We start from the raw sequence: 114305 nt of genomic DNA, 5'->3' as shown, positions 1-114305 counted from the left end.
CTGGTCGCGGTGGAGTTGAACGACGGCTAGGCGAACCATCAACTTTCCCGCAATAACAACGGGACTATCCGCCCAATTGCTGCTGCCTAGCGGCTGGCTGGCCGGCTGCTTGGCGACTTGCTGGTTGAAAGCGGCACCAGCTTAGCCGCTTTCAACCTCAGCAAACCCGTCGCAGCATCAAACACTGGCCTCGGCTTTCGCGGGCATCGCCGCATGCGCGGCGTCTTCCTGCTCAGCTGATGTACCCGTCGGCGACACCGCCACCAAAATGCTGCAAGACACCCGATCCATCAGCGGCGTGTTACCCGCGCCCATCCACCAGCGCGCAAGACCCGTGCGGCACCGATGTCCCACCACCACCAGATCCACCTGCAGGCTCTGCGCGAGTCCGGCAATTTCGTCGATAGGATGGCCGAACGCAAAGTGGCCCTGCGCCGGCACGCCCCGCTCGGTCAGCCATTCCACGCCTTCGCGCAAAATGTCCCGGGCGGCATCTTCGAAACGGCCACATGCCATATCGGTGAGGAGGCCGGCACTTTGGGCGATGCTGGAGCGCATATCGACAACGGCGAGCACATGCGTTTCGGCTTTCAGGTCGAGCGCGAGGTTCGCGCCGTCACGTAATGCCTTACGCCCTTCGCGAGAGCCGTCGTAACACAACAGGATTTTTCGATAGCTCGCCATGGTGGTTCTCCGCGCTGCACAACGGCAGCAAAGGGCATCAAAAAAACGGTCGTCAAGTGTTGCAGATTCTGCCCCGTGGGCCGGGCGGGCGACAAAACCCGGGCCGCGTTGCTTTCATCATGGTGCGTCGCTGAAACGGTGGCAACGATGGAAAACGCTAATGCGGGCCGGTTGCTCGCGAAACGCCAAGCGGACACCGTGCCAGGAACGTCAATCCCTTGATGGGCGGACTTTCTAGCGCTTAATCAAGGCGTCGCGAAAGCGTCCGACGACCGCAAATCACCTCGCGTGCGCGCCCGCAGTGCAGGTCGCGAGGGTCGGACGCGCCTCGTTGGTGCAATCGATTAAACTAGTTAGCTTGTCTTGAGACCGAACTTCCGACCCAACACCCGAGTTTGCGCATGTCAGATGCAGCAGTGTTACCCAGCGACGCAACCCGCACGACCGCCGCACCGCCAAATCCGGCGATCGAATTTATCGACGTCGAAAAACACTACGGTGACAAGACGGTCGTGAACGGCCTGTCGTTCCACGTCCAGCCCGGCGAGTGTTTCGGCCTGCTTGGACCCAACGGCGCGGGTAAAACGACCACGCTCAAGATGCTGCTCGGCCTGACCGCGCCCGATGCGGGCACGATCCGTCTCGTCGATGAACCGATCCCCTCACGCGCCCGCTACGCCCGGCGCCGTGTAGGCGTGGTGCCGCAATTCGACAACCTCGATCCGGACTTCACCGTCCGCGAAAACCTGCTCGTGTTCGGCCGGTATTTCGGCATGAGCGGCAGCGAGATTGAGGCCGTGGTTCCATCGCTGCTCGAATTCGCTCGGCTGGAAAGCAAGGCAAACGCGCGGGTCGGCGAGTTATCGGGCGGAATGAAGCGGCGGCTGACGCTGGCGCGCGCACTGGTCAACGATCCCGACGTGCTGGTCATGGACGAACCGACCACCGGACTCGATCCGCAAGCGCGGCACCTGATTTGGGAACGGTTGCGCTCACTACTTGCACGCGGCAAGACAATCCTGCTTACCACGCATTTCATGGAGGAAGCCGAGCGGCTTTGCGACCGGCTGTGCGTAATCGAAGAAGGCCGCAAGGTGGCGGAAGGCAAACCCGACGACCTGATCCAGCGGGTCATCGGCTGCGACGTGATCGAGATCTACGGTCCCGATCCGCAAGCTCTTCGCGAAGAACTCCTGCCGTTCGTCGGACGCATGGAAATTAGCGGTGAGACGCTGTTTTGTTACGTCGATGACCCTGCTCCCGTGCATCAGCGGGTAAAGGGACGGCCCGGCGTGCGTTATCTGCACCGGCCGGCCAATCTTGAAGATGTGTTTTTGCGCCTGACCGGGCGCGAGATGGTGGACTGATCCATGTCGAGCGAACCGAATGTGAACGCCGCTGAGTCCCCTGCGCATACGGCCCGCCCGGAGGGGAAGCCGCAACGCAAGTCTCATCGTGAGCCGTTCCTGAGTGCGATGCCCGCGAACGCATCGAACTGGATGTCGGTCTGGCGGCGAAATTATCTCGTCTGGAAAAAGCTCGCGATTGCGTCCATGTTTGGCAATCTTGCCGATCCGATGATCTATCTGTTCGGCCTGGGCCTCGGGCTCGGCCTGATGGTCGGCCACGTGGACGGCGTCTCGTACATCGCGTTTCTCGCCGCGGGTACGGTAGCGTCAAGCGTGATGATGTCGGCGAGTTTCGAGGCCATGTACTCCGGCTTCTCGCGCATGCATGTGCAGCGCACGTGGGAGGCGATCATGCATACGCCGCTCACGCTGGGCGATATCGTGCTCGCGGAAATTGTGTGGGCAGCAAGCAAGTCGGTGCTCTCGGGGGTCGCGATCATGCTGGTTGCCGGCGTGCTCGGCTACGCGAGTTTTCCGACGATGCTGTATGCGTTGCCCGTGATCGTCCTGACTGGTTTGGCATTTTCCAGCACGGCGATGATCGTGACGGCGGTGGCGCCAAGTTACGACTTCTTTATGTTCTACCAGACGCTCGCGCTCACGCCCATGTTGCTGCTCTCCGGCGTGTTTTTCCCGCTCACGCAGTTACCGGCGGTGGCGCAAAACGTCTCGCTGTTGTTGCCGTTGTCGCACGCGGTCGCGCTGATCCGGCCCGCGATGCTCGACCGGCCGGCAGAACATGTAGTGCTGCATGTGGCGGTGCTCGCGGCGTATGCGATCGTGCCGTTTTTTATCTGCGCGGTGCTGTTTCGTCGACGGATGATGCGTTAAAGAAATGATCGAGATACAGACCGCTCCAAGCCGTTGTACTCAAAAAAAGCCCGTTCCAACGTGAGTTGGAACGGGCTTTTTAACGTCCTTCAATCCGCTTGCCGCTGCGGAAAAAGCAGCGGAAAAATCAGATCACTTCAGTCCTGGGCTGAACTCCTTGTGGCCGCCAAACCCGAACCGCATCGCCGATAGCATCCTGTCGGCGAACGAATTCTCCTCGCGCGACCGGAACCGCGCATACAGCGCCGCCGACAACACTTGCGCCGGCACCGCCTCCTCAAGCGCCGCCTCAATCGTCCAGCGCCCTTCGCCGCTATCGGCCACTTCGGCGGAGTATTTATCGAGCGAGCTGTTCCCGGCCAGCGCACCCGCGGTCAGATCGAGCAGCCACGACGACACCACGCTGCCGCGCCGCCACACCTCGGCAACGTCGGCTATATCGAGATCGTAGCGTTGCGCCTCGGGCAGATCCGTCGACGACTTGTGCTTCAGGATGTCGAACCCTTCCGCGTACGCCTGCATCAAGCCGTACTCGATCCCGTTATGCACCATCTTCACGAAATGACCCGCCCCCACCGGCCCTACGTGCATATAGCCGTTTTCCACGCGTGCATCGCGACCCTCGCGGTTCGGCGTGGCGGGGATATCGCCGCGTCCGGGCGCGAGTACCGACAAAATCGGATCATGCCGCTGCACCACGTCCTTGTCGCCGCCGATCATCATGCAATATCCGCGCTCCAATCCCCACACGCCGCCGGATGTGCCTACATCGACGAAATGGATGCCCTTCTCTTTCAGCTTCGCTGCGTGGACGATGTCGTCCTTATAGAAGCTGTTGCCGCCGTCGATGATCGTGTCGCCCGCTTCCAGGATTTCGTAGAGATCGTTCAGCGAGTCTTCGGTGATCTTGCCCGCCGGCAACATCAGCCAGACCGAGCGGGGCGCAGCAAGTTTCTTCACGAGATCGCCCAGGTCGGCGGCGCCGGTCGCGCCGTCGGCTACGACCGCCTGCGTCGCTTCGGGCGCGTGGTCGTACACCACGCACGTCTGCCCGCCGCGCATCAAGCGGCGTGCGATGTTCGCGCCCATACGGCCTAGTCCCACGATTCCAATCTGCATGATGGCTTACTCCTTATGGCTGGTTTTGACGCGTTCGATCTGCTTTTTAGCTTCGTCGTAGACGTGTTCGGGCGTGAAGCCGAATTTCTTCTTCAGGTCGGAAAGCGGAGCCGACGCCCCGAACGTATGCATCACGATCTGCGAACCAAGACGGCCGACATAGCGATCCCAGCCGAGCGTGCCTGCCTGCTCCACGCATACACGCGCGTCGACGTCCGGCGGGAACACGGAATCCTTGTAGGCGTTGTCCTGCCGCTCGAACAGATCCCATGACGGCATGGAGACGACCCGCGCCGCGATCCCTTCGCTTTTGAGCTTCTCGTAGGTATCGACGCATACCGACACTTCGGTGCCTGTGCCCATCAGGATGACTTCCGGCTTCTTGCCGCCTTCAGCGTCGGCGAGGACATACGCGCCCTTGTGAACGCCCTTCGCCGATGCATATTTCGTCCGGTCGAAAGTCGGCATTGGCTGGCGCGACACCACGATGCACGCCGGACGTTGCGGCTCGGCCAGCGCGGCACGCCACGATTCGGAAACTTCGTTTGCATCGCCCGGACGATAGGTGCTTAAACCCGGCACGCCACGCAGCGACGCCAGTTGTTCGATCGGCTGATGCGTAGGACCGTCTTCGCCCACGCCAATTGAATCGTGCGTAAAGACGTAGATCACCGGCACTTCCATGATGGCCGAAAGCCGGATTGGCGGCTTCATGTAGTCGCTGAAAATCAGGAACGTGGAGCCGTAGGGCCGCAAGTTCGACAACGCGAGGCCGTTGCAAATGGCGCCCATCACGTGCTCGCGAATGCCGAAGTGGAGGTTGCGGCCGGCGTAGTTGTCGAACTCGAAACTGCCCGCGCCTTCGAACTTCATATCGGTTTTCGTCGATGGCGACAGATCCGCCGAACCGCCGATCATCCAGGGGAAATGCTGTGCAATGGCGTTCAACACCTTGCCCGACGATTCCCGCGACGCCATGCCCTTCGCATCGGCGTCGAACGTGGGAATGGCCGCGTCCCAGCCCTCCGGCAACTCATGCGCTTCGATCTGCGCAAACTCTTTTGCCAGGTCCGGATACTTCTTCGCGTAGTCATCGAAACTCTTTTGCCACGCAACGCGTGCCGCCTTGCCGCGCGCGCCGATACCCTCGTTGAAGTGCTCATACACGCCGTCCGGCACGAGGAAACTCGCGTCTTCCGGCCAGCCGTAAAACTTCTTCGCGAGCTTGATTTCGTCTACGCCCAGAGGCTCGCCATGCGCTGCGGAGGTGTCCTGCTTATGCGGCGCACCCCAGCCGATAATGCTCTTCACCACGATCAGCGTAGGTCCGTCGGTATTGGCCTTCGCCTGGTTCAGTGCAGCTTCGAGCGCGGCGCCGTCGTTGGCGTCGTCAACATGCAGCGTGTTCCAGTGGTAGCCCTTGAAGCGCGTTTCCACGTCGTCGCTGTACGCGAGATCCGTGTGGCCTTCAATGGTCACGCGGTTGCTGTCGTAGATCCAGGTCAGATTCGACAACTTCAGATGCCCCGCCATGGACGCGGCTTCATGCGAGATGCCTTCCATCATGTCGCCGTCGCCGCACAGCGCATACACGTGATAGTCAAAAATCTGCGCATCCGGCTTGTTGAAATGCGACTCGTACCAGCGCCCGGCCATCGCCATGCCGACGCTATTTCCAAGCCCCTGCCCGAGCGGACCCGTCGTGGTTTCAACGCCCGTTGTCATGCGATATTCGGGGTGACCCGGCGTCTTGCTGTCGAGCTGCCGAAAATGCTTGATGTCATCCAGCGACACCGCCGGACCACCCGTTGGCTTACCGGCGTGATCGACGGCTTTCACACCGGTCAGGTGCAATAGCGAATACAGCAGCATCGACGCATGGCCGACCGATAGTACGAAGCGGTCGCGATTCGGCCACAGCGGCTCGGCCGGGTCATAGCGAAGGTGGTTTTGCCACAGATGAAAACCAACCGGTGCGAGCGCCATCGGCGTACCCGGGTGACCGGAATTGGCTTTTTGCACGGCGTCCATGGACAACGTGCGGATGGTGTTGATGGCGAGGGTGTCGAGATCGGAAGAGGACTTCGAGGGGGTTTGCGGCATGAGCGACGACTCCTTTGCGTAGGGCGCGCTGAGGCACGAGAGGCACCACAGCGGCAACCGGGACCTTCGAGCAAGTGTAGTGCCATGACAACTGGCGCGTCACCAAAGAGCAGCGAAGCGCGCGCCAATCAAGCGCGGCGCGGCTTATGACAGACGATTACGACATCGACCGAGACAACAACTTTACGCTTGAAACCATGCAAAAAACGAATGCAATGGGTAAAAAATCGTGGCCGTTTTCAGTCAGCGTAACGATACCGTATGACACTTTTCAGCGAAACGATCAGGGCGCGGGATTTGGCTGGGCTTCGTGAAGCACATCGATTTCGGCCAGGATCTCATCGGACAATTTCACGTCCAGGCTGCCGATGTTTTCATGCAATTGCGCGAGCGACGTTGCACCGATCAGCGTGCTGGTCGTGAACGGCCTGCTGTTCACGAACGCGAGCGCGAGTTGCGCCGGGCTCAGGCCGTGACGCCACGCCAGCTCCACATAGCCGCTGACGGCCTTGATTGTGTGCGGCTTGCTGTAGCGTGCAAATCGCTCGAACAGCGTGATGCGGGCGCCTGCCGGACGCGCACCCGCCTCGTACTTGCCGGATAGCCAGCCGAACGCCAACGGCGAATACGCCAGCAGGCCGACGTCTTCCTTATGCGCGAACTCGGAGAGCCCGGCTTCGAATGTGCGGTTCACCAGGCTGTACGGATTCTGAATGCTTACGATCCGCGGCAGGCCGAGTTTATCGGCGGCCTGGAGGAACTGGGCGACACCCCAGGGCGTCTCGTTCGATACCCCGACGTAGCGGATCTTGCCTGCTTTCACTAGATCGCCGAGCACCGTCAGCGTCTCTTCAATAGGTACCGTGTATTCGTCCTTGATCCACGGATAGTTCGCGCGTCCGAACGTCATCGTGCTGCGGTCGGGCCAGTGCAACTGGTACAAATCGACGTAATCCGTCTGCAGCCGTGCGAGGCTGGTATCGATAGCTTCTGTCAGGTTCTTCCGGTCGAACTGGTTGCCCGCGCCGCGAATGTGCCGCGGGTTATGCGGCTGGCGCGCGGGTCCCGCGATCTTGGTGGCAAGCACGACCTTGGCGCGTGCGCCCGGATTCGCGGCCAGCCACGTGCCGATGTACGCCTCCGTACGCCCTTGCGTCTCGGGGCGCGGCGGCACCGGGTACATCTCGGCGGCGTCGATCAGGTTGATGCCGGCATCGAGCGCGGCGTTGAGTTGCGCGTGCGCATCGGCTTCCGTATTCTGCTCGCCCCAGGTCATCGTGCCCAGTCCGATCAGGCTGACATTGACATCCGTTCCACCGAGTTTCCGATACTCCATCGCTTGCTTCCCCATGTTCGTGTTCAGGTTTTAAAGGCTTTTAAAGGCTCTCGCCGAACGCCGAAGCTACCATAGCGCGGGCCTTGCTGCATCGATGCCCATCGCCACGGCGTTCGCCCATCCCGGTAAGCTGTCGGCATGCGGCGTAATTTGGCTTTCATTCGCTTTTCACTATCACCGCGCTCATTCAAGATCCATTCAAGAGAGAAGCATTCAATGCAGGCCCCCGACCTCACCCGCACCACGTCCGGCGCGGCGAACCCACGCGGTTCCTCCGTCATCGTGATGCTGGTCGCGGCGACCTTCTTCATGGAGAACCTCGACGGTACGATCATCGCCACGGCCCTGCCGCAAATGGCGCGCTCGTTTTCTCTCCACCCCGTCGATCTGAGCCTCGGCATTACGTCGTATCTGCTGACGCTTGCCGTATTCATCCCTATTAGCGGCTGGGCCGCGGATCGCTTCGGCCTGCGCACCGTGTTCGCCAGCGCGATCGCCCTGTTCACGGTTGCGTCCGTGCTGTGCGGCATGACGTCGACGCTGCCCACGTTCACGGCGGCGCGTGTGTTGCAGGGTATCGGCGGCGCGATGATGGTGCCCGTCGGACGGCTCGCCGTATTGCGCGCGACGCCCAAAGAAGGCTTGATGCGCGCCATTTCGATCATCACCTGGCCGGGTCTTGTCGCGCCCGTGATCGGGCCGCCGCTGGGCGGATTCATCACCACGTATTCATCGTGGCGCTGGATTTTTTACCTGAATTTGCCGCTCGGGGTGATCGGCCTGGTGGTGGCGCTCCGTTACCTCGATAACACCCGCGAGCACGCCAGCCGCCGCTTCGACTTTCTGGGTTTCGTGCTGTGCGGCCTCGCCTGCACGACCCTGCTTTACGCGATGGAACTCATCGGCCGCAACGACACGCCCTGGGTCTTCGCCAGCGGGTTGATCGCGGTCGGCGTGCTCGCGGGCGTGGGCGCGTGGTGGCATGTGCGGCGCGCAGCCGAGCCGGTGCTCGATCTCAACGCACTGCGGATCAAGACCTTCAGAATAGCGGTGGGCGGCGGCTCGCTGTTTCGCATCGCCATCAGCGCGGTGCCGTTCCTTCTGCCGCTGATGTTCCAGGTCGGCTTCGGGCTGAACGCGTTCGAATCCGGGCTGCTGACGTTGTCGGTCTTCGCCGGCAATTTATCGATGAAACTCGTCACTACGCCTGTCATGCGGCGCTTCGGCTTTCGTCCAGTGCTGATCGTGAACGGGATCGTGGCGGCTGCGTCGCTGGCGGTGATGAGTTTGATATCGCCGACGACGCCGACCTGGATCATCGTCGCCGTGTTGTTTGCGAGCGGGCTGTCGCGCTCGCTGCAATTCACGGCGCTAAACACGCTCAGTTTCGCCGATGTCCCGAAGGCGCAGATGAGCGGCGCGTCGGCGTTGTCGAGCACGCTGTTCCAGTTGACGATGGGGATCGGCGTCGCGCTGGGAGCGATCGCTTTGAGGCTGGCCGAATGGATGCATGGTCACGATGCGCAGACCGTCGTGCCGGCCGATTTCAGTATCGCGTTCTTGATCGTGGGGGCGGTGGGATTGCTGGGGGTGGCGGATCTGTTCAGCCTGCATCGCGATGCGGGGGCGCAGGTGAGTGGGCATGGAAGGAAATAAACAAAGGACGGCACTTCGCAGCGGTACGTTCCGCTGGCGCTGTTGCCTTCGCGCGGCCGGCCGATCGGTTTTTTGGACATTACGGTAAAATTGGGGATTCCGCGCCCGAAAAGGCGCCCCAGGTCCCAAATTAGCAGTTCCCCATGTCGACAGCTTTAAAACCCAGCCCGCGCCGCGTCAGCGTTGCCCCGATGATGGATTGGACCGATCGTCATTGTCGGTCGTTTCATCGGATCTTGACGAAGCACACGTGGCTCTATACCGAGATGGTCACGACCGGCGCGCTGCTGCACGGCGACGTCGCGCGGCATCTCGCATTCACGCCTGGCGAAGCGCCTGTTGCGTTGCAGTTGGGCGGCAGCGAACCGGCCGATCTTGCCCGCAGTGCGAAGCTCGGCGAACAATGGGGTTATGACGAAATAAACCTGAATTGCGGCTGCCCGTCCGAGCGCGTGCAACGCGGCGCGTTTGGCGCGTGCCTGATGAACGAGCCGCAACTGGTCGCGGATTGCGTGAAAGCCATGCGCGATGCGGTATCGATTCCGGTCACGGTCAAGCATCGGATCGGTGTGGACGCGGTCGAGGACTACGCGTTCGTGCGCGACTTCGTCGGCACGGTCGCCGATGCCGGCTGTGACGTGTTTATCGTCCACGCACGCAACGCGATCCTGAAAGGCTTGAGCCCGAAGGAAAATCGCGAGATTCCTCCGCTCAAGTACGAATATGCGTATCAGTTGAAGCGCGATTTCCCGCATCTGGAGATATCGATCAACGGTGGCATCAAGACGCTCGACGAAGTGGAAGAGCATTTGAAACACGTCGATGGCGTGATGCTCGGCCGCGAGGCTTATCACAACCCCTACGTGCTCGCGGGCGTTGATTCACGGTTTTACGGTGCGGACACGGCCGTGTTGTCGCGCGAGGAGGCTGAGGCCAGCTTGATCGAGTACGCCCGTCAGGAAATGGCGCGCGGGACGTTCCTCGGCGGCATTACGCGGCATGCGCTGGGTTTGTATCGAGGCGTGGCGGGTGCGCGTGGCTGGCGTCGCGTGCTCTCGGACAGCCGCCGCCTCGCCACCGGCGATCTGACCGTTTTCGATGAAGCACGCACTCATCTGCGTGAAGCGGTCGAATTCATCGAATAAGGGGCTAGGCAAAGCGAATCTTTGTTCGTATAATCTCGTTTCTCGATTCGGCAAGCCGGTTCCTGGTGAGCTAGAGAAGCAATAAGAAGTAAGGCAGTGGTGGCTGTAGCTCAGTTGGTAGAGTCCAGGATTGTGATTCCTGTTGTCGTGGGTTCGAGCCCCATCAGCCACCCCAAAAGATTCAATGACTTAGCGGGTTTTTCGGCTGCTCAGTTACAGGTTTTGGAAGATGAAGTTCCAATCTCTGGAAGGTGATTTAAAAAAGCCCACTTAGCGTGGGCTTTTTTGCGTCTTTTAGAAAGGCTGTTTAATGGCTCGTTTGCCGGCAATCTGTGATCGATGTGGCACGATCTTTCCTTCCGGGTATGGCTTGGGGAACGGCACATCAGGGGTGATGTTCGAAGGCAACAAGTCCGGCCCCTGCCCGGAATGCGGCGCAATGGGAACGGTGCCGGATGGTATTTAGGGCGTGATCGACGGGTTGATCAAGTTCGCGCGTGCTGGCGAACTCCCCGGTGATCGTCTCGCTATGTTGGGCGAGATGGCCATCACCGCGAAAGCCGAGGGATGGTCGTCTGATCAGTTCAGAGCGGAAGCGGAGAAGCGAGAACCGGGGTCCGCTGGGTTGCTGGCGTGGATGCCCTCGAACAAGGTCGAGTGGTTCACGTTCATCGGCCTGTTGATGATGGCGCTGCAGTTGATGTAGGCGAGTTCCGGCTACACGCTAAAGGACCTGCTCCAGCCGGCTCCGGAGCCGGTGCCCGGCCCGGTAGCTGCGGTGACTAGGCAGGTCACCGATAGCACGCCGAAGGTAGCGCCAAGCCGGATCGCGCCAAAACCCAAGGCGGCCGGTAGGCATAAGATTGGTCGGAACGATCCTTGCCATTGTGGCAGTGGGATTAAATACAAGCGCTGCCACGGCGCCTTGAATTGACGGCTATCGCGTCGTGCGCACCTTCCGCTTGCGCCGTCGGTCATAAACCTTGTTGACCATCCGTTTGTCCGCGTGTCCCGTTGCGTCGGTGATCTGCTCATCACCTTCTTCCTGGCGATCCGTTACCGCGGTCGGCCTCATGTCGGCCAGCGTGAACCGTTCGAAAGTGATCTTCCGCTCAGCCGCGACCTTCTCGCAAAACTCCATCAACTGGGTCCAACTCGTGTTCCACCCGCCGCGTGTGTAAACCTGACCGGCGGTGTTGCCGAATACATAGACACTCGGTCGCGCTGCGGCGACAGCGCTTCATCGATCATGGCTTCAAGTTCCAGCCACCTGAGAATGGACTTGAACCGCTGCGGCTGGCCGGCCTTGCGCTTACCGACCGGGATCTTGATCTCTTCAACAGCGATCGAATGACGCTTCAGCTCACGCATCTCCATGGGCCAGACTGACTGTCAGGTATGCAGCCGGTACGCACAGTGCCAGATAAGCCGCGACGGAATTACCTTCGCGCGCCGACTGTCCCGACAGAAAGCGAGACGCCCCCTTGACAGCCGGCTTCGGCAGAATCGTATGATCCGGTCTTCAGGCGTGATGTATCTGCGCCCGCACCATCTGATCTCGATTACCTACCCTATGGAGCCTCAATAGTCCAGCGCATCGTGCTCGCCTTATCAGCACCTGCGAGCACGGCCACCCTTTTCCAAGCCTATAGTCAGCTTGATAAAACCTATAAATAACCTATAATAATTGTTTTGAACGCTATCAATTGGACTCCGAAAGCCGCCAAGCGACTTCGAAAACTGGATCGGCAACATCAGGTGGCGATACGTGATGGGGTAAATACATTGGAAACCATGCCTGACTGCCAGAACGTAAAGTCACTCATGAACCACGAACACGGCTACAGGTTGCGGGTGGGCAACTACCGAATCCTGTTCAATTGGGACGGCGCTATCAGGATCGTCGATATAGAAGACATAAGGAAGCGCGATGAACGCACGTACTAACATCCAAGTCATCAATGGGCCGGACGGAAAACCGGCTTTTGTGGTTATCCCATACGCCGAGTATGTCCAGAAGCACCGTGAGGAGACCGGCCTGATTCCCCACGATGTAGTAAGCCGCACTGTTGATGGGGCATCGCCCGTGCGTGCGTGGCGCGAACATTTAAACCTGACACAAGCAGACATGGCAATCCGACTCGGTATTAGCCAGCCTGCGTATTCAGAACAGGAGAGTGGTCAATTGCGCTTGCGCAAGGCCACGAAGGAAAAAATTGCGGCCTCCCTCGGAATCACGCTCGAACAGTTGGATTTCTAAGCGGAGGTCCCAACCATTCTTTTGCGAAGGACCCGCAAAAAACGAATCTTCCGCACGCTCCGGTGTCACAAAACCAAACGCCGCGCTACCCGTTTCCATGAATACGTCGCCGCCGCGGAGAAACCCATGAAATCCTGTGCGATTAAAACGCTCCCCGGCACCATCGTCGCCCTCGTCTTGGTGACGGCCGTGCTCGGCATCGGATTGGAAACAAACGCGGAGGCCCAGACCGCGGCGCCGGCCGATTCTGCTTCAATGGTTAAACCGCCAGTTACGCCCAGCGCCCCGAACGCGACAATCCCGCGTGCGGCTAATCCAGACAACATGCCAACGAAGCGCCCCGCTCTGCCCCCCAACAGCAATCGCATGCTGCGCAACAACCCAGCCAGCGACGCGATCGCGAAATAGCATAGGCGGGCGCAGCATATTCGCGGAATCCGGATAGCAACCGTCGCGGCAAATCATGCCGCGACGGCATGCATCAGCCGCGAAATCCGCTCGCATGTCTATTCACCGCCCATTCGCCCTCGCCTTCCAGGCGCTCACGACACGTCACACTGCAGATCTGACGCAAGGAACCCATCCACGCCATAGGCGGCAATAACACCCCGCACAAGCTACTCAACAACTCCAGCAAAGCCAAACCCAAGCAACATCGCGCCGAAACCGCAACCCGATCAGCGCATTAGCCGGTACCCCGTTGCATCGACCGCAAAGCCCCGCCCGATTGCACCATAACGCGGCATGTCCGACCCTATAATGACGCCACTTCAAAATATCGACGCAGCCGCGGCTCGCGTCACAAGCGGTGGTTTTCCATGCAAAAAGTCATTTTGCCGTTCGTCGCGGGCTTTCTCGCCGCGCTGTTTTTCCGTGAAGCCACTATCGCGTTGTTGCATGCAGCCGGCGTGGTCGATCCAGCCGGTTATTCCACCGCGCCATTCCTGCCGCTGGGGATTCCCGAATTCATCGTCAACGCGCTATGGAGCGCAGTTTTCGGCATCCTGATGGCGTGGCTGCTGCGTGTCGCACCCGACCGCACAGCGCCGTGGATCGGCGCGCTGGTGTTCGGCGGCGTCGTGCTGACGGCCGCGAGCGTGTTCGTGGTCGATCCACTGCGCGGCATCTGGCCGAGCGGCAACATGCTGCCCCGCCTCGCACTCGGTTTTGCATCGAATGCCATGTGGGGCTGGGGCGCGCTCGTCTTCATGCGCGCCTTCACGGCGGGCAGCGACGCGGATTAATCGACAAGCGCGGCCAGCGGATGGTCGCGCTCAGCCCACGGACTGTCGTACATCTGCAAGACCGCATCGCGCGTCACGTCTTCCATGCGCGCCACTTTCCACACCGGCTGATTGTCCTTGTCGACAATGCGTGCCCGGATGCCTTCCATCACATCGCCATGATCGAACGTCGCTCGCGTGAGCCCGAGGTCGCGCCTCAACGTCTCGGCCATGCTCGACGTTTTGGCCCGGTCAATCAATTCCAGCGATACATCGACAGATAACGGCGAACGCTCACGCAACTCAGCCGCCGTGCGCGCAGCCCAATCGCCTTCCTCACCGGCCGTCTCATCGCCCGCCTCACTGCCCGCCTCACCGCCCGTTAAGCTTTCCAGCGACTTCAGGCAGGCCGCGCCGTTGCCCGTAGCAAAATGCTTATCGATAAAACCACGCTCCGCCGCAAGCGCGCTCGCCTTCCCCGCATTCGGGCTTGCCTGCGTTTCGATAAACCGCACCACCTCCGCGCCGCTAGCGAACGGTTTCTCCTTCAGCGTATCGATAAGCGCGGGCAGCGCATCGTCTTCCATGTAAGCGTCGGCGAGGCCGGCGTAGAGCGCATCGGCGGCATCGATTGTCGCGCCCGTCGCCGCGAGATAACGCCCGATCGCACCCGGCGTGCGCGCGAGGAACCAGCTCACGCCCACGTCCGGAAACAAGCCGATACGCGTCTCGGGCATCGCCATCTTCGTCGAGCCGGTGACCACCCGCACGCCGCCCGTATGCCGCGCACCCTGCGAAATACCCATTCCACCGCCCATTACCACGCCGTTCAACAACGCGATATACGGCTTCGGATAGGTGAAAATCGCGTGATTCAGGCGGTATTCATCGGTGAAAAATTCTTCGATGACCGCATGTTCGCCCGCCTTCGCCGACTGATATAAAAACCGGATATCGCCGCCCGCGCAGAACGCGCGCGGATGCGGGCTGTAGATAACCACCGCGTGCACCAGAGGGTCGTCGCGCCAGTCGTTCAGCGCGCGATGAATGGCGTGCAGCATGGGCGTGGACAGCGCGTTCAACGCCTTCGGACGATTCAGCGCGATGAAGCCAATACCCTGCGCGCGTTCGATACGAATTTCATCGATGGATTCAGTCATATGCAATGCAGGTTTCTATTCGTGTGAGTGGAAATGGCGCTGAAATTGGAGCTGGAAAGCATGTCAGCCGGCGCTTGCGGATGGCCGTCGACGAGCAGGTTTCTTCTTGATGACAGTGGGCAAATACAGGTCCAACGTTTCATCGATAAGCGTATCCGGCGGCGCGGTGAAAACTGTCTGTGCCGTCAGGCTCAACGACACAATACCGTGCAACGCCGCCCACAACGTCTCGGCCCGGACCGCAGGGTCATGAACCAGCGCCAGCGTCCGAGTCAGCATGGAAAGCACCGTCTCGCCGGCCGATGCCACATCGTTAAAAGCGGCGTCGGTATAAGCGGGATTTTGCATGAAAATCAGCCGATACACCTCGGGATGCGTCAGCCCGAACGTGACGTACGCATGCGCCATGGCTTTCAGCCGTTCAACCGGCTCCGCCACGACATCATGCGCGTGCATGGACTCGAGCAACTGCACGTGACCCTCGGCGCAAAGCGCGTGGGCAATAGCGTCGCGGCTGGCAAAGTGGAGATACAGCGAGGCAGGCGAATATCCGACAACCCCTGCGATCTTGCGCATCGACAACGCGTCAAAACCTTCACGCACGACGATCACGCGTGCCGCATCCAGGATTTGGATGCGCAGTAAGGGCTGATTTGAAAGATGTTGTTTTGAGCCTGCCATCCCGCGCATTTTCCGGATGACACCGGCCAAGTCAATGCAAAACTGAACAGCATTGAATGTAACCGCCTCGTTAAACGCCCGCTATTAGCTCCCCATTCCCGGCGGAAAATGGCCACTCTTCAATAACACGGGCTCACCATTATTGATGTGCAGATGCTCCCTCGCAACCGCTTCAATCCTCGGGCGCGCAGCATCGAATGCGCGTATCCAGCCGGTGCTGTCGCAGCTCTCCACGCCAAAATGATCCTCCAGCGCCTCGACCGAGATCGCACACGGCACGCGCTCGCCATCGACCAGCGCGGCAAATACCACGGTCAGATTCGCGTCGCGATACGCCGGCGCATCGGCGGGAAAAAGGATGTTCATGGCGGCCTCGATTGGCAAGGAAATGGGGGTAACGCACGATCCTACCCGCGGCGCCTCGATCCGGTCTACCCGGCTTCTTCCATGCTGAGCCGGACCAGCTCGGCGGGTACATCGACAATCAGCAGCGACACCGCGCCCGGGTCGGCGTAATCGAACTTCAGGTGCCGGCTCATGTCCCTCACCCGTTCGCAAAATTGCTGCTGTACCGGCTCGGTGGCCAGATCGAAAAGACTCAATGCTTCCGTCTCGAAGCGGTAATGCACGCCCCACGCAATATTGCCCGGATGACTTGCCATGCCGCTCGTACGCCAGCTCACGAACAGGCACGGTTTCTGATCCGTGCCGATCTCGCTGATATCCGCTCCGCTCGGGAACAAATCGAGCAGCGCCTCGGCAACGCAGCGCATCGCCGGGTGACGGATATTGAGCGTGCGCATCAGGTATTTTGCAGCAATCTGTCGATATAGGCGCGCGCCGCCTGCTCCACATTGACGAGCGCTTCGTCCTCGCTGGCAAAGCGCTGCTCTGCGCCGACCTCGACCAGTGCCTCGAAGCGCCGGACGTTGTCCGGACCGCCCTCGGCCACATTGACCGTGCCCACGTAGATGGGCGCATTCGGTTCTCCGGCGGCCCGATCGCGCGTTTGGGTGAGGCGCGCCGCCGCACTGATGTAATACCCGCGATACGGGCCGCTAACGCGTTCTGCCATGTTTTCCTCTCAAATGTTTTATAAGTTCCGCGTGTTGCCCGCGCCCTCTGTAAGGTTTGAATGTCGGCAATTAGTTCTCAGCGGTTGCAACCTGTTGCATTTTCTTCCGGCACTTCGGGTAACCCGGTGCGTCCGACGGTGGTTAGCTTGAAAAGCGTAATGCAACGCGCGCGCCAGAGGCCTGGCTGGAGGGAGCATTTATCGAAGTGATTTGATTTAGGTCAAAAAGCCTGCTTTTTCCTGCGCTCACCGGCGTGTGGGAAAATACAGGCACGAACACGTTTGGAAACACGTTGGAGAGGCGGGTCGGAGAGCACGGTCCGTGCGTTCCGCTCTATCTTCTACGGCGTTATCCGGCGTTTGCCACCCGAGGAACACAATGAAGCAATTTGCACGGCGCTTGCCGATCCCTTCCCCGTTTCGCATGGCGCGGGTTCTACAGGCCACCGGCCTAACCATCGCGGCCTCGGCTGTTTTAAGCCTGGGCGGATGTGCATCGTCGACCGACGCATCGCTGATCCATCTCCCCGACGGCCAGAGCGGTTACGCCATCAACTGCAGCGGCGCCGATGCGAGCACGACATGGGCGAGTTGTTACGTCCTGGCCGGCGATAAATGCGGCGCGACCGGCTACACGATCGTATCGAAGGACAACGAGGAAGGCGGACCGTCGGGCGGCAGCATCACCAACGTGGTATCGGCGAATGTCAAGAACCGCTCGATGGTCATACGGTGCAACTAATGCCCACCTGCCCTCCTGCAAAGACTAGTGCGGGCTGACCTTCGAAAACACGTTCAGTACAATCACGCCCGACACGATCAGGCCCATGCCGAGCACAGCGGGCAGATCAGGGATCTGCTTGAATAACAACGCCGCGACCAGCGTGATCAGCACGATGCCGGCGCCTGACCACACGGCATAAACAATGCCGACCGGCAGCGACTTCAGCGTGAGCGAGAGCAGGTAAAACGAGATGCCGTAGCCGATCACCACGATGACCGCCGGCACCAAACGCGAGAATCCTTCCGATGCCCGCAAGGCCGATGTCGCCACGACTTCAGCAACAATAGCGACCGCGAGCAACGCATAAGCGGAAGAGCGCATGGGTTACGCCTTGTCCGATGCAAACGCGAGCGCGCCTGCGTCATGCCCGAGCACCGCGCACAGCGCTTCCACCACGAACTCGTGATCCTGGCGTTGCGGCAGGCCCGACACGGTCACCACGCCAATCACACCCGCGCCTTTGACCGTCAACGGAAAAGCGCCGCCGTGCGAGGCGAACTCGGCGGCGGGGAGACTGTATTTATCGGCGAGTGTTGCCGATGCCTGCTGGAGGCTCAAGCCGATCGCATAAGAACTGCGGCGAAAGTGCTCGACCGTGCGCGCCTTGCGTTGCACCCAGCGTGTGTTATCGGGCGTGGCGCCATCGAGAGAGACAAAAAACAGCGGCTGGCCGAAGGTGCGTACTTCTATGGCTATGGGCGCGCCGCGCGCCACCGCCATCTCGCGGAGTTGCGAACCGATCTGCCACGCGCGGTCCGGGTCGAAGTGCGGGAAGACCAGCGTGTGCTCCTGATGCGCGATGGTCTGGAGATCGTGAATGATGTTCATAAGCAATGGCTTCCTGGCGAGTAAAAAGTCGAGCGACACGATCATAGGGTCGTTCAATGCCCGACACGAATTTCACAAATTGTGACATGCCTCGGGAAGAGGGCTTGCATAAGCGCGCCACTTAACTGTTCTGTGACGACTGAAATGTTTCGTCATCCATTCGCGCGCAACTAGTCCATCGACTTATAAAGTCTTAATTCGGCTTAATTCCCGCGCCATCTCAATTTAATCGGGTCGCTAATATGTTGTTTAAATTACATCAGTAAGCTAATTAGGAGCATTCTCATTAGGGCATTCCATCTCGATAAGTAAAGTTCGAACCTTGTCCACGCAGCCATCAACGAGTCCCTCTGGATTCGGCACTGCGCTGACCCGGCATGCAGATCACCTCTTTTCAATCTGCACGTATGCGTCACGGATTCGAGTCAACTCTACGCAGGAATGCAAAATGAATAAGGTTTATAAGTCGGTCTGGAATGAATCAATTGGGGCATGGGTCGCGGTTTCGGAAAATAGTCCGGCGCGCGGCAAATCTTCGTCAAGGAAGATAGTCGCTGCCGCGGTGCTGGTCGCCAGTGCTGGAGCGTCATTGGATGCTATGGCAAGCGGTAACGGGACGCAGATCGGTGGTTGTGCGAACACCGATAACGCTGGTGCTACCCCCAGCTCCTCTATCGCAATCGACGGGGCAGCCCCCGGGTTTTGCGCGAATGCTACCGGAGTTAGTTCGGTCGCTATCGGATCCTCTTCTACTGCAGGCGGTGCCGGCACTGGTACAGATATAAACGGTCTTGGAGCAGGAGATTGGGATCAGACGGCATTTGGCGTGCGCACCAGCGCGACTGCACGTTCGGCCACGGCTATAGGCAGCGACGCGGCGGCAAGCGGAATCGCCTCGGCCGCGTTGGGATATATGGCGAGTGCATCAGGCAATTCGTCGGTTTCCATAGGCGATAGCTCCCTTGCGTCGCAACAGGCTGCTGTTGCAATCGGCGCCCTCGCCCTTTCATCGGGCGCGCAGTCCACTGCCCTAGGATCGAACGCAACGGCATCTGCCACGGATTCGGTCGCCCTGGGTACGCTTTCGGTTGCCGACCGCGTTGGCACCGTCTCGGTCGGCAATGCCTCGACCAAGCGCCAGATCGTCAACGTTGCAGCCGGCACGCAAACCACCGACGCCGTCAATATCAGCCAGCTCACGCCCGTGCTGAGCGCGCTTGGCGGCGCGGCCGCACTGGGAACCGACGGTTCAATCACTGCGCCGACCTATTCGATCAAAGGTACGAACTACAACAACGTGGGCGACGCGCTGACGGCACTCGCCGCCAGTTCGGGCAGCTCCGGCAAGTATTTCCACGTGAACTCCACGCTTGTGGACTCCGCGGCGACTGGCGCCGAATCCATCGCGATCGGCGGCAAAGCCACCGCGACAGGTGCGGGCGCCACCGCGATCGGTAGCAACGCAGCATCGACCGGCGCGAACGATTCAATTGCCATCGGCGATACGGTGCTGAGCACAGACAACGATGCCGTCAGCATGGGCTCGCAGATCACCAATAACGCCGCAGCTTCTGTTGTGTTGGGCAGCAATGGCGTCACGCTGGATAAAGCGTCGACTCAAAGCGTTTTGCTCGCGCCAGATACGGGTGCGGTGACCAATTCGGCCCACTCATTCTCGTTCAACCCTTACGGCGGAACGGGTACGTCGAATTCGAACGACGCCATCAACCTGTCTGGAACCGTGGCTGACGCGGCTGCAGGAGTAGCGATCGGCTCGAAGTCATCCGTGACGGCAGCCAACGCAGTGGCTCTGGGCGCAACGGCAACGGCCTCGTTTGCGAATTCGGTGGCGCTGGGCTCGAACTCCGCAACGGATCGTGCTAACTCCGTATCCGTAGGTACGTCCACCGGCTTGCGGCAGATCACGTTTGTCGGCAACGGCACGAAAACCAACGACGCCGTTAACATCGGCCAGCTCACCCCTCTTGTGACAGCCCTTGGCGGCGCGGCCGCACTGGGAACCGACGGTTCAATCACTGCACCGACCTATTCGATCAAAGGTACGAACTACAACAACGTGGGCGACGCGCTAGCGGCACTCGCCGCCAGTTCGGGCAGTTCAGGCAAGTATTTCCACGTGAACTCCACGCTTGCCGATTCGTCGGCGACGGGAACCGAATCCGTCGCGATCGGCGGAGCGGCTGCCGCAAACGCCAACGGCGATATTTCAATCGGCGCAAACGCGACGTCGACAGGTAGCAGCGATCCCGCCGCGTCGGCCATTGCTATCGGCGCTAATGCATCAGCCGGTACGGTGCAAGCAGTCGCGCTCGGCACCTCCGCTTCCGCCAGCATGAATGGCGACGTTGCTATTGGCACGCTCGCGCAAGCGACGGGTACCGGCTCATATGGTTCCGCCACGGCAGTGGGTTTCGCGAGCATCGCGGACGGGAAACAGGCTTCCGCTTTGGGTTACCGGGCGACGGCAACGGGCGCAAATTCGGTCGCGCTGGGCTCACGCTCGGTGGCAGACGCTGACAACACGGTATCGGTCGGTTCTTCCAGCTTCCAGCGCAAAATCGTCAACGTCGCAGCAGGCGCACAAGCCAACGACGCCGTCAACGTCAGCCAGCTTCAAAGCGTCACGAGCCTGCTCGGCGGCGGCGCCACACTCAAGAGCGACGGCACCGTAACAGCTCCGTCCTACAGCGTTGCCAGCACGACTTTCAATACGGTAGGCGACGCTATCACCCAGATCGATACCGAACTGAGCAACAAGGTCGCCTACGATACAAGCAACAAAGCGCACATCACATTGGGCGGCGCGGGCACCACGAACCTCGTCACGATTTCGAACGTGAACGCAGGGGCCTTGTCCGCGACCAGCACGGACGCGGTCAACGGTTCCCAACTGAATTCAACGAACCAGAACGTGTCGACTCTTCAAACGTTCGCCACCAATATCAACAACGGTGGCGGCGTCAAGTACTTCCACACGAACTCGACGCTCGCCGATTCAGTCGCGACGGGCGCGGATTCGGTCGCCATTGGCGGCGCGGCGAATGCATCGGCCAAGAACGCAGTGGCGCTCGGTTCGAACTCGGTCGCCGATCGCGATAACTCGGTGTCCGTCGGCGCGGCAGGCAAGGAACGTCAGATCACCAACGTGGCAGCGGGCACGGCTTCCACCGACGCGGTCAACGTAGGCCAATTGACTGCCGTATCGCAGGACGTCACGAATCTCGACAGCTTCGCAATCAAGTACGACACGAACACCGATGGCACGCCGAACTACCAGAAGGTCACGCTCGGCGGTGCCGGCGCCGCGAAGCCGACCAAACTCACCAACCTGACAATCGGCGACCTGAGCTCGACCAGCACGGACGCGATCAACGGCTCGCAACTGTACTCGACCAACCAGCGCGTGGGCTCGCTCGAGACGTTCGAAAGCAATATCAACAACGGTGGCGGCGTCAAGTACTTCCATACGAACTCGACGCTCGCCGATTCAGTCGCGACGGGCGCGGATTCGGTCGCCATTGGCGGCGCGGCGAATGCATCGGCTAAGAACGCGGTGGCGCTCGGTTCGAACTCGGTCGCGGATCGCGATAACTCGGTGTCCGTCGGCGCGGCAGGCAAGGAACGTCAGATCACCAACGTGGCGGCTGGTACGGCATCTACCGACGCAGTCAATGTCGGCCAATTGACTGCCGTATCGCAGAACGTCACGAATCTCGACAGCTTCGCAGTCAAGTACGACACCAACACCGATGGCACGCCGAACTACGAGCAGATCACGCTCGGCGGCACCGCAGCAACGAAACCCACGTTGCTCACGAATCTTGCCAACGGTAAATTGGCCGATGACAGCACGGACGCCGTGAACGGTTCGCAGTTGTACGCGACCAACCAGAATGTGGCCGCACTTCAGGACTTTACGAACAACGTCAACAACGGCGGCGGCATCAAGTACTTCCACACCAACTCCACGCTTGGCGATTCATCGGCAACGGGTACGGATTCGGTGGCGATCGGCGGTGCGGCGCTGTCGTCGGGTAAGAACTCGGTAGCACTCGGTTCGAACTCGGTGGCGGATCGGGACAATACGGTATCGGTCGGCGCAGCGGGCAGCGAACGTCAGGTCACCAACGTGGCGGCTGGTACGGCATCCACGGATGCGGTCAACGTCGGGCAACTCAACGCGGTATCGGGCAGCGTCACGTCGCTTGGCGCAAGCGCGATCAAGTACGACAACAACGCCGACGGAACGCCGGACTACTCCAACGCGACGCTCGGTAACGGCAATGCCGGCACCGCGCTGCACAACGTTGCTGCAGGCACAGGCAGCATGGATGCGGTCAACCTGGGTCAGGTGAACGACCTGATCGGTCAGGTCACCAACATTGCGAACGGCGCATATAACCCGCTCTTCTCCGCCGACGGCGACCGCGACACGGAAATCGCGACAGCCTCCGGCACCCACTCGGTGGCATCGGGCGCAAATGCGATGGCATCCGGTGTGAACGCCGTTGCGTCTGGCGCTACATCAGTGGCTAGCGGCGCCAACTCGGTCGCGGTCGGTTCGAACGCATCGGCCACGGCAAACAACGCAGTTGCGGTGGGCGCGAATGCATCGGCTACGGCGAACAACGCGGTCGCGTTGGGCGCGGGCTCGGTGGCGGATCGTGCCAACGCGGTGTCAGTGGGTACGACAACGGCCGGCGGTCAGCGTCAGATCACGAACGTCGCAGCGGGCACGGACGGCACCGATGCCGTCAACGTGAACCAGATGCAGCAGTCGGTGAACACGGGTGTGAAGTCGGCCAACGGTTATACGGACGCGCTTCGCTCCGACATGAACAGCGGCCTGTCGCTGGCGAACAACCACATCAACAGCGTCGGTGCGATGAGCAGCGCGATGGCGATGATGGCAGGCAGCGCGGCAGCGGTCGCCGACAAGGACAATCGCTTCGCGGCCGGTACGGGTGTGTATCGTAACAAGGCGGCAATCGCGGTCGGTTTCCAGAAGCGCTTTGGCACCAACATGGTCATCACGGTCGGCGGCTCGACGACCGGCGAAGAATCCACGGGAGGCGCAGGCTTCGCGTTTGGATTCTAAGCAACGTCTCAGCAGCTTGGACGCGTAGTTAAAACACGTGTAGTTAAAACGCTCGGCGGCACATCTCTCTAATGAGATTTGCCGCCGAGTTTTTATATACGCTCAACAGTGTGTGAGGCAATGTCGTGCGCTTGTGCCCCACACTTACTCACAGTGTCTTGAGCACTTGAACGCGACGAGCGTCGACCTCCCTCATCAGCCAACGCTGTGCACGATCAGTAACCAAAGCGAAGCAACATGACAAACATGTTGCACTGCAATCAACGTTGTCTTATAATCTTTTTCGCGGGGTGGAGCAGTCTGGCAGCTCGTCGGGCTCATAACCCGAAGGTCGTAGGTTCAAATCCTACCCCCGCAACCAAGGATTAAAAGTCAAAAGCCCGGTTCTCCGGGCTTTTTTCATTTCAGACACGCATGTTGTTTTCAGCATGCTTGCCCCGTGACCAAGGGGTTGTGCCCAGTGCAGCAATACGCGCAATACGTCGCAGCAGTTGCAACGCAAGCGCACAAATTACCCCTTCCACGCGTGGCATAATCGACGGCTCAACCGCTCTGGTAGTCAACGTCAGCCCCATGCGCCGTCGCCTCGTCCGCAAGTTCGGCAGCCTCATCGGATTGCTTGCAATCCTGATGACTGCGCTCGCTCCAGCGGTGTCGCAAGCGCTTGCCTCCGGCGCGCAGCCCGAGACAATCCTGAGCGCGTTCTGCTCGGCGGGTTCCCAAGCCGCACAGGCCGGCACGAATCATCCCATCCCTTCGCAGCACTCCGCCGCAGGTCATTGGGACGCGTGCGGTTACTGCAATCTCGCGGCGCATTCACCCGCGGCGCCACCTTGCGCAGGCGCATATCAAGCACGCGCGACATCGGGGCCTCTACCCTATAACACCCGTGCCCAGGTCTTCCCTCCTTATGCACCTGTCTTCGCTGCACAGCCTCGTGCTCCGCCAGTCTTCGTCTGATTCTTCTTCGCACCGCCGCCGGCTGCACAGCCGGTACTCAGCATTCGCGTCACCCGGATCGACAGGATCAAACAGGATCAGCATGAACACGTCCCCCGCAAGCATGATCAAGCATGGCGGGCTTACCGCCCTGCTTCTCGCCACCGCACAACTCGCTTTTGCGCATGCGCATCCGACGCAGCAAACGCCCGCACCCGATGCAACCGTCGATGCACCGCATCAAGTAGCCATCGATTTCACGGAAGGTCTTGAACCGGCATTCAGCACCCTGAGCGTGGTCGATGCAGCCGGCAAGCAGGTCAACAACGCGAAATCGGCTGTCGATGTGAACAACAAGAAACATATGAGCGTCGCGCTCGGCGATCTCAAGACGGGTGCTTATCAAGTGGAATGGACAGCCGTGGCCGACGACGGCCATCGCACGCAAGGCCATTACCTGTTCAACGTAAAGTGAGCTCACTATGAAAACCAACACACTGATTCACGCAGGTTTGCTGTCCGTATGCGCCCTGGCGGCGTCCGGCGTACAAGCCGCAATGCTCGAAGCGCACGATTGCTGGATCCGCTCCATGCCGGCAAACCTGCCGTCGTCGGGCTACTTCGTGGTATCGAATAACGGCGATAAACCCGCCACGCTCACCGGCGCCGAAACGCCCGCGTTCGGCATGGCGATGCTGCATAAATCGACGAGCAACGGCAGCACATCGACCATGTCGATGGTCGAATCCGCCGAGGTGCCCGCGCACGGTACGCTCGCGTTCGCCCCGAGCGGTTACCACCTGATGCTCGAGGATGCACCCAAGCCTGTGAAAGTCGGTTCCACGATCCCGTTGAAACTGACGTTCGCGGATCAGTCGAGCATCGAGACGACATGCGCGGTGAAACCAGCGTCTACGTTAGGCAAATAACTTCGCGGCAGTAACAAAAAAAGGCGCGCCGCAATCGGATTGCGGCGCGCCTTTTTTTGCTTTGCCTTCGCAAAAACGATCAATACGGCATATCGTCGAAAGGATCCATTACCGCCTCACGCCGCACTTGCTTTAGCCAAAGCTTGAGCTGCTTGATGTCTTCAAACGCGAGCAGATCCCGCTCCAGCGCATGCACGCTTTCCCGAAGCGCGGCCATGTCACTCACCAGATCGCGCACGATCACGCCCGGAGAGACCATAGCAAATGGCTCGATTCCATAGCTATGTTTGAAATTACCTTCGACGTGAGCGATCTCCTGATCCAGTTCGTCGATCTGTTCCTTCAAAATCTTGTTGTAGTGCTTTAACCGGTCTTCACTGATGTTGTTGATCGCGTGCTGATCGATGTGTTCAAGTTCCAACTGAAGTTCCAGCAACTGCAGCAGATTGTTGTTGCTGTAGGCTTTATTCACGCGTTGCATCAGCGCCGTTTTCCGTTCGCGCTCCTGCGAATCGGACTCACGATCGGGATGCAAGGCACTAGCCAGTTTGCGGTACAACTCTCGAATAGACAGGCTGATCTGTGCCTGCTCGGCTTCCTCGCGCGCCTCCGCGGCAATCTGCTTGGCCGTCTTTTTCCGCTTGGCGCGACGCTCTTCCTGAGCCTCGTTTTCAGCGGACTCCTGCGCCTCGCGCTGCTCCATCTCTTGTTGCACACGACGCAACAAGTCTTCAGGCGAGCTCATGTCCACATCGTCGCCCAGCTCGACACCGAGCATTCTTTCCATCACCAGTTTCATGTCGTCCAGTTCGGCGGCGGCCTCGAGGTCGTAATCGGACTGGCTGTGCTTGTTGTATAGCGCCTTTAATTGCGCATCGTCGCGTTGCGCAGCAAGACTACCCGCCAGGTCAACGATCAGGTCCGACACCAGACGGCGTTCCGTTTTGGTCAGTCCCTTCTGGTCGCACGCCTGATCGAGACGATGCACCATCTTGACCTGCAAATCACCGAGGGTCTGCTCGAGCGGCGTAAATTCATTGACATATTTCTGATGGAAAGCGGGCACGGCCGCTTCCCACGCACTCAGCCGGGCACGCCGTTTTTCAATCTGTTTGATCAGCGTATTGAACGCCTTCTGTCCCTTGGACAGGTTAGGTTTGTCGTGATCCGCGGCAATGCCAACGGATTTGACGCTCGTCTTCGTCATGGCGTGCATATCCTCCGATTGATAGAAAAACGCGCGTTTCGTATTTTAACCAAGGCTCGTTGCGACCGCCCCGGCTTTTTGGTCGCGCGCGAGCGTGCAGAAGCACCGCAGGCTCGATGTTCGAACGCGGCGACGCTAGTCACATAAGTCCGGCGTTAGCATGGCGGCCTATAAAAACCGCTACGGGCTGCGTCACGTCCGTAGCGGCTCTATGTATATCCAACCCGCTCAGTGTCCCTTGAAGAGATTCATGATCTCCTGACGCTCGGCCGGGTTCACGCTGGGCGGCGGCACGCTCGGAGGCGTCATTCCGCCAGGACCGACACCGCCGACCGCATCGCTGGCACCTTCAATCGGATTCGCTGAATCCACACCGATGCTCGCGACAAAACCATTGCCCGGCGTCTTGTCGGCATAGAACAATTCACCGTCGATACTCGTCAAACCATCGGGCATCGCCATGGATTGTTGCGGAACATTGGCAAGCGCCCGTTGCATGAACTCCACCCAGATCGGCAACGCAAGTTGCGCGCCAAACTCACGGCCGCCGAGCGACTTCGGCTGGTCGTAGCCCATCCACGCAATCGCCACGAGTTGATGCTGGTAACCCGCGAACCAGCCGTCCTTCGCGTCGTTGGTCGTACCGGTCTTGCCCTGCAGATCGTTACGCTTGAGCACGTTGGTACCCGCGCCCGTCCCACCCGTCGCGACCGAATGCAGCAGGCTGTTCATGATGTACGCGTTGCGCGGTTCGAGCGTTTGCGGCGCATTGCTGCCGGCAATCAGCGGATTGGCACGCGAGATCACCGTGCCGTGGGCATCGGCTACTTCACCGATCAGGTACGGATTGATCCGCGAACCACCGTTGGCGAACACGGAATATCCACCCGCCAGTTGCAGCGGCGTGACGAGACCGGCGCCTAGCGCGAGCGGCAAGTACGGCGGGGTCTTGTCGGCATCGAAACCGAACTTCTGTGTGACGTAATCCTGCGCGTACTTCGTGCCGATGTACGAAAGGATCCGGATCGACACGAGGTTCTTCGACTTCTGCAAGGCCGTGCGCATGGACATGGGACCATCAGGCTGGTCGTCGTCCTTCGGCTCCCATGCGTCGCCACCCGGCGTAGTCGGCGGGAAATACAGCGGTGCGTCGTTGATGATGGTTGCCGGTCCAAGACCCTTTTCCAGTGACGCGGAATAAATGAATGGCTTGAAGCTCGACCCCGGCTGGCGCCACGCTTGCGTGACATGATTGAACTTGTTCTTGTTGTAATCGAAGCCGCCGACCAGCGCGCGAATCGCTCCGTCCTGCGGCACGAGCGAAACCAGCGCGCCCTCGACTTGCGGCAACTGCGTGATGCTCCAGTTGCCCTTCGCGTCCTGCACCACGCGCACGATGGAACCCGGCTTGATCCGCACCGCCGCCGATGCATTGCTGCGCAAACCGGCTGCGACGAAACGCAAGCCGTCGCCGGTCACAGTCGCCGGATCGGCGTTGACGAACGTCACGACCACCTGCTTCGCATTCACCGACGTCACCACGCCCGCGATCAGATCGCCGTTGTCGGGGTGATCGGCAAGCGCATCGTCAATCGCTTCGTCGCGGTCATCCTGGTTCGGCGGCAGATTGACGAACCCTTCCGGCCCGCGATACCCGTGGCGCCGCTCGTAATCCATCACGCCCTTGCGCACGGCGTTATACGCAGCTTCCTGATCGGCAGAATCGATGGTCGTGGTCACCGAAAAGCCCCGCGTGTATGTGTCGTCGCGGTATTGCGCGTACATCATCTGCCGCACCATTTCCGCCACATATTCCGCGTGCACGCTGTATTCCGTGCCCGACACACGCGCATGTATTTCTTCGGCGCTGGCCTGGTCGAATTGCGCTTGCGTGATGAAGTTCAAATCGAGCATGCGCTTCAGGATATATTGCTGACGCACCTTCGCCCGCTTCGGATTGACAACCGGGTTATACGCCGATGGCGCCTTCGGCAAGCCTGCGAGCATCGCGCATTCGGCGAGGGTCAGGTCCTTGAGGTCCTTGCCGAAATACACCCGCGCCGCCGATGCAAACCCATACGCCCGCTCGCCCAGATAAATCTGGTTCATGTACAACTCGAGAATCTGATCCTTGGTCAGCGCGCGTTCGATCTTGTAGGCAAGCAGCATTTCGTAGATCTTGCGCGTGTAGGTCTTCTCGCTTGAGAGGAAGAAGTTACGCGCGACCTGCATGGTGATCGTGCTCGCGCCTTGCGACGCGCCGCCGTGCATGATGTCGCTCAAGCCCGCCCGCGCAATGCCGATGAAATCGACGCCGCCGTGCTCGTAGAAGCGGTAATCCTCGATCGCGAGGACGGCCTTCTTCATCTGGTCGGGGATCTCGTCGAAGCGCGCGATCCGGCGCCGCTCCTCGCCGAATTCGCCGATCAGCACGTGATCCGCGGTATAGATCCGCAACGGCACTTTAGGTTGATAGTCGGTCAGCGCATCGAGCGACGGCAGGTTCGGCCCCATCACCACCAGCGCATAACCGATGATCAGCGCGCCGATGATGGCCGCGACGGCGAACAACCCGATGAACCACAACACGATGCGCAATGCGATCGAGGGTCCGGCTGAAGACTTGGCGGTAGGTTGACGGTAACGATTGGGACCATCTTGATCCCGGTCATCGCGTGGAGCGTTCGAGGAATTCGGTCGTTTGATGATTGGCATGACTTGGATTGAACGGTGCGCCGCTAAGGCGCCCGGTGCGCAACGCCATGAAACCGCGTAACGATAAATGTTGGGGTGAGCGAAAGCCGTGGCCAGCTCCGCCGTGTAGCCGATGTGTAGCGCGGCAGTCTGATCGAGCCGTGGAAGCGCTCATATAAGCACTTCCATGGAAATGGTTCCAGACTGCTGCGTCGCGTGCCGTTGCCCCCGGACTGGCTGCGCGTTCCTGCGAATGGGCCGTTATCGCATTGTAAGAAAAACTGCAACACTGGCGGCCCCGCGCAGAATAACAGCGCATTTTAAAGAATTCGAGCGCCGAGCACCGGCAGTGACAGGATTTTTTTGTAAGTAAATCCCGTGTAATGGGCTGCTGTGACAGGCAAGGTCCGTCAAGGTGAGGCGTCCTGATGCCATCGGGCGGCGGTAGCACCATTATCTCAATATTGCAAGCCGTTGATGCGGGTAGCGTCTGAAGCGCGGCTCGGGGAATGTGTCCGTGCGCCACGAGAAGTTGGCAAACCGATATGATGGAAACGTTGGTTGCGTGGTTTGGCGTACCGCCGCACACGCCAAAAGCGCATCAAATGGTGTTGCCCGTGTCGGACATCGACCGTTCGGACTTGCCCAGCCCTGCTTGCGAGGCGCTCATGACTACCAAACCCAGCGAACGCATTGTTGTTTTTGTCACTCCGGCGCAGAAACTTGCGATCACCAGCACCGCCAGCGGCCTTGGCGTCAGCGTCAGTGAACTCATGCGGCGCGCCGTATTGAGCTTCAACGCGACTAGCGAACAGGTGAAGGCAGCCAGTCTTGTGGACCGGCTGCGTGCGCCGAAAACACCCGACCCTCTGAATGTTGCGCTGCGGCAAGTTGCTGAACGGGCTGCCGCGCGCGAGGCCCGGGACGCCGCACAGGTCGCCAAAGTGGCCAGCAAACGCACGTTGGCCGCCGAAGGACCTAAGCCTTTGAGCACGCTTGAACCGGAAACAGACGACCTCCTGTCGCAAACCTGCAATTCCGGGGAAGACCTGAGTGCGTCGGATGAATCAGACGAAGACGCATCGTTTTCCGGGCGCTCCTGAAAAGTCGGCCCGGCAAGCCGGCTCTGCTGTCCAGTCGAGTGGGATCGCACGAGTGGTAATAGCGACCGCAACGGCCGAAGCGATGGCGGTTGCTACCCTGCACGCACGCCTATGAGCACGAGTGCCGTGCTCCAGCCTTTTGGCGTGACGAGGCTGGTGAGGTCATACGTGGCATACCCGACGATACCGAACACCGTTCCGTTCACCAGTCCGCGCATGGCGCGCTGGCCCGGTAACGCCCGGCCGGCAATGTAGATCACATAGAAAACGCCGCCGCGCTGAGGTGGGTTTCGAGAATAACGATTCACCTGTCTCCCGCTGATACAACTTCCGTGAAATCACGCCATGCCAGAGGGTATCGAGGATAAGGAAAACGACTGCTGTAACGATAAACGCAACGATAAGCATCTTCGACGTAGCCGATCCGTTCTCAATTCCTTCAAAAACTTGAATTTCCGCTGCGGCACTCGCTAAATCAACCGCATGGTGTACCGTTAAGATAAAGCCGTTAAGCCCGGTTTAAGTCGTTGCATGGTTTAATAACCCGGGCAAAATCTGGACGCTGCGCGCACGAAAGCATGAGTAACAAGGTTCATGCACCGTCAGCCAAACCCGCTTTTAATGCGCGGATTCCCGCTTCGCAACAAAGTGTATCGGCGAGCTTGTAATCCGTGCGCCCGGCCCGATTTATCCGACGCGCGACGCCGTGGGCGCCGCGCTTAATCAAACGTTGGCGAACATTCACAGAATGTTCATCGAACGTTGCTGCCTGGCAGCCGACTTCATTTCCAGGAGGAAACTCATGTCGCTTTTGGATTCCATCTCGCGCACCGTCAAGGGCCTGCTGAACGACGCCGCCGACACCGTGCAGGACCCGTCGCGGGACGCTCGCCAGATCGTGCGCGAACTCGACGACAGCATCGCGAAGGCCGAGAACTCGCTGATCGAAATCGAGGCGCAGGTCGCCACGCAACAAAGCAAGCGCGATGTTGCCGCCGAAAAGGCGAAGAAGTATGAAGACGGCGCCAAGCGCGCGCTGCAAAGCGGCGATGAAGCCCTTGCCCGCGAAGCGCTGGGTGCGCAGGCAAACGCCGAAACTGAACGCGATGCACTGGCCGCCGAGTTGGTGACCCTGGTGCCGTCGGTGGATCATTTGAAGCAGCAGATCAACGACATGCGCCAGCGGCGCAACGAGCTCAACTCGCGTTCGAACATCCTTCAGGCCAAGCAGCAGATTGCAACGGCGAAAGATGTCGCGGCAACGGCGCTGGGCGGGATCGGCGGGAAGAACCTGTCGGAAGACTTTCAGAAGCTGGAAGACAAGGTCCAGCTATCGAATGCCCGCTCGGACGCACGGCTGAACTCGGCTGATGAGAAGAGCGGCAAGGGGCTCGAAGACAAACTCGCGGCGCTCACGCGTGGCCCGTCTGTCGAAGACCGCCTGGAAGCACTCAAGAAACAGATCAACACGCCGGCGCAGTAAAGTCTCGCTTAAACCGATACGCAAGCCGGCGCGAAGGTTTTGCGCCGGCCGGTGATTAAGCGGGACCAAGGCTTGCGCCCTTCGGGGCGAACGCCTGACAGCGTGAACCGGCAATGAGGGCAACCTCAAGTCTGCGCGCGGTCAAAGGCGCAGTGAACGGCGCAATACGGCGGTTCGCTGCGAGCAGCATTGGGGTATTGCATCGAAATGTCGCATGGAATGGAGACGGGTGCGAACGCCCCGGTCCGCAAATGAAAAAATATGTGATGGCTGTAGTTGCATCGCTGATGCTGGTTTCGGCAACGGCCTTCGCTGCTGTGCCAAGCGCCGGCCAGATCGAGCAGTCGATGACGCAAGGCAACTGGAGCCAGGCTGACGCCCAGTTGAACGAAGTGCTGCAGGCGCATCCGAACAATGCGAAGGCACACTATTTGTACGCGCAAGTGCTCGACCGCGAAGGCCGTTCTTCCGACGCGCTCGCTCAGGTTCAACAAGCGCGCACGCTCGACCCTGCCATTAAATTCACCGATCCGTCGCGCTTCAACGCCATGGAAGCGCGCATCCGCTCGGATGCGAACCGGGTGAATTCATCGGCTAATACATCTAATACGTCTAACTCGACGTCTACCTCGGTCACGCGCAATCCGTTCAATCAAGGCGCCGTGGCAGCTCCCGAAAGACATGGGCCTTCAATGGGCATGTGGGTGTTGCTCGCGGTCCTGTTCGTCGGGATTGCGCTGGTGCTGCGTTGGGGTCTGAAACGCGCGCGTTCGAACGACGACGGCCAGGCCGACGCCGATCGCCGCACGCAACTCAAGCGCGCGACCGAACTGCTCAATGACGTCCGGTCGCTGAAGCTCGACGTGCGTTTGTCGACGCAACCGGGGCATGAAGCGATGCTTCAGGAAGTCGAAGGCATCGAAACTCAGCTTCGCCAGATGGTCGAAGCGCTGTCCAATTCGAAAAACCCCGTCCCACCCTACGCGATCGAAGATCTGGCGAACCAGATCGACAGCGTGCGGGCACGTTCGGAAGGCCGGCCCGATCCGCGCACGACCGCGGCCCCGGCAAGCGCCGACGGCCAGTCAGTTTATGCGCAGGAAGCCGAGCGGTTTGGGCGCAATCCGCAAGGGCAGCCGCCCTATTCGCCTTATCCGCAACAACAGCCGCCGGTCATCGTGCAGCAAGGCGGTGGTTTGGGTGGCGGAATGGGCGGATTGCTGACTGGCGTGTTGCTCGGCGAGGCGATGTCCGGCGGCAACCGTGAGCGGGTGATCGAGCGCGAAGTGCCGGTCGATGACGATGAATTGCGCCGTCGTCGCGGTAACGACGACAACAACAACGGTGGCGGACTCGATTTTGGCAATGGCTCGAACGACTGGAGCGACAATGGCGGCGGCGGCGTCGATGTGGGCAGTAACGATTCCGGCAACTGGGACAACTCCTGAACCGACTGCAGGCTGAATGTTAAAAAGCTCCGAACGAATCTGATTGATTCGTTCGGAGCTTTTTTATTGGCACCGTAAATCTGTCGAAGAGCGGGCCCTCATCCGCCCCCGAGAAAGCGCAGCAACGCCCACAGGAATTTGAAGAATCCCACTACAAATTCCCAGATGCGCTCAAGTTGATCCCAGTTCGCGACACGCATGAGTGCCTCGAAAATCATGTCGACTGGGTGCGCTGCACGATGCGCAGCGATGCGGATAAAAACGATGGGTGGCAATGTAAGCAAAACAGCGAGTCAAGGTTCATGACCCGCATGATAGCCGTTACAAATCACTGCCGTAGATAACGTCCCTTTACGTCCCCTTACGCCGCGTTACCGCTTTCTGGCTCGATTTCGTCGGTAAGCGCTTCTTCCAGCCGCTTGAAGATCCGCTTGGTCGCGCCTCGGGCATGCAGCGCGAATAAAAGCAGCGATCGTCCGGTTACCTGGTAGGTCGCGCCCGAATCGAAGTCTTCAAGCTCTTCGCGGATCGGCGCATTGGTGTCGATCAGGCAACTCCACTGATCGCTGCCGGGAATCTCGGGCAAAGTCAGGTCCACCACGTCGTGATGCGCATTGATCACGATCAGCAGCGTGGCATCCGATGCGGGACGGCGAATGCCCGTTGCCTGCGCGCGGCCGTCGATCACCAGCCCGAAGCAGCGCATCGACGGATCGTCCCATTGTTCCGGCGTCAGTTCCTCGCCCGATGGGCTCAGCCATTTCACGTCGCAGAGTTGCAGGTCTTCGTGGAACTCGCCCGTCAGGAAACGTCCGCGACGCAGCACCGGCAACGTGTGCCGCAAGGTCGTGAGCTTGCGCACGAAGTCGTTCAGCGCACGGCCGTCGTCGTCGATGTCCCAGTTGACCCAACTGATGTCGCCGTCCTGGCAATACGCGTTGTTGTTGCCCTGTTGCGTGCGGCCGAATTCATCGCCGGCAAGGATCATCGGCGTGCCTTGCGAGAACAGCAAGGTCGCCAGCATGTTGCGTTTCTGGCGTTCACGCAGTGCGCGGATTTCGGGGTCGTCGGTCGGACCTTCCGCACCGCAATTCCACGAGCGGTTGTCGGAGCTGCCGTCCTTGTTGTCTTCGCCGTTTGCCTCATTGTGCTTCTCGTTGTACGAGACGAGGTCGTTCAGCGTAAAACCGTCGTGCGCCGTGATGAAGTTCACGCTCGCCCACGGACGGCGGCCGCGATGGTTGAATTTATCGCCGGAACCGGTGATACGCGTAGCCAACTCTGCCGCCACGCCCTCTTCGCCCTTCCAGAACTCGCGCACGGTATCCCGGAATTTGTCGTTCCACTCGGCCCAGCCCGGCGGGAAACCACCGACCTGATATCCGCCGGGACCGCAATCCCAAGGCTCGGCGATCAGCTTCACGCTGGAGAGGATCGGGTCCTGGCGGCAACTGTCGAGGAACCCGCCGCCTTCGTCGAAACCATACGTCTCGCGGCCGAGGATAGTGGCAAGATCAAAGCGGAAACCGTCCACGTTCATCTCGGTGACCCAGTAGCGCAGGCTGTCGGTGACCATCTGCAGCACGCGCGGATGCGACAGGTTGAGCGTATTGCCCGTGCCGGTATCGTTGATGTAATAACGCTTGTCGTCGGGCAACCGGTAGTACGAAGCGTTGTCGATACCCTTGAACGACAACGTCGGCCCGCGCTCGTTGCCTTCGGCGGTGTGGTTGTAGACCACGTCGAGAATGATCTCGAGGCCGGCTTCGTGGAAGCGGTCGATCATCTGCTTGAGTTCCGCGACCGCGCCCGGGCCTTGCGCAAAGAAACGCGGATCGGCGGCGAAAAAGCCGATCGTGTTGTAGCCCCAGTAGTTGGTGAGACCCTGGTCGGTGAGATGGCTGTCGTCCACGAACGCTTGAATGGGCAGCAATTCAACCGATGTCACCCCCAGGCTCTTGATGTGCTCGATCACTTCCTTCGTGCCCAATCCCTCGAATGTGCCGCGCAAATGCTCGGGTACAGCCGGGTGGCGTTTTGTGTAACCGCGCACGTGGGTTTCGTAGAAGATGGTCTGTTCCCAAGGGACGCGAACGCGCGTCGGGTGGACCCACGAAAAGCTCTGGTCGACCACCTGGCACTTTTGCACGAACGGCGCGCTGTCGCGTTCGTCGAACGTGAGGTCGTCGCCGTCCGCATTCAGCGTGTAGCCGAATACCGCCGGGTCCCACTTCAGCTCACCCACGTGCGCCTTCGCGTACGGGTCGAGCAACAGCTTGTTCGGATTGAAACGATGCCCGTTCTCCGGCTCATAAGGACCATGCACGCGATACCCATAGACCGCGCCCGGTTTCAAACCGAATAGATAAACGTGGAAAACTTCATCGGTATATTCAGGCAATTCGATGCGTTCCAGTTCCTTCTCGCCGGTGTCATCGAAGAGGCACAGCTCGACTTTCGTGGCGTTCGCGGAGAACAGGGCGAAGTTGACGCCCTCGCCGTCCCACGTCGCGCCCAAGGGAAACGGCGAGCCTTCGGCAATGCGGATATCGTGTGCCATGTATACGGGTGTCCAGGTGTTGGATGCTTCAATCAATATGTGATGATGCTTCAATGCGCCGAGCCGTTAGCGGATTGACGAGTCAATAGTGAGTCGTTGGATCGTCGGCCGGGATCGGACGACAGATTCCTGGCGCCATGAGTGCGACGTCATCCGGAGTTCACGGGCAAAAGAAACAGCAGGTTTCGTGCCTATCGCGAAGCGTCCTTTTCGGACAGCTTGCGGCGGTTGCTGCGGTGCGGTATTGGCCTGATGCCGAGGGCTTCACACTGGCGGGCCGGATGAAGAACCCGCCGCCCCTGTGCTGACGGAACCCTGGCCTGGACGATAACGCTGCTGGCGTGCATCGTGCTCATGCGTTTCACCACGCGTCCGGCCTATCCGGCCCGGCCAGGAGCGTTCGTGAAATCGCTCACGCCTTACGCTATCGATCACCCCGAGGAAAGCTGTCTTGCCCACCCAACCTGCTGCATCAGCGAGTCCGCCAACCAGCCTGTCCGGTACGTCCATCGGCAGCGCTGAGGAAAGCCGTGCGCTTGGCCGCTCGCTGCGCGATTCGGTCCCCTTCGACGCGCATGCAGCCTGGCAGCCGGAAAGCAGCCGCCCGGACGCCGTCGCGCGGGTGCTCGCCAACAACGCCGGCCGGCAGGAGCGGCTGATCCCGTTGCGCATGTCACGCATGGCTGCATCGCCGTTCGCGTTCCTGCGCGGCGCGGCGAGCGTGATGGCCTGGGATCTCGCGCACACGCCGTCTATCGGGCATCACGTGATGATCGATGGCGATGCGCATCTGAACAATTTCGGCCTGTTCCGCACGCCTCGGCAGGACGTGGTCTTCGACCTGAACGATTTCGATGAAACCCTGGTCGCCCCGTGGGAATGGGATCTGAAGCGGCTCACCGCCAGCATCAACGTGGCGGCTCTCGAAAACGGAGTCGACGCCTCCGGCCGCGAGCGTGCCGTGCGCTCCGCTTGCACCGCTTACCGGACCACCATGTCGACGCTGGCGCAGGTTCCCGCCTACGAGTTGTGGCAGATGCGCTCATACGCGAGCGTGTTGCATATCGAAGCGCCGGTCACGCTCGACTCGGCGGAGAAAGCGACCATTGCCAAGGCCGTTGAACGCTCGACCAAGCGCAGTCACGCGACGATGCTGGCGCGCGTCGCCGAGCCGAACGGCAAAAGCTGGCGTTTTCGCGACGATCCGCCGATCCTCACCCGTCTTGATGCCGCGGAGAAAAACCACGTTACGGAGGGGCTGCGCGGGTACTTGCAGACCATCGCGGGCGAATGGCGGACGATGCTCGAACGCTACGACGTGGTCGATGTCGCGCATCGCGTGGTGGGCGTAGGCAGTGTCGGGACGCGCGCGTATTTGTTATTGCTGCTCGGACGGGCTCATGCCGATCCGTTATTCATGCAGGTCAAGGAAGGCATTGTGCCCGCCGCCGCGCCGTTCGTGCCGCCGCTCGCTGAAGCGTTCAGCCACCAGGGGCGGCGCGTGGTGCACGGCCAGCGCCTGCTGCAAAGCTCCTCCGACCCGTTGCTCGGCTGGACGACCATTTCGGGCCGCGATTTCTACGTGCGGCAGATGAAGAACATCCGCGGCTCGATTCCGGTCGACTGGCTGCACGGCGCGACCTTCGATTTCTACGCCTGGTGCCTCGGCTTGCTGCTCGCGCGTGCTCATGCGCGCACCGGCGACGCCGCGCTGATCGCCGGTTATTGCGGCAACTCGGACCGCCTGGATGCAGCCTATGCCCAATGGGCCGAAAGCTACGGTGCGCAGACCGTGGCCGACCACGCCGCGTTCGTCCAGGCGATCGCTCAAGGGCGCGTGATCGCTGCGCCTCCCGAAAAAGCGTAGCAGTGCGATGGGGGAACGAGGGGAATCGATTGTCAAACCTTGTCCGGTCGGCCGATGACGTCAAAAAAACCCGGGACGCAAATGCTACCGATTAGCTATCATTGCCGTTATCCGTTTAAAAAAACGGCGAGAGCCTGAACACAAAAGCAAAGCCGGGACGGCGGCTGGACATGCCGGCGTCATCGAATGGCACATCCCTTGCTGCCGATTCTTATGATCTTTAATGGAGGAAGCAACGCATGAGCATGATTCAGGAGTTCAAGAGCTTCGCCCTCAAGGGCAACGTGATGGATCTGGCGGTCGGTGTGATTATCGGCGGCGCGTTTTCGACCATCGTCAATTCGATCGTCAAGGATCTGATCATGCCGGTCGTGGGGCTAGTCACGGGCGGGCTTGATTTTTCCAACATGTTCATCAAGCTGGGCAACATACCCCCTACTTTCAAGGGCAATCCCGACTCGTACAAGGACTTGCAGACGGCGGGTGTGGCCGTGTTCGGGTATGGCTCGTTCATTACCGTGCTGATCAACTTCATCATCCTGGCGTTCATCATTTTCCTGATGGTCAAGTTCATCAACAAGCTGCGCCGGACCGAGGAGCCAGCACCAGAGCCCGCGGCAACGCCGGAAGACGTGCTGTTGCTGCGCGAGATCCGCGATTCGCTGAAGGCTTCGCCACGCGTCTGACCTGAGGGTCTGACCTGATCCTCCAAGGGAGCAGCGATTCAGAAAAGCCCGCGACGGCCCTCGCGGGCTTTTTCGTTTTTAGGTGCAATCCCGGGGTTGGTGGCCTTCATGACACGGGTTTGAATTTTCCTGGTGAATTTTCATCGCAGCGGGGTTTCGTAGGTCTATTATTGAGACAGAAACATGCGAGCCGCAGCAGGGTTATCGGCATGATTCGTGCGCTACCGCTGGGCCGGTCGAGCATGACCGGCGTGCGGTGTCCTAAACTGAATCGCCGTGAATCCACCACTTCGATGTGCTATAAAAGATCGACGTGTCCAGACAAACGAGCGGCCCGCCAGACGGGAGTGGCCGCATGAGGACGCTGCGTTTTTTGCAATTCTTTTTCAGGCGAATTTTTATGTCCTTCCCGAAAAAGCGTAGACGCGCAAAGGTCGACGGCGACGAGTCTTTCCTCGCTGTGCTTAGGCATTTCAAGCCGTTCGGCCAACTCGATACCAAGATTGCACGCGCCCGCGCACAGGATGAACCGGTGTTGTACGCGCATGTGTTGCCGGGTCTTGATGTGCTTCTTTGCAGCGTTCGTGGGGCGCAACCGCCGTATCCTGCGGTGGACGAGTTGCACCGTCGGTGCATTGAATGTATTACGAATGCGCTGGAGCAGCCGCTCGACGGGCTCGAAAATGGTGGCTATTGGTATGAAGCCAACGGGTTTGGGTTTCTGGTGTTTGCGAGCCGGGCACGAACTCAGATTTTGAGCGAATTCGGCGCATCGGCGAGTGCGAGGTCCAGGCGCGGCGCGCGGCGGCAGGATGCGGGGGATGCTGCATCAAGGCCACTGCGGTAGTGTTCGCACCGGTGGACCGGGGGTGGTTTTGGGAGCAGGGGACGGGAGGGTTTTGGGGTGCCAGGTTGTTGGGTTAGTGGTCGGGGTCAATGCCGGGGTGGTCGGTTCTGGGGTTAGCGGTCGGAGTTAATGCCGGGGCGCTAGATTCCAAGGTTAGTGGTCGGGGTCAGTGCTGGGTTGCTGCTTTCAACGTTAGTGGTCTGCGAGAGTCGGATTTTCTCTTTATCACTATTAGCCACTGTGCGTGGCGGCACGTCATTTCTTTGTCCAAAGCGACAAAGAAACGAAGCAAAGAAAGCGCTTTAACCGCTCTACCCTAAGTGTCCACAGCGTGCAGTTTCTATTCATAGGTGCCCCAAAAGCACGGTGCTCGCCAGAGCCACGGATGTGTGAAACCCTCCTTCTCCGAACACCGATACCCACACGCTTCGCCACCAGTGATTGAACCTGCCCAAAGGGCACCTCGCGCTATCCGCGGACGACCTCCCTCCAACGTGGACGCGCCTCGAACCTCGTCGCCAACCCTCCTAGAAACGAGGCCGCAAAATGCGTGAGGCCATAGGCGACCCGCTGGCCGGCCGTGGACAACTCGCACCCCACGTCAAACGGAGCAAACTCACCTATGCAAATTCAACTGCTTAACTGCCCACTGGAGCGGGTCACCCCCAGACCGGCGAAAATAAGGCGCAGGCCACGCAAATAATCTGCAAAAAAGAAGCTTTAAATATGCGTCGGCCGTATAGCCCACCGAGATAGCCACGCGGACCACGTGGGCAACCCACCAAGACATGACCGTAAAGACGTGTGATGCCGTACGGATTCCTTGACAATGGTGCTTGCCCGAGAGCGTACGGGGCGAAGCGTGTTCATGTCAGGATTCGCGAGAAGGAGGGTTTCAAACATCCTTCGCTCTGGCGAGCACCGTGCTTTTGGGGCACCTATGAATAGAAACTGCACGCTGTGGACACTTAGGGTAGCGTGTTTGAAAGCGTTTTCTTTGCTTCGTTTCTTTGTCGCTTTGGACAAAGAAATGACGTGCCGCCACGCACAGTGGCTAACAGTGATAAAGAGAAAATCCGACTCTCGCAGACCGCTAACGCTGAAAGCAGCAACCCGACATTGACTCCGACCGCTAACGCCGAAACCACCACCCCCAGCATAGACCCCGACCACTAACCCCAGAACCGACCACCCCGGCACTGACCCCAACCGCTAACCCAGAACCCGACAACCCCGCCCTCAACCACCCCTCCCCATCCCCGTAAAAACCCCAAGTGCGAACGGCCCCCCTTGGCGCATGATTTGCTCAGTCCTACCCAGGCGAATCAACGTGCCATCAGCCCGACACCAACGGAGAACACAATGACCAACCACGTCTACAAACAAATCGAGCTCACCGGGTCATCGACCCAATCAAGCGACGATGCAATTCGTGTGGCGCTCGAAAAAGCCTCAAAGACCCTCCGAAACCTACACTGGTTCGAAGTCATCGGCACCCGCGGGCAAGTCGAGGACGGCAAGGTCGCACACTGGCAAGTCACGCTTAAAGTTGGACTGCGAATCGACGATTAAGATTAATCGCGACGCAGACAACAAAGGCCGCGCTTAACCTAAGCGCGGCCTTTTCTTATGACGGAAACGATGACAAACAACAGGTAAGTTTTGCGAAGCCGCATACCCTCCCGGCAGCTTCGCAAACTACCGCCCCCGAATTACTTCGGCAACGACCCGTCAACGCCTTCAACGTACCAGTTGATACGTTGCAATTCCGGATCTGTCAGGTTCTGGCCAGCCGCAATCTTGACCGCTCCCGACTGGTCCTTGATCGGACCCATGAACACGTCCCACTTGCCGCTCTGCAGTTGCTCACGCTTTGCCGCGACAGCCTGCATCGCCTTGGCGGGCACCACCGCCGTATTCATGTCCTCAAGATCCACCGCCTTCTGCGGCATTCCCAGCCAGACCGGATCAGTCTTGACCTTGCCGTCCAGAAGCTGCTGGACCATCGAGTTGTAATACACCTCCCAATGCTGCACGACCGAACCCAAGTGCGCGCTCGGACCAAACTTCTGCATGTTCGAATCCCAACCAAATGCGTACACCTTCTTCTCGGCCGCCGTCGCCAACGTCGCGTTCGAATCAGTGTTCTGCAACAACACGTCAGCACCCTGCCCAATCAGCGTTTCCGCCGCCTGCTTTTCCTTGCCCGGGTCAAACCAGCTATTGATCCAGATCACCTTCGTGTGAACCTTCGGATTCACCGATCGCGCGCCCAAGGTGTACGCGTTGATGTTTCGGATCACTTCGGGAATCGGCACCGATGCAACAAACCCCAGCGTGTTCGTCTTCGTGACGTATCCCGCCGCGACACCGGCGAGATATGCGCCCTGGTACATGCGGTCATCGTAGACACCGAAGTTTTTGGCTTTCTTGTAACCCGTCGCAGTCAGGAACGTAATGTCCGGGTAGTCGCGCGCTACCTTCAATTGGAAGTCCTGGTAACCGAAGCTGGTCCCCACGATAACCTTGTTGCCCTTCGCGGCCAGATCGCGGAACACGCGCTCCGAATCCGCCGATTCCGGCACGTCTTCGACTCGCGTGATCTTGATCTTGCTGCCGTACTTGGCCTCCACTTCCTTCGTGCCGGCATCGTGGGCAAAGGTCCAGCCTGCATCGCCGGGATTCCCGAGGTAGACGAACGCAATGCCCGGCACATCGGCGGCCCGCGCGGGGCCGGCGACCATCGTGGCGGATAACGCGAGCATCGTGCCCACGGCTCCGGCTGCGCCCAAGGTGTTCAGCCAGCTTTTCTTCATCGTGTTTCTCCTGTCGATGGTTCAATGATGTTTGTAAAAATCGTGCTGCAGTGTCATTGGCCAAAATCGGGCCGTGGTTCAGGGCTAAATCGGAATGTCAGTCCGCCTTTCAGGCGCGTCGCCATTTGCAACGAATGCGCACCCTATTGATGAGCGGGCTGGACTTCTCTTCGGCTAGAGGAACTCCCATTGGTCGTCCCACAACGGAACGGCGATCAGGCGTCCTCGACGCGGGCGCACCCGACCCGCGCACCCGCACCCGCAGGTGCCACGCGCCGATCGCTGTCGAACCGCACACAGTAGCCGCGTCGGGCCGCGGCTACCAACACGCCGCAAGCCCTCACCCGCACCGTCATCAGCTAGCCGCAAAAAACGGCTTGCCGAGCGATGCTGGCGCGTTCAGCTTGATCGTGTTCGGATTGCGCGAGATGAGCACGAGCACGACGACCGTCGCCACGTACGGCAACATGGCGAGAAATTGCGTCGGGATCGGCACGCCGATGGCTTGCGCGTAGAACTGCAGCGCCATCACCGCACCAAACAGCAATGCGCCGATCAGCAGCCGCCCCGGGCGCCACGTCGCGAACACGACCAGCGCCAGCGCGATCCAGCCGCGCCCCGACGTCAGCTGTTCCTGCCACAAATGCAGGTAGACGATCGAGTAATAACCGCCCGCAATACCGGCCATGCCACCGCCGAAAAGCGTCGCGCCGTAACGCACGCCGACTACCGGAAAACCCACGGAATGCGCGACCGAAGGCGACTCGCCTACCGAGCGCAATACCAGCCCGGCGCGCGTTCGATATAAAAACCAGCCGATCACGCCAAACATGATGAACGCGAGATAACCAAGCGGCGTCAGCGTGAAAAACGCGGGTCCGATGACGGGAATGGACGTAAGACCGGGAATGGGCAGCACGTCGATGGTCGCGCGCACCGCCGCCGACGTATAAGGCTTGCCGATATACGCCGAAAACCCGATACCGAAAATAGTCAGCGATAAACCCGTGGCAACCTGATTCGCGAGCATGGTGATGGTGAGGAACGCGAACACAAGCGACATCAGCACGCCCGCGACAATCGCGCCCAGAATACCGAGCCACGGATTGCCAGTGATCGCGGTGACAGCGTAGCCGGTGACCGCGCCCATCAGCATCATGCCCTCTACGCCAAGGTTCAACACCCCCGACTTCTCCGCGACGAGCTCACCTGCACCGGCGAACATCAGCGGAATAGCGGCGACGACAGCGCTTGAGGAAAGCGAACTGGCCTGATTGATATCCATGGGTTTTCTAGTCCGCTTTTTATTTACGAATGTGCATGCGCCGCAACCCGGCGCCGTACGCGATAGTTGACGAACAGGTCCGCACCCAGCAGGCAAAACAGCAGCAATCCCTGGAACACGCCGGCGATCGCCTGCGGCAATTGCATCGACGTCTGCACCGCTTCGCCGCCGAGATACAGCAATGCCATCAGCAGACTCGCGAGCACGATGCCAACCGGATGCAACCGCCCGACGAACACCACGATGATTGCCGTGAAGCCGTACCCCGGTGACCAGCTCGCCTGCAGTTGTCCAATCGGTCCGGCCACTTCGCCCATGCCAGCCAAACCGGCCAGACCGCCGCTCAGGAGCAACGAGGTCCAGATGGCCTTTTTATCGGAGAAACCGGCGTAGCGGGCTGCCAGCGGCGCCAGCCCACCCACGTTCATCCGATACCCCGCGAAGCTCTTGCGCATGAACAGCCACACCAGCGGAATCGCGATCGCCGTCAGGAACACCGACGCATTGATCCGCGTGCCCTTCAGCCATGCCCAGCCCCAATCGCTGTAAAGACGCGGGTATTGCGCCGAATCGCCGAACATCGCCGAGATCGGGAAGTTCATGCCTTCTGGGTCACGCCACGGACCGCTCACCAGATAGATCAGCAACTGCGTCGCGACGTAGGTGAGCATCAGGCTCGTCAGAATTTCGTTGGTGTTGAAACGGCTCTTGAGCAGCGCGGGAATGGCCGCCCACGCCATGCCGCCTATCACGCCGCCAATCATCATCAGCGGCAGGATCCACCAGCCGGTTGCATCGCCGACATGAATCGCTATGCCGCCCGCCACGATCCCGCCCAGCAGCATCTGCCCTTCCGCGCCGATATTCCACACGTTCGCCCGGTACCCCACCGCCAACCCCAGCGCAATCAGGCACAGCGGTGACGCCTTCAGCACAAGCTCCGACCAGCCGTTCACGTTCGACAATGGTTCGATGAAAAACCCGTGCATCGCGCGCACCGGGTCCTGGCCCACGAGCGTAAAAATCAGAAAGCCAATAATCAATGTCAGCACCGCGGCGACCAGCGGCACGGCAAGCTGCATGGCACGGGACGGCGTCGGGCGCGCTTCAAGTCGATAAGGAAAATTCATTGTGTCGGGGCCGTGGTGTCGAGGTCGAGGGCGACGGGGTCGGCACGATTGCCATCGAAGAGACCGGCCATGAAGAGGCCAATTTCTTCTGCATTAGTCAGACCGGTTTCGCGGACCGGGGAAAGCTTGCCCCGAGCGAGAACGGCGAGGCGGTCGCAGATATCGAAGAGTTCTTCCAGCTCCTCCGAGATCACGAGGATCGCCACGCCACGTGCGGCCAGATCCAAAAGTTGTTGACGGATGAAACCCGCCGCGCCGACATCGACGCCCCAGGTCGGTTGCGCGACGACCAGCACCTTCGGCTCCTGCAAGATCTCACGTCCCACGATGAACTTCTGCAAGTTGCCGCCCGACAGGCTTTGCGCGAGCGCGCCGTTGCCGCCGCAGCGGACATCGAAGGCACTGATGCAGCGATCAGCGAACGCGCGCATGGCCTTCGTGCTGATCCAGCCGCCGTGCACCATATGTTCGCGATGTCCGGTGAGCAGCGCGTTTTCCGCCAGCGACATGGCCGGCACCGCGCCGCGCCCGAGGCGTTCCTCGGGCACGAAGGCGAAGCCGAGCGCGCGTCGTCCACCGGCGCTATAACGTGCGGCGGGCTGGCCGACGATAGTGATGGCATCGGGCACGATATGTTTATCGCGAATCTCGCCTGAGAGCGCGGCCAGCAACTCGGCCTGCCCGTTCCCCGATACCCCCGCGATGCCGAAAATTTCTCCCGCGTGCACCGAGAACGAGACGTCCTGCAGCGACGTACCGAACGGATCGGCGCTCGCCACCGACAAGTGCTTCACCGCGAGCTTCACCTCGCCCGGCGTATGTTCGCGGCGCGTGTAATCGGGCAGCGAATGGCCAACCATCAGTTGTGCGAGCGATGCGTGGGTTTCCTTGCGCGGATCGACGCTCCCCGTCACCCGTCCGCCGCGCATTACGGTCGCGGTCTGGCACAGCGCCTGGATTTCATCGAGCTTGTGGCTGATATAGAGAATGCTGCATCCCTCGGAAGCCAGCCTTCTCAGCACCGTAAAGAGTTTTTTAACCGCTTGCGGCGTGAGCACGGACGTAGGTTCGTCCATGATCAGCAGGCGCGGGTTCTGCAACAGGCAACGCACGATCTCCACACGCTGGCGTTCGCCCACCGCGAGACTGTGCACGTGGCGTTGCGGATCGACATCGAGCCCGTAATCCGCCGATACCTCGCGAATCCGTTTGCCGAGCGTCTTGAGATCGAATTTATCGTCGAGAGCGAGGGCGATGTTCTCGCCCACCGTCAGCGTCTCGAACAGCGAAAAATGCTGGAACACCATGCCGATGCCAAGCTTTCTCGCCGCCGCCGGACTGCTGATCTCGATCAGTTCGCCCTCCCATCGAATCTCGCCTTCGTCCGGGCGCACCGCACCGTAGATGATCTTCATCAACGTGGACTTGCCCGCGCCGTTCTCGCCGAGCACGGCGTGGATTTCACCCGGTTCGACGATGAGCGTCACGTCGTCGTTGGCCTTGACGGCGGGATATTGCTTGCTGATGCCGTGAAGCGCGAGGCGCGATGGTCGCGCACCGCCCGGCTGAATGGATGAGGAAATGGCGTCGCCCATATGGACTCAGAAAGTGCGGAAATTGCGCAAAACCGGGATGGCCGGCACGTGAGCAACGGAAACAAGCAGTCTGCGAGTAAAAGATACCCAAAACGGTGCGGGCCGTCGATTACTCAAAATAGTGCGCGCAATTAGCAACAGCACGGCATTGCGCAGCTTGCAACGAACGTGCTTGCGGGTATGCCCAGCTTGACGGAAACAATGTGTCATATTAAAAACGATATGTTCTGCACCCTGGTCGATCAGCCTGACCGTATATTGGAGAGAAGATGAGTCAGCAACGCGAAGCGATCGACACTTACCTGTTACGCGTCCTTCACACACTCTTGATGGAACGCAGCGTCACGCGCGCGGCCGTCAAGCTCAATCAATCACAACCTGCGATCAGCGCGGCGCTCAGGCGCCTGCGCGACATCACCGGCGATCCGCTGCTCGTGCGCGGCAAAGCGGGCATGGTGCCGACCGAATACGGCCTGCGCCTGCTCGAGCCCACGCAAAACGCGCTGCGCGAAATCGAACGCATCAAGGTTCAGCAGCACAACTTCGAACCGTCTACTTCCGTGCGCTGTTACCGCATTGGCTGCCCGGATTATCTGAACGTGCTGTTCGTGCCGACCGTGGTGGAGCGCTTTCGGATAGCCGCGCCCAACGCCACGCTCGAATTTCATTCGCTCGGCCCCGCTTTCGACTACGAACTCGCGCTGGAGGAAGGCAAGCTCGATATCGTGGTGGGCAACTGGCCCGAGCCGCCTGAACAACTGCATCTCTCGAACCTTTTCGTCGACAAGATCGTTTGTCTCGTCAGTTCCAATCATCCGTTTGCCCGCCGCGGCGCACTCACGCTCGATCAATATCTCAACGCGCCGCATCTTGCGCCTACGCCGTATTCCGTGGGCCAGCGCGGCGCGATCGATGTTCATCTGGCACGCGAACGCCTCAAGCGCCATGTGGTCGTCACGCTGCCCTACTTCAATCTCGCGCCGTACGTGCTGATCAAGTCGGATCTCGTGTTCACCACCACGCGCCTGTTCGCCGATCACTACGCCAAGTTTTTGCCATTGACCGTGGTGCCCGCGCCGCTCGATTTCCCGCCCATGCAGTACTACCAACTGTGGCACGAGCGCTGCCATTACTCCGACGAAGTGCGGTGGCTCCGTCACCTCGTCGCCGATGCCACGCGCTCGCTGATCGAAGTGCCTCAGCCTTAAGCTTAATTAGCCATGGCGATCAACTGACCCGCCAGCCGGTTGTGACGCTCGACGATCGGTCCGAGATCGACCGTCGTCAACTGACCGTGGCGTACCACGACGCGACCATCGATAACACTCGTCGATACCTGCGACGGCGCGCAGAACACCAGCGCAGCGACGGGATCGTGCAGCGCGCCCGCAAAGCCGTGCTGGCTCAGATCGAAGGAAACAAAGTCGGCTGCCATGCCTGGCGCCAACGCGCCGATATCGTCCCGGCCCAGCACCTTCGCGCCGCCCAGCGTCGCGATTTCGAGCGCTTCCCGTGCGCTCATGGCATCGGGACCGAAACCCACGCGCTGCAATAACAACGCTTGCCGTACTTCCGCGACCATCTGCGCGCCATCGTTCGATGCCGATCCGTCCACGCCGATACCAACGCTCACGCCCGCGTCCCGCATCGCCCGGATGGGTGCGATGCCCGACGCCAGCCGCATGTTCGAACACGGACAATGCGCGACACCCGTGCCCGTGCGCCCAAACAACTCGATACCCGCACGGTCCAGCTGCACACAATGCGCGTGCCAGACATCCGGTCCGACCCAGCCCAAATCCTCCGCATACTCAGCCGGCGACATGCCGAACTTCTCACGGCTATACGTGACATCGTTCACGTTCTCGGCGAGATGGGTGTGCATCGATACCCCGTATTCCCGTGCGAGCAGCGCCGAATCGCGCATTAACTCGCGGCTGACCGAGAACGGCGAGCAGGGAGCCACGACCACGCGCAGCATCGCGTAACGGCCTTCATCGTTGTACGTTTCGATCAGGCGCTGCGTGTCCTTCAGGATCGCGTCTTCTTTCTCGACCACCGAATCGGGCGGCAAGCCACCGTCCTTCTGCCCCACGCTCATGCTGCCGCGCGCCGCGTGAAAACGCATGCCGATCTGTTGCGCCGACGCGATGCTGTCGTCCAGGCGCGAACCGTTCGGATAAATGTAGAGATGATCGCTCGACGTCGTGCAGCCTGAGAGCAACAGTTCGGCCATGGCGGTCAGCGTCGATACTTCGATCATCTCCGGCGTCAGGTTCGCCCAGATTTTGTACAGGCTGGTCAGCCAGCCGAACAACTCGGCGTTCTGCGCAGCCGGCACAGCCCGCGTGAGGCTTTGATACATGTGGTGATGCGTGTTGACCAGGCCGGGAATCACCAGATGGCCTGACAGGTCCAGCACCTCGTCCGCTTGTTGCGGCAAGTCGCTTGTCGCGCCGACCTGCGTGATCCGGTTACCTTCGATGAATAAACCGCCGTTGGCGATCTCGCGTCGTTTCTCGTCCATGGTCACGAGCACACGCGCGTTCTTCACCAGCAATGTCCGGGGTTTCTGTTGCATGCCGATCTCCGCTATTTCACTGTTGTACCGAGGGCGCAAAGCACAAAAGCACCATTTGAATCCGCGCCTGTTACCCGGTTACCCAGCGTCGATCGCCGTCTTCGGGATGCCCAGCAAACCTCTGTGCAAGGCGCTACTGTCCGTAGCCAAAAAGCCCCTGACAATGCGCACACTGCCATAGTTGTCTTCACGGACTCGATATGATCGTGAATTTTGGCTCGCGTAGCATCGCCGGGAAGCGGTGGAAAGGGCTGGAACCGGGCTGGAACGCTGACGGTTTCTTTACGAAACCGCAATATGCGGGCAGCCGTTATGTGCTGGCGATTATCTTGCCTATCGCGGGCGTTATGATCACCGCAACTTTTTACAATGCTGGTCACGGCGCGCATCCTCTCACGCCGACGGGTATGTAGCCACGCTTGTGGAGCCTCGATCCGCCGCTGATTGTCAGAACACAGACGAGAACTCAGACGGTTCGATGCGCAGCCGCTCCTCGCACACTATAAGGACAACGCGAATGGGCAAGCTCACAACCCACGTACTCGATACCGCGCACGGCCGCCCCGGCGCCGGTATCAAAGTCGAACTTTTCGTGCTGACCGGCGATGCCCGGCGCGCGCTCCTGACCACCCACACCAACTCCGATGGCCGTTGCGACGCGCCGTTGCTACAGGACGACGCGTTTGTCACTGGCGAATACGAGCTCGTATTCCACGCCGGGGATTATTTCGCGGCAAATGGCGTGGATCTGCCTGAACCCCGCTTTGTGAACCGGGTGGTGTTGCGTTTTGGTATTGCCGATGCCACGTCGCACTATCACGTGCCGCTTCTGGTGTCGCCTTGGGCGTACAGCACGTATCGCGGTAGCTGAGGTTTTTATCTGACGCTTTTTCACCTCGCGTCCGTCCGATGGTTCGACAACAGAATTCGTAGTGGAGACGTTTCATGCAAGGCTTTATTGTTGACTGGCTGAATCTTGCTTTGCGCTGGCTGCATGTGGTGGTGGCGATTGCGTGGATTGGCGAGTCGTTTTATTTCGTGGCGCTCGACAACAGCCTGAAGCCGCCGAAAGACCCGGCTGCGACCAAGCGCGGCGTGTTTGGCGAGTTGTGGCATGTGCATGGCGGCGGTTTTTACAACATGCAGAAGTACACCGTCGCACCGCCGAACATGCCCGATGACCTGCACTGGTCGAAGTGGCCGTCGTACACCACGTGGATGTCGGGTTTTGGCCTGTTCATGGTGTTGTATCTGTTCTCGCCGAGCACGTATCTCATCGACAAAAACGTGCTCGATATGGGACCCGTGGTGGCGGTTTCATCGGCGCTGGGCTTCTTGCTGGCGGGCTGGATCGTGTATGACTCGCTGTGCCGGTTGCTGGGCAATCGCGATGGCCTGCTCGGAATCTGCGTGGGCGCCTATGTGATCATCGCGGCGTGGCTTGCTTGCCATGTGTTCGCAGGGCGTGCCGCGTATTTGATTACGGGCGCGACGTTGGCGACGATCATGTCGGCGAATGTATTTTTCGTGATCATTCCCGGTCAGCGCAAGATGGTTGAAGCCATGCTCAAGGGCGAGGTGCCCAATGCCATTTATGGCAAGCGTGGCAAGCAGCGTTCGGTGCACAACACGTATTTCACGTTACCGGTGGTGTTCGTGATGTTGTCGAATCACTACGCGATGACTTATACGCATCCTTATAACTGGGCTGTGTTGCTGATCATCATGTTGGCGGGTGCGTTGATTCGACAGTTCTTCGTGATGCGGCATCGTGGGCAGGTGTTGTGGTATTTGCCGGTGATTGGGGTATTGCTGATGTTTGGCGCGTTTGCCTGGACCATGCCGAAGGGTGTGCCAACGGTTGCGCCGGTGGCAGGGGCGCCTGCGATTCGCGTAGCCGATATTGAGCCGATCTTGACGCAGCGGTGCGCGACATGTCATGCCGCTCATCCGACGATGATGGGCGCTGCACCGGCTGGGGTTTTGCTGGATACGCCCGAGTCGATTTCGTTGAATGCGCAACGGCTTTATCAGCAGGCTGTGGTGTTGAAGGCGATGCCGCTGGGGAATGTTACTCAGATGACCGATGGTGAGCGGCAGAAACTTGCCGCGTGGTTTCAGGGTGGGGCTTTGAAGTAGGGCTTGGGGTTTGCTCGCGCCGGTGGACCGGGAGGGTTAGGTCTGCTGGCGCGGTTGGGTGGGAATGAAAAGTTGGGGTGTTAGTCGTTTTGAGGTTAGCGGTCGGGGTCAGTGCCGGGTTGCTAGGTTCCGGAGTTAGCGGTCAGGGGTTAGTGCCGGGTTGGTGCTTTCGGCCGTGGTGGTCTGCGAGAGTCGGATTTTCTCTTTATCACTATTAGCCACTGTGCGTGGCGGCACGTCATTTCTTTGTCCAAAGCGACAAAGAAACGAAGCAAAGAAAGCGCTTTAACCGCTCTACCCTAAGTGTCCACAGCGTGCAGTTTTGATTCATAGGTGCCCCAAAAGCACGGTGCTCGCCAGAACCACCGATGTGTGAACCCCTCCTTCTCGCGAATCCTGACACGAACACGCTTCGCCCCGTACGCTCTCGGGCAAGCACCATTGCTAAGGAACCCGCACGGCCTCACGCGTCTTTGGGGGTGGCTGCTTGGTCGGCTCGCTTTTCTCGCGGGTCACACTTGATCCACCGCAGTTCGACGCGACGCGTACTACTACCTCAGTCTTTGGTGAATTGGCTACGCGGCCTACACCGTTATTTTCGTCGGTTACGGCCTTACGCATTGTTGGGACTTTACTACTTGGTAGGTTGGCGGCGTGGTCCGTCGTGCGTACAAATTGGTGAGTGGTCGTCCGCGGATAGCGCGGGGTGCTCCTTGGGCAGGTTCAATCACTGGTGGCGAAGCGTGTGGGTATCCGTGTTCGGAGAAAGAGGGGTTCACACATCAGTGGCTCTGGCGAGCACCGTGCTTTTGGGGCACCTATGAATCAAAACTGCACGCTGTGGACACTTAGGGTAGAGCGGTTAAAGCGCTTTCTTTGCTTCGTTTCTTTGTCGCTTTGGACAAAGAAATGACGTGCCGCCACGCACAGTGGCTAATAGTGATAAAGAGAATATCCGACTCTCGCAGACCACTAACGCCGAAAGCAGCAACCCGATATTGACTCAGACCGCTAACCCCGGAACCTGGCAATCCAGCACAGCCCCGACCACTAAGCCAGAAGCCAACACCAATCCCGCCCGACCTCACCTCCGAGCGCGAGCGAAAATTCAATCCATTAACCAGACCGATTCATCAAGCTGAACCTCATTGAGATTAGCCCCTTCTCCGCCCCGATCCACAACAATAAAGTCGCTCACTTCGCCAAGTGCGATCAACGGATGATGCCAGACCCCCTTGGCGTAATTCACCCCCTGCCACCCACGCGTAACAAACGCCCGGATAGCGGAAGGATCCAAATCCCCAGCCGGCGCAACAACAACAAGATACGCCTTATCGTTAAGCGGCAAAAACGCCTGACTCCCCAACGGATGCCGCTCGAGCATTGAAACCTCGAACGGCAACACCCGCGGCTGCCCGCGAAACAGATTCACAAGCGGCCGCCCGCCCTCGTCTTCCACATCGATCCGGGCAAGATCGTGGAAACGAATCGTCGTCCCGAGATTAATCGGGATCTGCTTCGCGCCCTCAAGCTCAATGACATCGCCGAACGGCTCAAACGCCGACCGGGTCAACGGTTCAATTGCCAACTTTTTCATCGCAGAGCCTGCTTCGTATTTACATAGATCAAACAAGCGTGCTGAACAACCGCAACCGCGACACTCCGCCGTCCGGATAAATGTTGAACCGCACATGCGTGACAGGACCCAGTGCAGCCAACTCCGACTCGAACACATGCTGCTTGTCCATCTGCAACTTCTGCTCACCCAGCAACACCGGCCAGAACATCGCCTGCGTGACAAGCGAACTGTCCGTTCCACCCTTCACATACGCAGCCTGCAACGAACACCGGTCAGGGTAGTTACCCTTAAAATGCGCCGTATCCACTTCGATCTTCCTGATCACCCCAGGCTGAGCAAGCGCCACGATGCACCAGTCGTTCCCCGGCTCACGTCGACGACGCGTCTCCCAGCCATCGCCCATATTTGCGCCGCGTCCCGGCATCAGCAAGGTCGACGCCGGCCCGAAATGCTGGTTGTTCGCACCAACGACGTACGCGCCATTTTCCATCGCGGCAAGATCGAATAGCTCGGTGCGGCTGGCGCTGCGCCAGTCAAGCTGCGGCTGCCCATACACACGCAACCGCGCGATACCGCCATCCGGGTAAATGTTCACGCGCAGATGCGTGAACGGCTGTTCGCTGGCAATGTCCACGTAATGATGCGTGTTCCCCTGCAACGTCATGGACGGCACCACTTCCGCCCATTGCGTCGCCTGAGTTGGCGCGCCATCAACCACGTGCGCACCTTCGATAGACGCGGCCGGCGGAAAGTTACCGGTGAAGTGGCTAGTATCGATATCAATACCCTTGATCACACCCGGCCGTGCCAGCTTCACCACACACCAGTCAAACCCGCTCACCCGCTTGCGACGCGTTTCCCAGCCGTCCATCCACTTGCCGTTATCGTCGTATTTACCCACGATAAACACCGCCGGCTCCGGATTGAGCATCCGCTCTTTCGGTGCAAAAAATTCGTCGCTGGCCTCAAGCGCCTGGGCGCCCAACCGCGGGTCCGCGAGGTTCACATAACGGCGCGTGAATTCCGGCGCGTTTACATCGAGTATGGGGGCGGCCATGATGTTTCCTTATAAGGTTTTGAAGTGACGCGCTGCGTTCAAGCGTTCGAGCATTCAAACGTTCATCAACCAAGCAAATCGTCGAGCCTGAAGCGCGCTATCCGGTAAATCTGCTGAAGACTTTCACGTAACTCTATGTCGCGGCCGTGATGCAACCGCGCCTCGAAGTTCGCGACAATGCCGTGGCGATCAAATCCGCGCACAGCCAAAATAAAGGGAAATCCAAACTTCTCGCGGTACGCGGCGTTAAGCACCTGCAATCGGTCGAACTCTTCCTGCGTGCACAGATCGAGGCCGGCGCCGCTTTGCTCGCGCGTGGATTCATCCGTGAGTTCGCCCCGCACCGCAGCCTTGCCGGCAAGCTCGGGGTGGGCGTTGATCAAAGCCAGTTGCCGTGCGTTACCCGCCTGGTCGACGATCGTCGTCATGACGTCGTGAAGCTGGTCGATGCTCGTGAACGGCCGCTTCCACAGCGCCGCTTCCGCCACCCACGGCGAGTGTTCGAAGATACCGGAAAGCGTGCTGATAAATGCACCGGCAGGCAGCGCATTGAGTTGGTCCAACGTGATCCGCACGATACTCATGGCTTGGTCACTCCCGCCGTGCCTTCATACGGATGATGCTCGCGCCAGTGCCGCGCAATATCGACCCGCCGTGTCACCCATACACGATCATATTGCTCGATGTGATCCAGGAAACGCTGCAGCGCACGGAAGCGTCCCGGGCGGCCCAGCAACCGGCAATGCATGCCGATGGACAACATTTTCGGCGCGTCGCTGCCTTCTTCGTAGAGCACGTCGAACGCGTCGCGCAAGTAGGTGAAAAACTGCTCCGCCGTGTTGAAACCTTGCGGCGTGGCAAAACGCATGTCGTTGGTGTCGAGCGTGTACGGCACGATCAGTTGCGGCACCTTCGCGCCGCCGCTGACCTCCACGTCCATCCAGAACGGCAGGTCGTCGCCGTAATAATCCGAGTCGTACAGAAAACCGCCATGCTCCGCGACCAGCCGGTGCGTGTTCGGACTGTCGCGCCCTGTGTACCAGCCGAGCGGCCGCACGCCCGTCACGCGTTCAATGGCCTCCATGCCGAGCCGCATGTGCTCCGCTTCCTTCTCCGGCGACATGTCCTGATAGTGAATCCATCTGTACCCATGACACGCGATCTCATGCCCCAATTCGACGAACGCGCGCCCGAGATCCGGGTGACGCTCGATCGCCATGCCCACGCCGAACACGGTAAGCGGCAAGTCCCGTTTTTCGAACTCGCGAAGGATGCGCCAGACGCCGGCACGCGAGCCGTATTCGTAGATGGATTCCATGCTCATGTGACGAGACGGATACGCCGCCGCACCCACGATCTCCGACAGGAACTGTTCCGACGCCGGGTCGCCATGAAGTACGCAATTTTCCCCGCCTTCCTCGTAATTCAGCACGAATTGCACGGCAATGCGTGCGTCCCCGGGCCAATTCGGCTGCACGGGGTACCGGCCGTAGCCGATCAGGTCGCGTGGGTACTTCGATTCATTCGACATGGCTGGATGAGTGCGTGGAAGTCGATGGAGCCGCACACGGTTGAAGAGAAGACCCGCGCGACGATGGGTCAGTTTAGCGAAAACACATCGTCACGCCCATATTCATACGCAGATATTGCGGGTCAGGCGAGATGTATGGTCCAGGCGTTTTATTGGGGTTTGCCTGGGCTATAAGCGGCTAGCGCGCCGTCATATTGCTTCGCCAGCGGGCGGGCATAGTCGCCGCGTTTCGACGTTCGCAGCTTTAGCGCAATCAACGCTTCCGCCCATTTCACCGCGGTCGTCACGCCCTCGATAACCGGCGCGCCAATCGCATCTTCAATCTCGTGGCAAAACTCGGCCATGCCTGCGCAGCCCAGGACGATCGACTCCGCATCGTCTTCCGCCAAGGCCTTTCGACACTCTTCCATGATGATCGAGCGCGCCCTGGACCCGGGGATATCCAGGTCCAGCACCGCTACGTCGGTTGCACGGACGTTCTTGCAGAAACGCTTCATGCCGTAGCGCTCCGCCAGATGCCAGGACATCGTGCAGGTGCGCTTCAAGGTTGTCACCACACTGAAACTCGGCGCTATGACGCTTGCCGCATGCATTGCCGCTTCCGCTATGCCAATGACCGGGCCTCTGGACAACTCTCTGGCCGCATATAACGCGGGGTCGCCGAAGCAGGCTATGACATACCCGTCCATGCCCTCTTTCTCACCCTTTTCAATCTCCTGCAATAAGGCTAGCGATGCAAGCGCTTCGTCGTAGTAACCCTCGATAGAGGGCGGGCCCATTGAAGCGCTTACGGAGATGATTTCCGTTCCTGTTGACGCTACTTCCCGGGCACAACGGTCCATCGCCAACGTCATGCGTTCCGTTGTGTTCGGGTTGATCAGCTTGATGCGCATTTGGTTCTTCCTTTATTTCCTGCAAGCACCATTTTATTCGGATTACATAGTATTTCTACAAACCCTTGCTTGCATTGTTGCTCGCAGTCGTCATCGCATTCCGGGAATCCCCGATGCGATGGCCCGCCTGTCGACGCACTCGTGCTTCTAAGCGAAATTCGACACCGAGTTCTTGTCCGCAATGATCCTGTAGAACAGCGCACCTAATCCCGCGCCTATGAACCACGAGAAGTTGCCAGCGCCTTCAAGGGACGGCAGCATCACGCAGGCCACGGCGATGGCCGCCGCCGGCAGCAACGCACCCACCGCGCGCCAGTTCACGCCGTTGCTATACCAGTAGCGCCCCGTTTCCGACGTCGTGTACAACTCCTCCACCTTGAACTTGCCACGCTTCATCAGGTAGAAATCCACGATCAGCACGCCATACAACGGACCGATGAAACTGCCGAGCACATCGAGCGTGTAGTGGATCACCGCAGGGTTGTTGAAGAGGTTCCACGGGGTGATGAAGATCGATGCCACCGCGGCCATCATCCCGCCCATCCGCCAACTGATCAACCGCGGCGCAACGTTCGAGAAATCAAAAGCCGGTGACACGAAATTCGCCACAATGTTGATACCAATAGTCGCTATCGTGAAAGTCAGTGCGCCCAGGATCACTGCCGTTGGCTGATCGATACGCCCCACCGTTTCAACAGGGTCCGTGATCAACTGGCCAAAGACCGGCAAGGTCGCGGCGGTCGTCACGACCGTCACCAGCGAGAACGCCAGGAAGTTGACCGGCAAGCCCCAGAAGTTGCCGCGCTTCACGCTCTTGAAACTCTGGCAGTAACGCGAGAAGTCGCCGAAATTCAACATCGGACCGGAGAAGTACGAGACCACCAAGGATATAGCCGTGATCATCACGGGCACCACTTCCAGACCGTGGTACTTCACGCCGCCCAGGTTCAGGCCAATGTTGCGCCAGCCCGCACGCCACACCATGTAACCAGCCAAAATGAACATCACCACGTAGACCGCCGGACCCGCGAAGTCGATGAACTTCTTGATCATCTCCATCCCGCGCCAGAACACCACGGCCTGCAACACCCACAACAGCATGAACCCGGCCCAGCCCACTGCCGACAACCCGGCGAAACCGTATTTGTGGACATCGGCATACGGCATCCATTGGGGCATGAATTTCAGCACCACGATCACCAGCGCACTCGATGCCAGGAAGGTCTGGATTCCATACCATGCCACTGCGATCAAGCCACGAATCACAGCGGGAAGGTTCGCCCCCAGCACGCCGAAAGTCACACGGCATGCCACCGGATACGGAACGCCCGCCTGCTGGCTCGGCTTGGCAATGAGGTTGCACAGCAAATTCACAATGCCGATTCCAACAAGTAATGAAACCAGCACCTGCCAGCTCGTCAGCCCCAACGCAAACAAGCTACCCGCGAACACGTAACCACCCACGCTATGCACGTCGGACATCCAGAACGCAAAGATGTTGTACGCACTCCATGTCTGATGTTTGAGCGGCGCAAGGTCATCGTTATAGAGCCGGTCACTGTATCCGGCCGGATGGTCAGGATCCCTACCTGAATCACTGCCGGAATCGTTGCCGTAGGAAGGTATTGCCGCACTACCCGGGGTCGCACTTAACTGAACCATGACTTCTCCTTGAATGAGCTCGGCAATCAAGCCGCAAATAGTCGACTTCGTATAGCTTTCGTATAGCAATACGCACCGTCGCGTGGTCAACGCGCAGCGCTTTCTTGTCGGTATGGGCTAGCCGTCCTGCAGCCACGGGCGAACCCGCGACCAGACGCAATTCATCCACTCGGCACGCGCAATAACGCGCATGCGTCCACGGAAAAGGCATGGTAAAAACCACGCGTTCATTGAATGAACACGGGCTTTTTAAATTCGTTCGGTTTTCAGATATTGGTAGTGTTGGTGGTACTGGTATTGCGTCGCGCCCGGAGAACGGTCGCGCGGTGTTGCTGGAAATCAGGCCTGCAGTCAGGCGCTTTTATCGCGCTCACTTACCTTTGGCTTCGAAAAGACTTCACGTAAATCGACCGCGCCGCGTGCGGGCCGGTCCAGCATCTTCAGTTCGACTTCCTGCAAGTGGCGCGCCATCAGTTCGGCGGCCTTGGGACCGTCGCCCGCATCGAGCGCGGCCAGGATATGTTCATGATCTTCAAAGCTGCACGAGCTTTTGCCAAGCGACTCATACAACGCTGATATCAGCGTGGAGCGCGCCACCAGCCCCGACAAGCATTCGCACAACACGGTGTTGCCGGTGAGCTGCGCAAGCTCCGTGTGGAACTCGCCGGACAGCCGTATCCATGACGAAAAATCGTGGCTCTCATAGGCCTTGCGTTCACGTCCGATCGTTGCGCTGATCGACTTGAGGCGGCGCGTGCCATGCCCGGTACAGATCCGCTCGACGACCGCCATTTCGATGATTCGCCGCATCTCGAACACTTCGTGCACTTCCTGCACCGAAGGGCTAGCGACGAACGCGCCACGGTTCGGTTCGAGGTCGACCAGCCGTTCGCTCGCGAGTTGCGCCAGCGCCAGGCGCACAGTCCCGCGCTTTACGTCAAATACTTCGCATAACTGTGCTTCTGTCAGCTTCGCGCCTGGAGCGAGGCGGTGTTCGAGAATGGCGTCGCGAATATTCGCCGCAATCGATTCCGCCGTCGCGGCCGCGACCGAAGCCGCAGTACCGATCACGCTTACCTTCGACAAATCTTTCAATTTCGATTCGGACATAGTCGTGTTCGCTCTATGTGATACATCTTATGACGGACATAAAAACTGTCAACAATTTAAGATAAAATTCTTCACTATGGACAGAAATTTTCCCAGGCCTGTCGCTCTGAACCTTGCCATACAAGGGTTCTGGCTAATTATCTAAGCGAATACAACCAAATTGGCCGGTGTTTTTGTTGACAATCCAATGCACGTTATTCGTGCGAACACGCTCAAAAGCGGTGCGTTGAATGAAAAAAAACGCCCTTGCGGGCGCTCGTTCGAATTGCGTGAAACCTGCTATGCCAAGTAGGGATAGTCAGAAAGCTTCATTTCAAATCCATGCGACCGCGCCACCAGATGCGCAGTCGCACCGAACGGCAGCGTCAGCAATTCGGGCACGTGCCCAAATTGCAATCCTGTCACAACGGGAATCCGGATCACCGACCTGACTTGTTCGAGCATCGTCTCGAACGTATAGCCGTTGTCGTACTCCGACAGCCTCCCGCCCGTGAATTCGCCCAGCACCAGTGCCTGCTGCCGCGCGAGAATCCCCGACTGGTGCAACTGGTAAATCATGCGTTCAACGCGGTAAGGATGCTCGTTCACATCTTCGATGAACAGAATCCCCCCCTCCACCGGTGGCATGTACCGCGTGCCGATCAACGACGCAATAATCGCCAGATTGCCACCCCACAACATGCCGGTGACATCGACGGACTGGACCTGCGGCGCGTGACTCGTCACCTTGAACGACGAGTGCGTGATCGCATTCCAGAAATGCTCCATCGTGAACGCGCTCGGCTCTTCCGCGCCGAAATCAGCAGCCAGCATCGGGCCGCCAAAGCTCTTCACGCCGGCCAGCGCGTACAGCGCCAACTGGATCGCGGTGAAGTCGCTATGGCCCACAATCGCTATCGGCTGGTCCTGCAAGCGGCGCTGCAGGCCCTCGTAGTCCAGGCCATGAAGAATGCGTGTAGCACCGTAACCGCCGCGCACCGCCAATACGATGTCAGGCAGAGGACGCGCCGAATCGGCAAGCCGGTTCAGGTCCGCGGCACGTTCGCCGTCGGTGCCGCCGAAGCGTTGGTAACGACGATGCGCCGCCGACCCGTTTTCCAGCCGATGCCCTTGCGCGCGCAGGCGTTCCATCGCGCGCCCAACCACTTCAGAGTCAGGGTAACCCGAAGGTGCGACGAGATCGATGGTACGTGCCGGATGGGTCATGAGCGAATGGAAAGTGGATCGATGGAATCGGGTAGTACGGCATTGCGGGCATCGCGCGCCTCACGCGCCGCGCGCCGGCGTTCAGCGAAAAAGCTGCGCAGCGCGTCGGCACATTCGTCGCCGAGCACCCCGCCCGTAACGCTTGTGTGGTGGTTCAGATTGCCGATGGCGAATGCGTCGACAACGCTCCCGCACGCGCCCGTCTTCGGATCGTGCGCGCCGAACACCACGCGCGCAATCCGCGCGTGCATGATCGCGCCGGCGCACATGATGCAAGGTTCGAGCGTGACGTAGAGTTCGCAACCCGGTAACCGGTAGTTTTCAAGCGCCAGGGACCCCGCGCGCAATGCGGCCATTTCGGCGTGCGCCGACGGATCATGAGCGCCGATCGGATGATTGAAGCCGGTCGCAATGACTTCATCGCCACGAACCAGAACGGCACCGACCGGCACTTCGCCCAACGCACGCGCTTGCTCCGCGGCAGCTTGCGCGAGCGCCATGAAACGGCGGTCGCGTTCTGCGGCGGCCGTCGAGGCGAGATCGGTTGCGGGCGTGAGGGTCACTTTTCAGTGGCCTCGGCTTGTGCATTCCTGTCGCTCTCCGAGAGACGCTCGGACAAACGTTCGGCAATGCGCCGCCGGTATTCAAGCGGCACGACAGTGCTGCTGCCGCGCAAGGATTCCAGCGCCATATCGAGCGCCAGCATCTTCGCTTGCAGCTTGCGGCGGGTAGCTGGATCTTCGGTGCTGCCCGCTTCGTGCTGCAAATCGCGAAGCGCGCGCAAATGTTCGACAGCAGGCGGCACGAAACCGGCATTTTTCATAATGCGGTTGGCAACGCGGACTTCCTCGGGGACCAAGGCGTCGTCGTCGAGCTCGAGCGGCTCGCCCGCGCCGGGCAGATTGTCGAATTCGCCGCGCGCGGCAGCGGCCGAAATTCGCTGTTCGACCAGGGCATCTAGCAGTTTCATCGGCGTTTTAGGTGCCGGCGACCGGTCTGTCGAACGTTTGACGAGCAACGTTATCGAGCAGCAGGATCAAGCCGGACTGTCACGTTTTGAGGGTTGCGCTTCGCGGCGTCATTCACGTTCAACGCGCCGCCGGCTGCGTGGGAAGCCGGGTGAGCGATCCCGGCGCAACGCGCTTCGGGGATGCCTACTAGCAAGTTGGCATTCTATCAGGCGGCCCACGCACGGGCGGTTCACGCCCGGCAGAGCACCTTACAAAGCGGGACTAGGCCAGATCGATGGCCTTGCGTCGATAACCTTCCGTAGCAAGCAACAGGCTTCGTGTGTATTCATGCGCCACGTTTTGCTCGCGGACGGCTTCAATGGAAAGCTGCTCCACGATCTCGCCATCGCGCATCACCGCGACCCGCTGGCATAAAAAACCAACCACCGCCATGTTGTGACTGACGAGGATCATCGTGAGATGGCGTTCGCGATGCAGCCGCCGCAGCAGGTTCAGGATTTCGGCCTGCACGGACACGTCGAGCGCGGAAGTCGGCTCGTCGAGCAGCAGCACGCGTGGCTCCACGATCAACGCCCGCGCAATCGCCACGCGCTGGCGCTGCCCGCCCGATAACTGATGCGCATACCGGAACCGGAACGCGGGCCCGAGGCCGACCTCCCGCAAGGCGTCGAGGATGCGGGCATCGTGGCGGTCCATGCCGTTGATGGTGAGCGGCTCCCGCAGCGTCTGGTCCACGGTGAAGCGCGGATACAGCGATCCGTACGGGTCCTGGAACACCATCTGCACTTCACGCCTGAACGCGCGGTCGATGTGTTTGCCGAGCGTATGGCGACCAATCCGCATCGACCCGTTGGCGATCGGTACGAGCCCCGTCAAGGCGCGAAGCACGGTGGATTTGCCGGAACCCGATTCCCCGACAAGCCCGAACACCTCCCCTTCGCCGACATGAAACGTCGCCGAGCGAACTGCATCGGCGAAACCGGTTTTCGTTTTGAAGCGTACCTGTACCTCGTTTGCTTCGATCATGGCGCGACCTCGGCGAACCATGCGGGATCGCGTTGCAGCACCGGCAGTTCGTCCGGCGGATTGCGCAGCGGTGGACTCGCGGCCAGCAAACCGCGCGTGTACGGATGCTGCGCGTGCGCAAGATCGCGTGCCGCGCACGTCTCGACCACCCGTCCGCCGACCATCACCAGCACGCGGTCGCAAAACGACATCACCAGCGGCAGGTCGTGACTGATGAAAATCAGCCCGGTGTTGTGCTTGGCGATCATCTCGTCGAGCACCGATAACACCTGCATGGAGACGAGTACATCGAGCGCGCTGGTCGGTTCGTCGGCGATCAGCAACCGGGGGCCCGACGACACCATCATGGCAATCATCACGCGCTGGCCCATGCCGCCCGACAACTCGTGCGGGTAAGCGTCGGCGACTCGCTGCGGATCGCGAATGTGCACGGCCTCCAGCGCGGCGACAATCCGCTCGCGCATGGCTTTCGTATTCAGCTTCGGCGACTGCCGCCCGAACGCCTCGCGCATCTGCTGCGCGACCGTCATCACCGGGTTCAGCGAATACTTCGGGTCCTGCAGGATCATGCTCATCTGCGTGCCGCAAAGACGTCGCCGCTCCTTCGGGCGCATGGCGAGCAGGTCGTGGTTATCGAGGCGCATGGCGTCGGCTGACCAGTGCGCCGATGCGGGCAGCAGCCCGAGCAATGCGCGTCCGGTCAGCGATTTCCCTGACCCCGACTCGCCGACGATACCCAGCCGCTCTCCCCTCGCAAGCGTCAGGGAAATGCCGCGCACCGCTTCGGTCAGCGTGCCGTCGTGGGCCTCGAACGCGATGCGCAGGTTATCGATCTCACAGAGGGTATCGGCTGGCATGTCAGCTTCCTTGACGAGGGTCGAAGACATCGCGAAGACCATCGCCGAGCAGGTTGAACGCAAGACTCACGAGCAGGATGGCGATGCCAGGGATGGTTGCGACCCACCACGCGTCGAGCAGCACGCCGCGCCCCGACGCCACCATGAAACCCCACTCCGGACTCGGTGGCTGCGCACCGAGTCCGAGAAAACCGAGTCCGGCGACCGTCAGGATAATGCCGGCCATGTCGAGCGTCGCGCGTACGATCACCGACGACGAACACAGCGGCACGATATAACGCAGCAAAATCCGCATGGACGACGCCCCTTGCAAGCGCGCCACGTGGATGAAATCGGCCTGCACTAGGCGCAGTGTTTCGGCGCGCGCGAGCCGCGCATACGGCGGCCACGCGGTGATCGAGATCGCGATCACTGCATTGATCACGCCCGGCCCAAGCGCCGCCGCGAATGCAAGCGCAAGCACGATCTTCGGGAACGCGAGTGCGATATCGGTCAGGCGCATCAGGACGGTATCGACGAAACCGCCGCAGAAACCCGCCGTTGTTCCAATCAGCAAACCCACCGGCACGACCAGCACCACAACCAGGATGGCGATGCTCAACGTCAGGCGCGAGCCGATCACGAGCCGCGCCAGGATGTCGCGGCCAAGTTGATCCGTACCGAGCCAGTGCGACGGAGAACCGGGCGGCAAAAGGCGGTCGCTGAGCACTTGCTGCAACGGATCATGCAGCGGCAATAACGGCCCGATTGCGGCGAACACAATCATCAGTGTCAGGATCACCAGCCCGAACACGCTTAGAGGATTGCTCGCGAAACGCCGCCAGCGACGGTACGCCAAGCCCAACGCAGCCTGCCTGCGCGACGCGGGCGTATCCGTGAGAAGCCACGCACGCCACACTTGGCGCACTAGCTTCATCGTGTGAGTGGAATTGTCGGTGGATGGAAGCACGTCATGAACCTTTGGCTGTCATCGGGCGCGCGGATCGAACACGCGATACAGCGCGTCCGTCAGCAGGTTGAGCGTGATGAACGTGGCACCGATCACGAGCGTGCTGCCCAGCACTGCGTTCATGTCAGCGTTGAGCAATGCGCCGGTGAGATACGAGCCTATGCCCGGCCATGCGAATACGATCTCCGTCAACACCGAGCCTTCCAGCAGATAGCTATAAGCAAGTGCAATCACTGTCAGGAGCGGCACGGCGATGTTGCCGAATGCGTGACGCCAGATCACGCGGCGTTCGCTCAAACCCATCGCTCGCGCAGTCACGATGTATTCCTGACTCAACTGCTCAAGCATGAATGAGCGCGTCATGCGGCTCAAGTAGGCGATGGAATAGAACGCGAGAATGGCCGCGGGCAGCGCAATGTGAGAGAGCGCATTCCTGAACACGTCCCACTCGCCCGCCAGGATGGAATCGACCAGCAGACTGCCCGTCCGGGTATCGACCAGACCGTCGTATAGCGGGTCTATGCGCCCCGGTCCGGATACCCAGTGTAATTTGGCATAGAACAGCAGCAAGCCCATCAGCGCGAGCCAGAACACCGGCAGCGAGCTGCCCGCCAAACCGATGAAACGCGCGACGTGATCGGTCCAGCGGTTATGTCGCACAGCGGCCGCCACGCCAAGCGGCACGCCGATCACGATGCCCATGAACGTCGACAGCGTGGCCAGTTCAAGCGTGGCCGGGAAGACGCGCTTGATGTCGTCTATCACCGGGTTCGACGTCAGCAGCGACATGCCCAGGTCGCCGTGCAGAACATCGCGAACGTAGATCAGGAATTGGACGATCAACGGCTTGTCGAGCCCCAGCGCCACGCGCGCCGCTGCATACGCTTGAGCCGATGCGCGCTCGCCTAGCATCGCAAGCAACGGATCGATAGGAATCTTTCGTCCGATGAAAAACGTCACCCCGAGCAGCCCGATGAAGGTCACGGCGAGCATCAGCAGCCAGCGCACGAACAGCCATGTCCGGCGCACGCCCGCGTGGCGGGTGAGCACCAGTTGCAGGCGCTGGAACGCGGTGAGTTGTGCAGCCACGCTTACTGTTTCTTCACGTCGCGATACGACACGAGGTCGAAGATCGGCCCGACTTCCAGACCTGTCACGCCCGGCCGCGCCGCGACTTGCGAGACCTTCTGGAACATGATCACGAACGGTGAGTTCACGAGAAACTCTTTCTGCATCGCTTCATAGCGTTGGGCGCGTTTCGCCGTCGACGATTCCTCCAGCGCCGCCTGAGTCTCCTTCGTCAACTGCGGAATGTCCCACGCATTGCGCCACGCGAGCATCTTGAAGGCCGATTTGTCGGAGTTGTCCGGATTCCATGCGAAGCCCTGTGCATTGCTATGCGGGTCGATGTAATCGGCCGACCACTCGCCGATATAGATGTCATGCTGACGCGCGCGATACTTGCCGAGGGTCTGCTTGTTATCGCTTGAAATCAGCTCGACCTTGATACCACCTTGCGCCAGATTAGCTTGTACCGCCTGCGCAATCTCGCCATAGGGCGAGTCGTTGCGCACATCCATCTTCACCGTGAAGCCGTTTGGCACGCCCGCTTTTGCCAGCAGAGCCTTCGCCTTCGCTACGTCCTGATGGTACGGATTGATGTTCAGCGCCCCGAGGAAACCTTCGGGCAGGAAGGTCTCATGTACCTTGTAGGTGGTCCGCACGATGTTCTGCTGAATGCCGTTGTAGTCGATCAGCCATTTCATGGCTTCCTGAACATCGGGCTTGGCAAGGTTCGGGTTCTTGTTGTTCAGGCCAAGGTACATCAGCGTCGCTTGCGGCACGGACGTCACGCGAATCGTGCCCTTCTTCGTCAGCGTAGCGAGGTCGTCGGAACTCAGGTCACGCGCGATATCGATATCGCCGTTCTCGATCATCAGCCGCTGGCTCGATGCTTCCGGCACATGCCGCAGCACAATGCGTTTCATCGCAAGCGGCACGCGATAACCATCGAAACGTTGCAGCACGACGCTGTCGTTCGCAGTCCACTTCACCAGCTTGTATGCACCCGATCCAGCCTCGTTCGTCTTCAGCCACTCATTGCCGAAATCGTTCCCCTTCGCGTGCGATTCAAGCAACTTTCTGTCGAGCACGGAAGCCGGCCACGAGCCCAGCACGTTCAACACGAACGTGGGCGCGTACTTCTGGTCGGTGGTGATCGATACGGTGCTGTCGTCGATTTTCTTCACGTTCTGCAGCGCGTTCTCCTTCGTCAGCCCGATGCCTGCCAGCACCGCAGCCGCGCCTTTGTCGAGTAACGCAGTGCGCTGGATCGACCACGCGACGTCGTCGGCAGTGAGCGGATTACCCGAGTGGAACTTGAGACCGGGGCGAATCTTGAAGGTGAACGTGAGACCGTCCGGGCTCACCGCCCACGATTGCGCAACGTCGCCGTTGAAATGGGCCGGATCTTTCAGATCGACGCGGATCAGGCGGTCATAGGTATTGGCGACATATTCCTGCGGCACCAGTTCGTAGATCTCGCCCGGGTCGAGCGTGGTGAATTCGTCGAGTAAAGTGGCCATGACCAGCATGTCCTTCGGCGTGGCCGCGTAAGCGATGCGCGTGCCGGCCAGCATCAGAGTGGATGCTGCTGCGATGGCTGCCAACGCGTTGCACAATACCCGTTTCATACTCGCTCCGTGAGGGATGTTGATGAGATGTTCTGCGCGTTCCGTGCGGTTACATCAGGCGCAAGGGGCCGCTGTCGGCGTTGTCGATTACCTGGAGTTCGCGCGAGCCGGGCAGTTCGTAATGCCACCACTCGCTGGGAATATGGGTGAAGCCGGCGCCATGCATCACACCAAGCAACAACGTGCGGTTGCGCTGCACATGCTCCGGCAAACCCGGATGGAAGTGTTCGGAAGCGATCGACATCTCGTCGAAACCGGTGCCCATATCGAGGTCCTGGCCTTGAGCGTCGACCAGCGTCAGGTCGATCGCCGTGCCGCGGCTATGGTTCGAGCCGCGCTTCAGGTCTGCTATGTAGGTCGGGTCGGGAAGGAAGTCCCAGAGCACCTGCTGGGCTTGCGGCGGACGGTAAGCGTCAAATATTTTCAGCGTCAAGCCGATGTTGCCTGCGAGCTCGACGGCTTTTCTCAGGGCGGCTTCGGCCGGGGCCAGGAGCAAGCAATGTGCCGTCTTGTAGATCGGCTTGCCTGTCAGGTTGCGATCGGTTGCGTAGACCAGGTCGATCGCGACGCGGTGCGTTTCAGGAGAGATTATCAGCAGACAGTGATCGGGCATCGGCGGCGTTGGGTTCAAGGCTCACGATTTCGTGCGGTGCCGTTATTGTTTATCAAAATGACTGGTTTGGGGGCGAATGTGGCGGACATGCCGCACTCGGCGCATAAATGCCACATTCGCGCATGGCCTTTAAGCCGATTGAACTCGGGGCACAACGACGGGTCGGGCCTATGTACTTGAAGCTACCGCCGACGGTCGTGCCTGTCCCCGGATCACCCGATCCCCGATTAGAACCCGCCAAAAATCCGGGGGTTGGGTTCGAAAGAAGGCGTGGACGGGAATGGCGGCACGCTGGGTGACGCTCAACTGTGGGGATGGATGCACTGAGGGTTGCGACTTACTGGCACCCCGCGCGCGATGGGCCATGTTTCTACGTGGCTAATGCTGATCATCGTGCCGATGCGGGGTGCATCAACGGAAGGTGAAAGTGCAATCGAAAGCGGTTCAACCACACTCGCAGAACCGCTTTCGATGCTTGTACGGGTTACTGTACCGACTACTGCGCCATCGCGCCCGAAGCGGGATGACCCATGCCCATTGCGTCGTTCTTTTTCATCTTGTCGTCCTTCTTCATTGCGTCCTTCGACATCGAATCTTTCGACATGGCATCCTTGGACATGGTGTCCTTCGCCATCGAATCGTGGGCCATTGCGTCGCTTGCCTGGGCGAATGCCATGGAGCCGCTCAGGGCCAACGTTGCTGCGAGTGCTGCAGTGATGAACAGTTTCATATCAACCTCTTGCTTGAGTAAAAGTATCCGGTCATGCCGGGGTGAATCGAAGTACCTGACGCCGCGATGTCTCGCAATACGTCTCGATCTCTCGTGACGTCAGGAACCTCCGAACCAGTTGTAGCCCTGATCGACCCAATAGCCGCCAGGGAATTTGTTCGTGACGAAAATTTCCATGATGTGCTTCGGATTTTTATAGCCCAATTTAGTAGGCATCCTAAGTTTCATCGGGTAACCATATTTTGGCGGCAATTGCTGGCCGTCGAAGGTGAACGTCAGCAGTGTCTGCGAATGCAAGGCAGTCGGCATGTCGATGCTTTCGTAGTAATCGTCCGCGCATTTGAAACCAACATATTTCGCCGATGTGTCCGCTCCCACCTGCTTCAGGAACTCCGAGAACGGCGTGCCGCCCCAGCGTCCGATCGCACTCCACCCTTCCACGCAGATATGCCGCGTGATCTGCTCGGCTTTCGGCAACGCATAAAGCTCGGGCAAGGTCCACGTTTTCGTGTTCTGCACCAACCCGCTTACTTTCAGGCGAAAGTCGGAACCATCGACAACAGGAACGTCGTCAATGCCGTAGAACGCGTTGAACGGAAACGGCCGCGTAATCTGTGCTTCCGTGTAAGTCGGCGCGAGACGGTTCGGATCGAAGAGCCAGCCTTGCACGGTATCGTTCAGGCGAGAGACGCGGCTGAGGAAGGTCTCAACGGATTTGTCGTCTGAAATACTGCAACCGGCCAGCATCGCGAGGCCGCCGAGCGTCACAATGCGTTTGCCGAAGAGGCGGCGGGACGGCATGTCGAGTTCACGGCGAACGTCGATGATCAGCGACTCGCGGTCTACGCTCACGCGGTTTGGCTTCACGGGTTTCATGATCGAGATTCCTAGAGTCCTTAAGTTATCTTTTAGTCGGGCGGGTATGCATGGCTGACTTAGTGGCTACATTAGCGGCTCGCTTAGCGACCACGGATCATCGTAAGCAGCGAGCGCGGCACCAGCGAAACCATGACCAGGTGCACGACAATGAACGCCGCCAGCAGCGACATGGCCGAGAAGTGCACAACGCGTGCAAAGTCATAACCGCCCATCAGTTCCCGTAGCAGCGGAAACTGAACCGACTTCCAGATTGCAAGACCGGACAAGATAAGCACTGCAATATCGAGCATCACGAACAGGTACGCGAACTTCTGCACTGCGTTGTACTTGCTCGGGTCGGCGTGCGATAAATGTCCCTTAAGCGCCTCGCCCAGATCATGCAAAATTGCACGCGGCGAGAGCGGGAAAAACTTGCCCTTGATGCGGCCGGTAACAACGTTCATCGCGAGATAAAAGAGACCGTTGAAGAACAGCAGCCACATGGCCGCGAAATGCCATTGCAGCGCGCCGCCAAGCCAACCGCCCAGCGTGATGCCCGGCGGAATCACAAACCCCTTGAATACGGGCGACGCGTCGTAGATCCGCCATCCCGACAGCATCATCAGGATCGCCGCGAGTGCGTTCAGCCAGTGCGTGATCCGTACCCATGCAGGCTGGATGGGCCGCAAAGGAGCGCTTACGCGGCTCGCTTCATGTGTTGCGTTCATCTGGGCCTCCATGACCTGCTTCTGTGGGCGGCGAACAAAACCGCCGCCAAAAACATGTTGTGTGATCAGCTGTGCTCGACCGCTCTCTCATTGCCTGCATAAGGCTTTCAGAAGCAGATCGTTAGTTGCTAGTTAATTCGTTTGTATTGCCTGGCGGGTTACATCGCCGAACGAAATTTTTTAAGCACGAACGCGGTCACGCAACGCGCGTATGTGAGTTAGTTCGTCGGGGAGGACAGATCGGTTACAGCGAGTTATTTTTTTACCGCGAACAATCAGGCACGACGGATGAATGACCCTTGGGAAAGGTCAGCGAGGTGATGAAGATCTATGCCAGGGCGGCCACCCTGTTATCCGGCAAAAGTCCGGCCATCGAGCGACGCGAGTACCGGTCGCAAAAGTCCTTCCAGCAACGCGGGTTCCGGCCGCGTACGGGCCAGCACCCGAATGCCGAGCAAGACCGCCAGCAAGAGGCGCGCGAAGTCTTCAGCAGGCTGCGCGGATGAGATCTCGCCGGTTTGCTGACCCGCGGCCACGCATCGGCCGAAATAGGTTTCGAGCTTGACCAGCACGCCCGCTACGACCCGCTGGAACTCTGGATCATGCGGGGCCATTTCCAGCGCCGAATTCACCAGCATGCAGCCCTTGCGATCCTTGTCACTGAGTGAGCGGTGGACGATCTCATCGAAGAACGCCTTGATCGATTGAAGCGGCGACAGCGTCCCGTCGAAACGCCGGACACGGTCGTCCACGCTTCGGGACACGTAGTGAGCCAGCGCCTTTCCATAGAGCGAGTGTTTGTCGCCAAACGCGTTATAGAGGCTCGCGCCCGTGATGCCCATGCTGTCCGCCAGTTCACGAACCGAGGTGGCTTCGTAGCCACGGTTCCAGAAACACAGGACCGCGGCGTCGAGCACTGCGGCTTCGTCGAACTCTCTTGGCCGTGGCATGCAGTGCGTTACTCCCTTGAACGAGGCGATATTGCCATTCCGTTTTCGTTACGATATTCTAAATCGATCGATCTAAAATACGAATGGCAACGCGCGTCAGGCAATAAAAACAACGTTGCAGCGCGAGTCTTACAGATGCATTTCAAGGCTACGCGTCGCGTGTCCGAATGGCCCTGTCCTGCCCGTGACGGTCGCGACTTTCTGCACATGACGCCTGTCGGGCACCTGCCGTCCGCTCAGGCCAGACGCAAGCGGCCCACCTCAACACCCAAGGACGACATGATCCGTTTCTACTTTCACCCGACACCGAACCCCGCCAAGGTCGCGCTCTTTCTCGAAGAGGCGGGACTCGAGTACGAAGTGTTTCCCGTCGACACCAGCAAGGGCGAACAGCATCTGCCGGCATTCAGGAGCATCAATCCGAACGGCAAGGTGCCCGCCATCATCGATACAGACGGCCCCGGCGGAACCGAAGCAAGGGTGTTCGATTCCAGCGCGATCCTGCTATACCTCGCCGACAAGACCCAGCGTTTCGCGGGTAAGCCCTCGGACCGGCCCGAATTACTCTCATGGATGTTCTTTATCAGCTCCGGACTCGGTCCCTTCTCCGGGCAAGCGGTGCATTTCCAGCACGCCGCGCCCGAGAAGATTCCGTATGCGATCAACCGGTACCGGCGGGAAATCGAGCGGCACTATCGCGTGCTTGACGAGCACTTGTCGGGACGCGAGACCATCGTGGGAAACGAGTATTCGATCGCCGATATGTCCGCGTGGGGATGGCTCGACCGCGCGTCGCGAGTGTTGGCCACCGACGCGCCGCTTGCCGCATTTCCGAACCTGAGCCGTTTCTTCGACGCCATTAGTATGCGCCCCGCCGTCGCCCGAGCGCGGGCGGTGGGCCACGACCTTACGTTCAAGCGCGAGGTGGATGAAGAGACGCGGCGCGCGTTGTTCCCCTCGAATTATCCCGAGACCACGCGCTAAGCGAGGGCCGCTTGGGATCGACGGCTTTCGCTCTCGGCACACGATCGACAGAAGCAAGCCGGTCCGGCACAATCCGCTCGCTTTGTCGTCCGCCGTTAGTACCGCGCATGGGATTGCGCCGCGTTTTGCATGCCGGACCTGTAGCCCGTAACCGTCGTGAACATCGCCTTGCGGTGCGGCAAAAACCCATCCCGACATTAAAAACGCGGTAATCTCCGGCGTCAGAACCTTGGGCGACGAGCCTCGTGCACTGCAGGACCCACCGAAATACCTGCAGTACTATGGCCGCCACGAACCGTGTCCATCCCTGGTGCCGGGAGCGTCGACATCCGTCGGCAAGCCCGTTGCAATTTATTTGAAGTGCGCTGTAACCCGATTCCGCGATGAAGCGAATAATACAAAGTGGTTCTGTGCCTGGTGTCGAAGAAAGGTTGAGGGCCCTGTTCATTCGCGGCCTGAATGGCGACGCTGTCGCCTATCGAACGTTCCTTGACGACTTGACGGGACACCTGCGCGGCTTCCTGAGGAAGCGCATCTATTACCTGCAGGATGACATCGAGGATGTCGTACAGGAAATCCTGCTGGCCGTGCACAACAGCCGCCACACCTATCGCCCGGACGAGCCGTTGACTGCCTGGGTGCATGGAATCGCACGTTATAAGCTGATGGATTTTTTCCGCGCTAGATCACGGCGTGAAGCATTGAACGATCCGCTGGACGACGCGCTGGAGATCTTCGCGACCTCGGACGAAGAACCCGCCGATGCCAAACGTGACGTCGGCAAGCTGCTTGAACAATTGCCGGATCGTCACCGGCTGCCGATCGTTCACGTGAAGCTACAAGGGCTCTCCGTGACCGAAACCGCGGCGCTCACGGGGATGTCGGAGTCGGCGGTCAAAGTAGGCATTCACCGCGGACTGAAAGCGCTGGCAGCAAAGATTCGAGGCACCGCATGAAAACCGAGGACCTGATTTCGCTTCTATCGACCGGCGTGACGCCAGTCGATCCACGCGTGTCCGCGCGCCGCTTCGGACGTGCAATCTTACTGGGCGGCCTCGGCGCGCTCGTGCTGATGGCGGTGATTTTCGGCGTACGGCCGGACATCGCCATGGTCGCGCGCACGCCGATCTTCTGGGCCAAGCTTGCGTTTCCGACATCGCTCGCCGCCACGGCATTGTTCCTGGCGGTGAGGCTGTCGCGGCCCGGGACGACCATCGGCAAGTTCTGGGCACTGCCCGCGGTGCCCGTGCTCGTTGTATGGGGCGCGGCATTGGCGGTGTTGTATCTCGCCTCGCCCGGCGCACGGTTGCCGCTTGTCATGGGCTACACGTGGCGTACCTGTCCGTTCAATATCCTGCTGTTGTCGGTGCCGGCGTTTGTCGCTGTGTTCTGGGCAATCCGCGGACTCGCGCCAACCCGGCTGAGGCTCGCCGGCGGGGCGGGCGGCATGCTCGCGGGAACGCTTGCGACGATGGCCTATTGCTTGCACTGCCCCGAGATGAGCGTCGCGTTCTGGGCCGTGTGGTACCTGCTTGGGATGACGCTTGCCACGCTGATCGGAGCGTTGTGTGGGCCGCGTTTCTTGCGTTGGTAAGCAGGGCTGACCATAAAAATTAGCGCGCGAACGTAACCGGGCCGGTCATCGACACGAATAGAAATCGTGATCCTGTCAGCACCCACATTTATCGCCGTGTTCTGGGCCATGAAAGGGCTCGCGCCGACCCGGCCGGTCATCGCGGGCGCGGCGGCCAGTCTGCTAAGCGGCGCACAAGCGGTGCTCGTCTATACGCTCTATTGCGTGGAGATGACCATACCGCTCTGGGCCGTGTGGTATGTGCTGGGCAGGTTGGTGCCGACGGTACTCGGCGGTTTTCCCGGACCCGGAGTGCTGCGGCGGTGAAGCGTGAAACGGCGACATGGCGACATGGCGATGAAGCTTTCAACGGCTGCGCGTCCCGGCATCCAGCCGACCAACCCGCACCGGCGGCACAAACCATGCAAGACAAAGTCCCGCTATAGCCGCTGCAGCCGCCAGCCCGAGCCCCACGTGTATCGATTCGATCAACGCACCGCGCGCTGAGCGCATCATCGCGTCGCCGGCTTGACCCGCCATGATCAGGCGACCGATCAGCGCCGCCTGTTCCGCACGATCGACCAGCAACTCCGGACTCGCGAATGACTTGAACCATTGCGTCGCCTGATACGTGTCCAGCGATCGATGCACGCCACTCGTATAGAGGCGGCCGAGCAACGCGCCCGTCATGGCGGTGCCAAGCATGCCGCCAAACATCCGCAGCGATTGAAGCAGCGCCGTCGCGGCACCAAGATGGTCGCGATCAACAAGTTGCTGCGAAAAGAGCGTGAGGTTCGATACGACCAGACCGAGTCCGATCCCGCTGAAGCCCATGCAGGCCATCCACACAAGATGAGGCACGGTCCCCGTGATCGCGACAAGACAAAGCGCGGCGCACGCAAACAGCGCGAAGCCGATAACCATCACACCGTTTGCATGCCTGATGCGCGTGACAATCCGGTTATTCACCACGCTGCCCACGGTCGTACCCAGCAGCAGCGGCGTAATCAACATGCCCGAGTCATGCGGCGACATCGCAAAACCGCCTTGAAATAGCAAGGGCACATAGAAGACCAGCGAGAAGAGCGAGAAACCACCGAGTACGGACATCGCGAACAACGCGGCGAGCTTTCGGTCCAGCAGCATATCGACGGGAACGATCGGGTAAGTCATGCGTTTTTCCCAGAACACCAGCACCGCTGCGCCGGATAAGGTGAGAAAACCCAGCACACAGGTCACGGGCGTGATGCCGTCATTCGGAACCCATTCGATCAGCAGTTGCAGCACGCCAAATGTTGACGCCAGTACCAGCGCCCCGACCCAATCCAGTTTCACCGGGGAGGCTGAACGCGGCCGCCGAAGATGCGGCAGGAAAGCGCGCACGAACAACAACGAGACGATGCCCACCGGCAGATTGACGAAAAACACGAGCCGCCATCCGCCGTACTGCGTCAGCACGCCGCCTAGCGTCGGGCCAACGATATTCGCCAATGCAAACGCCGAACTGACAAACACCAGCCAGCGCAGGCGAAGCTTGGGGTCGGGAAAGAGATCGGCGACAGTGGCGAACATCGTGCCCACCAGGATGCCGCCGCCGATCCCTTGCAAGCCTCTCGCGATCACGAGGAAGAGCATATTGGCAGCCATGCCGCACATGATCGACGCGATGGTGAAGAGAATGATCGCGGCCATTAAAAACGGCTTGCGGCCAAACAAGTCGCCCAAGCGTCCGAAGATCGGGATGGTGATGACCGATGTCAGCATGTAGGACGTCGCCACCCACGCATACAGGTCGAACCCCTTGAGATCAGCCACGATACGCGGCAGCGCTGTCCCCACAATGGTCTGATCGAGGGCGACCAGCATCGCTACAAACGATACGCCAAGCATCGCCAGCACCGACTCGCGGAATGGCAGCAACTGCCCGGCTTCAATAGGTACGGCGATGTCCGGGGTCATGGCGTTCTCCTGATGCTGTCGGGAACTGCGGCTGGGGGCAGCTTTGGTGCTGGCGGGTAGCGCTGTGCCAGCGTGCCTGACGGGGCGCGGGGGCGCAAGTTAAGTCATGACGTGTGGGACGGTTGGCGCAGGGTTGATGCCGATAGTTCGCTTGAGCCTCCGATGCGGTTACACACGTCGGCCGAGACTTGAGTGCATCTTCCGTGCGCTGACCCGACGCGCTTGGGGTTTGGCTTATCCCCGGGAATTCTTCTCACCGCAGTGTTATATGCGTTTCATACGAGTATGCGGCTGCCCCAAGGCAATTTCACGCTGGCTGTAACCGGTTTTTACGGATCGCCGAAATAACTATCAGCCTACGTGACTTCTTGATCAGGCGGCTCGGCCGCCTTGAACCGCGGACAGATACAGATGCTCATCAACCTTCACGATGACGCACCGTGGCCACAGTCATGCCAAGCCGCCTCCCGGTCGACGGCATCCTTCCCTTTACCCTCGGAGTCCGTCATGCGTGCTTCATCGATCCTATCCCTTGCCGCGCTGCTCGTTTCCTTCTCCGCTGCCACTGCGAGCGCCGCCTCCGCTAACGCATGCAGCGCATCGAGCCCCGAGCATCGCGCCGCACTCGTCGAACTCTATACAAGCGAGGGTTGCAACAGTTGCCCACCCGCCGATAACTGGTTGAGCGAGCTCGATCATGCCCGCAAGACCAGCACCATCGTGCCGCTGGAGCTTCATGTGGATTACTGGGATAGCGGGGCGTGGAAGGATCGGTTTGCGCAAGCCGCGTTCACCACGCGACAGCAACAACTGACCTACACGGGTGGCGCGCATGTGGTGTACACGCCGGAGATTTTCGTAGGCGGCCGCGAGTTGCGTAGCTGGTCGAACGACGCGAGCTTCGAGTCCCGCATTCAGCAGTTGAATAGCGAAACCCCACTCGCCGACATCCACATTGACGGTCATCCTTCCGCGCCCGGCCATGTCGCGTTCGACGCTGCATTCACTGCTCGCAAGAACCTTCCCGACGACGCAGTCGCGTACGCCGCCGTATATGAAAACCAGCTCGTCAGCTCGGTGAAGGGCGGCGAAAACACCGGCGTCACGCTGCATCACGACCGCGTGGTTCAGCACTGGATCGGGCCGGTCCGGATAGTCGACGGACGCGCGTCAATCACCGGCGACTACGCCTCGACCGATGGCCATGACGGCGTGGTGGCGTTCGTCGAGCGCGGAGCGACGGGGGAAGTGCTGCAAGTGGCAGAACTGTCCTCATGCGGCAGCTAACGCCCTAACGCTAATAGCGACCCATGCTGCGGCTTATTCCGCGTTCTGATCGCCGTGATCCCACGCAGGAAAAGGGTCCGTGAATCGCTGCCATGCTTGTGGACCCTGCGACATTTCCACGTCGTTGAGCAGGCACGCATCCAGGCGCGCGCGTAAGGCCATCTCGTCCATATCGATGCCGATCAGCACCAACTCTTGCCGCGCATCTCCGACCTGAGGGTCCCAGTCGTCATCAATCGACTTAAGCGATTCGGCATCTTCCGGCCAATAGGCTTTCGGTACGGCGGCCCACCACATTCCCATCCCGCCGTGCCGGCATATGCCGCCCGCCTGCGACCAGGACCCTACGTAAGTCGGTCGGCTGGCAAGCCAGAAGAACCCTTTGGAGCGCACCACGCCCGGCCAGTTACTTGCGATCAATTGCCAGAAACGCTCGGGATGAAACGGCCGGCGCGCGCGATAAACGAAATGCGTGATGCCGTATTCCTCGGTCTCGGGCGTGTGCTCGCCACGCAGTTCCTTGAGCCAGCCGGGCGCTTTGGACGCTTCATCGAAGTCGAACAGACGGGTATTCAGCACCTTGTCCAGCTCCAGCTTGCCGAACTCCGCGATCTCGATCCTTGCCCGCGGATTCAGCCCTTTCAGGATCGTCATCAGGCGCCTGCGGTCCACGTCTCCCACCAGGTCCACCTTGTTCAGAACGATCACATCGCAGAACTCGACCTGCTCGACCAGCAGGTCAACGACCGTGCGCGTATCTTCCTCGCCCATCGATTCACCCCGCGTTTGCAGGCTGTCCGCTGAGCTGTAGTCCTTGAGGAAATTGAAAGCGTCCACCACCGTCACCATGGTGTCCAGACGCGCGACATCGGACAGGCTTTGGCCTTGCTCGTCGGCGAACGTAAAGGTTTCGGCCACCGGCAGCGGCTCGGAAACCCCGGTCGATTCAATCACGAGATAGTCAAAGCGCCCTTCCTTTGCAAGCCGGTTCACCTCAAGCAAGAGATCTTCGCGCAGCGTGCAGCAAATGCAGCCGTTGCTCATTTCGACCAGCTTTTCGTCCGTGCGCGCCAATTCCGCGCCGCCGTCGCGAACCAGCGCGGCGTCGATATTGACCTCGCTCATGTCGTTGACGATCACCGCCACGCGCCTGCCCTCTCGATTGTTCAGGATGTGGTTGAGCAACGTCGTCTTTCCTGCGCCCAGGAAGCCCGACAAAACAGTGACCGGTAGCTTGTTCATTTTTTCCGTCCAAAAAGTTCTCGCACAATTGGTTACGAATGTTATAACATTGCATTCGTAACTTGTAGAACTTTTTATCCGTCTGGCGTTCCGCGGCCCCACCTTGGCCGCGCGGCTTGATATGCCTGCATCGCGGTGCCTGCCCGGGATCGATTAGGACTACGTCCTTTACAAATTTAAGTCAATCGTCGAGGACCGTACGACATCGCCGGGCGGCGCACACCCAACACAACCCATCCAGAAAAATAATCGATGAAAAATCGTACGCTCATCGCCCATGCGGCCTTATTGCTGTTCGCTCAGATCGCCGCCGGACAGGCTTATGCCGCAGGTTCGGACGGCGCCGTGTCAGGCTCCGTCACCGATAGTGCCGGCAAACCCGTCGCCAATGCCAGCGTAGCCCTGCAGGACGCCAATGGCGCGTCCGTCGGCGCCACGAGCACAGACGCGGCGGGACACTTCTCTGTCCATCATGTCGCGCCAGGAACTTATGCGGTCGTTGTTGCTGCGCCGGGCTACGCAAGCGGCAGCAGCATCGCGACGGCGAGCGAGGGCGTGGATGCATCCGTAGCCGTGGCACTGAGCAAAAGCGACGCGATCGATGTGCAGGTCAATGCGAAGCGGCTCGATCGCGCACGCAACGGCCTGTTGCCTGAAACGGGCAGCACCGTGTATCGCTTCAGCCAGGCGGATATCGATACCCTCCCCGCCGGACAGGACACGCCGCTCAATCAGGTGCTGCTGCAAGCGCCCGGCGTGGCGAGCGACTCGTACGGCCAGTTGCACGTACGCGGCGACCACGCGAACCTCCAATACCGTATCAACGGCATCATCATTCCAGAGCCGATCAGCGGCTTCGGCCAGTCGCTGGATACGCGCATTATCGATCAGCTCAATCTGTTGACCGGCGCATTGCCCGCTCAATACGGCGATCGCACGGCGGGTATTGTCGATATTCATACGAAGAACGGCGACCAGGGCAACGGCGGTTCCATCGATGTCTTCGGCGGCAGTCACCAGACCATCAAGACCAGCGCCGACGTCTTCGGCAGCCAGGGACCCTTCAGCTACTATTTCAGCGGCTCACTGGGCGAGAACAATCTCGGCATCGAGAATCCGACTTCAAGCGCCAGCCCGATTCACGATCACACGCGCCAGGGCGATGCGTTCGGCCTCATGTCCTACATCATTAATCCGCTCACGCGCGTGAGCCTGATGTTTGGCACGACCAGCAATCAGTTCCAGATTCCCAATACGCCGGGCTTGCCAACCGCCTTCACCTTGAACGGCAACACCACGTTCGATTCGAGCCAGCTCAACGAGACACAGTCCGAGCTCAACGAGTTCGCGGTGGTCGCCCTGCAAGGTACCAACGGCGGCGCGCTGGACTATCAGGTCGCGCTCTTTACGCGCTATTCGCGCACGCAATTCAATCCTGACCCGGTGGGCGACCTGCTGTTCAACGGCGTGGCGGCGAATGATTTCCACAGTGACAGCGCCAACGGCGTGCAAGCGGATACGACCTACCGGCTCAACGAGAAACACACGCTTCGCGCGGGCATTTCGTTCCAGCAGGAACATGCGATCTTCAACAATAACCTGAGCGTCTTCCCCGCCGATGCCGACGGCAACCAGCTCTCCGATCAGCCGTTCAATGTGCCTGATTCGAGCAGCAAGACGGGGTATCTGTATAGCGCGTACGTTCAGGACGAGTGGAAACTGACCGATAAACTCACGGTCAACTACGGCCTGCGCTACGACAAGATGGACGAGTACGTAAGCGCAAGCCAGCTAAGTCCGCGTGTGGGTCTCGTTTATGCATTGACACCTTCAACCACGGTGCATGCCGGCTATTCCCGTTACTTCACGCCGCCCGCGTTCGAGCTTGTATCGGGCGAAGATATCGCGCGCTTCGCTGGTACGACTGCCCAGACATCGACCCAGAACGATCCGGTGCAGCCGGAACGCAGCGACTATTTCGATCTTGGCGTCACGCAGCGGCTGAGTTCGACTCTCACGGTAGGCGTGGACGCGTACTACAAGAAATCGACGAACCTGCTCGATGAAGGGCAATTCGGCACTGCGCTGATCTTCACGCCGTTCAACTATAAATACGGCCGCGTGTACGGGGTCGAATTCACCAGCAACTATAAACAGGAAAATGTCTCGGCCTACGTGAACGTCGCGTTCAGCCGCGCACAGGGCAAGGATATCGACTCGGCACAGTTTAATTTCGACGCCAGCGAACTTGCTTTCATCAGCAATCACTACGTGTTCCTCGATCACGACCAGCGCGTGACCGCCTCGTTCGGCGGCGCTTACCAGTTGGGCAAGACCACCTTCACCTTCGACGGCATCGTGGGTAGCGGTTTGCGCAGCGGCTTCGCCAACACGGACCGGCTTCCTGTGTACACGCAGGTAAACCTCGGCGTGATTCATCACTTCAACTTCAACGAACCGCTGATCGGCAAGTTCGACGCGCGCCTGCTGCTTATCAACGCGTTCAACCGCGTCTACGAGTTGCGCGACGGATCGGGCATTGGCGTGGGCGCACCGCAGTATGGCCCGCACATTGCCGTGTATGCGGGTATCACGAAGAATTTCTGATAGATCGGATAACTTAACAAAAGGCTTTTATCATGCAGGATTGGGCGGGTATTACTGCCGCGGCAAAGGTGGGTGGCTGGGTGGTGTACCCGCTCACGCTTCTTGCCGTGCTGGCGATCGCTATCGTAATCGATCGCGCGTATGTGTTCGTGCGATTTGCAAGCCAGCCCGGAACCGGCACCCACACGCTGCCGGCACAACATGCGTTCAGCCGCCTCGATGCAACCGTGACGGCCCCAGCCGGAACACCACTATGGCTGGTCGAAGCCCGTGCGCAATCGGCGGCAACGCGTATCGAACGGGACATGAGCCGCGGCTTCTGGGTGTTGGAGACTATCGTGACGGCCGCGCCCTTGCTCGGGCTGCTGGGGACCATTGTCGGAATGATGCATTCGTTCCAGCTATTCGGCGGCAACGGCCTGGTTAATCCTGGCGGTGTGACCGGTGGCGTGGCTCAATCGCTCGTGGCGACAGCGATCGGATTGGTCGTCGCGTTGTTCGCGCTTTTCGCGTTCAACTATTTCTCGCGACGCCTTGAACGCCTGATCGATGATCTCGAAGTGCACGCCAACGAGCGCCTGAGCGAGATTCGACTCAAGGCCGAAAGCGCCGAATCGATAACCGGAGACTCGCGATGAAGTTCCGGCGCTCGCGGGCGTCCAGGCGTGGGCGCATCGAGATCATTCCGATGATCGACGTGATGTTCTTTTTGCTCGCCACGTTCATGCTGGCGTCGCTGGCCATGCAACGGCTGGATGCCGTCAAGGTCGATTTGCCGTCGGGACAGGCGCAGCAGATGTCCGAGGATCAGCCGTTGACCCTGGCGGTCGATCGCACGAACACGATCTTTCTCGACCGCCAGCCCGTGCGTCTCGATCAGGTGGAAGCCGGCGTGAGGCGGCTTCTCAAACCGGACCGGAACGTGGTCATTGCCGCGGACGACGCCGCGGCACAAGGAGCGGTCGTTCAGGCCATGCTGGCCGCGCGCCGCGCGGGCGCGGAGCATTTCCTGATCGCAATACGCCGTGAGTAGCGGGATGGGACGATGGGAAGGTCTGATGGCTGCGTCTCGGTTCAGATTCGGCGCGGCCCTTCTGATTGCGTTTGTGCTTTGGGCGCTTCTGCTGACCCGGATCGTGAACCCGCTCTTGCGACCTCTGCCAAACCCCGCCGCCCCGGTGCAAGCGACTATGGAAATGCGTCTTGTCGAATTGGCCGCGCCCTCCGCAAATACACGTGCCACCGCCCCTTCGGCGCCCGCTGCGGCGCCCACCCCGCAAGTGCACACACGACGAGATCCAGCGCCCGTCCGAGTGGTGAAACCGCGCGAAATCCAGCGTCCGTCCCCGGAACCCATGATAGTGAAAACAGACCAAGCTGCGCCGTCAGCGCCGCCGGAAGCAAGCCCCGCAGCAACATCCACGGCAGCTGTAACAGCGTCGTCATCTTCTGCATCAACAAGCAATACAGCGGCTGCGTCAGCGGGCTCCGCCGCACGCGTCATCAGTCAGCCAATGCCTTCTCTTCCCGACGATCTTCGTGAGGATGCCTATCAGGTGGTCGCAGTCGCGCGTTTCGATATCCACGCGGATGGAACAATTGAAGTAGAACTTTCGAAGCCGACGCAGAACCCTCGCCTGAACGCATTACTGCTTGAAACGCTGCGCAAATGGCGTTTTTTCCCCGCGATGCAAGGGGGACACCCAGTGGAGAGTCATCAGGACGTGCGTGTGCATTTCAACGTGAGTTAAACCGTTGCGCTTAACGCAAGCAGCGGACTGGTAAGTAGCCGCGTCAGAATCAAGGCCCAACCCACGAGTTGACTCATGTCATAAGCGGCCATCGCGCAAGCTGCACATGCTGCGTTTTCCCAACCCTGCTATCTACGAGAACAAACTCGCGCGCGGTCCAGCGGACTGGTTCGATCGTTCGTTCGACGACTTCGTGCTTGTCGTAAAGCAAGGTCAGATGTGGCGTGAAGCCTGACGGTTTCAGATTCAATCCGGCCCTCGCCAACGTGGCGCCGAGAACGCCGCGGAATTCCCTCAGCGCACCGGCGCCGTCGCTTCCAAGCAGTACGACAGGCCGGTCGCGCGCCGTCCGGTAAAAAGTGCCGACGTGATCAAACGCAACGTCGAACGCGGGCATGGAAATGGTGGAAGCAGTGGCTTGCGCCCACGATGCGACACGCTCAAAAAACGTATCGTGGACACCGATAGAATGCAATGTCACGTGGAAGTGCGCAGTCGGAAGCGGCTTTCCCTTCAAGCCATGTTCGACACGCAGACGCTGCACCAACCGCTCGATACACATGGCGGTATCCGGGTCCGGCACAATCGCGAAGAACAGGTGATGACGCTCAACCGGTCGCGGCGCGGGCCTTGCGTCTAATCCCGGTAGCACTAATTGCTCTGACATACGATTATCACGCTCACGGTTCATGGGATCCTCCGCTCGGCTGGTGCCCGGACGATTGCCAACCGATTGCTGACCGATCGCTGACCGATCGCTGACCGGCTTAAACGCGGGCAATCACGTCAATCGATCACCCGGACCTTCCCCGAAGCGAGATCGTAGATCGCTCCGACCACTTGAATCTTGCCCGCCCTCACATACTCTCCGATCAGCGGCTTCGAGACCCTCAACCGGTTGGCGTTCAGCCGCACATTTTCGATAGTGGCGTCCGCCACCAGATCGCCGTGCCCGTGCGTCCTGGCAATCTCGACGGCCGGCCGGATCGCCCTGACCAATTCGGGCAAATGCCCCGGCAAGACGGCATGCTCCCGGATCGCCTTGACTGCGGCGGAAACTGCGCCGCAATGTGTGTGTCCGAGCACCACGATCAACGGTACACCCAGGAACTTCACCCCGTATTCCAGGCTGGCGAGTCCGTCGTCGTTGACGAAATTGCCGGCGACCCTTACGACGAACAGATCGCCCGGGCCTTGATCGAACGCCAATTCAGGCGAAACCCGCGAATCCGCGCAACCGACAATCGCCGCAATGGGATATTGCGCCGTAACTCGCGCCGCCCGGCCAGCGGAATAGTCCTTGTTTTCAGGCATATTGGCGGCATATCGATTGTTGCCCTGCAGCAGGCGAGCAAGCGCATCTGAGGGGGCAATCGCGTTGGGAACAAGTCCCGTTGAAGCCTGATCTGCACGCGCATCGTGCAACGAAAATGCAGCGAGGGTCGCGGACGCCACACCGGCGAACAGGGCGCGCCGCCGCGACAAAGAACACATCGAATGAACGCACATGGATCATCTCCTCAAGAGGGATAAACGCCGCACTCATCGCCGGACGCAGATGCACGTCCCACGCTCTTCGATAATGCGTCAACCGCGCCCAGGCGAACGTGTTCTTCGCCTCGTTGCGCTTCAATTGCCGCCGCGCCAATCACGGCTACCGAGCCGAAAACGTCGACTCGCTCATTGGATACCGGCGACCGGAACCGTGACAATGGGTTGTGCATACCTTACGTTCGCCGCAGGCACGGGAGCGTAACTGCGCTGTACCGGCACATAGAGCACCCGCTTCGCGCCGGGACGGTGTAATGGACAGGCCGCGACGGCGGTACATAGACCATAGCCGGTCTGGCGTAGACAACAAATGTCCGCGCTTCAGCGCCGGTGGAGAGCATGAGCCCGAGAGCGGCGGCGAATGCACTGATAAGACGAATATTCATGTGAATTCCCTTCGATTCGATCGGCAGGTCTCGTCTTATGGTGGCGCCGCTTAGAAGCCTTCGCAAGCGAATTGGCGCCCGCACATCGAGCACGGCGTTGCGCGTACTATTTGCGTCTGGACGCGGCTGAAACGATCACGCTGCGCAACTCCTTACTGACAGAAGCGAAGATGGAGACGGAGACGGAGACGGACTTGACCACCCTAGACAATCTGTTCGATGCAACCACTGCCCGCGAAGGCGCGACCTACGTACTGGTTCACGGCGCCTGGCACGGCGGATGGTGCTGGAATGCCGTCGCCCGAATCTTGCGCGCGCATGGGCATCAGGTCTTTACCCCTACGCTCAGTGGCCTTGGTGAACGTGCGCATCTGCTTTCGAAGACTATTGATCTCAGCGTCTTCATCCAGGACGTCGTCAATGTCCTCGAGTACGAAGACCTGACCAACGTCGTTCTGGTCGGCCACAGTTTTGGCGGACTGCCGATCACCGGCGCGGCGGATCGCGTGCCTCAGCGCATCCGACAACTTGTCTTTCTTGATGCCGTCGTGCTCGAACACGGACAGACGGCGTTCTCCCGGCTCGCCCGCGAGATCGTCGCGCAACGCATCGCGCAATCGAACGAAACCAGCGGAGGCGTCTCCATACCGGTGCCGCCCGCGCGTGCATTCGGCGTGTTCGAACCCGCCCAGGTGGCGCTGCTGGAACGCAACTGCACGCCCCATCCGCTGAAGACCTTCGATGACCCCATAACGCTCAACGGACCCGCGGGTGGCACCATCCCGAAGGTGTACATCCAGTGTGTCGATCCGGTGTACGCGCCGTTGCAAACCAGCCGCGACTTCGTGCGTGCTCAAGCAGACTGGGCGTGGGACGAGATAGAAACCGGACACGACGCAATGATCAGCGCGCCCGAAGCGCTTGCCGCCAAATTGCTCCGGTACGCGTCGTAGTCAGGCGGGTTTGGCGATCGCTGCACGTACTGCCTGGCAGTGCCGCACAAGCTCAGGTCGTGTCAAAACAAACTGCTTGAGCGGCGTGTCTATATCGTAGAAAAAGATGTTTGCCACGAAACCATAAACGCTGGCGTCGACAGTTGATGGTTGCGCGCCGAACAGGAATTCACTGTCGCCAAGCAGGTTCGAAATCACCTGCAAATCGGAGACACCGCGCGCATAGACCTCACTGGTTTCAAAACGGCCGATGCCTTGATATCGATACCGCTCGAAGTTGTATTGTCTTGCCGCGTCGAGACTGTCTGCCGTAATGCCCGGATGTGCCGACATGAACGCGTCCTTGAAGACCGGCCAGAAACGCGGATCGCTCCAGCGTGAATACGACATGACCCAATACAGATCGTCGAGCGCGCGCCCGATCAAAAAGTCCAGGTCTTGCTGGATAGGTGTCAGCGCGTGATCAATAGCCAAGCCGTACTTCCGCTTCAGATAAGCGATGATGGCGTCGCTGTCGCCAATCGATTCCTGATCGTCGGTCACGTAGGGAAGCTGTCCGCGAGGCGCGGATTTTGTATCGAGGATATGCCGATGCTCGAAAGGCAAACCGCAAAGTTTGAGGAACGCGAATACCTTCAGACCATACGGATTGTTGTCTTCGAGACCGTACAGTTCCGGGTATGAAAAGAGAGTGATCATGCAACGCTCCCTGAAAAGAGTGCTGCGTGGCGGGTATGGACGTAGGCACTTGCAGTTTATTCCAGCGGGCTTGGCGAGCAACTGGAAACGCTCGGGCGCTTGTACCGTGCCCGGGCACGCCGCTGCCGATCGCTCATATCGAGAAAAGCCGCCGCGCCTGCCATCACTCACGCTTCGACGTTCGGCTAGGCTACCGCGCGGCTCACTCCTGATGCGCCGAACCCGTCGCAATGCGCTCGGCTAAACCGGCGTCGTAGCTGGAATGGACATGCACCCGCTTCTTGTCAGGATACGCGTACGTGTAGGCCTTCCTCAGCGCCAGCGACGCTTCATGAAAGCCCGAAAGAATCAGCTTTTGCTTGTTCGGATAGTTCGCGATGTCTCCCACTGCGAAGATTCCCGGTCGCGAGCTTTCGTAGTTCGACGTATCCACATCGACCCGGCCGCCGACAATTTTCAAACCCCAGTTCGCGATCGGTCCAAGGTCGGCGACCAGACCGTACAGCACCACGAGATGATCCGCATCGATCTGCGCGGTGCCGCCAATCTGCCGGATCTCGATCGATGCCAGCTTGTTTTCGGGGGCAGCCAGCGCGGCGATAGAACCCACCATGAACTCCATTTCTCCCGCATCGACCGCGCGCCTCATCTCATCGACACTCGATGCCACCGCGCTGAACCCATTGCGCCGATGCACCAGTACTACCCGGCGCGCGACTTGGCGCAAGGCCAGCGCCCAATCAAGCGCGGAGTCGCCGCCGCCGGCGACTATCACGGTCTTATCGGCGAAATTGGCGAGATTGCGCACGCTGTAGTGGACGTGGCTATCTTCAAGCGGTGTCGCTTCGGGAAGTGCAAGACGCTGCGGTACGAACGCGCCGTTCCCGGCGGCCAGCATGATCGCGGCGGTATCGAATATGAGGCCCTGGCCTGTCGTGACCGTCCATCGGCCGTCTTCGCGCTGCTGTACGGTTTCGACTCGTTGACCTAAATGAATCGGGACGTTGAACGGACGGCATTGCTCCATGAGCCGGTCGACGAGTTCGCGTGCCGTGCATGATGGAATCGCGGGGATATCGTAGATGGGCTTGTCGGGGTACAACTCGATGCATTGCCCGCCGATCCGTTCGAGCGTATCCACGATCTGACACGATAACCCGACCACACCCGCCTCGAATGCCGCAAAGAGACCTACGGGCCCTGCGCCGACGATCAGGACATCGGTTCGTATCGGGGATGTTGATGCGGTTGGTGTGTCGACACGAGTGTCTGCTTCAGAAGTCATTCGGTATCCGTGGTGTCATGCACGCGGGCGCGCTGCATCTGTTGATCCACCATACAGAACCTGCCGGCTCAGGGCAACGAAGGCACTATCGGCGGCGTGGACAGCGGTTGAAAGGGGATAAATGTCTATGTGCCACTGATCCGAGCCTATCCCGCGCGGACGCCAACTCAACACAGCTCAGCACAACGGCGGGGATTTCGCGCTCCGTATAGTTTTCATCGGACGACATACGTGGCTAGATCCAAGTAAATATCAATAAAGACGGTACTTCCACAAGATCCGTATCTGTAATGCCGTTGGCGACTTCCCGATAGACCAGATAAAAGAAAACAACAACGTACTCATTTTGTAAATGTGGAACCAACCGCGCTCATCGTTGGCAGCTCAGGTGGTTGCGATATTATACGTCATTGACGTATAATCAACCCATGCTGACAATAGTTGAAACGCCTCTTTTCAAGAACCTTGTATCCGACTACTGGAGCGAGGACGAACGCGGTGAGTTCTGCTCATGGCTCGCCAATAATCCGGATTCGGGGGACGTTATCCCCGGCTCAGGAAGTTGCCGGAAAGTCCGGTGGAAACGTCAGGGCAGTGGCAAGAGCGGTGGCGTCCGCGTCATCTACTACAACCGACTGGCAAACGGCGAGATATGGTTGCTGACTATCTACGCCAAGAGCGCACAGGAAAATATCCCGTCGCACATCCTTAAAGCAATCAAGGAGGCAATCGATCATGCCTAAGACAGAAAAGGAACTCACCGAGCGCGACAAAACACGCGATATCGGTGCGGAATTGCTGGAAGCTGTCCAGCAGATGAAGGGCGGAATGGCTGCCCGCACAACCACCGTTAAGTTGAATGCAGCAAGCGAAGCCCGCATGAAAGTGGGTCTGTCTCAATCCCAGTTTGCCTCGGCGCTGGGCGTATCGGTACGGACGCTTCAAGAATGGGAGCAAGGTCGCCGGGCCCCATCTGGTGCCGCGCAACGCCTGTTGAATATCGCAGCAAGACATCCCGAAGTACTCATCGAAGAACTGGCTACAAGTTAGCGACTGCGTTACGCCGGACAACGAGATTAGCCAGCCTCATCATTGTTGTAGACCGCGCGAGAAGATCGTCCGCCCTATGACAGACGCTTCTCGATCCAGTCTCCGTTGAACTCAGGGCCCGCATGGCCAGGATAGAGGCCAGGCAGTCGACGTTATCGCCGACTGGATGACTGGCAAACCGCCCTCATCACAACGCGGGCTGGTCCCCATCGAGCCGCAGGTAAACCCGGTAACCAAGGAGGCTTGCTTGCCAAAAGACACCGTTGTGCTATAAAAAAATGCTGGCTAGAACATATCGACCAGTCGCCCAGCCGAAGAAATGGGCGCCTCCACTGGAGCGAGCACAATAATTCATGAGTCTTCTGGAGCTCAGAGACGTTTCCAAACACTTCGGCGCCATTCGCGCCCTGAACGGTGTGACGTTGAGTCTGGAGCCGGGCCAGGTGGTCGGGCTCATGGGAGACAACGGCGCCGGGAAATCGACGCTGGTGAAAGTAATCGCCGGTAACTTCCCCCCGTCGCATGGCGAAATCCTCATCGACGGCAAGCAGGTGCATTTCGGCAAGCCGGTTGACGCCCGCGCTCAGGGTATCGAAGTCGTCTATCAGGACCTCGCGCTCTGCGACAACCTCACGGCGGCGGCAAATGTCTTCCTCGGCCGTGAGCCACGGCTCGGTTTCTGGCCCATCCGCATTCTCGATCACGCGACCATGTACCGGCGCGCCGGCGAACTCTTCAAAGAACTCAAATCCGAGACGCGCCCGCTCGATCTCGTCAGGCAGATGTCAGGAGGCCAGCGACAGGCTGTGGCGATCGCTCGCACGCGCCTCTCCGAGGCGCGGCTCGTCATCATGGATGAACCGACGGCCGCAATCAGCGTGCGGCAGGTGGCGGAGGTGCTCAGCCTCATCAAACGGCTGTCCGAACATGGCATCGCGGTCATTCTCGTCAGCCACCGCATGCCTGACGTTTTCACCGTCGCCGACCGCGTGATCGTGATGCGGCGCGGGCACAAGGTCGCGGACAAGAAGACCGAAGCGTCCTCACCGGAAGAAGTGACTGCGCTCATCACCGGAGCGATCGCCACCGCCTGAACTGAACCTGACCCTGACTCGCATGGGAGTCCGAAATTGAACGATCCGCAGGAACGGCCTACGCCAATGTCGGCATTGCTGGATAACCCGCAAGCCGCGAGCACCCATACCCGCTGGACGGGGCTGATGGCGAGCCAGGTGTTCTGGGTGGTGCTCGCCACCATCGTCGCCTGCGTCGTGCTCTCGTTCGTGACCTCGACCTTTGCGACACAGCAGAACCTTTTCAACGTCACGCGCAACTTCGCCTTTGTCGCAATCGTCGCGCTCGGCATGATGGCCGTGATCATCACGGGCGGCATCGACATTTCGGTCGGCTCGACTATCGGCTTGAGCGGTATCGTCCTCTCGGTGGTCATGAATGCCGGCTACCCGATCTGGGCCGGCATCGGCATGGGGCTCTTGACCGCAGGACTCGTCGGCCTCGTGAACGGTCTGCTTATCGCCTATCTCGACATGCAGCCTTTCGTCGTGACGCTCGGCATGCTGAGCGTTGGCCGCAGCCTCGCGCTGGTGTTCTCCGGCAGCCGGACGATTTTCGATTTCGGTCCCGACGGCAGCAAGCTCCTTGCGCTCGGCGGCGGCAAGACCTTCGGCCTCGCCAATCCGGTGTGGTTCCTGATTGTCCTCGCCGTGCTTTTCTGGTTCGCTTTTGCGTGGACGCGCTGGGGCCGCTACGTCTTCGCGGTCGGCGGCAACCGCCATGCGGCGAGACTCACCGGCGTTCCGGTGCGTCGCATCATCTGTTCCGTCTATGTGCTCGCCGGACTCATGGCGGGCGTCGCGGCGATCCTCGAAGTCGGCTGGCTCGGCGCGGTGACAACCGGCCTTGGCACCGGCGACGAATTGCGCGTGATCGCCGCGACCGTGATCGGCGGCACCAATCTCATGGGCGGCATCGGCAGCGCCTTCGGGACCGTCGTCGGCGCCGCACTTATCGAAGTCATCCGCAATAGCCTGATCCTGCTCGGCGTCGACTCGTTCTGGCAGGGGACGGTCGTGGGTGCCTTCATCATCGTCGCCGTGCTGTTTAACCGGCTCGGCGGCGAGCGGCAAGGAGATTGAAATGTCTTCGGGGGCACTAGCCGCGATACGGCCGGTGCCTGGAGGGACGGCCGGACAAGATGCGGAACTGCCGGACGCTGGGGTTCACAAGAAACGCGAGGTTCTGCGGGAAGGATAAAGCGCGGACACGGGCTTTCCTTGCGATTATTACGACAATCGTGCAAGCAGACATGGGCACCGTAGAGCCCACGCCGACAGCTTGGCATGGGACCGGAGGCAACAATGAAGAAAATGTTGATGTGTCTTGCTGCGATCGGAGGGCTTGCCATGCTGGCCTCCTCTTCCGCCTTCGCAGCCGATAAGACCCTGGCGCTGGTGGTAAAGGGACTCGACAACCCCTACTTCGACCTCATGCATCAGGGATGCGAGCGGGCGAACAAGGAACTCAAAAACCAGGGCTATACGTGCTACTACACGGGTCCCGCGACGGCGGCGGACGAAAGCGCTGAAGTGCAGATCATCGATGACCTTCTGACCAAGGGCGTGTCGGGGATGGCGATCTCGCCCGCGAACGCCCCGGCCGTGGCCGAAGAGTTGCGCCGCCGCAATGTGACGATCCCGGTCATCACCGCAGATGCCGATTTGTTGCCGAAGGACGTCTCGCTCCGGAAGACCTACGTCGGCACCGACAATTATGAACTGGGCGTCAAGCTCGGCGAGCAGTTGAAGTTGTTGATGCCGAAGGGCGGGAATGTCTGCCTTGTCATGGGCAATCCGGCGGCCGAGAACATCAACCAGCGCGCTCAGGGTACGCGCGACGCGCTCTCCGGCAAGAAGGGAATCGCGAAGCTCGCGGGAGAAAACGGTTGGCATGAGATCAGCGCCTGCCCGCTCTACGTGAACGACGACGCCGCCAAGGCGAACCAGATGATGCAGGACACGCTGACCGCCAATGCCACCGGTCTCGATGCCTTCGCGCTCGAGGGCGGCTGGGCGCTCTTTGCGCCGCAGGCCTATTCGCAAGTCGTAGCTCCTATCATGGACAAGATCCAGAGCGGCAAGTTCGTGATCGTCTCGGCCGATACGCTCGGACCGGAACTGCAGGCTCTCAAGGATCACAAGGTCAATGTCCTCGTTGGCCAGCGGCCGGAAGAAATGGGCTATCAGGCAGCGATGGTCATGCGTGACCTCGCGCAAGGAAAGACGGTGAAGCCGGTCATTCACACCGGCCTTGATACCTGTACCTGGAAGAACGCCGACACCTGCCTCAAGCATTGAAGACCGGGAGGGTCCATTGCAAAGAGGGATGCGGGAGCCGAGGCAGCTTCGACTCGGCCCCGTCAGGCGGCTTTATTTTGTCGAACAGGCGGTTCATGAAGCCCGCCTGCGTCAGGCCCGCTTTCCTTGAGCGAGGTCGATCAGATCGTCAAGCAGGTGAACCGGTCAAAGCGAGCGGCGCGGCGACGATAACCAAGCCCTTTCGGAACATTTTCTCCAACATAAAAAATCGCCTGATACTGCTCCGGTCACAACGCAAAACCTCCATCGATCGTCAGGCTGGACCCCGTCATGTATGTGGCCTCTTCGCTCGCGAGATAGGAAACAAGTGCCGCGATCTCGGTGGGCTGCCCCACGCGCCGCAGCGGCACCATCTCGGCAAGCCGCGAGATCATGCCGGCGGGGATGTCGGTCTCGATCGGACCTGGCTGGATGTTGTTCACGATGATCCGGCGCGGCGCGAGATCGAGCGCGATGCCCTTCACCATGGTCGCCACAGCGGCTTTAGTTGTCGCGTAAACCGTCGAGCCCGGGAAGCTCGAGCGAACCGCCGTGTTGCTGCCGATAGCACGCCGGCACAGATGGTCGCCCGGGTATCCAACGTGCGTTTGTGCTGGAGGATGAACGGCATCATCGCATCCAGCCATGACTCGTAACGCTAACTCGCTGAAGCGCCACACTGGCCCGCGCCTTATGCAATTTCTTGTAACTGTCGATCAAGCGGTGGTGCCTATCCAGACCCTCCAGTTTCATACTCGTTGGCGTGAGCCCGTAGAAGCGTACGCTGCCGTCCACTGACCCCATTGCCGCGTCCATCCGAGCGTTGCCAAACATCCGACGGAAGTTGACCACGTAGTCGTCCAGTTCCAGGTCGTCATCGAGCAGCACCTCCAGGACCACATTCAAGGCCTGGTAAAACAATCCGCGTTCGACCGTATTGTCGTTGTACTGCAGGAAGGCACCTACCAGCTCTTGTGCCTCCTCAAATTGCTTCAAAGCGAGATGAATCAGCAGCTTCAACTCGAGGACGGTTAGCTGTCCCCATTCCGTATTCTCGTCAAACTCGATGCCGATCAAAGTGGCAATATCGGAGTGCTCATCCAGTTCATTGTTATCCAGCCGCTCAAGCAATGCTGCCAGGCCGGTATCGTCCAGGCGATGCAAGTTCAAGATATCGGCGCGGAACAACAGCGCCTTGTTTGTGTTATCCCAGATCAAATCCTCGACCGGATAAACTTCCGAATACCCGGGCACCAAAATCCGGCAGGCCACGGCGCCCAGTTGGTCATACACTGCCGTGTACACCTCTTTGCCCATGTCTTCGAGAATGCCGAACAACGTTGCGGCTTCCTCGGCATTGGAGTTTTCACCCTGGCCAGAAAAATCCCATTCAACAAACTCGACATTCGCTTTGGCGCTGAAAAAGCGCCACGACACCACACCGCTCGAATCAATGAAGTGCTCTACGAAGTTATTGGGCTCAGTCACAGCGTTACTGACAAAGGTGGGCTGGGGTAAATCGTTCAGGCCTTCAAAACTGCGCCCCTGTAGCAACTCGGTAAGACTCCGTTCCAGCGCCACCTCAAAGCTTGGGTGTGCGCCGAACGAGGCAAAGACGCCGCCTGTCCGCGGGTTCATCAACGTGACGCACATCACCGGGTAGGTCCCACCCAGCGACGCATCCTTGACCAGCACCGGAAAACCCTGCTCTTCCAACCCCTGAATCCCGGCCAGAATGCCGGGGTATTTCGCCAGCACTTCGTGCGGCACATCAGGCAATGCGATTTCACCTTCCAGAATTTCGCGCTTTACCGCCCGTTCGAAAATTTCGGACAGACATTGCACCTGCGCTTCGACCAGCGTATTACCCGCACTCATGCCATTGCTGACGAACAGGTTTTCGATCAGGTTGGACGGAAAATACACCACTTCGCCGTCCGACTGCCGCACAAACGGCAGCGAACAGATACCGCGCTGCACATTGCCGGAGTTGGTGTCATACAGATGCGAGCCACGCAACTCGCCATCGGGATTATAAATTTCCAGGCAGTACGCATCCAGAATTTCAGCCGGCAGCGCATCCTTACGGCCAGGCTTGAACCAGCGCTCGCTCGGATAATGTACAAACGCCGCATTGGCAATGTCTTCGCCCCAAAACGTGCCGGCGTAGAAATGATTGCAATTCAGTCGCTCGATATACTCTCCCAATGCCGACGCCAACGCGCCTTCCTTGGTCGCGCCCTTGCCATTGGTAAAACACATCGGCGAGTGCGCATCGCGGATATGCAGCGACCACACATTGGGAACAAGATTGCGCCACGAAGCGATTTCAATCTTGATGCCTAAGCTCGCCAAAACGCCCGACATATTGGCGATGGTTTGCTCCAGCGGCAGATCCTTGCCCGCGATATAGGTGCTGGCGTCAGAAGCTGGCTTCGACATCAGCAAGGACTGAGCATCGGCATCCAGGTTCTCCACCTCTTCGATGACAAACTCCGGTCCGGCTTGCACCACTTTTTTCACGGTACAACGGTCGATGGAGCGCAAAATACCTTGGCGGTCTTTGGCCGTGATATCCGCCGGCAACTCAACCTGAATCTTGAAAATTTGTTGGTACCGGTTTTCCGGATCAACAATATTATTCTGCGACAGGCGGATATTTTCGGTAGGAATATTGCGAGTTACGCAGTACAACTTCACAAAGTAAGCTGCACACAGGGCCGATGAGGCCAGGAAATAATCGAAGGGACCAGGCGCCGAGCCATCGCCCTTATAGCGGATAGGCTGGTCGGACACTACCGTGAAGTCATCGAACTTGGCTTCAAGGCGTAGCTTATCGAGAAAGTTGACTTTAATTTCCATGGGGAAATTCCAAAAATGGTGCTCAAAACAAAATATAAAGCCCTGTAAAAAACAGGGCTTTAATGGTTAATCAACTAGCAAATGATGTTTCCTGGCGGGAATTCTACTCCACTCGATTGTCGATTCAACGGCTGGAGCCTTGTGGAGAGGGGTAAATTGACGTGCCATTCGACGATCGGCAACATGTCTTCGCCACATGTGTACGTGTGTTGAACTCTCAGTTGAGGGCGCGGCATGCCGCTCAATTCTCGCCACGCGCGCGCTTCAACTCGAGGTAGTTGTGGTTTGCCTCAGCATCGTCCGCCCGATACGCGATGTTCGGAGCAACGCTCCCGTCCTCTCCGTTAAGACCCGGCAATGACAGGAGGTGGTCTCGGAGATCGCCCCGGGAAACGGAAGCGGCCATCAATGGAAGGAGATACGCGTCAAGGTGCTTGCCTTGCGGATTTTCCAGTTCCCGGGTAAGCGATTCCAGGTAATCCCCCTTCCGGGACACATTCCAGTTAATGGCGAAGCCTGCGCGGTGGCAAAGCTCCGCGTGGACGAGAAGCATGGTACGACCGTTCCCGTCCAGAAAAGGATGGCCCCAAGCGAAAGCGCCCATGACCATCCCCGACTTTTCACGCATCGCCTTTGGATTGTTGCCTGCCGACAGGCCCCATTCAACGGCACGCTGGCACAACTCCGACGCTTCGAACTGTATTCTCTGCCCCTTCCCGACCAGTCGTCCGACACCGAGAGCATGACGATCCTGGCCTGCCCAAGGGTAAAACTCGCTAAACAGGATCCGGTGAACCTCAAGGAAGTGCACGTACGTAATCGAACCTTTGATGGCATGAAGGTACGCCAATGCTGCCTCGAGGTTCGACTCGAAGAATCCGTGTTCTATGTACTTGAGTTCATCCAGATCCTTGATGCTGTCGACGTTACGCAGGTAACCCTTGCTTTCGTAGTCCCCGAACGGATCGAACACGCTTGACTTCCCTTATGTGGTTTGCCATCAATCGGGCAAACTGCCGACCATTAATCCGATCCTGTTTCTTGAGCGCAACCAGCAGCTTACCTGTCAGATCGAGCTTGACATCGTCCCCCGCCGCTCGCGTCACTGCCTCGGCGAAATCATCGAGGCCCGAGCGCTGGTATTGAACGCCGTAGGCTTGCGCGAGCCGTTCGACAAACTTCCCGACGTTTTGTGTTGGCAGCTTGTCGACATCTGCAGGTAGCTTGGGAACGGAGCCCATTTGCGGTCTTTCGCGTTGACCGACATACCGCACCCGGATGTTATCCCAGCCTAGCTTGCGAGAAATCCGGCTAGCGCCGGTGTCAACCAGGCAAACGGAGCGACCGTTTTCGTGCTGGATTGTGACATTAAGCACCGCGACACCCAGTTTCCCGAGCGCCTCGCGCAACAGCATGTCACAACCAACGGCAAATCGCGTGTCGCCTTCAGGATCCGGACTGGTCTTGGCATAAACACCCGCTCCAAGTCGAACCAGGCGTCCATTGGCAACGAGGTGCTGAAGCGCAGCGCTAAGGTGCGACGAACTCCCCAAGCCAGCCAGTTCACGTCGAAGCACGACATTACCCGACCGCTTCTTCAGCGACATCAAAAGCTTACCGTCCAGGTTCATCAGTCACCTCTAAGGCCGGCGTACAAGGTTCTATTATAACTCACCTTAAAACTCTTAACAAACAATGAGTTACAGACACAAATCCTGCCGAACCAACGGCATGTTTCGTCGGCTGGACGGCCGCTACCCGGGCTTCTCGCAGTCGTTCATGAAGCGTCGGCGATCCGCATTGCACTGGCTAGACCGCCACAAGTCGCTCATCCCAACGCCACCGCCACAATCGTGCATTCGGCGCATACCGTCGGCCCTACCGTCATTTTGCGGCACACATTCGGCCAGCCGTCTCCCGAATCGTCGAGAATTCGCTTATCTAGCAATGACTTACAACGAGAGAAATAGCAAAGAAAGTTTTGTGACAGATCGCATAAACCATTGATTTTATTATGATTTTTACCACCCATTCCCACTCGATTGTCAATAGCCCGCCGAATCCCTGTAGCGTTGCGCCTTCGGCGACTCGCTGAGCGCCAATACCGTGAGGCCTACTGAAGTTTCCTCCCAGCTGTCATCGGCTTTGCGCGGCCCGCATTGGAAAATCAACATCCACCGCTTAAAACAAATCACGAAAACTGGGCATCTCAAGACGACTTATGAGGACGATAACGTCAGCGATACTGTTGCGCGAGGCTGCTTTCAGCGCGGCCCTGACGTATCCCGGGCGCCACAGTCATTCCGCCCACTCCTCGCTAGAAGCATCCGAAGGGTGCTGCGGTCTGTATAGTTAGCTCTGTCAGGCGACTGTCGGGCCTGTGTCGTGTTGCCCTTTTCTCTCGCCGCTCATACTCGCCACATCAACCAACCGATGGAGGCACAAATGACCGCGACCGCACAACCACTGCAAGTTCGTCTATTGACTCCCGCCGAACTAGCTTTCCTGATCAAGGTATTTCGGGAAATGCGTCAGTGGTCGCAGGAGCAGTTGGCAGACATCTCCGGACTAAATGTCCGCACGATTCAACGAGCCGAAAAAGGCGAGCCCGCTAGCCTCGACACGCGTCGCGCACTCGCCCGTGCGTTTGAATTCGAAGATATCGACGCCCTGAGCAAGCCGTTCACCATTCCGACAGAAGAGGAACTCAGGACAGCCAAGGAAAAATTTTATCGCGAGAACGTCACGCTGGCGGCCACACCGCTGACGACCGGCAAGCAACTGGCAAAACTCGCCGAGTCCTGCACAATGGATTTGTCCGAGCCGGCATTCGAGTTGACACGCGACGCGGATGGTGTGTTTGCGGCCCTGGTCGATTATGTGCGTGATTATCGGGATTGCACCGACGCCTATGCGGAAACGCAGAAGTTCGAAGTCTATGACGAGATGCAATCCAGCATCGACACACTGCGAACACTTGGGGTCTCGCTGTGCTACGCCGTCCGGGAGGTAAAGGTGGCATGGGGTTTGGTGTCAGACAGCAAGCCGATGCCGGCCACTATCCTCTATGTCGTGGCGTTCCCGCTCGGCAATGAACCTGAGCAGTTCGCGACGCCAAAATCTGCCGGTATTAGGCTGTAGCTCCGAAGAAGCTCACATATGTGATTGCGGTGGCCGGAATGCCAATTCGCTTACGTTTATTCCGAGATGGAAGACTGAGAGTACGTTGATCAACACCCACACTGACGTGGATCCTCTTGCCTTGACAGTCGAAATGGCAAACCTTCTCGCGCAACACAAGCGTGTGCCGTTTTTTGGAGTGAGACCTTTTCGACAACACCTCGGGGTGGCTGCCGCCGAGCTTGCCAGCGAACTGGCGGCCGAGATCTGTCGACCGTCTGACGTCCCGCTTGCCGAGATCGCCGATGTTTTCACCAATAAGCGCGGCGAAGCGGCATTCGACGCCTTCCTAGACCGAAAACTTTTTGTGACAGAGCTGGACGAACGCAAGACCCCAGTCCATCGGTAGCTAGTCAGCCCGATGCAGAACCTGCTCTACACCACAAACGGGGACAAGCTGTTCGAACTAACCTCGAGTCAATACGGCAGAAATTATCGCAAGGTTTTCACCGAGAATGATTTGGGCGAAACGGTCCCTGGTGAACCACTGCTGAACAAGTTTCACGACGACAGGTCGTGCCGGAATCACTGGCTTTTGGCACAAGGTCGTACCAAAACCGGATGCAGTCTTAGGATCATCCACTCAACGTCAATCTTCGCGCCGACCGGTTGTCGCAAAAGGTCTGCCCGGTGAGAAAGAACTTCGATAATCGTTGCCGCGATGCGTTCGGCTGAAGTACTACACGACGTGAGATGACGGGAGGGGCATGTCCGCTTCCCGTACAATACGCGCCGCATCTTCCGCTACAAAATGTGGCGGAAGATGATTCTGTTCGCGTCAGCGACAATAGGCTCGCCAAGAACGTTATCGGTCCAAGGCGGAAAATGCCGCCATTCCTATTCTCATATCGATGCCAGAGGCCAGAAGATGAAGGCGACGGGAACGCTCAAGCCATGGGCACAAACACCGTTCGAACTGCTCCGGCACGCCGAAGAACACAGAAGAAGCGGAACCGATTTCGATCGACGCATCGCACTAGTCAGCTTTGACAATAGCATCGAAGTTTCTGTCATCACCTATCTTTCGCTGAACCCGATCCAGCGAGGTGGCCGTGAATTCGAACGAGCCGCCGTCGAAAACTGGATGAGAAACTTCCACACGAAGCTGGCGTTTCTCGAATCATATGCAAAGGGGCTTGACGTACCGATAGATGTAGAGCGCACAGCGCTCGTTTACTACCATAGGCTGCGCAACGACCTCTATCACGCGGGCAACGGGATGGTACCCGCCAAGGACCACCTGCTAGGAATCCGTCGCGGCGCAGTCTGGGCATTCTCACTGCTCTTCGAGTGCGACGCCGAGGCGCTGCTCGACGCCCATCTGGGTGCCGGCGAGCCTCCCGCGGCACCATCGGAATCTACAGCGCGTACCGCGGTCGCCATCTCTGCCGCCACGACGTTCCTTCAGGCCTTTTTGTCGGCGAAGGAAGTCGCGGAAGAATTGCTTGAACTGCGCGGCAAGGCGGCTGATTTCACCGATCTGCTGGCGACGGTTCGTGCGACCGGTGAACTCTCTGGCCTGCAAGCCGACTCTGCGTCTCCGCAACTCTTCGAAAGTCTGGCGAAGGCAGAACATGTAAAAGATCTGATCCTGCAGGGTGAAACGCCTGACAGTGAGGCGCCGCTGCTTGATTCACTTGCGGACGCACTGGATACGCTTGCGATCCGTCTCAAGTCCACTCTTAGGACATACCAGCAAGACATCGCCATGAGCGCGATGCATGCGACGCTTGCCGCACAAACCGGCAATCGCCGCGCAGGAGTAGTCACCCAGCCAACGGGCTCAGGTCTCTCCGGTTCGCTGCTGGCGTATCTCTCCCTTTGTACACAGCATCCGCAGCTCAAAAAGCTCCGATTTATTGTACTGACCGACAGGCGCGTGCTTGTGGAGCAGTTCGCTGACCTGTACCAGAATCTGCTTGAGTCTGACACGCAAAGAAAGCTCGTCGCACCTGACGGCGAAGCGGAGCTTGCGCAAGTGCTTGACGCCAACTCATCTGATGTCGTCGTCACCGCAGTGCAACAACTCGACGCACTGGCCGGCCCATTTCTCGGGGACGGTGTAGTCATTGGCTACAACTTGCGTTTGACGGCGCATCCCGTTACCTCCCGGTTCCCACGTGGCATCTATATATTGTTTTTCTCGGGGGCTCTCGGGTCAATGAAGACCCGGGAACAGGTTCGCGAGATCTTCGGTGAGACGATCCGTAACTTTGCATTCCAGGACGCCATGCGCGAGGGACTCTTGGTGCCCGTGCTGGTGAGGGATTACGCAGTGGATGCTTTGTCCGGCAATGATCCCGAAAGAGGTCGTAAGCGGCGGCAACACCCGGAGCCCACGCTGGAATTGGTTGCGCGCACGGCGATAAGAGACGAGACGAACCCCGTCAGCTCGTTTGCGGGAAAGGCAGTGATCCTCGTGCCGGATCTCGACTCCGGCGCAAGAATGATCGCTGCAATTGAGCGACTGCGGTGTGAACAACCGGATGAGGCTGCCAACACCGCAGGAGTTCACGCCTTCATGTTCGGCTCTACGTCAAAGCCCGAGACCGCCAGACTGCTTCACCAGTTTTGTCATTCGGCGTCGCCGGATGTGCTCGTTACGACGCCTGCGCGTCTCACCGGCCTTGATCTGCCAATCGTCGACCGGTGTTACGTGACTTGTGCCATTCCGATTGCCGCCCGCGTTGCAGTATTTTCGCTTGTCAGCCGCCGGCAACCGGACAAGACTGAGTCGTATATCCATGATTTTGGCGAAAATCACTGGAATAATCTGGTCGACGAAGGACTTGAAACGATCGCTCCACTCGATGACTCGCTCTGATCGGCTGTGCGCAGGTAGGGCGGGTAACAATCTGAAGCGGCTAACGGAAGGAACGCACGAAACAACATGAGCGACAAGACAACAACGACACGGGGGGCTGCCGGCGGTAGTGCAAGCACGGGTGGAGCAACCTTCGCGTCATTAATCGCAGCCTGGTGTGCAACCCGGCTACTTCTTGCGACACGTGCGTCCCTACCTTGGGACGTGCCGACAGGCACTTCCATTGGCAGCATCGCGTGCGAAAACGCATCGGACGTCGATGACCTTGTCGTTCATCTGAATCCGGTCGGTACCATCTACGTCCAGATCAAGCATGGGCTGAAGGCGAGGGCGGAACTGCACAAGGCACTTGCGCAACTTGTGAGGCAGTTCCGTCACCCGACGTTCTCGCACCTGACTGACAGACTCGTCATCGCCACCGACTATTCTGCATCGTCGACCATACGTACTGATCTGCGCACGGTGCTTGAGCGCTGCCGACGACTCCCAGCCAACGTAGCACTCGAAACTTGTGCGACGAACCGGCCGGCGAAAAAGGTGCTGGCGAGCGTGACCGCGTTCTTCGAGCAGGAATGGAAAGTTCTCTCGGCGGATACGCCGGCCACGCAGGAGGACCTGCGAGCGTTCCTGCATTGTGCGCAAATCTGGGTGCTTGATCCGATGTCCGGGCCGGACGACAAAACCTGCATTGAGTTGCTTGCGAGCGTTGTCAACGAAACCAACGCATCCCGCACATGGGAGCTTCTCGGCACGCACTGCCTGAAGGCTGCATGGCTTAGACAGCCGTTTGATCGCCCTAGCCTGTGGGACCTGCTGGACTACAAAGGTATCATCGCGTCTACGCGAAAGATGCCGCTTGCCGACTCGATAGCCAATACCACAGAATCAGCACGAGCCATGACGATCGATCGAGTTAATCATCGGATCCGGCTCAAAGGGTATTCTGCCGACTGGTACGTTGAGCGACAGGACCTTGATCATCATCTGGAGACGTTTCTGGAGTCAGGCAGCCGGATCATGGTCGTGAGCGGCGAGTCTGGTCGAGGCAAATCAAGTTGGTGCGCGAACCATTGCAAGTCGCCCTCCCAGCGGCCGACCCTGCTCGTACGCGGCGACGATCTTCTTGCCGCCGACGAGCGCCTTTTCAAGAGCTTCTCCAGATTGCTGCGCGCGTGGGTCGGGGATCACCATGGCGCGGTTGTACCCGAACCTGAACTGCTGGAGTGGTTCCAGCACACGCCCCTGCTCATCTTTGTCGACGGCCTTGACCGCGCGCCGGGTGATTTTTCCAGCGCCTTGCGCCGCTGGCTGGACGGGACGCTCGGTGACCTATTGGCGTCGAACAGCAAGCTTGTTCTGACTGCAAGGCCGGAGACAGTCGCGGGCGTATCGGCAGTGCTCGATCAGTCCGACTGCGTCTATCAGATCGACCCGAAAAAACGAACAGTGCCCGTAGCCGATTTCGATTACGGGGAAGCTATGTTTGCAGCCCAGCTACGGGGGAACCCGTCGCTCGCGCGGTACCGGCATCCGAGCATGATGGATTTTTGTGCACGCATGCAGTTGAGAAGTCACGACGACTCCTTGACGTGGATCGAGGTAATGTCGCGCTTTTTTGCTCACAGGATCGGTGAAGTCGTCGGGGAATACGGCCTGCTCGATCCTCGCACTCGGGATTTCGTCCGTGCTGTGGGCAAGATGCTGGCGAAGTCAGCCGACGGCGTGCTGACCAGGTCCAACCTCGCGTGCCTACGGCGCGAAGATGGCGCGGTTCTCGAGGCTTTGCACCGTGCCAACTTCATCGTCGATAACGGAGAAATCGCTCGCATCGAACCCGACGAACTGTCCGAATATGTGCAGGGCCGTTATGTCAGTGTCGCAGACACAATCGGTCGGCTCGAACAGGTTCGGCAACGGCCGCTCAAACTCGGCGCTCTTCGCTCGGCGCTGCTCGAGTTGGTCCTATCCGATGTCGAGTCCGCTCGAACGCACATCGAATCCGTTATCCGTTTCCTCGAAGCCACAGCAGACCCTAACGTCTTTGCGATGATTTGCGAAGTGTTACGGCAATTTGTGGACCTGAATTGCGCCAATGACACTGCCTGTCGTTTGGCAGTGATCTGGCGGGAAGACAACATTTTCCTGCACACGTCGCCTGGCGACCTTCTGCTGGAACTTCTGGCCGACAACCGCTGGGCGCCCATGGTGCGCGTTGCATTGCTGTGGCAGCTCGCAAGCAAGGAAAATGGATACGACTGGAGAATGAAACATTGGTTCACGCCCGAATACGCGGGCGCCCCCGGCGTCACACCGTGGCGTCCCGCAATGCTTGCTGCCTTAGCGGACGCGAAGACGGATGGCCTGTCTTTTCTGCTCGAACGCTTCGATATGCGGGATGGGCTTCCGCATACCACTGAGGCTGTCCTCGGAGAGGTTGCGCAGGGTGTCTTCCTGATGAGCGCTGAATCGCAGATGCTAAATGCGCTCACTCTGCTTGCCCGCGCGAAAACGAAAAGCCAACGTACGATGCTAACGATGCTCGCACAACGCTTTCCCGAAGCCGTTCTGGCGGTCCTGTATGAAGTGGCGCAGGGGCATATCCTTGAGCCAAGAGTCGTCTCCGGCATGCTCCTGGCTACACTGACCAATCGCGTTCCGGCACAGACGCCCGTCGTCGCGCATAAAATAAAAGCGCTGCCTCACATGGCTTCCTGTCATCGCCTTCTTTTGCGCGCATTGAGCGGGGCATGCGACGAGCCCGCAGCGTACGAGCTAGTGCAGGAGCCTGATTTAGAGGCGTATGACGTTAGGGCCCTGTCCAATTTTAGGGGATCGGCCCTTGCACAATTACTTGAAGTTCTAGCTCAACGAGTCATATCTGGAACGGCGGCACAGAGTCTTCTGCGTGAAGTTGCCGGTGCCGCGGGAGACGAGACCGGCGCGCGCACGGTGCAAAATTGGTGCGTGCGGGTATTGACGGCCCTCCCGTCCGCGGCGTCTGAACTTGCACATGTCGTGGAACAGATCATCCATTTTGCTCTGTTGGCGGAGTCCGCGGTACATGGATTAAGCGATCTTGCGCGCGATCTCGTCGACACTCAGGACAAGGTTGCCGGAAACTGCATGGTGTTCGGCTGCACGGGACACGGTACAGACGACATGCTCACTGCCGCAGGCGTGAAGTTGCGCTGGGAGATAGTGGACATCCTGATCGAGCGTGAGGTGGACAACGCGAACCTCGCAACGTTGGCATCGAACATTGCGACCCGTCATCCGACATCGCTCCATGCATTCTCTCGCGTGTTGCGCCTGTTGGATAAACATTCGTCTGTGCGCTTCAGCCAGCAAGCTGATGCTATGGCAAAAATAATTCCGCAGATAGGCGAGTTCGTCAACAAGGTCCGCGTTGCCCGTAGCACGGTCTAGGTGGTCACAAAACCAACTTGGTCCGACCGTCATGATGCGACACAACGGCTCAAGTCGAATCACAACGTTTCCCATTATGCTAAATTGATTTAAAGCAAGGTGCGGCATAGCTGAGACACATATTTGAGAAGGAGCGACGTCCGGTACCCGGACTTCTTATACTGGATCGGATCATCCAGCCTTATTTCCCGAACCGGACAGCACAGACCACAGTAGAACCGGGTTGTAAGTCCCATAAAGATGCGGAGTATGACGACGGCGAGGACGACAAAGATAAGCCGGACGTTGTCTCTAGCAGCGCGGATGACGGGGATTTCCAGGGGCGGCCTCAAATGTGAAGTGCAACACCTGTCTCGTATAAGGTGTTGCAATGTCCGAAAAAACTTCTTACCAACAACTGCAGCCCGAAGAACGCCTAACCATTGCAAGCTTGCATCTGCAGGGTTCAAGTATGCGAGCCATGGCTCGCATACTTGGGCGCTCACCGGGAACTATCAGCCGCGAGTTAATGCGAAACAGCTCTCCTGTTGGCTACGCATCGGTGCCCGCTGCAGCGCTTTGCAGCGCACGCCGTAGCGCGTCGCGTCGTCCCGCCAAGCTCTGCCCGCAAAGCGTCTGCTGGCGCATCATTCTCACCCTGCTTGAGTGGAAATGGTCGCCCCAACAGATATCGGGCACACTGAAGCGCATGTATCCAACCGACTCGACCCAGCGCGTCTCGCACGAAACCATCTACACGGCTATCTATGCTCAGCCGCGCGGCGAACTGCGCCGCCAACTCATTGCCTGCCTGCGCCACGGCCACAGCACGCGCATGCCACGCACGCGGGGCACAGACCGGCACGGACAGATTCCCGACATGGTCAGTATCCACCTTCGACCGCCCGAAATTGAAGACCGACCGTTGCCCGGTCACTGGGAAGGCGACTTCATCAAGGGGGCGAACAACCAATCCTCTGTCGGCGTTCTGGTCGAGCGCACCAGCCGCCTGGTGCTGCTTGCCAAGATGGAGGACGCCACCGCCGCGTCAGCGCTAGCGGGCTTCTCCGCTAAACTCAATTCGATTGTGGTGCCCTTACGGCAAAGCTTTACTTACGACCAAGGCAAAGAAATGTCGCGCCATCAAGAGCTTGCCGCCGCGACCGGCGTGAAGGTGTACTTCTGCGACCCGCACAGTCCATGGCAACGCGGTACCTGCGAAAACACTAACGGGTTGCTGCGCCAGTATTTGCCTAAAGGCACGGACCTATCGGTCTACAGTCAGGATGAACTCGACGCGATCGCCGACAGCCTGAACAGCCGCCCGCGCGCCACTCACGCATTCCATTCGCCATTCGAGGTCTTCGCCGCAACCCTTGCTTCAGCAAGCCAATCTCCAAGCTCTAAACACTAAACGCCCTGTTGCACTTCACCCTTGAAACCGCCAGGCCATACGGCAACATATCGACCTCCTGTTCTTTAGAGTCGATAGACGAGACGACCTCCAGATATTTCTGTCCGGGGACGCATATTTCTTCTACGATCCTCGCTACGTTACAGCGGCGAAGTATCACGGCCCCGCTTCTGAAAAGCCACTGATTCCAATCGACTAACCACGCCGGTCCGACACGCAGTGATGCTCAGCACGCCGCGAACCCGACTGCCTGGGCAACCGCGCATTGAGAACAGCCCGTGCTGCACAAAGCACAATCGCCTTGTTCCGGCTTTTATATATATATTTGAGGAGTTCTTACCAATGTCAATGAAGCAGCTCATGCAGCTTTGCGCCGAGCACCAGTTGGATGGGAGACAGACTGACACCTGCTGTAGGGCTGTGGCGGTTAATGCATTAGCGCCGGATAGCCCCGTGTGCGCATTCGCCATGGAGTCCCCGCAGGAATTGCTGTGGTTGATGAAGACTTCAGATTCAGCACATATGTACGTGGAGAGTGGCGTTTGTCACTTCAACGCCGTGTACTTCATGACGGACGGTTTCCCCGCGATTCGGATCTATTTCATGAAGACGCCATATCTCCCGGAAATCGCAAAGATCGGCGTGTTTCTCGAACGCAACGGTTTCAAGCTGCCGCTTCTATGTGCATCAGAACTTGCCCAAATGGTCGACGAGAGAGGCTATGCAGCACGGTATCAAGCATGGCATGAGCGTTGGCGAGCTCGTTCCAAGCAGTTCAAAGGTTTGGTTGACGGCCGAGTGCAGAACACGGTCGTTGAGCAGGGCATTTGGCTCGCAACCGATGGCTGTCTGATTTGTGGTGCTGACTATGGCTACCTGTCCACCGCGACGCTCGTCGGTGCCACCGGGATGATGATCGGTTTGCGCCTATGCGAGGAGCATATTGACGAGGCACGTGACCACGCCACGCTTGTCGACTATGTAGCTGTAAAGATGAGCCTTCCTACGCCATTTCTGTCGGGTATGCGACTTATCAAGAACCCGGGGGACATGCTTGAGATGTCTTGCGCGGCGCTGCGCGAGGAACTGCTTTGCGATATTGAGAGAATCGACAACACAATAACTGCCATCCGGCCGTCGGGATTTCGAGTGATCCTTCGTCAGGACGCGTTGGATAACTACGCCTATGTAATCCAGAATCCGAATGGGAAAATGATCTCGCGTATCGATTCCGCGGATCACCACAAAGTCGACTACGGTCCGGCACACGTGCACCGGGACTTGAGCAAGTCAAAGAAGAATCAGGTGAAGCCCAGCTTTACCTACGGTTTCGCTGTGATGGATATCAAGGGAATCCGGTCTTTGCTCCAACAGGCTGAGTCACTGTGGGTGCCGCAGTAATGGGGTGCCCGCTCTTGTCTGTAGTCAGGCGTGCGTTTCGCTTGATCATCGGCCCAATTGACTCCGGCATGGAACAACAGGAACTAGTAGCGCATGCCTAACGATGTGATGAAGGTGTGGCACGGTGCCCCTGCGCTCTTATCACAACAATATCGTACTCTGTGTTCTGCCCCGGTCTTCTTCTGCTCAGCGACATTGGCTCCTCGATATGCGGCTGACCGCCATCGCAATCTCAAAGATTCCACACGAAAATCTAACGCGTGGTCTATCCAGGGTGGGTTCCCTCCACCCATGCTGATCCGCCGCCTTATAGATCTTCCGCCAGGCTTCAGTGCTCTTAGCCGCATGTATGTATTTCCGGGCCGACACACCAACGTCGGCTAAGGCCGAATTTCGTCCCGCCAACCTTGCCGTACCTTTGGCCGCTGTACCTAACGGACTCAACCGGTGCATGTAACACGCGAAGACTGCGCGAGGAGGACCGTTGCAGATGAAGCAGCGACGCCGGACTGAAAAAGGAATTGTTGGAGCATTCGCGACGCACCTGGGCCTTTCGCCGTCCACGACGCCACACCCAGAAGACGGACGATCACCACACAGTGTCGATCAGCGAACGCCCAGACACAGTTGGGAGTCCTTCCAACGGAGACGGCACCACCCATTTCCATCAAACGGTTGAAGCGCCGCTTGCCCACTGGGCCAAAAACTCCGCGACCTTTTCTTCGATGTGGCTCTCGACGGTTTGCAATCGGAGCAAGGGGATCTTGCTTTTCCTCAAGATGCTGTCTTTCAATGCATCCCGCCCGGCTTGCAGCGCCGCGCCATGATACCCACCATCGACCTCGATCACGCCCAGCGGCGTTTTTCCTACCTTGAAATACAGCACAAAATCGCAACTGGCGCGGTTTCTCATGAAATCCAGCTCCGCCGACGTCAGTGCCTCGTTGGCCGATGAGGCCACCTGGATCAGGGCGATCTGGGAGTGAAATGTCATCGCCCGATGAGCATCTTGAGACAACGCATCACGCAGTATCTGTGCCACGATCTGCTCGGACTTATATCGAGAATCGCTTGCCCGCAACCTGGCGTTGAGCCTCTCAAGAGATTGATCGTATTCCTTGTAGAGCAGGTCGAAGGCCGACACGACGAGGGCGCGATGGATCTGCTTTTCATCCGCGTAGTATTCGATGTAACGCACCAGTGCGGCAATATGCCCGTTTTTTGCGGCAAAGACGTCGTCGCCCGTCACCAGCGTGAATTTGTTCTTGGCCCTCGATACCGCTACATTGACCAAGTGGGGATCATCCACAAAGCTCAGACCTCGCTCGCTACTGCGCTTCTTGTCCAGCACAGTGGAAAAGACAATCTCGTCGCACTCCCGACCCTGGAACTTGTGCACGGTGTCCTTGACGAAATCGGTCGGCAACTGCGCGCGAGAAAGCGTGACCTGCGCGTTGTAAGGGGCGATGAATCCCCGACCGTTCTCGCTGTCCCAGTCTCTCTCTCCATCCCATTTGAGCGTCTCGAGCAGTGAATCCAACTCTCTCCGATTCGAGTTGTTTCGCGTGTGGTTTCCCTTGGCTGTGACGAGCAGCTTCAACGACTTTTCGCCAGCGTCTTGCGTCATCGGAACGAGCTGGTTGTCGTAAAACTGCTGGTTGCAGAACTGGATGATTCTGGGGTGGCACCGGTAATGCTCTTTCAGCAGCGTCATCGGTATCGAATCATTGAAAACGCCGACGCACGAATCGAGCAGGCTGTATTTGTCGCAATCGTAGAATTCAGCGGGCGGGGCGATGCCCAGATTCGCCGGAATATGCGGGAGCTGCTTTCTGTCGCCGACGATGATCAGGTTTCTGGCGCAGCCCAGCGCAAGTATCCCCGGGACGATGTCCTGCTGCGAGGCCTCGTCGATAATGACATAGTCGAGAATCGCACCGCTGTCGATCGAGTTGACGATGGAATGCGTACTGCTACCGATAATCGGAAAACGCTTCACAAACGCATCGAACTGCGTGCGGTAACTCTCCGAATCGAACGCTTCCTGACGCGGGACATGCTGATGAAGATAGTGTTTGAGATGTTCCATCGACCCGATGGTCAGATCATCCAGCAATGCCTTGAAGTTGCCTCGCTCCAACGCTTCCCGATAAGCTGCCAATGCAGATTCTTTATCCTGTAGCGCTTTCTCGTAGTAGTGAAGCTGCAAGGCGTAGATCACGGACTTACGCTTTTCCCAATCATCGAACGGTTTCATGCGCAGGATCTTGAAATTGAGCAACAGCTCGATCCTGTCCTTGAGCCTGACGCGACTCTCGGCGAGATGGGTCAAATAGACCATCAGTTCCGAGGATTTTCGTGGGGACAGTCTGTATTTATCCAGAGGGACTGGCGCCGCCACCATGTTTTCGTGCTGCCATTGCAGCAGATAACGCTGCTCTATAGCCAATTCATCGATTTCGGCCTGTAGCCGCGCCACCGCGTTCTGCGCATGAAGATACTGCTTCAGCTTCTGCAGAACGGCTTGAATCTGATCCATGGCGGGCGCAGGCGCGGGAGCTTCACATGGCACGGCGGGTACGTCATCGAAGAAGTCCTTTCGATTCTCCGCATTACCCAGCTGCGCGACCAGGTAGTCCAGCCCTGCCTTGGCCAGCTTTTCGTAGACGTTCCCCACCGCGGCATTGTTATTGGAAAGGATAGCAACGGTCTTTCCGCGCAGCACGACATTGGCGATGATGTTCAATATCGTTTGCGTCTTCCCTGTGCCTGGCGGCCCTTCGATCAGGCTGATCTGCGAGGTGAAGGCTTGCTCCACCGCCTTGAGCTGGCTTTCGTTGATTCCAAACGGATATATAAAACCTCCCAACCGCTCCCGCGTTCGGTTTTGTCCCGTGCAGTAAGCGTGCAGTGCGGTGTCCTCGTGGGGAAGTATCTTCTCCAGTTGACGCAATACGTTCTCGGCGATGGGCTTCTTCTCCTGCTCTTTCGCCTGCTCTACCCGGGCTTTTGCCACGGCAACGAAATAACGGAATACCGCCTCGTCCTTGATCGTCGTTTCCGAGCTGAACGCAATACCATTCGCGTTCATCAGGTAGATTTTTTTACTCCCGCGGTACTGAACGGCGGCATATCTCCCACCATAGATCACCGCCCTGTCGATGGCACGAAACACCGCTCCCCCGTTTTTTGACAGGAGCTTTCCTTGCACCACTTCGGTGGGTTCAATTTTGCAATTGCTGAGCGGACTGCGATAAAACTTGCCGGAAGGAAAGTGGCAAATCAGCACCAGCTCCCCCTCTTGAGGGCCCCGCCTAATCTCCCAGTCGCTGATTTGGCTGGTCCTGTCTTCCCCGTTCACGCAGATGGAAACCATATGCCCCTTATGCAGGAGTTACTCAATTACACCGAGTTGTCGAGTGCCTGTTCAGCTAGCGCACTGCACTTCGTCAGTGCTGCCCGTAGATGCCCGATGGCGCAAGACGCGATCAGGCTGCTACTGCACGCTAGTAGCAGCTCCGAACAGGTCCGGATTTCGCCACGACACGGATGATTCTTAGGCGGCACGCCCCTTCTTGTATTCGGCCAGAATCTTGCTAACGGGGCTAGTTGGTTTTGTCCCAGTTTGTCCTTCGTAATCGCCAAGAAATGCGCGGAGCGAGACGTCTAAATTAGCTACCCCTTGCTTTCTAGCGACGAAGATTGTGACCATTATCAAACGATGAACGTAGCCGACCAGTTGGGCTCGCCACTCCTCAACTCGCTGCGTGCCGAGCATTCCCGACAGGTGAAATTGCGGTGGGTCTCCGCCGAACAGTTCCATGATGTGTGGGTATGCATCATGTACATAGCCAGAGAATGCCTGTTGTACCGTACGAAGGAGTTCTTGTGCATCCGATGGGTTCAGCTCACCAGCGGCCAACTTGCCAAAGGTTGCATGAATCTTTTTTGTCGGAACAGTATCTCGTTTTTGAGGAGAGCGAAGCGGATCATCGGGGCGTTCGAACTCTTCTTGATAGAAGTTCTCCAAGAACTTGACTTGGTCATCGCTGCAACATCCTTGCCCCTGCGGCACAAGCAAAAAGAAGATCTCGTTACAAAAGTCATCCACCATTCGGCAGAGCGCGCCAACCTCCTGCGTGTGGCCGTGACGCAGCAGTAACACACATGCACGAAGCGTCGATATTGTCTTGACCCCCTTCAAGTCATCTCCTTATACACAACTCGACACCTGCGGCAACGATGACGGAGTAACAAAGTTGTCAGAAGGGGGTTGTTAACAATGCGGATTTGGCGTTTACTCTCAGATTTTCGGCATGAAGATCCGAGACGACGCAGGAGCATGGGTGGACGAGGAATTTGAAACGCTGGATTTGGGTGATCCACGGCGAGACCGGCGCGCGAAGGAGCTGGTCAAACGGTTCGCCAGCCGGCCCACGGCCAGCATTCCGGGCGCGTGCGAAGGCTGGGCCGAGACGATCGCGGCATATCGCTTTCTGGGCAATGAGCACATCGACTGGCGCGACATGATGCAGCCGCATTGGGACCGTACCACGGCACGCATGGGGCAGTTGCCGGTGGTGCTGTGCATAGCCGATACGACAGAGTTGAACTTTAACGGTCAGGATATCGAAGGGGCCGGCCCGCTCTGTTATGAAGCACAGGTGGGCATGTATCTTCACGCGACCTATGCGGTGACACCGGATCGGGAGCCGCTGGGTGTGATGAATGCATGGATGTGGGCGCGCGAGCCGCGCGATGCAAACGGCAGGCGTGGCGGTGTCAAGGAAAGTGTGCGGTGGATCGAAAGCTATGAGATCGTGGCCGAACAGGCACGGGCTGTGCCTGACACGCGACTGGTGTATGTGGCCGATCGTGAAGGCGATATCGCCGCGCTCATGCAGCGTGCGCAGGAACTGGGTGAACCGGCGGACTGGCTGATTCGCTCGCAGCACAATCGCGCGCTCAAGGGCGAAGCAAGTTTGTGGGAAACAGTGCACGCCAGTAAGGTGCTCGGCCACATCAGTTTCGTGCTGCCCGGGCGCAGCGGCCAGAAGGCGCGTGAAGTAAGGCAGGAACTGCGTAGCCAGCGCGTCACGCTGCCCGGGCGTGCCGGTGTCACGCTCACCTGCGTCGAGGCGTATGAAGTGGATGCGCCAGCGGGTGTGAAGCCCGTCATCTGGCGTCTTGTGACCAACCGCGAAGCGGGCGATGCGCATGCCCTCATCGAACTCGTTGACTGGTACCGCGCGAGGTGGGAAATAGAAATGTTCTTCAACGTCCTGAAGAACGCCTGCCGGGTCGAGGCGCTGCAACTCTCACAGATGGAGCGGGTGGAGAAGGCGCTCGCGCTGTACATGGTCGTATCGTGGCGTATTGCGCGGCTCATACGTGTTGGCAGAACCTGTCCGGAGTTGGATGCGTCGCTGTTCTTCGCCGCTGACGAGATACACGGCGCTCACGTGCTCTGTAAGAAGGCGCGTCCGAAAAAACCACCGACGCTCAACCAGATGATACGGATGGTCGGCTCGCTGGGCGGATTTCTTGGGCGCAAGAGCGACGGCGAACCGGGCGCGAAAACGCTGTGGATTGGCATGCAGCGAGTCATGGACGCTGTGATCACCATCCAGATCTTGCGCGACGGCTATGACACTTCTGTATAACGAGATGCCTTCAAGTAGCAAGCCAGAGAATCAGTGAGGGCTACGTGCCGAAACTGGCGATGGGGTCCAATGTCACAATAACGCACAGTCCCCGCAGCTGGCCCCAGCTCCGCGTAGAACTGCTCAAGACGACTGAGAGTTTGATCTAGGAAATCTTCGATTGGCATCTTGAAACCCGGCGTTGGTTCGTCCGTCCGACTGCGGCGTGCGGCTCGTTGACGCCACACGTGGGACTAACTGGAAATTTGAAATCTTTTCAGGGCGATTCATATCCTAACCGTCATAGGGCTATAGCGTGTGTCATTTCTAATCATCGCAATGTCGATGGAATCTCATTGATGATGCAGACGCGGCATCAATGCACCGAGGTGCCAGTCGTGGTACCGGGTCCTGGAATATGTCGTGGCATCGACCAGCGCTCTCTTCTATTACGCGACAACAGCTTAGACAAATGCCAGCGAAGTGCCGTGGTATCACGAAACGGTTTTCTTCGATTCAGATACCACGATTTCAGAGTGCGTGAAATTCCGTCGAATACCGTGTACAGCAAGGCATCCGGGCATTCCAATACCACGATCCCACGCATCACCAATAAGAAGAAAGGCGATGATCTGGATTACTATTCGACTCGGAACCAAGAAAAACGCCACGCAAAATGCGAACTGCCCCCCGTTTTTCGCTGCCAGGCTGGCTCGATATCGATGATCAAGAAGTAGGCATAAAAAAGCCCGCAAAATCGCGGGCTTAGTCAATTCACTGCCTGTAGCTACCAAGCCTTGCTAGATGACGCACCAAAATGCGTGCTCACTCCCACTCGATCATCAACAGACCGCCCAAATCCGCGTGGTTAAAGGATTTGGCTGTGCTCAATATGGGCCTTTACCGTCGTCTTTACCGTCACGCGCGCGGGCTTTTTGCCGGCGCGGGAGATGGGGCAATTTGCAGGGCGACGACTCTGGCAACCGTATTGTCAACCATCTCGAAGGATACCGAAAACAGGAAATCCTTGTCACACCGATGCCGATGGTTCATTCATAGGCTCCTTAGACGTCGGGAGCATGACATGGCCCCAGCGGATCGGGCTCACGTCTTGAAAATCTCTCTCGAACGCCAACAGGCCCGCATGTCCAGGATGGTTTTCGACCGCCAGCGCCACCATCGCCCTGCAAGCATCCATGTCACCAACCAGGCGGTACCTTTCAGCCAGATCAAGGATGATTCCTGTCTCGAAAACTCTCGGGAATCGCAAGCCGCTCGCGGCCGCACGACGCCGTAGATAGCCATCCACGGTCCGCCGATGTACCTCCAAGGGCCAGTCAATCGTTTGGCCAGACAAATTGTGGGCAATCAGCGATTCAGAACCGGGTTCACCGAGTTCACTCTGGATCGATGCCTTAATAGCGGGAGATGTCGCAGCGGAGTCATTTTCTGACACATGCCAATTGAACAAGAAATGTAAAGCCAAATACGGCAGCCTAAGAGGCTTCTTTATATTGGCCGCGAACTCGACAACCTTTGTCAGCACTTCGCGCATATCAGTGATAACCGCGCCAGGCTGTTTGAGGAGACAAGACGCTAGCTGTTGTAGAAATCCCTCCAGCTTGTCCCTGCCAGCCTTTGTAATATCCCCCTCTGCACGCCCGACCCAGTACTGAGGAGCCAACTGCATCTGCACAACACCGCTTCGTTCCAGATGATAGCTGTATGGTTCACGGTCGACTGACGCTTGCCTCATCACAAATTCAATAATGATGCTACGCATCAAGCGAGCCAGGCCCTGCAAAGTTAGATGCGTTGAGCGTCCATCTAGTGCGGTTTCTGCGTAACCGTGCCCCATGGTCACCATGTCCGGCAGTCGCCGGAGTTGATGCACGTACTTTGACCGTGATTGATAAGCCAAGCCGAGAACTTCCGCAAGATCAGATCTAGCCAGCCGAAGTCCATCTCCCCCGGACGACTCACGGAAATAGGCGGGCGCCGTATGTGCAATCGCGAATTCCCGGAAACGACGACCCAAGGCGACATGCTCAACGCTTAAAAGCGCCTCTCTGACGCGCTGGGCCGTGACTTCGTCAGCCGCAGACAATGCCTCATCCACTGCTTTGCGCTTTCGCTCATCAAACGAATCCCAGTCACTTTCATGACCGTCAAAGTCCTGAGCAAGCGACTCCACGGAAGCCACCAGTAGCGTGTATGCAAGCTCCAGATCATCTGCGATGCGGTGCATCCCATTGACATAGGTACGAAGCGCCCGCATCACGCCAAGAAAGGTGCTTCGCGGCAATCCGATCAGCCTGTTGGTAAAGTCGCTGAGGAACGCATTGTCCTCCGGTCGGCACCAATATTCCTGGTCGAAGAACCGGCGAACGAGTTCCTTCGGAGCGACCCTCGTGGCCAGCCCACGTCCGCCGCTTGTTAGCCGCCGTGCCAAATCAACGTCTGGCGTGCACGTGCAGTTCAACGCAAATGAAACAACTACCGAAAAATCCTGAAGGTAGGGATCGACGGTCGATGAAACCAGCACACCAACCGTTTCCCCCTCGCCCTCCATTCGTTCAAGGAATTCGTATATCAGAACGTGAGGACGAATCGAATAACTCGATGACGGCAAAAGACATCCAGCAGCGGTGTCTATCGATTCCTCTCGCGCAAAAATCGCGTTTGTGTAGAGCATGCCTCGTAAGCGGTTTTCTCTTCCCACTGCGTTCGAAAAGAGCTTT

Annotated in this window: 105 protein-coding genes, 2 tRNA genes and 3 pseudogenes (2 of these 110 running past the window's edge); 54 read left to right on the top strand and 56 right to left on the bottom strand. The window is 59.1% G+C overall.

The window, feature by feature from the left end:
- Nucleotides 1–30, top strand: partial view of a DUF2939 domain-containing protein gene (locus ACSQ8V_RS07580; protein WP_436205348.1) — the final stretch only. The gene continues 579 nt to the left of window position 1, outside the view; only the last 30 of its 609 coding nucleotides appear in the window; its start codon lies beyond the left edge, outside the window; the stop codon is at nucleotides 28–30.
- A gap of 147 nt (nucleotides 31–177) precedes the next feature.
- On the opposite strand, the gene ACSQ8V_RS07575 is transcribed toward ACSQ8V_RS07580, so the two are convergent.
- Nucleotides 178–684 carry a universal stress protein gene (locus tag ACSQ8V_RS07575; RefSeq protein ID WP_089159069.1) on the bottom strand — a complete coding sequence of 169 codons (507 nt, stop codon included), beginning with the start codon at nucleotides 682–684 and terminating at the stop codon, nucleotides 178–180.
- Nucleotides 685–1085: 401 nt separating this feature from the next.
- On the opposite strand from ACSQ8V_RS07575, the gene nodI reads away from it, so the two are divergent.
- The gene (gene nodI / locus ACSQ8V_RS07570; protein WP_436205347.1) at nucleotides 1086–2051 is read left to right on the top strand and encodes a nodulation factor ABC transporter ATP-binding protein NodI; all 966 of its coding nucleotides are present in this window, start codon (nucleotides 1086–1088) and stop codon (nucleotides 2049–2051) included.
- A 3-nt stretch (nucleotides 2052–2054) separates the two neighbouring features.
- A complete protein-coding gene (locus tag ACSQ8V_RS07565; RefSeq protein WP_436205346.1) occupies nucleotides 2055–2924 on the top strand; it encodes an ABC transporter permease in 870 nt (289 codons plus the stop codon).
- Nucleotides 2925–3056: 132 nt separating this feature from the next.
- Here the strand turns inward: ACSQ8V_RS07565 and gnd are convergent, their stop codons facing one another.
- The 3 genes from gnd to ACSQ8V_RS07550 all read right to left on the bottom strand — a co-directional run bounded on the left by gnd (nucleotide 3057) and on the right by ACSQ8V_RS07550 (nucleotide 7482).
- Nucleotides 3057–4043, bottom strand: coding sequence for a phosphogluconate dehydrogenase (NAD(+)-dependent, decarboxylating) (gnd, locus tag ACSQ8V_RS07560; RefSeq protein WP_436205345.1), 987 nt, complete (start codon nucleotides 4041–4043; stop codon nucleotides 3057–3059).
- 6 nt (nucleotides 4044–4049) lie between these two features.
- Nucleotides 4050–6146, bottom strand: coding sequence for a transketolase (gene tkt / locus ACSQ8V_RS07555; RefSeq protein ID WP_436205344.1), 2097 nt, complete (start codon nucleotides 6144–6146; stop codon nucleotides 4050–4052).
- A gap of 283 nt (nucleotides 6147–6429) precedes the next feature.
- Nucleotides 6430–7482 (bottom strand): NADP(H)-dependent aldo-keto reductase, encoded by a 1053-nt coding sequence (locus ACSQ8V_RS07550; protein ID WP_436206612.1) that lies wholly within the window; start codon nucleotides 7480–7482, stop codon nucleotides 6430–6432.
- 216 nt (nucleotides 7483–7698) lie between these two features.
- On the opposite strand from ACSQ8V_RS07550, the gene ACSQ8V_RS07545 reads away from it, so the two are divergent.
- The 5 genes and pseudogenes from ACSQ8V_RS07545 to ACSQ8V_RS07525 all read left to right on the top strand — a co-directional run.
- A complete protein-coding gene (locus ACSQ8V_RS07545; RefSeq protein ID WP_436205343.1) occupies nucleotides 7699–9138 on the top strand; it encodes a DHA2 family efflux MFS transporter permease subunit in 1440 nt (479 codons plus the stop codon).
- A gap of 143 nt (nucleotides 9139–9281) precedes the next feature.
- The gene (dusA, locus tag ACSQ8V_RS07540; protein ID WP_436205342.1) at nucleotides 9282–10283 is read left to right on the top strand and encodes a tRNA dihydrouridine(20/20a) synthase DusA; all 1002 of its coding nucleotides are present in this window, start codon (nucleotides 9282–9284) and stop codon (nucleotides 10281–10283) included.
- A gap of 99 nt (nucleotides 10284–10382) precedes the next feature.
- A tRNA-His gene (locus tag ACSQ8V_RS07535) sits at nucleotides 10383–10458 on the top strand.
- 294 nt (nucleotides 10459–10752) lie between these two features.
- Nucleotides 10753–10989, top strand: a complete 237-nt coding sequence (locus tag ACSQ8V_RS07530; protein ID WP_436205341.1) for a hypothetical protein — start codon at nucleotides 10753–10755, stop codon at nucleotides 10987–10989.
- 129 nt (nucleotides 10990–11118) lie between these two features.
- Nucleotides 11119–11217, top strand: a pseudogene (locus ACSQ8V_RS07525) (SEC-C metal-binding domain-containing protein); the annotation flags it as partial.
- 3 nt (nucleotides 11218–11220) lie between these two features.
- Here the strand turns inward: ACSQ8V_RS07525 and ACSQ8V_RS07520 are convergent.
- Complete coding sequence (locus tag ACSQ8V_RS07520) at nucleotides 11221–11424, bottom strand: hypothetical protein (RefSeq protein ID WP_436205340.1); 204 nt, start codon at nucleotides 11422–11424, stop codon at nucleotides 11221–11223.
- The gene (locus ACSQ8V_RS07515; RefSeq protein WP_213764043.1) at nucleotides 11424–11654 is read right to left on the bottom strand and encodes a hypothetical protein; all 231 of its coding nucleotides are present in this window, start codon (nucleotides 11652–11654) and stop codon (nucleotides 11424–11426) included. Before ACSQ8V_RS07515 ends, ACSQ8V_RS07520 begins: the two co-directional genes overlap by 1 nt.
- A 321-nt stretch (nucleotides 11655–11975) precedes the next feature.
- On the opposite strand from ACSQ8V_RS07515, the gene ACSQ8V_RS07510 reads away from it, so the two are divergent.
- The 4 genes from ACSQ8V_RS07510 (at nucleotide 11976) to ACSQ8V_RS07495 (ending at nucleotide 13787) form a co-directional block, all read left to right on the top strand.
- Nucleotides 11976–12230 (top strand): type II toxin-antitoxin system RelE family toxin, encoded by a 255-nt coding sequence (locus ACSQ8V_RS07510; protein WP_436205339.1) that lies wholly within the window; start codon nucleotides 11976–11978, stop codon nucleotides 12228–12230.
- Complete coding sequence (locus tag ACSQ8V_RS07505; protein WP_213764045.1) at nucleotides 12214–12543, top strand: helix-turn-helix domain-containing protein; 330 nt, start codon at nucleotides 12214–12216, stop codon at nucleotides 12541–12543. Before ACSQ8V_RS07510 ends, ACSQ8V_RS07505 begins: the two co-directional genes overlap by 17 nt.
- Before the next feature lie 126 nt (nucleotides 12544–12669).
- On the top strand, nucleotides 12670–12951 hold the full coding sequence (locus ACSQ8V_RS07500) for a hypothetical protein (RefSeq protein ID WP_436205338.1): 282 nt from the start codon (nucleotides 12670–12672) through the stop codon (nucleotides 12949–12951).
- A gap of 410 nt (nucleotides 12952–13361) precedes the next feature.
- Nucleotides 13362–13787 carry a hypothetical protein gene (locus ACSQ8V_RS07495; RefSeq protein ID WP_213764047.1) on the top strand — a complete coding sequence of 142 codons (426 nt, stop codon included), beginning with the start codon at nucleotides 13362–13364 and terminating at the stop codon, nucleotides 13785–13787.
- Here ACSQ8V_RS07495 and ACSQ8V_RS07490 read toward each other — a convergent pair.
- From ACSQ8V_RS07490 to ACSQ8V_RS07470, 5 genes are all read right to left on the bottom strand, one after another.
- Entirely contained in the window at nucleotides 13784–14926 is a 1143-nt protein-coding gene (locus ACSQ8V_RS07490) for an enoyl-CoA hydratase/isomerase family protein (RefSeq protein ID WP_436205337.1), read from the bottom strand. The two genes, ACSQ8V_RS07495 and ACSQ8V_RS07490, sit on opposite strands and share 4 nt — an antisense overlap.
- A 63-nt stretch (nucleotides 14927–14989) precedes the next feature.
- Nucleotides 14990–15607, bottom strand: a complete 618-nt coding sequence (locus tag ACSQ8V_RS07485) for a TetR/AcrR family transcriptional regulator (protein ID WP_436205336.1) — start codon at nucleotides 15605–15607, stop codon at nucleotides 14990–14992.
- 84 nt (nucleotides 15608–15691) lie between these two features.
- Nucleotides 15692–15973 (bottom strand): DUF1488 domain-containing protein, encoded by a 282-nt coding sequence (locus ACSQ8V_RS07480; protein WP_436205335.1) that lies wholly within the window; start codon nucleotides 15971–15973, stop codon nucleotides 15692–15694.
- Nucleotides 15974–16038: 65 nt separating this feature from the next.
- Nucleotides 16039–16410: a hypothetical protein gene (locus ACSQ8V_RS07475; protein WP_436181340.1), complete on the bottom strand. Its 372-nt coding sequence runs from the start codon at nucleotides 16408–16410 to the stop codon at nucleotides 16039–16041.
- Nucleotides 16410–16682: a hypothetical protein gene (locus ACSQ8V_RS07470; RefSeq protein ID WP_436181339.1), complete on the bottom strand. Its 273-nt coding sequence runs from the start codon at nucleotides 16680–16682 to the stop codon at nucleotides 16410–16412. Before ACSQ8V_RS07470 ends, ACSQ8V_RS07475 begins: the two co-directional genes overlap by 1 nt.
- Before the next feature lie 424 nt (nucleotides 16683–17106).
- Here ACSQ8V_RS07470 and ACSQ8V_RS07465 point away from each other — a divergent pair, with 424 nt between their 5' ends.
- Entirely contained in the window at nucleotides 17107–17424 is a 318-nt protein-coding gene (locus tag ACSQ8V_RS07465) for a hypothetical protein (RefSeq protein ID WP_255631323.1), read from the top strand.
- A 24-nt stretch (nucleotides 17425–17448) separates the two neighbouring features.
- Here ACSQ8V_RS07465 and ACSQ8V_RS07460 read toward each other — a convergent pair whose 3' ends face one another.
- Together ACSQ8V_RS07460 and ACSQ8V_RS07455 are read right to left on the bottom strand one after the other, a co-directional pair.
- Entirely contained in the window at nucleotides 17449–17787 is a 339-nt protein-coding gene (locus ACSQ8V_RS07460) for an SMR family transporter (protein ID WP_213764053.1), read from the bottom strand.
- Between the two features lie 3 nt (nucleotides 17788–17790).
- The gene (locus ACSQ8V_RS07455) at nucleotides 17791–18294 is read right to left on the bottom strand and encodes a heme-degrading domain-containing protein (RefSeq protein WP_436205334.1); all 504 of its coding nucleotides are present in this window, start codon (nucleotides 18292–18294) and stop codon (nucleotides 17791–17793) included.
- Nucleotides 18295–18742: 448 nt separating this feature from the next.
- Here ACSQ8V_RS07455 and ACSQ8V_RS07450 point away from each other — a divergent pair.
- From ACSQ8V_RS07450 to ACSQ8V_RS07425, 6 genes and pseudogenes are all read left to right on the top strand, one after another.
- Nucleotides 18743–18871: pseudogene (locus tag ACSQ8V_RS07450) on the top strand (ESPR domain-containing protein); the annotation flags it as partial.
- Between the two features lie 249 nt (nucleotides 18872–19120).
- Entirely contained in the window at nucleotides 19121–23413 is a 4293-nt protein-coding gene (locus ACSQ8V_RS07445; protein ID WP_436206611.1) for a beta strand repeat-containing protein, read from the top strand.
- A 284-nt stretch (nucleotides 23414–23697) separates the two neighbouring features.
- Nucleotides 23698–23774: transfer RNA gene (locus ACSQ8V_RS07440), tRNA-Met, on the top strand.
- Nucleotides 23775–23986: 212 nt separating this feature from the next.
- Nucleotides 23987–24373 carry a DUF2946 domain-containing protein gene (locus tag ACSQ8V_RS07435; RefSeq protein WP_213764056.1) on the top strand — a complete coding sequence of 129 codons (387 nt, stop codon included), beginning with the start codon at nucleotides 23987–23989 and terminating at the stop codon, nucleotides 24371–24373.
- 82 nt (nucleotides 24374–24455) lie between these two features.
- Nucleotides 24456–24827, top strand: coding sequence for a copper homeostasis periplasmic binding protein CopC (gene copC, locus ACSQ8V_RS07430; RefSeq protein ID WP_436205333.1), 372 nt, complete (start codon nucleotides 24456–24458; stop codon nucleotides 24825–24827).
- 7 nt (nucleotides 24828–24834) lie between these two features.
- Entirely contained in the window at nucleotides 24835–25281 is a 447-nt protein-coding gene (locus ACSQ8V_RS07425) for a copper chaperone PCu(A)C (RefSeq protein ID WP_436181335.1), read from the top strand.
- Nucleotides 25282–25360: 79 nt separating this feature from the next.
- On the opposite strand, the gene ACSQ8V_RS07420 is transcribed toward ACSQ8V_RS07425, so the two are convergent.
- On the bottom strand, nucleotides 25361–26209 hold the full coding sequence (locus tag ACSQ8V_RS07420) for a J domain-containing protein (protein ID WP_436205332.1): 849 nt from the start codon (nucleotides 26207–26209) through the stop codon (nucleotides 25361–25363).
- 54 nt (nucleotides 26210–26263) lie between these two features.
- Here ACSQ8V_RS07420 and ACSQ8V_RS07415 point away from each other — a divergent pair, with 54 nt between their 5' ends.
- Entirely contained in the window at nucleotides 26264–26635 is a 372-nt protein-coding gene (locus ACSQ8V_RS07415) for a hypothetical protein (RefSeq protein ID WP_436205331.1), read from the top strand.
- Between the two features lie 81 nt (nucleotides 26636–26716).
- Here the strand turns inward: ACSQ8V_RS07415 and ACSQ8V_RS07410 are convergent, their stop codons facing one another.
- Nucleotides 26717–29203, bottom strand: coding sequence for a penicillin-binding protein 1A (locus ACSQ8V_RS07410; protein ID WP_436205330.1), 2487 nt, complete (start codon nucleotides 29201–29203; stop codon nucleotides 26717–26719).
- Between the two features lie 647 nt (nucleotides 29204–29850).
- On the opposite strand from ACSQ8V_RS07410, the gene ACSQ8V_RS07405 reads away from it, so the two are divergent.
- Entirely contained in the window at nucleotides 29851–30285 is a 435-nt protein-coding gene (locus ACSQ8V_RS07405) for a hypothetical protein (RefSeq protein ID WP_213764145.1), read from the top strand.
- A 92-nt stretch (nucleotides 30286–30377) separates the two neighbouring features.
- Here ACSQ8V_RS07405 and ACSQ8V_RS07400 read toward each other — a convergent pair whose 3' ends face one another.
- The gene (locus ACSQ8V_RS07400; RefSeq protein WP_436205329.1) at nucleotides 30378–30593 is read right to left on the bottom strand and encodes a DUF2177 family protein; all 216 of its coding nucleotides are present in this window, start codon (nucleotides 30591–30593) and stop codon (nucleotides 30378–30380) included.
- Between the two features lie 31 nt (nucleotides 30594–30624).
- Nucleotides 30625–30693 (bottom strand): annotated as a pseudogene (locus tag ACSQ8V_RS07395) (hypothetical protein); the annotation flags it as partial.
- A gap of 394 nt (nucleotides 30694–31087) precedes the next feature.
- On the opposite strand from ACSQ8V_RS07395, the gene ACSQ8V_RS07390 reads away from it, so the two are divergent.
- Together ACSQ8V_RS07390 and ACSQ8V_RS07385 are read left to right on the top strand one after the other, a co-directional pair.
- Nucleotides 31088–31768 carry a PspA/IM30 family protein gene (locus tag ACSQ8V_RS07390; RefSeq protein ID WP_213764062.1) on the top strand — a complete coding sequence of 227 codons (681 nt, stop codon included), beginning with the start codon at nucleotides 31088–31090 and terminating at the stop codon, nucleotides 31766–31768.
- Nucleotides 31769–32019: 251 nt separating this feature from the next.
- Nucleotides 32020–33216, top strand: a complete 1197-nt coding sequence (locus ACSQ8V_RS07385) for a tetratricopeptide repeat protein (protein ID WP_436205328.1) — start codon at nucleotides 32020–32022, stop codon at nucleotides 33214–33216.
- Between the two features lie 361 nt (nucleotides 33217–33577).
- Here the strand turns inward: ACSQ8V_RS07385 and glgX are convergent, their stop codons facing one another.
- On the bottom strand, nucleotides 33578–35776 hold the full coding sequence (glgX, locus tag ACSQ8V_RS07380; protein WP_213764064.1) for a glycogen debranching protein GlgX: 2199 nt from the start codon (nucleotides 35774–35776) through the stop codon (nucleotides 33578–33580).
- A 451-nt stretch (nucleotides 35777–36227) separates the two neighbouring features.
- Here glgX and ACSQ8V_RS07375 point away from each other — a divergent pair, with 451 nt between their 5' ends.
- The 4 genes from ACSQ8V_RS07375 (at nucleotide 36228) to ACSQ8V_RS07360 (ending at nucleotide 40748) form a co-directional block, all read left to right on the top strand.
- A complete protein-coding gene (locus ACSQ8V_RS07375; protein WP_436205327.1) occupies nucleotides 36228–37643 on the top strand; it encodes a DUF2252 domain-containing protein in 1416 nt (471 codons plus the stop codon).
- Between the two features lie 239 nt (nucleotides 37644–37882).
- Nucleotides 37883–38329: a large conductance mechanosensitive channel protein MscL gene (mscL, locus tag ACSQ8V_RS07370; protein WP_213764066.1), complete on the top strand. Its 447-nt coding sequence runs from the start codon at nucleotides 37883–37885 to the stop codon at nucleotides 38327–38329.
- A 355-nt stretch (nucleotides 38330–38684) separates the two neighbouring features.
- The gene (locus ACSQ8V_RS07365; RefSeq protein WP_213764067.1) at nucleotides 38685–39176 is read left to right on the top strand and encodes a hypothetical protein; all 492 of its coding nucleotides are present in this window, start codon (nucleotides 38685–38687) and stop codon (nucleotides 39174–39176) included.
- 1362 nt (nucleotides 39177–40538) lie between these two features.
- The gene (locus ACSQ8V_RS07360; protein WP_097262386.1) at nucleotides 40539–40748 is read left to right on the top strand and encodes a dodecin; all 210 of its coding nucleotides are present in this window, start codon (nucleotides 40539–40541) and stop codon (nucleotides 40746–40748) included.
- 140 nt (nucleotides 40749–40888) lie between these two features.
- On the opposite strand, the gene ACSQ8V_RS07355 is transcribed toward ACSQ8V_RS07360, so the two are convergent.
- From ACSQ8V_RS07355 to ACSQ8V_RS07340, 4 genes are all read right to left on the bottom strand, one after another.
- Nucleotides 40889–41992, bottom strand: coding sequence for a BMP family ABC transporter substrate-binding protein (locus tag ACSQ8V_RS07355; RefSeq protein WP_213764068.1), 1104 nt, complete (start codon nucleotides 41990–41992; stop codon nucleotides 40889–40891).
- Nucleotides 41993–42347: 355 nt separating this feature from the next.
- Complete coding sequence (locus ACSQ8V_RS07350) at nucleotides 42348–43277, bottom strand: ABC transporter permease (RefSeq protein ID WP_213764069.1); 930 nt, start codon at nucleotides 43275–43277, stop codon at nucleotides 42348–42350.
- Between the two features lie 23 nt (nucleotides 43278–43300).
- Nucleotides 43301–44407 (bottom strand): ABC transporter permease, encoded by a 1107-nt coding sequence (locus ACSQ8V_RS07345; RefSeq protein WP_213764070.1) that lies wholly within the window; start codon nucleotides 44405–44407, stop codon nucleotides 43301–43303.
- Nucleotides 44404–46002 (bottom strand): ABC transporter ATP-binding protein, encoded by a 1599-nt coding sequence (locus ACSQ8V_RS07340; protein WP_436205326.1) that lies wholly within the window; start codon nucleotides 46000–46002, stop codon nucleotides 44404–44406. Before ACSQ8V_RS07340 ends, ACSQ8V_RS07345 begins: the two co-directional genes overlap by 4 nt.
- A gap of 269 nt (nucleotides 46003–46271) precedes the next feature.
- On the opposite strand from ACSQ8V_RS07340, the gene ACSQ8V_RS07335 reads away from it, so the two are divergent.
- Nucleotides 46272–47210 carry a LysR substrate-binding domain-containing protein gene (locus tag ACSQ8V_RS07335; protein ID WP_213764072.1) on the top strand — a complete coding sequence of 313 codons (939 nt, stop codon included), beginning with the start codon at nucleotides 46272–46274 and terminating at the stop codon, nucleotides 47208–47210.
- Between the two features lie 2 nt (nucleotides 47211–47212).
- Here the strand turns inward: ACSQ8V_RS07335 and ACSQ8V_RS07330 are convergent, their stop codons facing one another.
- The gene (locus tag ACSQ8V_RS07330; RefSeq protein WP_436205325.1) at nucleotides 47213–48583 is read right to left on the bottom strand and encodes an 8-oxoguanine deaminase; all 1371 of its coding nucleotides are present in this window, start codon (nucleotides 48581–48583) and stop codon (nucleotides 47213–47215) included.
- A gap of 200 nt (nucleotides 48584–48783) precedes the next feature.
- On the opposite strand from ACSQ8V_RS07330, the gene ACSQ8V_RS07325 reads away from it, so the two are divergent.
- From ACSQ8V_RS07325 to ACSQ8V_RS07315, 3 genes are all read left to right on the top strand, one after another.
- The gene (locus ACSQ8V_RS07325) at nucleotides 48784–48996 is read left to right on the top strand and encodes a hypothetical protein (protein WP_436181327.1); all 213 of its coding nucleotides are present in this window, start codon (nucleotides 48784–48786) and stop codon (nucleotides 48994–48996) included.
- 104 nt (nucleotides 48997–49100) lie between these two features.
- Nucleotides 49101–49454 (top strand): hydroxyisourate hydrolase, encoded by a 354-nt coding sequence (uraH, locus tag ACSQ8V_RS07320; RefSeq protein ID WP_213764075.1) that lies wholly within the window; start codon nucleotides 49101–49103, stop codon nucleotides 49452–49454.
- A 74-nt stretch (nucleotides 49455–49528) separates the two neighbouring features.
- Nucleotides 49529–50722 (top strand): urate hydroxylase PuuD, encoded by a 1194-nt coding sequence (locus ACSQ8V_RS07315; RefSeq protein ID WP_436205324.1) that lies wholly within the window; start codon nucleotides 49529–49531, stop codon nucleotides 50720–50722.
- 1108 nt (nucleotides 50723–51830) lie between these two features.
- On the opposite strand, the gene ACSQ8V_RS07310 is transcribed toward ACSQ8V_RS07315, so the two are convergent.
- The 20 genes from ACSQ8V_RS07310 to ACSQ8V_RS07215 all read right to left on the bottom strand — a co-directional run bounded on the left by ACSQ8V_RS07310 (nucleotide 51831) and on the right by ACSQ8V_RS07215 (nucleotide 70135).
- On the bottom strand, nucleotides 51831–52319 hold the full coding sequence (locus ACSQ8V_RS07310; RefSeq protein ID WP_436205323.1) for an ureidoglycolate lyase: 489 nt from the start codon (nucleotides 52317–52319) through the stop codon (nucleotides 51831–51833).
- Nucleotides 52320–52347: 28 nt separating this feature from the next.
- The gene (gene alc / locus ACSQ8V_RS07305) at nucleotides 52348–53358 is read right to left on the bottom strand and encodes an allantoicase (protein ID WP_436205322.1); all 1011 of its coding nucleotides are present in this window, start codon (nucleotides 53356–53358) and stop codon (nucleotides 52348–52350) included.
- A 65-nt stretch (nucleotides 53359–53423) separates the two neighbouring features.
- Nucleotides 53424–53942 carry a 2-oxo-4-hydroxy-4-carboxy-5-ureidoimidazoline decarboxylase gene (uraD, locus tag ACSQ8V_RS07300; protein WP_436205321.1) on the bottom strand — a complete coding sequence of 173 codons (519 nt, stop codon included), beginning with the start codon at nucleotides 53940–53942 and terminating at the stop codon, nucleotides 53424–53426.
- Entirely contained in the window at nucleotides 53939–54889 is a 951-nt protein-coding gene (gene puuE, locus ACSQ8V_RS07295; RefSeq protein ID WP_436205320.1) for an allantoinase PuuE, read from the bottom strand. The genes uraD and puuE overlap by 4 nt, the downstream gene beginning before the upstream one ends.
- Before the next feature lie 149 nt (nucleotides 54890–55038).
- Nucleotides 55039–55782 (bottom strand): aspartate/glutamate racemase family protein, encoded by a 744-nt coding sequence (locus ACSQ8V_RS07290; protein ID WP_436205319.1) that lies wholly within the window; start codon nucleotides 55780–55782, stop codon nucleotides 55039–55041.
- Nucleotides 55783–55929: 147 nt separating this feature from the next.
- Nucleotides 55930–57444 (bottom strand): NCS1 family nucleobase:cation symporter-1, encoded by a 1515-nt coding sequence (locus ACSQ8V_RS07285; protein WP_213764082.1) that lies wholly within the window; start codon nucleotides 57442–57444, stop codon nucleotides 55930–55932.
- 351 nt (nucleotides 57445–57795) lie between these two features.
- On the bottom strand, nucleotides 57796–58554 hold the full coding sequence (locus tag ACSQ8V_RS07280) for a GntR family transcriptional regulator (RefSeq protein ID WP_213764083.1): 759 nt from the start codon (nucleotides 58552–58554) through the stop codon (nucleotides 57796–57798).
- Nucleotides 58555–58833: 279 nt separating this feature from the next.
- The gene (gene ldcA / locus ACSQ8V_RS07275; RefSeq protein ID WP_436205318.1) at nucleotides 58834–59760 is read right to left on the bottom strand and encodes a muramoyltetrapeptide carboxypeptidase; all 927 of its coding nucleotides are present in this window, start codon (nucleotides 59758–59760) and stop codon (nucleotides 58834–58836) included.
- On the bottom strand, nucleotides 59757–60323 hold the full coding sequence (tadA, locus tag ACSQ8V_RS07270) for a tRNA adenosine(34) deaminase TadA (protein WP_346730484.1): 567 nt from the start codon (nucleotides 60321–60323) through the stop codon (nucleotides 59757–59759). Before tadA ends, ldcA begins: the two co-directional genes overlap by 4 nt.
- Nucleotides 60320–60730, bottom strand: a complete 411-nt coding sequence (locus tag ACSQ8V_RS07265; RefSeq protein ID WP_213764085.1) for a DnaJ family domain-containing protein — start codon at nucleotides 60728–60730, stop codon at nucleotides 60320–60322. The genes tadA and ACSQ8V_RS07265 overlap by 4 nt, the downstream gene beginning before the upstream one ends.
- 262 nt (nucleotides 60731–60992) lie before the next feature.
- A complete protein-coding gene (locus tag ACSQ8V_RS07260; RefSeq protein ID WP_436181316.1) occupies nucleotides 60993–61757 on the bottom strand; it encodes an ABC transporter ATP-binding protein in 765 nt (254 codons plus the stop codon).
- Entirely contained in the window at nucleotides 61754–62614 is an 861-nt protein-coding gene (locus ACSQ8V_RS07255) for an ABC transporter ATP-binding protein (protein WP_436205317.1), read from the bottom strand. The genes ACSQ8V_RS07260 and ACSQ8V_RS07255 overlap by 4 nt, the downstream gene beginning before the upstream one ends.
- Before the next feature lies 1 nt (nucleotide 62615).
- A complete protein-coding gene (locus ACSQ8V_RS07250) occupies nucleotides 62616–63530 on the bottom strand; it encodes an ABC transporter permease (protein ID WP_436206610.1) in 915 nt (304 codons plus the stop codon).
- Between the two features lie 51 nt (nucleotides 63531–63581).
- Nucleotides 63582–64622, bottom strand: coding sequence for an ABC transporter permease (locus ACSQ8V_RS07245; protein ID WP_436206609.1), 1041 nt, complete (start codon nucleotides 64620–64622; stop codon nucleotides 63582–63584).
- 32 nt (nucleotides 64623–64654) lie between these two features.
- Nucleotides 64655–66256, bottom strand: coding sequence for an ABC transporter substrate-binding protein (locus ACSQ8V_RS07240; protein WP_436205316.1), 1602 nt, complete (start codon nucleotides 66254–66256; stop codon nucleotides 64655–64657).
- A gap of 49 nt (nucleotides 66257–66305) precedes the next feature.
- On the bottom strand, nucleotides 66306–66869 hold the full coding sequence (ddpX, locus tag ACSQ8V_RS07235) for a D-alanyl-D-alanine dipeptidase (RefSeq protein ID WP_436206608.1): 564 nt from the start codon (nucleotides 66867–66869) through the stop codon (nucleotides 66306–66308).
- 496 nt (nucleotides 66870–67365) lie between these two features.
- Entirely contained in the window at nucleotides 67366–67599 is a 234-nt protein-coding gene (locus tag ACSQ8V_RS07230) for a pentapeptide MXKDX repeat protein (RefSeq protein WP_213764090.1), read from the bottom strand.
- 99 nt (nucleotides 67600–67698) lie between these two features.
- A complete protein-coding gene (locus tag ACSQ8V_RS07225; RefSeq protein WP_436205315.1) occupies nucleotides 67699–68475 on the bottom strand; it encodes a molybdopterin-dependent oxidoreductase in 777 nt (258 codons plus the stop codon).
- A gap of 83 nt (nucleotides 68476–68558) precedes the next feature.
- A complete protein-coding gene (locus tag ACSQ8V_RS07220) occupies nucleotides 68559–69185 on the bottom strand; it encodes a cytochrome b/b6 domain-containing protein (protein ID WP_436205314.1) in 627 nt (208 codons plus the stop codon).
- A gap of 350 nt (nucleotides 69186–69535) precedes the next feature.
- On the bottom strand, nucleotides 69536–70135 hold the full coding sequence (locus ACSQ8V_RS07215) for a TetR/AcrR family transcriptional regulator (protein WP_436205313.1): 600 nt from the start codon (nucleotides 70133–70135) through the stop codon (nucleotides 69536–69538).
- 279 nt (nucleotides 70136–70414) lie between these two features.
- On the opposite strand from ACSQ8V_RS07215, the gene ACSQ8V_RS07210 reads away from it, so the two are divergent.
- From ACSQ8V_RS07210 to ACSQ8V_RS07195, 4 genes are all read left to right on the top strand, one after another.
- Complete coding sequence (locus ACSQ8V_RS07210) at nucleotides 70415–71119, top strand: glutathione S-transferase family protein (protein ID WP_436206607.1); 705 nt, start codon at nucleotides 70415–70417, stop codon at nucleotides 71117–71119.
- Between the two features lie 383 nt (nucleotides 71120–71502).
- The gene (locus tag ACSQ8V_RS07205) at nucleotides 71503–72075 is read left to right on the top strand and encodes a sigma-70 family RNA polymerase sigma factor (RefSeq protein WP_031364072.1); all 573 of its coding nucleotides are present in this window, start codon (nucleotides 71503–71505) and stop codon (nucleotides 72073–72075) included.
- Nucleotides 72072–72713, top strand: coding sequence for a DUF1109 domain-containing protein (locus ACSQ8V_RS07200; RefSeq protein WP_436205312.1), 642 nt, complete (start codon nucleotides 72072–72074; stop codon nucleotides 72711–72713). The genes ACSQ8V_RS07205 and ACSQ8V_RS07200 overlap by 4 nt, the downstream gene beginning before the upstream one ends.
- A gap of 66 nt (nucleotides 72714–72779) precedes the next feature.
- On the top strand, nucleotides 72780–73019 hold the full coding sequence (locus tag ACSQ8V_RS07195; RefSeq protein WP_436205311.1) for an NrsF family protein: 240 nt from the start codon (nucleotides 72780–72782) through the stop codon (nucleotides 73017–73019).
- 39 nt (nucleotides 73020–73058) lie between these two features.
- Here ACSQ8V_RS07195 and ACSQ8V_RS07190 read toward each other — a convergent pair whose 3' ends face one another.
- Nucleotides 73059–74651 (bottom strand): MFS transporter, encoded by a 1593-nt coding sequence (locus tag ACSQ8V_RS07190; protein ID WP_436205310.1) that lies wholly within the window; start codon nucleotides 74649–74651, stop codon nucleotides 73059–73061.
- Between the two features lie 507 nt (nucleotides 74652–75158).
- Here ACSQ8V_RS07190 and ACSQ8V_RS07185 point away from each other — a divergent pair.
- Complete coding sequence (locus tag ACSQ8V_RS07185) at nucleotides 75159–75938, top strand: DUF1223 domain-containing protein (RefSeq protein WP_436205309.1); 780 nt, start codon at nucleotides 75159–75161, stop codon at nucleotides 75936–75938.
- A gap of 33 nt (nucleotides 75939–75971) precedes the next feature.
- Here the strand turns inward: ACSQ8V_RS07185 and zigA are convergent, their stop codons facing one another.
- Nucleotides 75972–77180, bottom strand: coding sequence for a zinc metallochaperone GTPase ZigA (gene zigA / locus ACSQ8V_RS07180; protein WP_436205308.1), 1209 nt, complete (start codon nucleotides 77178–77180; stop codon nucleotides 75972–75974).
- 252 nt (nucleotides 77181–77432) lie between these two features.
- Here zigA and ACSQ8V_RS07175 point away from each other — a divergent pair, with 252 nt between their 5' ends.
- The 4 genes from ACSQ8V_RS07175 (at nucleotide 77433) to ACSQ8V_RS07160 (ending at nucleotide 81538) form a co-directional block, all read left to right on the top strand.
- Complete coding sequence (locus ACSQ8V_RS07175) at nucleotides 77433–79787, top strand: TonB-dependent receptor (protein ID WP_436205307.1); 2355 nt, start codon at nucleotides 77433–77435, stop codon at nucleotides 79785–79787.
- Nucleotides 79788–79819: 32 nt separating this feature from the next.
- Nucleotides 79820–80425 carry a MotA/TolQ/ExbB proton channel family protein gene (locus tag ACSQ8V_RS07170; RefSeq protein WP_436205306.1) on the top strand — a complete coding sequence of 202 codons (606 nt, stop codon included), beginning with the start codon at nucleotides 79820–79822 and terminating at the stop codon, nucleotides 80423–80425.
- Nucleotides 80422–80820, top strand: a complete 399-nt coding sequence (locus ACSQ8V_RS07165) for an ExbD/TolR family protein (protein WP_213764101.1) — start codon at nucleotides 80422–80424, stop codon at nucleotides 80818–80820. The genes ACSQ8V_RS07170 and ACSQ8V_RS07165 overlap by 4 nt, the downstream gene beginning before the upstream one ends.
- Nucleotides 80821–81301: 481 nt before the next feature.
- Complete coding sequence (locus tag ACSQ8V_RS07160) at nucleotides 81302–81538, top strand: energy transducer TonB (protein WP_255631310.1); 237 nt, start codon at nucleotides 81302–81304, stop codon at nucleotides 81536–81538.
- Between the two features lie 73 nt (nucleotides 81539–81611).
- On the opposite strand, the gene thpR is transcribed toward ACSQ8V_RS07160, so the two are convergent.
- Nucleotides 81612–82205 (bottom strand): RNA 2',3'-cyclic phosphodiesterase, encoded by a 594-nt coding sequence (thpR, locus tag ACSQ8V_RS07155; protein ID WP_436205305.1) that lies wholly within the window; start codon nucleotides 82203–82205, stop codon nucleotides 81612–81614.
- A gap of 119 nt (nucleotides 82206–82324) precedes the next feature.
- Nucleotides 82325–83047 carry a carbonic anhydrase gene (locus ACSQ8V_RS07150; protein WP_436205304.1) on the bottom strand — a complete coding sequence of 241 codons (723 nt, stop codon included), beginning with the start codon at nucleotides 83045–83047 and terminating at the stop codon, nucleotides 82325–82327.
- A 622-nt stretch (nucleotides 83048–83669) separates the two neighbouring features.
- Here ACSQ8V_RS07150 and ACSQ8V_RS07145 point away from each other — a divergent pair.
- Complete coding sequence (locus tag ACSQ8V_RS07145) at nucleotides 83670–84428, top strand: alpha/beta fold hydrolase (RefSeq protein ID WP_436205303.1); 759 nt, start codon at nucleotides 83670–83672, stop codon at nucleotides 84426–84428.
- On the opposite strand, the gene ACSQ8V_RS07140 is transcribed toward ACSQ8V_RS07145, so the two are convergent.
- Together ACSQ8V_RS07140 and ACSQ8V_RS07135 are read right to left on the bottom strand one after the other, a co-directional pair.
- On the bottom strand, nucleotides 84429–85127 hold the full coding sequence (locus ACSQ8V_RS07140) for a glutathione S-transferase C-terminal domain-containing protein (RefSeq protein WP_436205302.1): 699 nt from the start codon (nucleotides 85125–85127) through the stop codon (nucleotides 84429–84431).
- Nucleotides 85128–85329: 202 nt separating this feature from the next.
- Nucleotides 85330–86412, bottom strand: coding sequence for an NAD(P)/FAD-dependent oxidoreductase (locus ACSQ8V_RS07135; RefSeq protein ID WP_436205301.1), 1083 nt, complete (start codon nucleotides 86410–86412; stop codon nucleotides 85330–85332).
- Between the two features lie 428 nt (nucleotides 86413–86840).
- On the opposite strand from ACSQ8V_RS07135, the gene ACSQ8V_RS07130 reads away from it, so the two are divergent.
- From ACSQ8V_RS07130 to ACSQ8V_RS07110, 5 genes are all read left to right on the top strand, one after another.
- Entirely contained in the window at nucleotides 86841–87155 is a 315-nt protein-coding gene (locus ACSQ8V_RS07130) for a type II toxin-antitoxin system RelE/ParE family toxin (RefSeq protein WP_436181297.1), read from the top strand.
- Nucleotides 87148–87462, top strand: coding sequence for a helix-turn-helix domain-containing protein (locus tag ACSQ8V_RS07125; RefSeq protein WP_436181296.1), 315 nt, complete (start codon nucleotides 87148–87150; stop codon nucleotides 87460–87462). The genes ACSQ8V_RS07130 and ACSQ8V_RS07125 overlap by 8 nt, the downstream gene beginning before the upstream one ends.
- Nucleotides 87463–87815: 353 nt before the next feature.
- Nucleotides 87816–88556 (top strand): ATP-binding cassette domain-containing protein, encoded by a 741-nt coding sequence (locus ACSQ8V_RS07120; RefSeq protein WP_213764107.1) that lies wholly within the window; start codon nucleotides 87816–87818, stop codon nucleotides 88554–88556.
- 36 nt (nucleotides 88557–88592) lie between these two features.
- Nucleotides 88593–89618: an ABC transporter permease gene (locus tag ACSQ8V_RS07115; protein ID WP_436205300.1), complete on the top strand. Its 1026-nt coding sequence runs from the start codon at nucleotides 88593–88595 to the stop codon at nucleotides 89616–89618.
- Nucleotides 89619–89840: 222 nt separating this feature from the next.
- A complete protein-coding gene (locus ACSQ8V_RS07110) occupies nucleotides 89841–90836 on the top strand; it encodes a sugar-binding protein (protein ID WP_436205299.1) in 996 nt (331 codons plus the stop codon).
- 248 nt (nucleotides 90837–91084) lie between these two features.
- Here the strand turns inward: ACSQ8V_RS07110 and ACSQ8V_RS07105 are convergent, their stop codons facing one another.
- The 4 genes from ACSQ8V_RS07105 to ACSQ8V_RS07090 all read right to left on the bottom strand — a co-directional run bounded on the left by ACSQ8V_RS07105 (nucleotide 91085) and on the right by ACSQ8V_RS07090 (nucleotide 95329).
- Nucleotides 91085–91483: an SDR family NAD(P)-dependent oxidoreductase gene (locus ACSQ8V_RS07105; protein WP_436205298.1), complete on the bottom strand. Its 399-nt coding sequence runs from the start codon at nucleotides 91481–91483 to the stop codon at nucleotides 91085–91087.
- On the bottom strand, nucleotides 91467–93698 hold the full coding sequence (locus tag ACSQ8V_RS07100; protein WP_436205297.1) for an OsmC domain/YcaO domain-containing protein: 2232 nt from the start codon (nucleotides 93696–93698) through the stop codon (nucleotides 91467–91469). The genes ACSQ8V_RS07105 and ACSQ8V_RS07100 overlap by 17 nt, the downstream gene beginning before the upstream one ends.
- A 241-nt stretch (nucleotides 93699–93939) precedes the next feature.
- The gene (locus tag ACSQ8V_RS07095) at nucleotides 93940–94671 is read right to left on the bottom strand and encodes a Fic family protein (RefSeq protein ID WP_436205296.1); all 732 of its coding nucleotides are present in this window, start codon (nucleotides 94669–94671) and stop codon (nucleotides 93940–93942) included.
- A complete protein-coding gene (locus ACSQ8V_RS07090) occupies nucleotides 94625–95329 on the bottom strand; it encodes a hypothetical protein (protein ID WP_436205295.1) in 705 nt (234 codons plus the stop codon). The genes ACSQ8V_RS07095 and ACSQ8V_RS07090 overlap by 47 nt, the downstream gene beginning before the upstream one ends.
- 814 nt (nucleotides 95330–96143) lie before the next feature.
- Between ACSQ8V_RS07090 and ACSQ8V_RS07085 the strand changes: the two genes are divergently transcribed.
- From ACSQ8V_RS07085 to ACSQ8V_RS07055, 7 genes are all read left to right on the top strand, one after another.
- The gene (locus ACSQ8V_RS07085; RefSeq protein WP_436205294.1) at nucleotides 96144–96839 is read left to right on the top strand and encodes a helix-turn-helix transcriptional regulator; all 696 of its coding nucleotides are present in this window, start codon (nucleotides 96144–96146) and stop codon (nucleotides 96837–96839) included.
- A gap of 85 nt (nucleotides 96840–96924) precedes the next feature.
- Nucleotides 96925–97227, top strand: coding sequence for a hypothetical protein (locus tag ACSQ8V_RS07080; RefSeq protein ID WP_436205293.1), 303 nt, complete (start codon nucleotides 96925–96927; stop codon nucleotides 97225–97227).
- 414 nt (nucleotides 97228–97641) lie between these two features.
- Nucleotides 97642–99702, top strand: a complete 2061-nt coding sequence (locus tag ACSQ8V_RS07075; protein ID WP_436205292.1) for a DEAD/DEAH box helicase family protein — start codon at nucleotides 97642–97644, stop codon at nucleotides 99700–99702.
- A gap of 66 nt (nucleotides 99703–99768) precedes the next feature.
- The gene (locus tag ACSQ8V_RS07070; RefSeq protein ID WP_436205291.1) at nucleotides 99769–103128 is read left to right on the top strand and encodes a hypothetical protein; all 3360 of its coding nucleotides are present in this window, start codon (nucleotides 99769–99771) and stop codon (nucleotides 103126–103128) included.
- A gap of 110 nt (nucleotides 103129–103238) precedes the next feature.
- Entirely contained in the window at nucleotides 103239–103466 is a 228-nt protein-coding gene (locus ACSQ8V_RS07065) for a DUF3732 domain-containing protein (protein WP_436206606.1), read from the top strand.
- A 32-nt stretch (nucleotides 103467–103498) separates the two neighbouring features.
- Complete coding sequence (locus ACSQ8V_RS07060; protein WP_436205290.1) at nucleotides 103499–104521, top strand: IS30 family transposase; 1023 nt, start codon at nucleotides 103499–103501, stop codon at nucleotides 104519–104521.
- 342 nt (nucleotides 104522–104863) lie between these two features.
- A complete protein-coding gene (locus tag ACSQ8V_RS07055) occupies nucleotides 104864–105922 on the top strand; it encodes a toxin-antitoxin system TumE family protein (protein ID WP_436205289.1) in 1059 nt (352 codons plus the stop codon).
- Between the two features lie 667 nt (nucleotides 105923–106589).
- On the opposite strand, the gene ACSQ8V_RS07050 is transcribed toward ACSQ8V_RS07055, so the two are convergent.
- Together ACSQ8V_RS07050 and ACSQ8V_RS07045 are read right to left on the bottom strand one after the other, a co-directional pair.
- Complete coding sequence (locus ACSQ8V_RS07050; protein ID WP_436205288.1) at nucleotides 106590–109298, bottom strand: AAA domain-containing protein; 2709 nt, start codon at nucleotides 109296–109298, stop codon at nucleotides 106590–106592.
- 180 nt (nucleotides 109299–109478) lie between these two features.
- Nucleotides 109479–110126, bottom strand: a complete 648-nt coding sequence (locus tag ACSQ8V_RS07045; protein ID WP_436205287.1) for a hypothetical protein — start codon at nucleotides 110124–110126, stop codon at nucleotides 109479–109481.
- A gap of 112 nt (nucleotides 110127–110238) precedes the next feature.
- Between ACSQ8V_RS07045 and ACSQ8V_RS07040 the strand changes: the two genes are divergently transcribed.
- Nucleotides 110239–111585 (top strand): IS4 family transposase, encoded by a 1347-nt coding sequence (locus tag ACSQ8V_RS07040; RefSeq protein WP_436204616.1) that lies wholly within the window; start codon nucleotides 110239–110241, stop codon nucleotides 111583–111585.
- A gap of 1009 nt (nucleotides 111586–112594) precedes the next feature.
- Here ACSQ8V_RS07040 and ACSQ8V_RS07035 read toward each other — a convergent pair.
- A protein-coding gene (locus ACSQ8V_RS07035; protein WP_408149109.1) for a hypothetical protein crosses the window boundary here: on the bottom strand, nucleotides 112595–114305 show its 3' portion. It continues 20 nt past the right edge of the window; only the last 1711 of its 1731 coding nucleotides appear in the window; its start codon lies beyond the right edge, outside the window; it ends in the stop codon at nucleotides 112595–112597.

The sequence above is a fragment of the Caballeronia sp. LjRoot31 genome (assembly GCF_964253885.1).
GTDB lineage: Bacteria > Pseudomonadota > Gammaproteobacteria > Burkholderiales > Burkholderiaceae > Caballeronia.
Note: the sequence above shows the minus strand (reverse complement) of the source record. Positions and strands in the feature narration are given on the sequence as shown.

Excerpts from the sequence above, each read along its gene's own strand:
- ACSQ8V_RS07575 (WP_089159069.1), bottom strand. The coding sequence starts at position 684 with ATGGCGAGCTATCGAAAAATCCTGTTGTGTTACGACGGCTCTCGCGAA.
- nodI (WP_436205347.1), top strand. The coding sequence starts at position 1,086 with ATGTCAGATGCAGCAGTGTTACCCAGCGACGCAACCCGCACGACCGCC.
- ACSQ8V_RS07565 (WP_436205346.1), top strand. The coding sequence starts at position 2,055 with ATGTCGAGCGAACCGAATGTGAACGCCGCTGAGTCCCCTGCGCATACG.
- gnd (WP_436205345.1), bottom strand. The coding sequence starts at position 4,043 with ATGCAGATTGGAATCGTGGGACTAGGCCGTATGGGCGCGAACATCGCA.
- tkt (WP_436205344.1), bottom strand. The coding sequence starts at position 6,146 with ATGCCGCAAACCCCCTCGAAGTCCTCTTCCGATCTCGACACCCTCGCC.
- ACSQ8V_RS07550 (WP_436206612.1), bottom strand. The coding sequence starts at position 7,482 with ATGGAGTATCGGAAACTCGGTGGAACGGATGTCAATGTCAGCCTGATC.
- ACSQ8V_RS07545 (WP_436205343.1), top strand. The coding sequence starts at position 7,699 with ATGCAGGCCCCCGACCTCACCCGCACCACGTCCGGCGCGGCGAACCCA.
- dusA (WP_436205342.1), top strand. The coding sequence starts at position 9,282 with ATGTCGACAGCTTTAAAACCCAGCCCGCGCCGCGTCAGCGTTGCCCCG.
- ACSQ8V_RS07520 (WP_436205340.1), bottom strand. The coding sequence starts at position 11,424 with ATGGAGTTTTGCGAGAAGGTCGCGGCTGAGCGGAAGATCACTTTCGAA.
- ACSQ8V_RS07515 (WP_213764043.1), bottom strand. The coding sequence starts at position 11,654 with ATGCGTGAGCTGAAGCGTCATTCGATCGCTGTTGAAGAGATCAAGATC.
- ACSQ8V_RS07505 (WP_213764045.1), top strand. The coding sequence starts at position 12,214 with ATGAACGCACGTACTAACATCCAAGTCATCAATGGGCCGGACGGAAAA.
- ACSQ8V_RS07500 (WP_436205338.1), top strand. The coding sequence starts at position 12,670 with ATGAAATCCTGTGCGATTAAAACGCTCCCCGGCACCATCGTCGCCCTC.
- ACSQ8V_RS07495 (WP_213764047.1), top strand. The coding sequence starts at position 13,362 with ATGCAAAAAGTCATTTTGCCGTTCGTCGCGGGCTTTCTCGCCGCGCTG.
- ACSQ8V_RS07490 (WP_436205337.1), bottom strand. The coding sequence starts at position 14,926 with ATGACTGAATCCATCGATGAAATTCGTATCGAACGCGCGCAGGGTATT.
- ACSQ8V_RS07485 (WP_436205336.1), bottom strand. The coding sequence starts at position 15,607 with ATGGCAGGCTCAAAACAACATCTTTCAAATCAGCCCTTACTGCGCATC.
- ACSQ8V_RS07480 (WP_436205335.1), bottom strand. The coding sequence starts at position 15,973 with ATGAACATCCTTTTTCCCGCCGATGCGCCGGCGTATCGCGACGCGAAT.
- ACSQ8V_RS07475 (WP_436181340.1), bottom strand. The coding sequence starts at position 16,410 with ATGCGCACGCTCAATATCCGTCACCCGGCGATGCGCTGCGTTGCCGAG.
- ACSQ8V_RS07470 (WP_436181339.1), bottom strand. The coding sequence starts at position 16,682 with ATGGCAGAACGCGTTAGCGGCCCGTATCGCGGGTATTACATCAGTGCG.
- ACSQ8V_RS07465 (WP_255631323.1), top strand. The coding sequence starts at position 17,107 with ATGGCGCGGGTTCTACAGGCCACCGGCCTAACCATCGCGGCCTCGGCT.
- ACSQ8V_RS07460 (WP_213764053.1), bottom strand. The coding sequence starts at position 17,787 with ATGCGCTCTTCCGCTTATGCGTTGCTCGCGGTCGCTATTGTTGCTGAA.
- ACSQ8V_RS07455 (WP_436205334.1), bottom strand. The coding sequence starts at position 18,294 with ATGAACATCATTCACGATCTCCAGACCATCGCGCATCAGGAGCACACG.
- ACSQ8V_RS07435 (WP_213764056.1), top strand. The coding sequence starts at position 23,987 with ATGCGCCGTCGCCTCGTCCGCAAGTTCGGCAGCCTCATCGGATTGCTT.
- copC (WP_436205333.1), top strand. The coding sequence starts at position 24,456 with ATGAACACGTCCCCCGCAAGCATGATCAAGCATGGCGGGCTTACCGCC.
- ACSQ8V_RS07425 (WP_436181335.1), top strand. The coding sequence starts at position 24,835 with ATGAAAACCAACACACTGATTCACGCAGGTTTGCTGTCCGTATGCGCC.
- ACSQ8V_RS07415 (WP_436205331.1), top strand. The coding sequence starts at position 26,264 with ATGCACCATCTTGACCTGCAAATCACCGAGGGTCTGCTCGAGCGGCGT.
- ACSQ8V_RS07410 (WP_436205330.1), bottom strand. The coding sequence starts at position 29,203 with ATGCCAATCATCAAACGACCGAATTCCTCGAACGCTCCACGCGATGAC.
- ACSQ8V_RS07405 (WP_213764145.1), top strand. The coding sequence starts at position 29,851 with ATGACTACCAAACCCAGCGAACGCATTGTTGTTTTTGTCACTCCGGCG.
- ACSQ8V_RS07390 (WP_213764062.1), top strand. The coding sequence starts at position 31,088 with ATGTCGCTTTTGGATTCCATCTCGCGCACCGTCAAGGGCCTGCTGAAC.
- ACSQ8V_RS07385 (WP_436205328.1), top strand. The coding sequence starts at position 32,020 with ATGAAAAAATATGTGATGGCTGTAGTTGCATCGCTGATGCTGGTTTCG.
- glgX (WP_213764064.1), bottom strand. The coding sequence starts at position 35,776 with ATGGCACACGATATCCGCATTGCCGAAGGCTCGCCGTTTCCCTTGGGC.
- mscL (WP_213764066.1), top strand. The coding sequence starts at position 37,883 with ATGAGCATGATTCAGGAGTTCAAGAGCTTCGCCCTCAAGGGCAACGTG.
- ACSQ8V_RS07365 (WP_213764067.1), top strand. The coding sequence starts at position 38,685 with ATGAGGACGCTGCGTTTTTTGCAATTCTTTTTCAGGCGAATTTTTATG.
- ACSQ8V_RS07360 (WP_097262386.1), top strand. The coding sequence starts at position 40,539 with ATGACCAACCACGTCTACAAACAAATCGAGCTCACCGGGTCATCGACC.
- ACSQ8V_RS07355 (WP_213764068.1), bottom strand. The coding sequence starts at position 41,992 with ATGAAGAAAAGCTGGCTGAACACCTTGGGCGCAGCCGGAGCCGTGGGC.
- ACSQ8V_RS07350 (WP_213764069.1), bottom strand. The coding sequence starts at position 43,277 with ATGGATATCAATCAGGCCAGTTCGCTTTCCTCAAGCGCTGTCGTCGCC.
- ACSQ8V_RS07345 (WP_213764070.1), bottom strand. The coding sequence starts at position 44,407 with ATGAATTTTCCTTATCGACTTGAAGCGCGCCCGACGCCGTCCCGTGCC.
- ACSQ8V_RS07340 (WP_436205326.1), bottom strand. The coding sequence starts at position 46,002 with ATGGGCGACGCCATTTCCTCATCCATTCAGCCGGGCGGTGCGCGACCA.
- ACSQ8V_RS07335 (WP_213764072.1), top strand. The coding sequence starts at position 46,272 with ATGAGTCAGCAACGCGAAGCGATCGACACTTACCTGTTACGCGTCCTT.
- ACSQ8V_RS07330 (WP_436205325.1), bottom strand. The coding sequence starts at position 48,583 with ATGCAACAGAAACCCCGGACATTGCTGGTGAAGAACGCGCGTGTGCTC.
- ACSQ8V_RS07325 (WP_436181327.1), top strand. The coding sequence starts at position 48,784 with ATGATCGTGAATTTTGGCTCGCGTAGCATCGCCGGGAAGCGGTGGAAA.
- uraH (WP_213764075.1), top strand. The coding sequence starts at position 49,101 with ATGGGCAAGCTCACAACCCACGTACTCGATACCGCGCACGGCCGCCCC.
- ACSQ8V_RS07315 (WP_436205324.1), top strand. The coding sequence starts at position 49,529 with ATGCAAGGCTTTATTGTTGACTGGCTGAATCTTGCTTTGCGCTGGCTG.
- ACSQ8V_RS07310 (WP_436205323.1), bottom strand. The coding sequence starts at position 52,319 with ATGAAAAAGTTGGCAATTGAACCGTTGACCCGGTCGGCGTTTGAGCCG.
- alc (WP_436205322.1), bottom strand. The coding sequence starts at position 53,358 with ATGGCCGCCCCCATACTCGATGTAAACGCGCCGGAATTCACGCGCCGT.
- uraD (WP_436205321.1), bottom strand. The coding sequence starts at position 53,942 with ATGAGTATCGTGCGGATCACGTTGGACCAACTCAATGCGCTGCCTGCC.
- puuE (WP_436205320.1), bottom strand. The coding sequence starts at position 54,889 with ATGTCGAATGAATCGAAGTACCCACGCGACCTGATCGGCTACGGCCGG.
- ACSQ8V_RS07290 (WP_436205319.1), bottom strand. The coding sequence starts at position 55,782 with ATGCGCATCAAGCTGATCAACCCGAACACAACGGAACGCATGACGTTG.
- ACSQ8V_RS07285 (WP_213764082.1), bottom strand. The coding sequence starts at position 57,444 with ATGGTTCAGTTAAGTGCGACCCCGGGTAGTGCGGCAATACCTTCCTAC.
- ACSQ8V_RS07280 (WP_213764083.1), bottom strand. The coding sequence starts at position 58,554 with ATGTCCGAATCGAAATTGAAAGATTTGTCGAAGGTAAGCGTGATCGGT.
- ldcA (WP_436205318.1), bottom strand. The coding sequence starts at position 59,760 with ATGACCCATCCGGCACGTACCATCGATCTCGTCGCACCTTCGGGTTAC.
- ACSQ8V_RS07265 (WP_213764085.1), bottom strand. The coding sequence starts at position 60,730 with ATGAAACTGCTAGATGCCCTGGTCGAACAGCGAATTTCGGCCGCTGCC.
- ACSQ8V_RS07260 (WP_436181316.1), bottom strand. The coding sequence starts at position 61,757 with ATGATCGAAGCAAACGAGGTACAGGTACGCTTCAAAACGAAAACCGGT.
- ACSQ8V_RS07255 (WP_436205317.1), bottom strand. The coding sequence starts at position 62,614 with ATGCCAGCCGATACCCTCTGTGAGATCGATAACCTGCGCATCGCGTTC.
- ACSQ8V_RS07250 (WP_436206610.1), bottom strand. The coding sequence starts at position 63,530 with ATGAAGCTAGTGCGCCAAGTGTGGCGTGCGTGGCTTCTCACGGATACG.
- ACSQ8V_RS07240 (WP_436205316.1), bottom strand. The coding sequence starts at position 66,256 with ATGAAACGGGTATTGTGCAACGCGTTGGCAGCCATCGCAGCAGCATCC.
- ddpX (WP_436206608.1), bottom strand. The coding sequence starts at position 66,869 with ATGCCCGATCACTGTCTGCTGATAATCTCTCCTGAAACGCACCGCGTC.
- ACSQ8V_RS07230 (WP_213764090.1), bottom strand. The coding sequence starts at position 67,599 with ATGAAACTGTTCATCACTGCAGCACTCGCAGCAACGTTGGCCCTGAGC.
- ACSQ8V_RS07225 (WP_436205315.1), bottom strand. The coding sequence starts at position 68,475 with ATGAAACCCGTGAAGCCAAACCGCGTGAGCGTAGACCGCGAGTCGCTG.
- ACSQ8V_RS07220 (WP_436205314.1), bottom strand. The coding sequence starts at position 69,185 with ATGAACGCAACACATGAAGCGAGCCGCGTAAGCGCTCCTTTGCGGCCC.
- ACSQ8V_RS07215 (WP_436205313.1), bottom strand. The coding sequence starts at position 70,135 with ATGCCACGGCCAAGAGAGTTCGACGAAGCCGCAGTGCTCGACGCCGCG.
- ACSQ8V_RS07210 (WP_436206607.1), top strand. The coding sequence starts at position 70,415 with ATGATCCGTTTCTACTTTCACCCGACACCGAACCCCGCCAAGGTCGCG.
- ACSQ8V_RS07205 (WP_031364072.1), top strand. The coding sequence starts at position 71,503 with ATGAAGCGAATAATACAAAGTGGTTCTGTGCCTGGTGTCGAAGAAAGG.
- ACSQ8V_RS07200 (WP_436205312.1), top strand. The coding sequence starts at position 72,072 with ATGAAAACCGAGGACCTGATTTCGCTTCTATCGACCGGCGTGACGCCA.
- ACSQ8V_RS07190 (WP_436205310.1), bottom strand. The coding sequence starts at position 74,651 with ATGACCCCGGACATCGCCGTACCTATTGAAGCCGGGCAGTTGCTGCCA.
- ACSQ8V_RS07185 (WP_436205309.1), top strand. The coding sequence starts at position 75,159 with ATGCGTGCTTCATCGATCCTATCCCTTGCCGCGCTGCTCGTTTCCTTC.
- zigA (WP_436205308.1), bottom strand. The coding sequence starts at position 77,180 with ATGAACAAGCTACCGGTCACTGTTTTGTCGGGCTTCCTGGGCGCAGGA.
- ACSQ8V_RS07175 (WP_436205307.1), top strand. The coding sequence starts at position 77,433 with ATGAAAAATCGTACGCTCATCGCCCATGCGGCCTTATTGCTGTTCGCT.
- ACSQ8V_RS07170 (WP_436205306.1), top strand. The coding sequence starts at position 79,820 with ATGCAGGATTGGGCGGGTATTACTGCCGCGGCAAAGGTGGGTGGCTGG.
- ACSQ8V_RS07165 (WP_213764101.1), top strand. The coding sequence starts at position 80,422 with ATGAAGTTCCGGCGCTCGCGGGCGTCCAGGCGTGGGCGCATCGAGATC.
- ACSQ8V_RS07160 (WP_255631310.1), top strand. The coding sequence starts at position 81,302 with ATGCCTTCTCTTCCCGACGATCTTCGTGAGGATGCCTATCAGGTGGTC.
- thpR (WP_436205305.1), bottom strand. The coding sequence starts at position 82,205 with ATGTCAGAGCAATTAGTGCTACCGGGATTAGACGCAAGGCCCGCGCCG.
- ACSQ8V_RS07150 (WP_436205304.1), bottom strand. The coding sequence starts at position 83,047 with ATGTGCGTTCATTCGATGTGTTCTTTGTCGCGGCGGCGCGCCCTGTTC.
- ACSQ8V_RS07140 (WP_436205302.1), bottom strand. The coding sequence starts at position 85,127 with ATGATCACTCTCTTTTCATACCCGGAACTGTACGGTCTCGAAGACAAC.
- ACSQ8V_RS07135 (WP_436205301.1), bottom strand. The coding sequence starts at position 86,412 with ATGACTTCTGAAGCAGACACTCGTGTCGACACACCAACCGCATCAACA.
- ACSQ8V_RS07130 (WP_436181297.1), top strand. The coding sequence starts at position 86,841 with ATGCTGACAATAGTTGAAACGCCTCTTTTCAAGAACCTTGTATCCGAC.
- ACSQ8V_RS07125 (WP_436181296.1), top strand. The coding sequence starts at position 87,148 with ATGCCTAAGACAGAAAAGGAACTCACCGAGCGCGACAAAACACGCGAT.
- ACSQ8V_RS07120 (WP_213764107.1), top strand. The coding sequence starts at position 87,816 with ATGAGTCTTCTGGAGCTCAGAGACGTTTCCAAACACTTCGGCGCCATT.
- ACSQ8V_RS07110 (WP_436205299.1), top strand. The coding sequence starts at position 89,841 with ATGAAGAAAATGTTGATGTGTCTTGCTGCGATCGGAGGGCTTGCCATG.
- ACSQ8V_RS07105 (WP_436205298.1), bottom strand. The coding sequence starts at position 91,483 with ATGGCTGGATGCGATGATGCCGTTCATCCTCCAGCACAAACGCACGTT.
- ACSQ8V_RS07100 (WP_436205297.1), bottom strand. The coding sequence starts at position 93,698 with ATGGAAATTAAAGTCAACTTTCTCGATAAGCTACGCCTTGAAGCCAAG.
- ACSQ8V_RS07090 (WP_436205295.1), bottom strand. The coding sequence starts at position 95,329 with ATGAACCTGGACGGTAAGCTTTTGATGTCGCTGAAGAAGCGGTCGGGT.
- ACSQ8V_RS07085 (WP_436205294.1), top strand. The coding sequence starts at position 96,144 with ATGACCGCGACCGCACAACCACTGCAAGTTCGTCTATTGACTCCCGCC.
- ACSQ8V_RS07075 (WP_436205292.1), top strand. The coding sequence starts at position 97,642 with ATGATTCTGTTCGCGTCAGCGACAATAGGCTCGCCAAGAACGTTATCG.
- ACSQ8V_RS07070 (WP_436205291.1), top strand. The coding sequence starts at position 99,769 with ATGAGCGACAAGACAACAACGACACGGGGGGCTGCCGGCGGTAGTGCA.
- ACSQ8V_RS07060 (WP_436205290.1), top strand. The coding sequence starts at position 103,499 with ATGTCCGAAAAAACTTCTTACCAACAACTGCAGCCCGAAGAACGCCTA.
- ACSQ8V_RS07055 (WP_436205289.1), top strand. The coding sequence starts at position 104,864 with ATGTCAATGAAGCAGCTCATGCAGCTTTGCGCCGAGCACCAGTTGGAT.
- ACSQ8V_RS07050 (WP_436205288.1), bottom strand. The coding sequence starts at position 109,298 with ATGGTTTCCATCTGCGTGAACGGGGAAGACAGGACCAGCCAAATCAGC.
- ACSQ8V_RS07040 (WP_436204616.1), top strand. The coding sequence starts at position 110,239 with ATGAAGATCCGAGACGACGCAGGAGCATGGGTGGACGAGGAATTTGAA.